Raw genomic sequence first — 114,608 nt, forward strand, 5'->3', positions numbered from 1 at the left:
CGCCTTCTGCCCCCAAGCCTGCTACGCAGGCGGCCCCGGCCCCTTCCGCTACCTCCTCTACAAAGACGTCAACCGCCAGATCCGCCTCACCTGAGGAGCGCTGCCGGCAGCGACGTTCCACCTGACACGTCCCCCGAGGATCACGGGGTGGAGGTCCGGGTGCCCTGGTGGTGCAGGAGGAGCCAGTCACCTGCACTGCGCACCCAGACCGAGGTGCGCAAGGAGGACGAACCGCGGTAGCGCGTCGTGCAGGTGAGCAGAACCGCGTCAGGCCCGAGCGGCGTCGCGCGGAAGCCGGACGCTTCGATCCGCTCGTCGGCGCTGCTGCTCGCCTCGGTGGCGCGCACGATCGTCTCGCGGTCCCACACCGCACCGGACGCTCCGAACTCGCGGAAGTCCGGGTGCAGCAGGGCCCGGACGGCTTCGGCGTCCGCGCGCACCTCCGGCTCCAGCAACCGGAGCTCACGATCGATCACGGCGTCAGTTCCCACCTCTCCGCTCCTTCCGCACGGGCGAGCCGAGCTCCAGGGAAGTCCGGGGCCGCGTCGAGCGCGAGCCGGGTCAGGTGAAGGCCTCGGTGCGCGGTGTGCCGTCGTAGTGGTCGGTGGGCAGGCCGAACAGCGCCGCGATCGTGGGCGCGACGTCGGTCGTGGTGGCCGGAGCCGGGCTTTCGTGGTTCCGCCGGACGCGCGGGTGGCCTCCGGAGAGGAAGAACGGGATGGGTTCGGTGACCGGGTGCCCGTGGTTGCCCGGGATCGGGTTGGACGTCAGGTTCGGGTCCGTGAAGCGCCAACCCGGTGCGCAGTAGGCGAGCAGGTCCCCGGCTTCCGGGCCGAGGCGGAGCTCGGCCGGGTCGTGGACCGACTGGACGCCGTCGGTGGCCACGGCGAGCTCGCGCATCCGCCGCACGGCCGCCGGGCGGTCCGCGTCCGGGCCGGTGAAGTACAGCAGTTCCGCACCGCCGTTCTGGGCGACCTCGGTGCGACCGGCCAGTGCCGGGTCGGTCTCGAAGACCGGGCGGAGCGACACCACCTGGTGCGGCAGCGACCAGTCCATCGAGTGGTCGGCGAGGACCAGCAGCACGGTGCTGTCCCACCGGCCGGTGCTGCGCAGGTGGTCCACGAGCCTGCCCACCTGCGCGTCGGCGGAGGCCAGAGCGGCGGTGCGCGCGGCCCGCAGGGTGGTTCCGGTGAGGTCGGTGTGCCCGACCCGGTCGACATCGCCGAAGTTCGCGAACACCAGCTCCGGGTCGGCGCTGTCCACCACGGACACCATGGCTTCGGCGGTGAAGGCGTCCGGGGCGTGGCCGCTGATCGGCACGATCGGCTCGGGTTCCCAGCGGACCGTCGCGCGGGTGCCGAAGATGCCGTGGAGGTACTGCTTGCTCAACACGCTCCCGGTGACCCCGCCGTGCGCGCGCAGGCCGTCCAGCAGCGTCTCGCCGCGCAGGTCCGAGGGCCGGTCCAGGGTGCGGACCGAGCCCTCGGCGCGGTCGAAGACCGAGTTGGCCGGGACGCCGGTCCGGTCGGGCCGCGTGCCCGACATCATCATCACGTGGTTCGGGATCGTCTCCACCACCGGCAGCGAGCGGGCGGCGGGGAAGGCGGTCCCGGACGTCCGGAGTTCGTGCAGCCGCGGTGTGAGCAGCAGGGTGATCTCCTCCGGCCGGCAACCGTCGACGACCAGGACGTAGGCGCGCAGGTCCTTGTCCTCGGCGGCCCACGCCACGGGCGAAGCAGCCGAGAGCAGCACACCCGCTCCAGCGGCGCGCAGGAAGCTGCGGCGGTCCAGCGGTCTCACGCGATCCCCTCCGGAACCCGGTGCACCTGCTGGGTTCCCGCCGTTACCGCGAACGAGACCGCCCGCTGGGCGGTGCTGTTCGGGTCAGTGCGGTCGGCCAGCGCGAACCAGTCCGCCTGCACGCGTTCCGGGGTGACGTCGAGGACCGAGAAGCCGTGCGAGTCGAAGTCCAGGTGCTTGACGTGCGGGTTGTTCGCCCGGATGGCCGCTTCGACCGCCACGGACGCGGTCCGCGGTGGCGCGCGCAGGATGTCGTCGAGGTTGTCGCTGGTCACGGAGGTGCACACGAGCTCGACGCCCACCGACTCGCGGTCCAGCGGGTAGGTCGCGGGAGACGCCGGCAGTTCGGCCGCCCACGCCGAGTGGATGTCGCCGGTCAGGAAGACCGCGTCGGTGATGCCGTTGTCACGCAGCAGTCCGAGCACCTCCTCGCGGTCGGCGGTGTAGCCGTCCCACTGGTCGACGTTGTAAGGCGGCCCGTGGACCTCCGGTGCGCCGGTGAGCTCCCCGATCGCGGACCGTTCTTCGACCGACAGCGTCGAGGGCACCTGCACCGGCGCGATCATCACCGGGTTGCCGATCAGCTTCCACTGGGCCGTGGAGTTCGCGAGACCGCTCGTCAGCCAGCGCATCTGCTCGTCGCCGGTGATGGTGCGCTCCGGGTCGTGGCTTCCCGGGTCCAGCGGCGTGGTGACCTGCCGGCTCCGGTGGCTGCGCAGGTCCAGCACGGACAGGTCGGCGAGCGTGCCGAAGCGCAGCCGCCGGTACAGCGGTGTCCCGGGTTCCCAGCGCACCGGCATCCACTCGGCGTAGGCGCGCTGCGAGGCCGCCGTGCGGTCGCGCCAGGCGCCTTCGGCGCCTTCGGTGTGGTTCTGCGCTCCCCCGGACCAGGCGTCGTTGGCGGACTCGTGGTCGTCCCAGGTCACCACGAACGGCACCGCGGCGTGCAAGTCGGCCAGGTCGGGGTCGGTCTTGTACTGGGCGTGCCTCCGGCGGTAGTGCTCCAGCTCCGTCATCTCCACCGGCGGGTCGTGCGGGCGCACCACGACGTCGCGGGCCTGGAACTCGCCGGGGGCGTACTCGTAGAGGTAGTCACCGAGGTGCAGCACGGCGTCGAGGTCACCGCGGACGGCCAGGTGCCGGTAGGCGGCGAAGTGGCCGGCCTGCCAGTTCGAGCAGGACACCACGCCCAACCGCAGCCGTGGCAGCGGCGCGTCGGCGGCGGGCGCGGTGCGAGTCCGCCCGAGGCGGGAGACCACGCCGAGCGCTCGGAACCGGTACCACCACCACTGCCCCGCGGGCAGCCCCATGACGTCGACCTTCACGGTGTGGTCCCGCCACGCGCCGGTCGTCGTGGACCCGCGCGCCAGGACGGTCGAGAAGCGCTCGTCCGCGGCGACCTCCCACTCCACAGCGCAGTCCGGGCCGAGGCCGGAACCGGGCTGCGCACCCGGTTCCGGGGTGATGCGCGTCCACAGCACCACGCCGTCCGGAGTCGGGTCTCCGGAGGCGATGCCGTGCGCGAACACCGGGTGCGAGGAGTGCGCGGCGGCGGGAAGCCCGCCGATGCTCGTGGCACCGGCGAGCACCCCGCCCGCCTTGAGCAACGACCGACGGCGGATCAGCGGCATGATCGGGAAGATGGCATCCCGCCCGGCCGGTGTACAGGTGGTCAGGCGGAAGTTCCCGTCCTGCAGAACTTCTCGTCGTCCGGCCGTCGACCGCCTCAGAACGGGTAGGCCGGCAGCTCGCCGCGGACGGTGACCCACTGGGTCTCGGTGAAGGCTTCGAGGTTGGCCTCGGCTCCGCCGTGCCGGGCGCCGTTGCCCGAGTCGCCGACACCGCCGAAGGGGGCGACGGCCTCGTCGTTCACGGTCTGGTCGTTGATGTGCACCAGACCGGACGGGATGCGGTCGGCCAGCTCGAGGCCCTTCGCGACGTCCCGGGTCAGAACGCCCAGCGACAGCCCGTACTCCGTGCCTGAAGCCAGCCGGACCGCCTCGTCGAGGTCGTGGAACGGGACGACCGGCGCGACCGGACCGAAGATCTCCTCGGCGTAGGCCGGGGCGTCCAACGGCACGTCGGAGAGGACGGTCGGCCGGTAGAACAGCCCGTCGTAGTCGCCACCCGCGCGCACCCGGGCACCCGCGCTGACGGATCCGGTGACGACGCGGTGGACGTTGTCGCGCTGGCCCTCGTCGATGATCGGTCCCACGGCGACGTCCTCGCGGTGCGGGTCGCCGACGGTGAGCCGGTCGGCGTGCTCGGCGAGCGCCTGGGCGTAGTCCTCGGCGATGCGCGCGTCCACCAGGTGCCGGCTGGTCGCCATGCAGATCTGCCCGGTGTGGTTGAAGGAGCCGAAAGCGCCGACCGACACCGCGCGCTCCACGTCGACGTCGTCGAGCACGAGCATCGCCGAGTTCCCGCCGAGTTCGAGGTGCACGCGCTTGAGCCGGTCGGCCGCCGCCCGCGCGATGGTCCGCCCGGCCCGCGTGGAACCGGTGAACGCGATGACCGGCACCTGCGGGTGGTCGACCAGCGACGCTCCGACCTCACCGCCGCCCGGGAGCACCTGGAGCAGGCCTGCGGGCAGCCCGGCTTCCTCGAAGATCCGCGCGAACACCACTCCCCCGCTGATCGCGGTGCGCGGGTCCGGCTTGAGCACCACGGCGTTGCCGAGCGCGAGCGCGGGTGCGATCGCCCGGACGGCCAGGATGATCGGTGCGTTGAACGGGGCGATCACGCCGACGACGCCGACGGGACGCCGACGCGCCATCGACATCCGCGGCTGGCTCGACCGCAGCAGCTGCCCGTAGGGCTGAGCGGCGAGACCGGCGGCCTCCCAGCACTCCTCGGCGGCCACGGCTCGGGTCTGGAACCCGGCGAAGGGCCGGGTCGCGCCGGATTCGCGCACCAGCCATTCGTTGATCTCGTCCTCGTGCTCGACGAACAGCTGTCCGGCACGGCGCAGCACGGCGGCCCGCCGGTCGTACGACAACGCCGCCCACTCCCGCTGGGCCTCCGCCGCCCGCCGCGCCGCGGCGTCGACGTCCTCCTCCGTCGCGGTCCCCACCTGTGCGAGCGTCTTCCCGGTCGCGGGCTCCACGGCGTCGTAGGTACCGCCGGACCCGGCGACCCACTCACCGTTGAAGACCTTGCCCTGCCACGTGCCCACGTCCACGAAACTCATGCGGCGAAGCCTACCCACGCCGGCGATCTCGGCCGCCGCCCGAGCTCCGCGGCGGGGCCGCAGGTCAGCGGAGGTCGCCCGTCCGCTTCACAGCGGCGCTTGCGTGGACGTCATCGCAGGTCAGAGCCCGTTCGAGGGGCGAATTCGAAGCGTGATGCGCAAACGCTTGCGCATGCGACTCAGCCCACAGTACATTCCTCGCGATCTGGACAGCTGGTCGATCGGAGGACAGCCCGTGGTCGGCATCGAGGACGTCGCGCGGCGAGCCGGCGTGTCACCGTCGACGGTGTCACGCGCGCTGCGCGGCCGCTCCGGGGTGTCGGACCGCACGCGGCAGCGCATCACCGAGCTGGCCGCCGAACTGGACTACTCGATCTCCCGGTCGGCCTCCGGGTTAGCGACCGGGCGCACCTGGTGCATCGGCGTGGTCGTCCCGTTCATCTGGCGGTGGTTCTTCGGCCAGATCATCGGTGGCGCCGAACAGGTCCTGCGCGCGGCCGGGTACGACCTGATGCTCTACACCGCCGGCGACGAGGAGTCCCGCGAGCGCTTCTTCCGCGAACTGCCGGTGCGCGGGCGGGTGGACGCCGTGCTGGTGCTGTCGATGGACCTCACCGAACAGGAAGCCGACCGGCTGCGCGGGCTGGACCTGCCGCTGGGCCTGGTCGGGCACGAGGCCGAGGGGTTCAGCTCGGTGCACATCGACGACCGGCAGGGCACCCGGCTGGCCGTGCAGCACCTGATCAACCTCGGGCACCGCGACATCGCCATGATCCAGGGCCTCGAGCCCAAGCCGCTCGGCGCCATCGCCCCGGTCATCCGCCGCGACGCCTTCTTGCAGACCCTCCGCGACAACGACGTCGAGCCGCGCCCGGAGTGGTTGGTGCCGGGAGAGTTCAGCATCTCCGGCGGCGAGCGCGCGATGGACCGGCTGCTGGCCGGAGCGCACCAGCCCACAGCCGTTTTCGCCTACGCCGACGAGCTCGCGATGGGCGCGCTGCGGTCGCTGCGCAGGCACGGGCGTTCCGTGCCCGAGCACATGTCGATCGTGGGGTTCGACGACCACGAGATGAGCGAGTACGTCGACCTGACCACCGTGGCCCAGCCGGTGCGCGCGCAGGGAGCCACCGCCGCGCAACTGCTCATCGACCAGCTCGACGCGAAGTCGCGCAAGACGACCGTCGTCCCCGTGCCCATCGACCTCGTGGTGCGGGGTTCCACAGCTCCTCCGCGCAGATCCGCGGAACGGTGAGGAGATGAAGGAGGCTGGTAAGCGCAGGGAAAACCTGCCTTCCGCTGGCGACCCGGAACAGGGCGCACAACGCCCGGAGTGAATTCGCCCCCGAACCGAACACGTGAAGAACTGCACGACGCTCCTTGATCGATCAGGTGCGTTGTGCGGTCGAGCCCTCCTGTGCTCGAAGCAGTCCTCAATGGAGAGTGGCATGAAACAGAGAAATCGGTTAGCGATCGCCGCCGTGCTGACCTGCACCGCCGCCCTGACGGCCGGCTGCGGTGGCGGTTCGAGCTCGAACGAAGCGTCCTCCGCGCTGGAAGGCCGCGGTCCGATCACGTACGTGGCGGGCAAGGACGAGGAAGGCGTCACCCCCAAGATCATCGAGGCGTGGAACAAGACGCACCCCGATGAGCAGGTGCGCTTCATCGAGCTCTCCTCCTCCGCGGACGACCAGCGACAGCAGATGGTGCAGAACGCGCAGACCAAGTCCGACGCGTTCACCGTGCTCGAGATCGACAACGTCTGGACCACGGAGTTCTCCGCGAACCGGTGGATCACCGAACTGCCGAAGGAGCAGTTCGGCATCGACAAGCTGGTGCCCACCACCGTCGAGACCGCGCTGTACCGGGACCGGCTCTACGGCGTTCCCGCCACCTCCGACGGCGCGATGCTCTACTTCCGCAAGGACCTGCTGGCCAAGGCCGGAGTGCAGCCCCCGAAGACGTGGGACGAGATGCGCCAGGCCTGCGACAAGGTGAAGGCGCTGCCCGAGGCCGCCGGGATGTCCTGCTACGCGGGGCAGTTCGAGAAGTACGAGGGCCTCACGGTCAACTTCGCCGAAGCCGTGCACGGCGCCGGCGGTGTCGTCACCGATGAGAACGGCAAGCCCCACGTCAACACGCCCGAGGCCAAGCGCGGTCTCGACGCGCTCGTCGAGGGCTTCAACTCCGGGATGATCCCGCGCGACGGCATCACCTTCAAGGAAGCCGAGACGCGACGCGCCTTCATGGACGGCAAGGTCGTGTTCAGCCGTGCCTGGCCGAACCAGTACTCGCACGCGTCGGCGACCGACGGTTCGTCCCCCGTGGCCGACAAGTTCGACGTCGCACCGCTGCCCGGCGTGGCCGGCCCCGGCGTGTCCAGCCTCGGCGGGCACAGCCTGGCGATCTCCTCGTTCGCCAAGAACAAGGCCACCGCGGTCGACTTCATCAAGTTCGCCACCGCGCCCGAGCAGCAGCGGCTGCGGCTGGACGTCGGTTCGCTCGCCCCGACGGCGCGAGAGCTCTACGAGGACCCGGCCTTGCAGGCCAAGTACCCGTACCTGCCGTTGCTGGAGAAGTCCATCGAGGGCGCCGAGCCGCGTCCCCGGGTCATCAAGTACGGCGAGGTGACCGACGCGATCCAGGAGAACGTCTACGCGGCGTTGCGCGGTGAGAAGTCCTCGGAGCAGGCGCTGGCCGATCTGCAGGCCCAGCTCGAGGCGCTGACCGGACAGCAGTGAGCGCGCGGGGCGGTGCGCGTTCCGGCGCACCGCCCCGGTTCTCGCGGGGAGGTAGATGTGACGACAGAAGTGGAAACCGCGGCCGTGACCGTGCCCGAGCAGGAACGAGGTCGGCGCAAGAAGCGGCGCTCACCGCAGGCCGCGGCCACAGCGCGGTTGGCCGGCGTGCTGGTCTCGCCGACGTTGCTGGTGCTCGGTCTGGTGGTGGTCTACCCGATCATCGCGTCGTTGCGGCAGTCGCTGTTCACCGAGGGGCAGGGCGTCGACGCGGACGGGTTCGTGGTCGAGGGCGAGCAGTTCGCCGGACTCGCCAACTACACCGACGTGTTCACCGGGCCGGCCGCGGCGCGGTTCTGGAACGCCATGTGGAACACCACGTTCTTCACCGTGACGACCGTGGTGCTGGAAGCCGCGCTCGGCGTGGCGATGGCGCTGATCATGCACCGGGCCTTCCGCGGGCGCGGGCTGGTGCGCGCGAGCGTGCTGGTGCCGTGGGCCATCCCCACGGCGGTGTCGGCCTTGCTGTGGCGGTGGATCTTCGCCTCCGACGGCGTGGTCAACGCGATGCTGGGCACGCAGGTGCTCTGGAGCGCCGACGGCGGCCCGGCGAAGCTGGCGGTCGTGGTGGCCGAGGTGTGGAAGACCGCGCCGTTCGTGGGCTTGCTGGTGCTGGCGGGCTTGCAGGTGATCCCCCGCGACGTCTTCGAGGCCGCGCGGGTCGACGGCGCCAACTCGTGGCAACGCTTCTTGCACATCACGATGCCGCTGGTGCGCCCGGCGCTGCTGGTCGCGGTGCTGTTCCGGATGCTCGACGCGCTGCGGATGTTCGACCTGCCGTTCGTGCTGATCGGCCAGCAGAAGCAGTCCGTGGAGACGCTGTCGATGCTGGCCTGGCAGGAGGCCACCAACGTGCAGTACGGCCCCGCCGCGGCCTACGCGACGATCATGTTCTGCTACGTCGCCGTCGTCGCCTTCGCCTTCGTCAAGCTCCTGGGCGCGGACCTGCTCGGCGAAGCCCGGTCGCAGGTGAGGACGGCGCGCAAGTCCAGGAAGGCGGTGGCGTGATGGCCTCCTCGACCTCGAAGCGGAGCTGGAAGCGGTGGATCCCGCACCTCGGTGTGGCGGTGATCGTGCTGTACTGCCTGGCCCCGTTCTACTGGATGACGGCCACGGCGTTCCGGCGCCCGTCCGACCAGTTCGACCTCAGCCCGCTGCCGGAGGTGTGGTCGCTGGAGAACTTCCGCGCGGTCTTCGCCCCCGACGTGGGCTTCGGCTGGGCGCTGATGAACAGCTTCGTGGTCGCCTCGGTGACCACGCTGCTGACGCTGGTGGTCGGCATGACCACTGCTTACGCCTTGGCCCGCTTGCAGTTCCGGGGCAAGAACGTGGTGCTGGCGCTGATCATCGCCTGCTCGATGTTCCCCGGGATCTCGCTGATCGTGCCGCTGCTCAAGCTGTTCACCGACATCGGCTGGATCAACACCTACCAGGCGATGGTGCTGCCGAGCCTGTCGTTCGCGCTGCCGCTGGCGGTGTGGAACCTGACGACGTTCTTCCGGCAGATGCCGGTGGAGCTGGAGCAGGCGGCCATGGTCGACGGCTGCACCCCCGGTCAGGCGTTCCGCAAGGTGATCGTGCCGCTGGCCGCTCCGGGCGTGTTCACCACCGCGATCCTGACCTTCATCATGGCGTGGAACGAGTTCATCATCGCGCTGTCGATGGTGAACGAGAAGGAGATGCAGACCGTCACGGTCGCCATCTCCAAGTTCGTCGGCGCGCAGGGCCACGAGCAGCCCTTCGGCACCCAGATGGCGGCGGGCGTGATCGTCACCGTGCCGCTCGTGGTGGCCGTGCTGATCTTCCAGCGCCGCATCATCGCCGGACTGACCTCGGGCGGGCTCAAATGAGAGAGCACACTTCAGGAGGAGGAACGTTGCACGACCGATCCGGTGAGCGCCCGTGGTGGCGCGACGCGGTGATCTACCAGGTCTACATCCGCAGCTTCGCCGACGGCGACGGTGACGGGCTGGGCGACGTCGAGGGCATCCGCTCCCGGTTGCCCTACCTGCGGGACCTGGGCGTCGACGCGCTGTGGATCAACCCCTGGTACCCCTCGCCGCAGGCCGACGCCGGCTACGACGTGGCGGACTTCCGCGACATCGACCCGCGCTTCGGCACCCTCGCCGACGCGGAGAAGCTGATCGGCGAGGCGCACGAGCACGGGCTGCGGGTCATCCCGGACATCGTGCCCAACCACACCTCGGACCAGCACCGCTGGTTCCGCGAGGCGCTGGCGGCCGGGCCCGGCGCGCCGGAGCGGGAGCGCTACGTCTTCCGGCCCGGCCGGGGAGCCGACGGGTCGGAACCGCCGAACAACTGGCGGTCGGTCTTCGGCGGGCCCGCCTGGACCCGTGCGGCCGACGGCGAGTGGTACCTGCACCTGTTCGCGCCCGAGCAGCCCGACCTGAACTGGTCGAACCCCGAGGTGCACGACGAGTTCGCCGACGTCCTGCGGTTCTGGTTCGACCGCGGTGTGGACGGCTTCCGCATCGACGTCGCGCACGGGCTGGCCAAGGACCCGGCGCTACCGGACCTCACCGGTGCCCCGGACGAAGACCTCGCGCACCCGCACTGGGACCGCGACGAGGTGCACGAGATCTTCCGGCGGTGGCGCAGCGTCGCCGACGAGTACCCGGGCGAGCGCAAGTTCGTCGCCGAGGCCTGGGCTCCGTCACCGGAACGGCTCGCCCTCTACGTGCGGCCAGGCGGACTGCACACCGCGTTCAACTTCGACTTCCTGAAGTCCCCGTGGGACCCGGAGCGGATGCGCGCGGTCATCGACTCGACCACGGCGAGCCTGAGCGCGGTCGGCGCACCGCCGACCTGGGTGCTGTCCAACCACGACGTGCCGCGGCACGTGACCCGCTACGCCCGGGACACCGAGTGGGTCCCGCAGGACAAGCGCAAGCCCGGCGACGAGGACCCCTTCGCCGGTGAACCGGACCTCGAGCTGGGCACCCGGCGGGCGCGGGCCGCCGCGCTGCTGATGCTCGCACTGCCGGGCGGCGCCTACGTCTACCAAGGCGAGGAGCTCGGCCTGCCGGAGGTCGAGGACCTGCCCGAGGAGACCCTGCAGGACCCGATCTGGGAGCGCTCGGGGCACGCCGAGCGCGGCCGGGACGGCTGCCGCGTGCCGTTGCCGTGGTCGGGTTCGACGCCGCCGTTCGGGTTCGGGCCGCAGCACTCCACGGCCTCGTGGCTGCCCCAGCCCGCGGAGTGGCGGGACCGCACCGTGGAGGTGCAGGAAGGCGACCCGGGCTCGACGCTGGAGCTCTACCGCGCGGCGCTGCGGCTGCGCCGCGAGCTGGACGCGCTCGGCGAGGGCGGGATGCGCTGGCTGGACACACCCCCCGACGTGCTGGCGTTCCACCGCGAGCCCGGTTTCTGCTGCGTGGTCAACATGTCCGGCACTCCGCAGCCGCTGCCCGCGCACGAACGAGTGCTGCTGGCCAGCGCTCCGCTGGACGGTGACCTGCTGCTGCCGGACGCGGCGGTGTGGCTGGCCGAGTGACCCGTGGGGTGGTGCGCTCTCCGGGGCGCACCACCCCGCCACCGCTCGTTGAGCGGTGGCCGCCGTTCGTCGGTGCTTCGACCGCCCTCGTCCCACCGTGCTGGTCCTGGATTCAGGAATAAGCTTAGTTTCAGACCCAGAGGCAGACGATCCGCCAGCGCGGAGTCCGTCGGTTCCCGGTCGACTTGGTGAAGGACCAGAGGCGGTCTTCTATGGCATCAGTGCACCGGCTCGACCCGATGTCCCGCGTCCCGGACGAGACGACGGTGTACGGGGCGTGGGAACGGTTCGTGCAGGGCGAGGACGACATCCGGGGCGTGCGCCCCGAGGTGGCGATCTCGTGGCACCGCTGCCGGGACCAGTACCGCGTCGACCCCGGTCTCACCGAAGCCCCGGTGGCGGTGGCCGAGGTCGAGCACACCCTCGAGCACGACGTCGTGTTCGCCGAGCTGGGTTTCCGCGCCGCCTCCGTGGCCCACGAGGTGGCCAACGTCGGCGGCATCGTCACCGTCGCCGACGCGACCGGCCGCGTGCTGGCCGAGTGGGGCGACCCCACCACCCGCAAGCTCGCCGCCGAAGCCAACCTCGCCACCTGGTTCTGCTGGTCCGAGCAGGCCACCGGCACCAACGGGATGGGCACCGCGCTGGAGACGCACGCGCCGGTGCTGATCCGGGGTGCCGAGCACTGGTGCCAGGCCTTCCACGACTGGACGTGCGCGGGCGTGGCCGTGCGCGACGTGGTGACCAGGGACCCCATCGCGGTCCTCAACATCTCCTGCTGGCGCAGCGACCTGCCGGGCTCCGCGGGGGCGTGGCTGAGCAACGCCGCCACCCGCACCCAGTGCACGCTGCGGCAGCGCGCCCAGGACGGCAGCGCGGAGCTGATCGCGGCGTTCAACCACGCGCGGTCGCGCACCGGAGTGGCGCTGGCCGCCGTGGACCCGGCGGGCCGCGTGGTGATCGCCGACGACACCGCGAGCATCCTGCTCGGCGTGCCGAGCTCGACCCCGGCCAAGGATCCGGCCGTGCGGTGGAACCCGGGCCTGCCCGAGCTGATCCGGACCGCCCGCTACGCCGCCAAGCAGGCCTCCCGCAACCCCGACTGGGTGGGCACCACGCAGGTCTTCACCCACCTCTCCGACGAGCCGACCTCGGTCACCTTCCGCCCGGTGTTCCTGGCCGGGCACCTGGCGGGCAACCTGATCTCGTTCGGCGTCGCCGAGGGCGAGCAGCTGCCCCGCGGGGACGGGACCGGCAGCGGGACCAACCGCGGCCAGCCGTCCCGGATCGTGGCGATGCGCGACAACCGGATGGTGCTGCTGCGGTTGCCCGAGGTGTCCTTCGCCGAGTCGGAGGGGAACGACGTGTGGCTGTCCACCGACCAGGGCCGGCTTCGGGCCGCGTCGGCCAGCCTCGACAAGTTGGAGCACGAGCAGGGCGATGCCGGTTTCCTGCGGGTGCACCGGCAGTACGTGGTCAACCTCGGGCGCATCCGGGAGGTCGAACGCCGTCTCAAGGGCGAGCTGATGCTGGTCATGGACGACGGCGCGAACACGATGGTGCCGGTGTCCCGCCGCAACGCCCCCGCCGTGCGCCGAGCGCTGGACATCTGAGCGCTCGCCGGGAGGGAGGTGCGCCCGATGCCGGAGAACCCGGACGCCGTCGCCATCACCAGGAACTACGACCAAGCCCTGGGGAGCCGTCAGGCACAGCGGCGCCGCAACCACCCGGCCGCCGGTGGCGACAACGGCGACTGGTGGCCGAACCGGCTCAACCTGGACATCTTGGCCAAGCACCACCCTGCCCGGAACCCGCTCGGCGAGGACTTCGACTACGCCGCGGCCTTCTCGGAGCTGGACCTCGACGAGGTGGCCCGCGACATCGACGCGGTGCTGACCACCTCGCAGGACTGGTGGCCCGCGGACTACGGCCACTACGGTCCGCTGGTGCTGCGAATGGCCTGGCACTGCGCGGGCACCTACCGCACCGGTGACGGCAGGGGCGGGGCGAGCTCGGGCATGCAGCGCTTCGCGCCCACCAACAGCTGGCCGGACAACCGCAACCTGGACAAGGCCCGCCGGCTGCTGTGGCCGGTCAAGCAGAAGTACGGCCGCAACCTGTCCTGGGCCGACCTGATGGTCTTCGCCGGCAACCGGGCGCTGGAGTCGATGGGCTTCCGGACCCTCGGCTTCGCAGGCGGCCGTGAGGACACCTGGGAGTCGGACGCGGACATCTACTGGGGCCCCGAACGCACCTGGCTCGGCGACGAGCGGCACACCGGCGTCCGCGACCTGGAACACCCCCTCGCCGCCGACGAGATGGGGCTCATCTACGTCGACCCGCAGGGGCCGGCAACCCTGCCCGACCCCGTCGCCGCGGCCCGCGCCATCCGCGACACCTTCGGCCGGATGGGGATGAACGACGAGGAGACCGTGGCGCTGATCACCGGCGGTCACACCTTCGGCAAGACCCACGGCGCGGCCGACCCGGCCCGCCACCTGGGTGCCGAACCCGAGGGTGCCGGTCTCGAAGCACAAGGCCTGGGCTGGAAGAACAGCTACGGAAGCGGCTCCGGGCCCGACACCATCTCCAGCGGGCTGGACGGCATCTGGACGCCGACCCCGACCCGCTGGGACACCAGCTTCCTGGAAACCCTGTTCGCCTACGAGTGGGACGTGGTGCTGAGCCCGGCCGGCATGTGGCAGTGGGTCCCGCGGGACGGCCAGGGCGCCGGCACCGTGCCCGACCCGCACGACCCCTCGACGACCCACGCCCCGACGATGCTCACGACCGACCTCGCCCTGGTGGAGGACCCGGACTACGCACGCATCGCGCGGCGGTTCCTGGAGCACCCCGACCAGCTAGCCGACGCCTTCGCCCACGCCTGGTTCAAGCTCACCCACATCGACCTCGGACCCCGCCGGCGCTACCTCGGCCCGCTCGTGCCCGAGGAGACGATGATCTGGCAAGACCCCGTGCCCCAGGTCGACCACGGGCTCGTCGACGAGGACGACATCGCCGACCTCAAGCGCCGCATCGACGACTCGGGCCTCACCGTCCCGCAACTGGTGTTCACCGCCTGGGCCTCGGCCTCGACCTACCGCGACAGCGACAAGCGCGGCGGCTCCAACGGCGCCCGCATCCGGCTGGAACCGCAGCGCAGCTGGGACGCCAACGACCCCGAGGTGATCACCGAGGTCCTCGCCGCGCTGGAACGGATCCAGCACGAGTTCAACGCCGAGCAGACCGGGGACAAGCGGGTGTCGCTCGCCGACCTCGTCGTCCTCGGCGGGTGCGCGGCGATCGAGCGGTCCGGGGTGCGAGTCCCGTTCACCCCCGGCCGCACCGACGCGACGCAGGAGTGGACCGACGTGGCGTCGTTCGCCGCCCTGGAACCCCGCGCCGACGGCTTCCGCAACTACTTCGGCAAGGGCAACCGGCTCCCGGCCGAACACCTGCTCGTCGACCGCGCCAACCTGCTCACCCTCAGCGCACCGCAGATGACCGCGCTCGTCGGGGGGATGCGCGCGCTCGACGCCAACCACCGCGGGTCGCGGCTGGGCGTGCTCACCACCCGGCCCGGTGAGCTCACCAACGACTTCTTCGTCAACCTCCTCGACATGAGCACCGAATGGGTGGCCACATCGGGCACTTTCGAGGGAAGAGATCGGCGCAGCGGTGCTCCCCGGTGGACGGCGAGCCGGGTCGACCTCATCTTCGGGTCGAACGCCGAGCTCCGCGCGATCGCCGAGGTGTACGCCAGTGACCAGGAGAAATTCCGGCAGGACTTCGTCGCTGCGTGGGCCGCGGTCATGAACTTCGGCATGTTCGGGTCTGAGCGGTAGACCTCGCGCTGCGAGCGGCACGGCCAGCCGGTCCAGCGGTTTCGAGTTTTGGTGCGCTGCTGCCCGGCGTAACGTCCGGATTCGTTACGGGCCAACTCGTTTGGCCGTGAGCCGATCGCTCGATCGACTCGAAGAACTGTTCTCCCACGCGCCACAGAAGTGCTGCACGTGCAGGACTGAGGTGCCAGGTGTTCCTGTGACGGCTCGTGCGGACCGGGTCCGGGTGTCCGGTTCGGACCACCTCCTCTCTGGCGCCACTCGGGAACGGATTCACAAGGAGGTGAAGTCCGGTGACGACAACAGCGAAGGAACGCACCGATCTTCTCAGCGAGGTCGGGCTGGACGTGCAGAACGGGGCGGCGCTGGGCCGGGTGCTCGGCACCGGCACCATGCAGCGGGCGACCGAGAGGTCCGACGGCGTCATGGAGGCGACCGTCCGCATCCTCCCGGACCAGATCGTCTGGGATCCCTCGATCCTGGTCCTCCCGCACGGCGGCGACCTCGAGCTGACCTTGATCAACGACGACCTGAACACCCACTGCGCGCTGCTGCCGAGCAACGGCGACCGCAAGTTCATCTGGCTGGTCAACCACTCCAAGGGGCTGGCCCGGCTCAACCTCGACGGACCCGGTTACTACTGGTACAGCTCCCCGACCGGCAACGACGAAGGACGCGGGCTGACCGGCGCCATCGTCGTGCTCGGCGAGGTGCCGCCGGAGGCCCGCCTCGACCGCCCCGACCAGCCGCGCCCGTAGGGAGGAACGCTCAATGACCACCGCATACGTGGACGCCGGCGAGGCCATCGACCACGGCACCTTGACCGCGGCGCCTCGCAACGCGCCCAACGTGACTTCCAGCCTCGGGTACGAACGGCTGCTCGACGCGCGCTCGGAGTCGCAGAACTGGCTCACCTACTACGGCGCTTACGACGGGCAGCGCTACAGCCTGCTGGACCAGATCAACACCGAGAACGTGAAGAACATCGGTCCGGTGTGGATGTTCCAGTCGGGCACCTCCGGCATGATCGCCGGTGCGTCGACCTACGCCTTCGAAGCCACTCCCCTGGTCGTCGACGGGGTCATGTACCTCTCGGGCTGGGACGGCTGGGTGTGGGCGCTCGACGCCAAGAACGGCGAGCTCCTGTGGCGCTACAAGCACGCCGTGCCCTACGACGTGTCGCTGTGCTGCGGCAACGTCAACCGCGGTGTCGCCGTGGCCCGGGGCAAGGTCTTCTTCATGACGCCCAACGCGCACCTGCTGGCGCTCGACGCGGTGACCGGCGAGCGCGTCTGGGACAAGACCACCGGGGACGTGCGAGCCGGCGAGAGCGGGACGATGGCCCCGCTGGTCGTCAAGGACATGGTCGTCATCGGCAGCTCGGGCGGCGAGTTCGGCGTGCGCGGCCACATGGACGCCTTCGACATGGAGACCGGCGAGCACCGCTGGCGCTGCTACACGGTCCCCAAGCCGGGTGAACCGGGCGCGGAGACCTGGCCGTCCGACGGCGAGGCGTGGGCGCGTGGAGGGGCGAACCCGTGGATCACCGCGACGTTCGACCCGGAGTTGAACCTGCTGTACGCGGGCACCGGCAACCCGGCGCCGGACTTCGACGGCGCGGTGCGCGAGGGCGACAACCTCTACACCGACAGCATCATCGCCGTCGACGTCGACAGCGGTCAGATCCGGTGGCACTACCAGTGCACCCCGCACGACCTGTGGGACTACGACAGCACGATGGAGAACATCCTGTTCGACGAGGACGGGCGCAAGCTGCTCGGCCACTTCGACAAGAACGGGTACTTCTTCGTGGTCGACCGCACCAACGGCGAACTGGTGTCGGTGACGCCCTACGTGGACCGCATCGACTGGGGCACCATCACCCGCGACGGCAAGGTGACGCCCCGGAAGTACCCGGACAAGGAGGGCGAGCCGGTCCACTTCTTCCCCGGCCCGGCCGGCGCCAAGGAGTGGACGCACGCGGCCTACAACCCCACCCACGGGCTGTTCTACGTCCCCGTGCAGGACGTCGGCGCCACCGCCACCCGGCGGCGTCGCGAGTTCCGCGAGGGGATCCCGTACTGGGGCGCGGGCGTGCAGGTCGACGCCGACGACATGCGCGGCTCCATCAGCGCCTTCAACTCCAAGGGCGAGGAGGTGTGGCGCTGGCGCAACAACCTGCCGATGTGCTCGTCGGTGCTGACCACCGCCGGAGACCTGGTCTTCGCCGGCACGCCCTCGGGGGAGTTCATCGCGCTCGACGCCCGCAACGGCGAGAAGCTGTGGGAGTTCCAGTGCGGTAGCGGCCACCACGGCAGCCCGATGACCTACTCGATCGAGGGCAGGCAGTACATCGCCGTGCCGGTCGGCTGGGGTGGCTGGATCGAGGGCTTCCTGCCGGGCATGCTCGGCGCGGGCCACGGCAGCGCCCTGCTCGTCTTCGCGCTCCCGGAGACGGCAGCGACGAGGTAGACGGCACCATCCGCTGCGGGGGTGGGAGTTCCGACGGGAACTCCCACCCCCGCACCACGTTCGGGGCCGTGGACGGCGCACCGGGACCAGCTCGAGACGTCGGCGCTGTGCTGCGGTCCGCAGTCTCGCGTGGAACTCCCGGCCCACCTGCAACAGCGAACTGGTCTGACGTTCCACCGGCGGCGCGCCGGTCTCTCGCCCACCGCTACCCCGTCGAGGTTCTCGGCCTCGGACCACCGGGGACCAGGACCGCTGCCGTGATTCGGCGTCAGTCGAGGTCGGGGGCCACTGCTCGGCCCGTTTCCGGCGAGATCCGGCCCGGGCAGAGGTCGTGGGCACGCAGGGCCTCCGCGATCCCGGGGATCGCCTGGAGGGTGTTCGGCGGCCAGTCGTGCATGAGGATGACCTCGCCGTCGCTGAGGGCGGCGGTGGCCGCCACGATCTCGTCGACCGTGGCGCCGTCCCAGTCCCGGGAATCGACGTCCCACCTGATCTCGGTGAGCCCGTGGGAGGCGACGACCTCCTGGAGGAGGGCGTTGGTCTCCCCGTAGGGCGGCCGGAAGAGCTCCGGGGTCCCACCTCCCGCCTCGGTGATCGCGCGCTGCGTGCGGGAGACCTCGGCGTCCACCTCGGAGCGCGTCAGCTGGGTCATGTGCGGGTGGCTGTAGCTGTGGTTGCCCACCCACATCCCCGCGTCGACCTGCGATTCGACCAGCGAGGGGTGCGCGTTCGCGTGGTCGCCCTGGTTGAACATCGTCGCGCGCAGACCGTTCCGCTGGAGGGCGTCGAGCAGGTCCGCGGTGGTGCCTCCGGGGCCGTCGTCGAAGGTGAGCCCGACGTGACCGCGGCACATGCCCTCTGCTGGGGCTGCGGGGGCCACCACCACGACGGACGCCAAGACCACTCCGACAGCGCAGACTCGCGCACGGGTTCTCGCTGACATGGGCACCGCATCCTCCCGACCGCGTCGACGGAGAGCCGGAGCGAGTATGCGGAACCGTTGGTGATCGGTCAATCCCAACTTCCTGAAACTCTTTCTGCCCGTCGGGCCGCCCTCCGCGGACACGCACGCTGATGTGCGCTTCTTCTGAGACGAGCACCTTCCACATGAGCCGCGTGGAACCGGAGCTGTAGATCCCTTTTCCGAAACTTTCTGGCCTCACCGGAGCCGTCCGCGAAGTACCTCTTGTGGGGATTCGTCCCGATGGATACGGTCCCTAAAACTTACACCGTTAGTTATCTGGGTCACCCCGGATCAACACCCACCGGAGGACGACCGGCATGGCCTCCACCGCGACAAGCGCGCGGCGAGTAGCGCTCGCCAGCCTGATCGGGACCACCATCGAGTGGTACGACTTCTTCATCTACGGCACGGCCGCTGCGCTGGTGTTCAACCAGCTCTTCTTCCCCAAGTTCGACCCCGTGGTCGGCACGGTCGCGGCGTTCGCGACCTTCGCCGTCGGGTTCCTGGCGCGGCCCATCGGCGGTGTGCTGTTCGCGCACTTCGGCGACAGGCTCGGGCGCAAACCGATGCTCATCACCTCGCTCATGCTGATGGGCGTCGCCACGCTGCTGATGGGCCTGCTGCCCACCTACGCCACCATCGGGGTGTGGGCGCCGATCTTGCTGACGCTGCTGCGCTTCGCGCAGGGCATCGGTGTCGGCGGCGAGTGGGGCGGCGCAGCGCTCATGGCCGTTGAGCACGCCCCGAAGGGCAAGCGGGGCTTCTACGGCAGCTGGCCGCAGGTCGGCGTGCCAGCGGGCCTCCTGCTGGGCAACCTGACCTTCACGGCGCTGTCGGCGAACATGACCGACGAGACGTTCATGGCCTGGGGCTGGCGGGTCCCGTTCCTGTGCAGTGCGGTGCTCATCGTGGTGGGCTTCGCCATCCGGCTGAAGATCAGCGAGAGCCCGGTCTTCGAGCAGGCCATGCAGCGCAAGGAGCAGGAGCGCGCCGAGCAGATGCCGGTCGTCGAGGTGCTGCGCAAGCACCCGAGGACGATCCTGCTGGCCGCCGGCTCGTTCCTCGCCACCAACGCGACCTTCTACGTCGGCACCACCTGGATCGTCTCCTACGCGACCAAGACGCTCGACTACGAACGCACCACGGTCCTGAGCGCGAACGCGCTGCTGGCGGCCGTCGACATCCCGCTGATGATGGCGTTCGGCCTGCTGTCGGACCGCATCGGCCGACGTGGCATGTCGCTGAGCGGCATGCTGGTGCTCGCGCTGTTCGCGGTTCCCTGGATCATGCTGGTCGACAGCGGGTCTATCGGGCTGTTCCTGCTCGCCGGCATCGTCGTGCAGGCCTGCCGCACCGCGGTGTACGGACCGCAATCGGCGTTCTTCTCGGAGCTGTTCAGCACCCGCCTGCGCTACAGCGGGGCCTCGCTGTCCTACCAGATCGCGTCGATCCTCGGCGGTGGCATCGCCCCGATGATCTGCACGGCGCTGTTCGCGGCCACCGGCAGCTCGTTCTCCATCGCCGGTTACGTCGTGGTGCTGTGCCTGATCTCGTTCGTCTCGACCTACCTGCTCACCGAGACCTACAAGCGGGACCTCACCGACACGGCGACCCCGGTCAAGGCCTGACCGAGGCGACTTCCGCGCGGAGCCCGTGAGGGGCTCCGCGCGGAACCTCCGAAGGCCAGGCTCTGCCGAGGGACGCCGTCCCAGGGGTACCGGTGGACAGTGAGCAGGAACCTGAGCGGCGCCACCCGGTGCTCCTCATGCCTGCTCAACGCTCCGGCGTCGGCGCCACCGCCTGCACCGCCGTTCGAACTTCGCGCGAACTTCGAGGGCAGAAGTTCCCCCTCGAAGTTCGCGCGAGGTTCGAGCACCCCCGCGGACAGCAACTCAGCCGACGGAGGCCGCTGAACAGGAACGGGGATTGCGCAGGGGTGTCCACTGAGGAACTTCCCAGCGCACCACGTACGGATCCCCTCCCCCCACTCCAGTCAGGCCCACGCGTCACCCACCACCAGGCTGGTTCGACGTTCCCGCGAAACTCGACAACCACCGCGCGGACAGCAACCCAGCCGACAGAGGCCCCGGACCAGGAACGGGGACATCTCCGGCAGGGACCTCCACTGACGGAACGCCCCAGCGCGCCACGCCCGGGTCCCTCCCGCGCTTCGAGCCCGCGCTTCGAGGCCGCATCACGTCGCCCACGCCGACGCCTGTTCGAACTTCGCGCGGAGTGGGGACGGCCTGCGCGGTGCTGGGCCTGGAGCGGGGCTTCGTCGGATGGAGCGGCCCCTAGCAAGGTTTCAGCGGAGACCGGCGCCCATCGCGACGATCGTCATGAGCAGGAGGAGGCCGACGTAAGCCGCGGCGTGCACGGTGTCGCCGACCGGCGGTGGGCGGCGACGGAGCAGGACGATCACCGGGATCGCCGTCACCAACAGCACCATCGCTGAGCGCAGGTCGATCAGCCCGACTGTGCCGGCGCCCGGCGGATCCGGACTGGCCAGCAGGAACACGACCAGGGCGGGCAGGCTGATGGCGAAGGTCAGCGGGTTGGCCAGCGGCGTGGCCACCGCCATCGGCATGCCGCCGCGTCGCAGCAGCGGCACGGTCATCACGCTGCCGCCCACACCGAGGAACGAGGCCAGCGCACCGATCGGCACGCCGAGCGACGACCGGATCGGGAGGCCCTCCCCCGTGGGCACTTCGGAAGCGGACTGGCGGAGGAAACCCGGCCGGAGCACGACGTCCGCGAGCGTCGCACCGAGGTAGGCCACGAAGCCCCAGTGGATGAGCGGCGCCGGGGCCCACCCCGCGAGCAGCGCTCCCACCGCCCCACCGACCGCGAGCAGCGCGCACAGGTGCTTCGCCCCCAGCAGGTGGCGGAGCACTACGCGTCGCGTGGCCGAGGTCGCGACACCGGCGTTGACGACCATCACCACCGACGAGGTCGCCACCGCGACCGCGGCCGCCGACTCACCGAGATCCGCGTCGACCCACATGATCACCGGCACCGTCACGAAGCCCCCGCCGAAGCCGAACAACACCGTCGTCACACCGGTCGCCACGCCGACGAGTCCGAGGAAGAGGAGATCCACACCGGTCAGTCCACCCGGCGGACCACCGGCTGACAACCGATCTCCGCTCCGCAGGAAGACGTGTCGAGCCGGGTTCGATGAGGAGCGCCGCTTCCCGCTGACCGAGCGGTCCGGGCGCGGTCGCGCCGCTCTCCTGAGGGGTGGGAGAGTGCCGGGCTCGCACTCCTCCGCAAAGGTCCTCAACGCGACGAGGAGCACGCGCCGCCAACGGTGCCGGGCTTTCACCCGCCAAGCCCCACTCCGCGCCTCCACTGGCCGTGACGCACCTGATCGAGCACCTCGCTGGCCATGTGGACACCCGAGAGGCGAGCGCGCGAGCACCTGGTCCTGTGCTCGGCGCGCGCACCGATCCCCCCACGCCGACAACCGCCTCTCGCTGGTGAGCTCCGCGCTGTCGACGCGACGCGAAAGCTCCACCACCGCAGCGCTGCGACGCGCCCCCGGAACCAGCGAACTCTCCCGTTCCGACCGATCACGCCGCTTCGGCGGCACCGGCACTGTTGACTCGGTGTCTATATTGACATCATGTCTCACAACGAGGTGGCAGGCAGTCGGTCGCGGGTGGTCACCAGCGCCGACGGAGTGCGGATCGCGACGCACGAGCACGGAGACCCGTCGCAGCCCACGCTGATCGCGGTGCACGGCTACCCGGACGACCACACCGTGTGGGACGACGTCGTGGCGGAGCTCGCCGATCTCCACCACCTGGTGACCTACGACGTCCGCGGCGCCGGCCGCTCCGACGCCCCGGCCTCGCGGGCGGCGTACCGGCTGGACCGGCTCGAAGCGGACCTCTGCGCGGTCGTCGACGCGGTCGCACCGACCGGGCGCGTGCACCTGCTGGCGCACGACTGGGGGTCGATCCAGACCTGGCACGCCGTCACCGGGGACGCGCTGCGCGGGCGGATCGCCTCCTTCACCTCGATCTCCGGACCGTGCCTGGACCACGTCGGCCACTGGTTCCGGTCCCGGCTCGGCCGTCCGTCGGCGCGCGGGCTGCGCGAGCTGCTCAGCCAAGCCGTGCGGTCCGGCTACATCGCCTTCTTCCAGGTCCCCGGCCTCGCCGAGCTCGCCTGGCGCGCGAACCTGGTTCCCCGTGCGCTGCGGGTTCTGGAGCGCGGCGGCGTCGGGTCTCCCAGCGTCAGCGACGGGATCCAGGGGCTGGAGCTGTACCGCGCGAACGTGGCGCGGCGGCTGCGTCGCCCCAGCGAGCGCCGCGCGGAGATCCCCGTGCAGGTCGTGGCGCCCACGGGTGACCGCTACGTCTCCGCGCCCTTGCAGACCGGCATCGGCCGGTGGGTGCCCGACCTGCGCGTGCAGCACGTTCCCGGCGGGCACTGGTTGCCGCGCACCCGGCCCGATCTGGTGGCGCGCTGCGCGGCCGAGCTCGTCGACCGCGCCGAGCACACGACCGAGAACAGGAGGAACGCCCATGCCGACCCACGGTGAACCGGACCGCGTGGTCCTCCACGCGCGCAACGTCTCCTTCGACTGGACGGATCTGCCGCGCCACTGGATCCCGGGCGAGCCGTTCGCCGCGCACATGATCAACGTGCTGCACCTGCTGCTGCCCGAGGGCGAGCGGTGGTTCTGCCACGTGTTCAAGGAGGCGCTGCCGCTCATCCGCGATGAGCAGATCGCCGAGGACGTGCGGGGTTTCATCGGCCAGGAGGCCGTGCACGCCGAGTCGCACCAGGGCGTGCTCGACCACTTCGACACCCACGGACTGGACACCCGTCCCTACGTCCGGCAGATCGCCTGGCTGTTCGGCAAGCTGCTCGGCGACCGCGGGTACGCGGGCAAGCAGGGCCGGGAGTGGGTGATCGAGCGCGTCGCGCTCGTCGCCGCGATCGAGCACTTCACCGCGGTGCTGGGCCAGTGGGTGCTCGACGCGGAGGAGCTGGACGCCGTCGGCGCCGACCCCACCATGCTCGACCTGCTGCGCTGGCACGGAGCCGAAGAGGTCGAGCACCGCTCGGTGGCCTACGACCTGTTCACCCACCTCGACGGCCGCTACTCGCGACGCGTCCGCGCCCTGCTCATCGCGACGCCGATGTTCCTCTGGCTGTGGGCACGCGGCGTGCGGTTCCTGATGAGCCGTGATCCCGAGCTGCGCGGGCGGTCGAAAGCCCGCTGGCGCGACTGGCTGCGGTCCGGCCGGCTCGGCATCACCCCGAGCGTCGGGGACCTGCTGCGATCGCTGCCGCCCTACTTCCGGCCGCAGTACCACCCCTCCCAGCACGGGTCGACCAGCCAAGCCGTCGCCTACCTCGCCAAGTCCCCAGCAGCGCAGGCGGCTGATCAGTGAGCACCGCACCACCCGACCTCTACGGCCGCGGCCATCCCGACCGGATGTACCGGTTCCTCGAGCGGGCCGTGGCCCGCTACGCGCGCTGGGCGCACGCCAGCGCGCGGGGACGGCCGCCGGTCCAGGAGGTGCGGCGGGACCTGGACCTGGTGGTCGACGAACTGCGGCCGGAAGCCGAGGACGTGGTGAGCCTGCGGCTGGTCGACGCCGGCGGACGTCGGCTGCCCGGGTGGCACCCCGGAGCGCACCTCGACCTCGAACTGCCCTCCGGCCGCACGCGGCAGTACTCGCTGTGCGGCGACCCCGGTGACCGGCGCTCGTACCGCATCGCGGTGCGGCGCATCGCCGACGGTGGCGGCGGTTCGGTCGAGGTGCACGACGCGTTGCGCGCGGGGGCGAGGGTGCGGGTGCGCGGGCCACGCAACGCCTTCCCGTTCATCACAGCGCAGCGCTACCTGTTCATCGCGGGCGGCATCGGCATCACCCCGATCCTGCCGATGGTGCGCCTCGCCGCGGCGCGCGGTGCCGACTGGCGGCTGGTCTTCACCGGGCGCTCCCGGGCGACGATGCCGTTCCTCGGCGAGATCGCCGGGTTCGACCAGCGCCGGGTGTGGGTGCGCTCCGACGAGGAGTACGGCATCCCGGCCTCGGGCGCGGAGCTGCTCGAGCACGCGTCGCAGGACGCGGTGGTCTACTGCTGCGGACCGACACCGATGATCACCGGGGTGCGGCTGGACCTGCCCGCGAGTCCGGCGGATTCGCTGCACTTCGAGCGGTTCTCGCCGCCGCCGGTGGTCGGCGGGCGGCCGTTCCGGGTGGGCCTGGCCCGCCGCGGGCTGACCCTGCAGGTCCCAGCCGACCGCTCCGCGCTCTCGGTCATCCGCGAGCACGTCCCGGACGTGCCGTACTCGTGCCGGCAGGGGTTCTGCGGCACCTGCGAGGTCCGCGTGCTGTCCGGCTCGGTCGAGCACCGCGACGCCGCGCTGACCGAGGAGGAACGCCGCGACCGGATGATGATCTGCGTCTCGCGGGCCGCGGGCGAGCACGTCGAGCTCGACCTGTGATGCGAGAATCCGCAGGACGTCGACGGCGGGGAGGGCCAGTGGTGGAGCACTCGACTCGGTCCGCCCGGGCAGGGCGAGCGACCGCGCGCCGGCCTCGCCGGATGGCGCCCGAGCGGCGCCGCGACCACCTCATCGCAACGGCGCTGCAGATCTACAGCGACCGGTCGCCGCAGGAGGTGTCCGTCGACGACATCGTCGAGGCCGCCGACGTCTCGCGCGCTCTGTTCTACCGGTACTTCACCAACATCCGCGATCTGCACGTCACCGCGCTGAGCAAGGTCGTCGACGAGCTCCTGGTCGAGCTCACGCTGCCCTCCAGCGGCGACTTCCGGGCGGACCTGCGCACCGCGCTGGAACGCTTCCTCGAGTTCGCCGAGACCTACGCGGCCAGCTACACCGCCCTGCTGCGCAGCGGCTCCACCATCGCCACCAGTGGCACGTCCACCCTGGTCGAGCGGGTTCGCACGCACGTGGTCGACCAGCTGCGCGAGCACCTGGGCCTCGACGAAGCGGCGCCCGCCCTCGAGCGCACGCTGCGGGGCTGGGTCGCGGTCGTGGAGACGACGCTGCTGTCCTGGTTGGAGGACCGGGACATGACCGACGAGCAGCTCGAGTCCTGGCTCACCGACCAGCTCTTCGCGATGGTCAGCACGACAGCCCGGCACGACTCCACCACAGCCCGGAAGCTCCGCCTGTTCCTCGGGACTGGTTGAGACCCCGCGCGTTGCTCCGCTCGGCGGTGCGGGCAGCAGAACCTGAGCCGGCTCCGTGGTGGTGGGGGACGTTCCAGCCGAAACCTCCCCCACCACCCGGGAAAAGCCGTCGTCAGGCTCGGGTCCGGACGTCCTCGGCGAGGATGCGGGCGATGTTGCGCTCAGCGAGGGCGGTGATGGTGACGAAGGGGTTGACGCCGGTGCTGCCCGGGATCAGCGAGCCGTCGGTGACGTAGAGGTTGCGGTAGCCCTTGACCCGACCGTGCAGGTCCGTGGCCTCACCGAGCACCAGCCCGCCCAGCGGGTGGTAGGTGAACCGGTTCTCGAAGGCCCGCGTGTCACCGAAGAGGTCGTAGCGGTAGCTGGTGCCGTTGACCTCGTTGATCCGGTCGAACATCTGCTTCGCCGCGTCGATCGACGGCTGCCCCTGCTCCTCGCGCCAGTCCAGCACCGCCCGGTCGGCGCCCGGGTCGTAGTGGAACGTGCCGCGCTCCGGGTTGCGGGTGATCGCCAGGTACAGGCTCGCCCACGTCTCCAGACCTGCTGGTACGGGAGCGATTTCGGCGAACACCGGGTTCACCGGGTCGTCCCAGGCGTCGATGCCGAGCGCGGGCATGCCCGACTCCAGCGAACCGACCAGGTCCTGCCCGTGGTTGGCACGGCCGAGCATGACGTTGCCGTTGGTGCCCCAGCCCTGGCCGATCTCCTCGCCGAGGTTCGGCAGCGTTCCGGTGTCGCGAGCGCGCAGCAGCAGTTCGGTCGACCCCAGGCTCCCAGCCCCCAGGAACAGGTGGTCCGCGGTGAGCTGGTGGATGCCGAGGACGTTCCCGGACTCGTCGATCCGGCGCACCGACAGCGCGTAGCTGCCGTCCTGCTGCTGGGAGATGCCGCGGACCTCGCTCAGCGTCTCGATGGTGACGTTGCCGGTGCCCAGCGCGGCGGCGAGGTAGCTCTTGTCCAGCGAGCGCTTGCCGTGGTTGTTGCCGTAGATCACCTCGGAGGCCAGCGCCGAGCGCGGCACCAGGCCTTCCTCCTCGCGGCGCATGTAGTCGAAGTCGTAGACGCTGGGCACGAACGCCGTCTCGTACCCGGCCTTCTCCGCTGCGGCGCGGGAAACCCGCGCGAACTGGTAGGAATCGCAGGTCTCGAACCAGTCCCGGTCGACGTGGTTGGTGCCGAGCATCGCGTTGGCCAGCGGGAAGTACGTCCGGTACATCTCGTCGGCGTCGACCTGAGGCAGGACCTCCTCGAAGTACCAGCGCTTCGGGGTCACCGCCATCGCACCGTTGACCAGCGAGCCGCCCCCGACACCACGCCCGACGTAGACGGACATGTCGCCGTGGTCGACCCGGTCGAGCACGCCCGCGTACGGCTCGATGTCGCGGTTGGCGAGGTCCATCCACAGGAACGACGCCAGCGGCGCTTCGGTGCGCTCCTTGAACCACATGGCCCGGCGGTCGGGGGTGAGCATGCTGGAGAAGATGGTGCCGTCCTCGGCCGGGGTGTCCCACAACCGGCCCATCTCCAGCATCACGGTGGGCACGCCCGCCGCCCCGAGGCGCAGCGCGGTCACGGCCGCGCCGTAGCCGGTGCCGATGACGACGGCCGGCGAGTGCCCGGCGGCGTGCGCGGGTTTGCGGGTGGAGATGGTGGTCAGTCCGAGCGCTGCGGCGGAACCGAGGGCGGCCATGCCCATGAAGCGGCGGCGGGAGGTTGGAGCTCGCACACCGGGCCTTTCTGTCGTTGACGAAGCCTTACACCTCATGTCAACGATGTAAAGATCATCAAGTGACGCCCAGGCCGGGGACGAGGTGTCGGTGCAGGTACGCGCGCAGCTTGGAGTCCGAGCGCGACCTCGCGCTCTCGAACTGGACCAGCGACACCAGCCACCGCAGGCAGGTCTCGGCGATCTCCTCCAGCTCCGGTTCCAACTCCGGCTGGAACTCCAGCAAGGGCAGCAGGAACGAGCGCGACAGCTCCAGCGCTCCCGGCCCCAGCGGGTCGCCGTCGAACAGGATGGTCCCGCGCTGCGGGAACGCGATCGGAGCCAGCGCGGGGCTGCTGCGGAACTCCGCGCGCGCGGCGACCATCACCTCCACGACGTAGTCGGCGGCCGTGGACGCCTCCTCCCGCGCTCGCTCGATCACCCGCGAGATCACCCGGACCGCCGCGGTTTCCAGCGCTTCGGCGACGAGCTGCTCCAGGGTGCCGAAGTGCGCGTAGATCGTCGGCCGGGACAGGCCGGAGAGTCGGGCCACCGCACTGATCGACATGCCCTCGTAGCCCGCGGTCGCCATCCGCTGGACCGCAGCCTCGACGATCTTGGTGTGGACGTCCATCACCGTAGTATCCGACCCGGGCTCCCGGCCGATCAGTCCGCCCGTTCCGCGAGCACCGTGGGCGTGACCACCGCGGGACGCCAGCCGGTGAACGCGAGCCCACCTGGTGCTGGGGACCCGCGGTTGACCAGCAGCTCGCCGTCGAAGCCGAGCGCGATGAGCGTGACACCACCGCCGGGCTCGGCGACGACCGCCGGGTGATCGCTCACCGCTCCACCGAGCTCGGTCCACGGTTTCCCGGCGCCGTCGGCGACGCGGACCGCACCCGCCCCGTCCCGGGCCACCCGGATCAGGTCGGCGCCACTCCGCGGGCCGGACGTCACCAGCGTCGGAGCTCCTACCCCACCGGCCCCGGGGTAGGTCGTCCTCCCGGGTGACCAGCCCTGCCGGGTCGAGGCGAGTTCGACCAGCTCACCACCGCGGTCCGTGCGCACGAGCACCCGGATCGAGCCGTCGCGGGCGCGTTCGGCCTCCGGCGGACCGGCCGGGTGGGCGGAGCCGATCGGCACCTCCTCGGGGTGCGCGGTCCCGGCGCGCGGAACCTGCCAGCGCAGGACCTTCCCGCGCGTCGCGGCGAAGACGTGCACCACGCCGTCCTCCGCCGGGACGACCGAGAGACCGTCCTGGACGTCGGTCCCGCCGAGCTCGGTCCACGGCTGCCAGCGCGCGCTGCCCGGGGAGACCTGCCTGCGGATGCTCACCCCGCCCGCGGAGTTCTTCACCGCGAGCACGATCCGGCCGTCCGAGTCCACGGTGGCGGCGGGCGGTCCGTTCTCCGCCGGGTCGGCCGCGGCGGGCGCGTCGACCACTTCCCACCTCGGGTGCGACCCCTGGCGCAGCAGCAGGATCCGCGCGCCGTTCGCGCTCTGCGCCACGAGAGTTCCGCCGAGCAGCGTCACCTGCGGCCGCAGCGGTTCCGGCAGCGGCAGCAGGTCGGGGCCGGCCCAGTCGCCGTCGGCTGAGCGGGTCCAGCGGGCAAGTCCGTGCGCGCGCACCGCGTACGCCTGCACGGCACCGCCTTCGCCCCACGCCGCCCACCGGCCGCGACGCGGGTACCGGTAACCGCTGTTGTCGCTCCAGATCTGGTACATCAAGCCTTCGGCGAACACGTCGTGCCGGGCGTAGGCGCTGAACGCCGCACGGGTGGTGCGCTTGTCCACATCGGACAGCGCGGCGGGGGTGTCGGCGACGTTGTAGTCGCGGTAGGTCACCACCATCGGTGAGAACGCGCTCGGCCGGTGCGCGGCGAGCGCCTCCCGGGTCAGCGCCGCGCCGGCGACGTGGTCGGGGTGGTTGTGCACCCCCACCCAGACGTTCTGGTAGCGCCCGTCGGGCTGGTCGTCCTGCAGCCGCACCACCGTGGGCTGCAGGTGGTCGAACAGAGCCGTGAGGGCGTCGACCACCGCGCCGCGGTCGAACGTCTGCGGGTACGGGACCGTCGCCCCTGCCGGGACCGTGGTGGTGACGGTGAGCGACGGGTCCGCGCGCATCCGGGTCAGCGTGTGTTCGCCGTGCTGCGAGTTGGCGTCCTCGGGCAGGTTCAGGAACACCAGCCGCACGTGCGGGGCTTCGCGCAAGGTGTCGACCTCGGCCAGGCGGCCACGCCCCACCGGGATCGTGCCTCGGACCCAGTCGTTGGGCTTGCGGACCATCTCGGCGTAGGCGGCCCGGGTGCCCTCCTGCCGCGCCGCCCCGTAGCGCGCCTTGTTCGACACGTCGGCTTCACCGGCGGTGAGGTAGATGCCGGTGGTCTGCCGCCCGCTGCGCAGGCCTTCGGCCAGGTCGGGGTTCATGAACAGCAGGTCGTCGTCGGGGTGCGCGACGATCTGCACGTGGTGCGCCGGCGGCAGCGGAGCCGGCGGTTCGGGCTCGTCGGCGGGCGGCTTCGGAGGCCCCTGGCAGGTGGCCAAGAACAGCAGCACGGCTCCGAGACCGAGCGCCGCGAACCGGCTCATCGCGCCGCTCCGGTGGTGTCCCTGCGGCGCGAGATGACCTGGTGGAGCCCGACTCCGGCGGCGAGCAGCGCTCCCCCGGCCAGCGACACCAGCCCGAGCCGCAGGCTCGGCGGGGTCCAGGTGATCTCCACCCGTCCCGCCCCGGTGTGTCCGGCCGGGAGCACGACCTCCAGCATGCCGCCCGGTCCCGCGTGCGCCGGCACCCGAACGCCGTTGAGCGTGGCGGTGTAGCCGGGCCAGGCGCTCCTGGCGAAGACCAGCCGCCCCGGCGCACCCGAGGCCCGGTGGACCTCGACGGCTTCGGCGCGCGGTCCGCTCGAGGTGTCCGAGCGCACCTGCAGGTGCGGCGAGGCCCAGCTGAGGTAGCCGGTGCCCGCCGAGGCGGGGACGTCCCTGCGCAGGACGCTGACCCGGTCGTTCCGCTCGGCGAGGTGCCAGCCCTGCGGCACCGCCGGCTGCGGGACGCTCGCGCGCTGCACGACGACGGTGTCCAGCAACATCAGGTCCGCGAGCGGGACCGTGGCGCCGCGCGGCGTGCGCCACAACGCGTCGTAGGCCTCCGGGCACGTGGACCCGTGGTAGTTCATGCACAGCTCGTCGGAGATCGGCATGTACCCGATGCCCGAGTAGGAGCCGACGCTGTCCACATCAGACAGCAGGAAGGAGTTGCCGATCACCATGTCGCGCCACACCTCCCGCGGCGCCTCCTCCGCACCCTCCTCGTTGAGCGAGGAGTGCCCGATCTGCAGCACACGTCCCTCGTAGCGGCCCGCGTAGTTCTCGCGCATCTGCTCGGGCGAGGTCGGGAAGAGCGACCGCTCGACGGGTCCGCCCCCGATGAACCACACGCACTGCGCGCAGAAGACGAGCGCGGTGCCGACCTGCAGCACCGCCAGCAGCGCCCTGCTGCCGCGCCTGCGGTGGAGCGCCACACCGGCGGCGATGAGCAGTCCGATGAGGACGGTGATGGCCACCGTACGCTTGAGCGTCACGAGGTCCGGGGAGCGGTCCACGGCGAAGAACACCGACACCAGCAGGAAGGTCGCCGTGCCCGCCGCGCGCACGCGCGGCCGGTCCGTCCGCAGTCCGGCGGTGAGCACCACGGCCAGCAGCACCGCCAGCGCGAGGTATCCGTAGTGCACCACCCGCAGCGGCCAGCGGAACATCCACACCTCGGCCGGTCCGAGCGCGACCACCAGGTAGAAGGCCGCGATCAGCGCGGGCGCGGCCAGCTCGCGCGCCCGCCTCCGCAGCACCGACCAGTCGCACCAGAACGCGAGCGGGAGCACGAACCAGCAGAGGTACACCGCGGGCACGCCCACGCCCTCGATGTCCGGCACGTAGGTGGGCATGCTGAGGTTGAGCAGGTCGTCGAGGTGCGGCTCCAGGGTCCCGGTGTTGTCGACCCCTCCCGAGGTGGTGCGCCAGGTCATGTGCGCCGTGCGCACCAGCGGCAGGTACACCAGCGGCACGACCGCCCCGATCGCCACCGAGACGAGCGTCAGCCTCGCCGCCTGCGCCCACTTCCGCTGCAGCGCGGCCTCGACCAGCACGGCCGCGAGCACTGCGCAGACACCGAGCAGGCCGTAGGGGTTGCCGGCGGTCACGGCGAGCACTCCGACGAGGAAGAGCAAAAAACCGTTGGTGCCACCGCGCACCACGCGACTCGCCAGCAGCCAGACGAACGGGACCCACACGAACGCCAGCAGCGCGGCCGGCCACTTCGCGGTGTCGAAGTGCAGCAGCGAGCCCGTCAGCGGCAGCGCCGTGGCCAGCGCGCTCGCCGACCAGCGGGCCGCGCCGTAGTGGCGGCACAGCAGGTAGCAGCCGAGCGCGATCAGCGCGAGGGCCGCGGTGCGCACCACGAGTCCGGCCACGCCCACGTCGGAGGAGAAGGACACGCCCACCCACACCAGGGCGTTGACCGGGCTCCAGATGCCGAACAGCGTCTCCGCGGCGAGGTTGCCGCCCATCAGCAGGTCCGGGTCCAGCAGCGGCGGCCAGACCCCGTCCCGCACCTGGTTCCCCAGGTGGTACCACATGGGCAGGATCTGGGTCGCCGCGTCGTCGGCGAAGTAGAACCACCCGGGCCGCAGGACGGGCAGTTGCGCCAACGCGGCCACCAGGAGGCAGGTGAGCAGGGGCGCGGCCGCCCGGCCGCGATCGCGGCCGGGCGCGGGGACGGAGGCGGGCTCGCTGCGTTCGACCTTCTCGGCCGGGGCTGCCTCGACGACGTGGGTCACCAGGTCCTCCCGATGGGCAACGACTCGTCAGGACGCGGACGCGGCACGCGGGTCCGCGAGGTCAGGATCAGCCGGCTCACGACGTAGGTGGCCGGGGTGGCGATCAGGCCGCCGAGCACGGTCGCCAGCAGCGGGTGGACACCGACCACTTCGACCAGCACCCACATCGACGCCGCACTGAGCGCGAGGTTGACGCCGTTCGACGCCGGGTACAGCAGGAACGTCCGCAGCTGGGGCTGGACGCGGAAGGTGTACCGGCAGTTGAGCAGGTAGGACACCGACATCGCCACGACGGTCGCCAGCACGTGCGCGACCAGGTACCCGACCACCAGCCACGTCGCGAGGTACACCGAGTAGTGCACGACCGTGTTCACACCGCCCACCACGACGAAGCGCGCGAACCGGCCGCTCCCGCTCAATCCGCGCACTGCTGACCCCCGTTGCCCGCCGCGGGGTCGGCGACCAGCGGGGCGTCGGAAGGCAGGCGCGGCACGACCATCCGCGGCGCGGCGTCCTCCACGGACATCGCCACCGCGCCGCCGGACTCCTTGATGAAGTAGCACGGCCGGTTCTTCGACTCCACGTAGATGCGCCCGACGTACTCGCCGACCACGCCCAGCAGCAGCAGCTGCATGCCGCCGAAGCCGGTGATGCCCACGATCAGGGTCGCGTAACCGGGCACGCCGGGATGACCGATCAGCGCGCAGACGATCACGTACACGGCGTAGACCGCGGCCAGCAGCGTGACGACGGCTCCGATGTAGACGGCCGCGCGCAGCGGCTTGCTGTTGAACGAGACGACGCCGTCGATGCCGTAGTTGACGAGCTTGCCGAAGCTGAAGCAGGACTGGTCGTACTTGCGGGTGACGTTGCGGTACGGAACCGTCGCCGTTGGGAAGCCGACCCACGCGAACAGCCCCTTGGAGAACCGGTTGCTCTCCGGCATGGCCAGCAGCGCGTCGACCGCCCGGCGGGAGAGGACGCGGAAGTCGCCCACCCCGTCCTCCAGCTGCACGTCCGCCAGCTTGTTGACGCCGACGTAGTACAGCTTCGACAGCAGCGACCGCACGCGCGGCTCCCCGTGCCGGTCGCGCCGCGCGACGACCTGGTCGTAACCGAGGTCGAGCTGCCTGAGCATGTCCCCGATCAGCCACGCCGGGTGCTGCAGGTCGGCGTCCATGATCAGGACCCGGTCGCCGCTCGCCTCGCGGAGCCCGGCCAGCATGGCCGCTTCCTTGCCGAAGTTCCGGCTCAGCGACAGGTACCGGTAGCGCGGGTCCAGCGCGCTCAGCCGGCGTGCCTGGTCGAGCGTGCGGTCGGTGCTGCCGTCGTCGACGAGCACGACCTCGAAGCGGCCCACGAGTGCGGGCAGCACGGCGTTGAGCTCGTCGCGGAGCTCCTGCAAACCGCGCTCCTCGTTGAAGCACGGAACCACCACGGAAAGATCCATCATCGCCACTCGCGCACAAATCGGAAGATCACGAAAACGACTCGAAGAGTTCGATCATTCGAAAAGGTCTGATAACCGGGTTCGGCCGCCCCCGGAAAACGATCTCGAGGGTCCGGTTCGACGTGCGATCAAGAATTGATCGAGTTCGCGCTCAGCGCTCCGCCGGCACTGCACGTGATCACGGAACACGGTGCAGGAGAGGATCTTGTGCACGCACGGGACCGGCATCCAGCACCTCCAAGATCGCTCCCCGCAGTTCGCGCACCTCGGTGACCCACACCGGAAAGAGGTTCGCGAAAAATCCGAAACTCAATTTCGATCAGTCCTGATCGACATTAAATGAGGTGCGTCGCAACCGCACAATTCAGCCCGCACACTCACCCCATAGCGTGCATTCTGCGAAGGGCGTTCAGCGCTGCGTGGTGGCACTCCGACCGGCGCGGCGGCCGAAGTAGGAGGCTTCACCCAGCTGGATCCCGGAGGCGTAGCCCTTGCCGTCGACGGCGATGTTGGAGGCGCAGGCTCCCGCGGCGTAGACGCCGGGGACCACCGACCCGTCCTCGCGCAGCAGCTCACCGTCCACGCTGACCCGCAGGCCACCGCAGGAGAAGCCCGCGTAGAAGCACTTCCCCGGGGTCAGGTCGTAGGCGCCCCACGGTCCGTGGTCGAGCGGCACGAGGTGCTCGGGTGCCTTGTGGAACTCCGGGTCCTCGCCGCGCGCGGCGGCCTCGTTGTAGGCGGCCAAGGTCTCGGCCAGCGCCCCGGCGGGGATGCCGAGCCCGTGCTCCACCTCCTCGACGGTGTCCCAACCGTCGACCAACGGTTGGAAGCGGTAGGCCGGCTCGACCATCGTGGCCGAGTCCAGGATCAGGTAGGCCTTCCGCTCGGGCTGCTCGAAGACGTGGGCCGACGTGCGCGAGTGGTAGGAGTCCTCGTTGACGAAGCGCTTCCCGAACTTGTTCACGACGATGCCCCGCAGCGCCTCGCCCGGCGGGTAGAACGGCCCGGTCAGGAAGACCTTGTCCAGGTGGTCGGCGACCCCTCCCACGGACTGCCCCATCCGGATGCCGAGCCCGTCGTCGTGGGTGTTGCCCAACGCCATGCCGTTGTCCTCCACGGCCAGCAGGTCGGGGGCGTAGGTCTCCAGCATCTCGCGGTTGAGCACGAACCCGCCTGCCGCGATGACCACCGAGCCGGCCTTGACCGCACCGCTGCCGCCGTCGAGGTCCTTCCAGGTGGCGCCGACGACCGTCCCGTCGTCGACCACCAGCGCCGTCGCGCCGGTCTCCCAGCGCACCTCGACACCGCGCTGCTCGAGCAGGTTCAGGGCCAGGTCGACGACGAGGGCAGCCCCTCCGGTGTCACCGGGCACGGGCACCTTGTGCCCGCGCGGCGCCACCTTCGCCACCGCCTCGACGTCGAGGCACTTCTCGTTCCCGGTGAAGCTCAGGCCTTCCGTGCCCGGCTGCACGACCGCCTTGTGCGGGTAGAACTCGCGCTTGAACTGGAAACCCAGCGACTCCAGCCACTGGAAGTGCTCCACGCTGTCCTCGGCGTAGGCGCGAATCTTGGCCGGGTCGCACTCCGGCGACATCAGGCCCAGGTAGTCCGCCATCGCCTCGGACGAGTCGTCCCAGCCGGTGGCGCGCTGGACCTCGGTGCCACCACCGAGGTAGAAGTGCCCGCCGGCCATCGCGCTGGTGCAGGTCAACCGGCCGCCGGCGTCGACGACCAGGACCGCCGCCCCCGAGGCGCGCGCTTCGAGCGCCGCGCTCACGCCGGCCATGCCGGCGCCGATGACGAGGACGTCGACCTGGTCGGAGAAGGCCTCGACCGACTCGGCCGCCACCGGTGCAGGGATTTCCATTCCCATGAACCCACCCGCCGCTAGAACCTGTTGCATGCCGGTTCTGCCGCAGCACGGGCCAGAACCGGCTCAAGAATGCAACATGTTCTAGACGGTTGTCCAGCAGGCCGGGTCAGCGCGCGACGTAGTTGCTCAGCAGGGCCTGGACCTCGTAGACGTCGACCCCCTTGCCGAACTGCTGGGAGAGCGGCTCGGGGGTGCTGGAGATCCAGATCTTGAGCTCGGCGTCGAGGTCGAAAGTACCCGCGGTCTCGACCGAGAAGTGCGTGATGCTGCGGTACGGGATCGAGTGGTACTCGATCTTGCGCCCGGTCACACCCTGCTTGTCGACGAGGATCAGTCGCCGGTCGGTGAAGATCAGCGAATCCCGGACCAGCTGGTACGCGGCGTGGATCTGCTCCCCCTGCGCCAGCAACTTCCCGAACTCCTCAGCGGCAGCCCGAGGGTCGACCCCGGACGCGTTGCCCATCATCCCGCCGAACAGTCCCATGACCACTCCCCTCGAAGATCCTTCCCGACCACCGTACCGAAACACCCGACGCCACCGGCCGGGCGCGAGGAGCGGCCGAGGCGGACACGCCGACGCCGGTCGGCCTGCGGGAAGTCCGCTGACCGACCGGCGTTCGGAGGTGTTCTCAGCCGGTGACCACCACGTGGCCGTCGGTGGGCACGGGAGTCGGTGCTTCCGGGATGTGCCCCGGGGGCTGGTGGTGGTGCGACGGCGGCTGGTGGTGGTGCCCGGGGGGCTGGTGGTGGTGCCCCGGGGGCTGGTGGTGGTGTGACGGCGGCTTGGGGTGCTCCGCCGGAGGCTTCGGCTTCTCCGGCGAGCTCGTGTGCGCGTGCGGGTGGTCGACGATCGGGGCGTTGACGCACTTGCTGTCCTGCCCGTGGGTCTTCGTCAGACCGAGCACGCTGATGTTGTTGCCGCACGCCTGGATCGGCAGAACGCTGGTGTTGTTGTCGTTGCCGATGTTCAGCCCGTCGTTGTCGTAGCTGTCGGCTGCTGCCGGCCAAGCACCGAGCAGCATTCCTCCGCTGACCGCAAGAGCAGCGATCAAGCAAGAGCTTTCACGTACTGTTCGCACCGGTTTACCCACTTTCCCCAGGGATGGCGTCGAATTCCTTCCACGCCACCCGTAGAAATGATCTCATGCGCTGCGAAGGCTAACTCGGCGCCACGAGCGCCACCACGCGGTCGATCTCGTGCGCAGGCGCCCCCGAATGCCGGGTGACCTGCGGCAACGCACCGGCTGCGAGACCCTTTCAGCACTGCTGCGCTCCGTGATCTACCCGGAGGAGTGATCACACGAGCACGAAACAGGAGGCCGGTTCGTCGTTCTGCGGCGCACGAACCCGAAATCCGCTCGCTACGAGCGAGTTTGACGTGGACGACGTTCGGGCCGCTCCCGGGCGGGAGGGCGTCCGGCAGTGCGCTCCTCCCGCCTCGGGGCCCCTACCCCCGCACCGTCGATCGGTGGCGCCCGAGGTGCTCGACCTCGACTTCGACGACGTCGCGGGGACGGAGGTACGGGCGCGGCTCCGGGTGCAGAGCCGCCACGCCCGCCGGGGTTCCGGTGAGCACCAGGTCCCCCGGGTCGAGCGTCATGAGTCCGCTGAGGTGTGCCAGCAGCTCGGCGACGCCGAAGACCATCTGCGCCGTGCTGCCCTGCTGCCGTGGCGTCCCGTTGACCCGCAGTCCCAGGTCCAGGGCCTGCGGGTCGGGGATCTCGTCGGCCGTCACCAGCCACGGGCCGATAGGGCTGAAGGTGTCGTGGCACTTGCCCCGCGCCCACGTCGGCCCGCTCGTGAGGTGTCGGCGCTCGGTGACGTCGTTGGCCGCCACGTACCCGGCCACCGCGCGCAACGCCCGGGCCGGGTCCGAGCAGTGCCGGAGCCGGGTGCCGACCACCACGCCCAGCTCCACCTCCCAGTCGGTCCCGGTGCTGCCGGGTGGCAGCACGATCTCGTCGTCGGGTCCGGTGATCCCGCTGCTGGGCTTGAGGAACACGATCGGCTCGGTCGGCGGCTCGACTCCCGCTGCCGCGGCGTGGCAGCGGTAGTTCAGGCCGATGCCCACCACCTTGCCCGGCCGCGAGATCGGGGGCCCGAACCGCGCGGCCGACAGCACGGGCAGCGCCTCCCGGCCGGCCTCGACGGCCGCGAGGCGTTCCGGGTCGGCCAGCAGGTCGCCGTCGATGTCGTGGGCGAACCCGGACACGTCGCGGACCAGGTCCGCAGCGTCCAACACCCCCGGCCGCTCCGCGCCGGGTTCGCCCACCCTGACCAGTCTCACGACCGGCCCGCCACCGCGGTCGGAGCGTCGGCGCCGGACTCGGCCAGCGCCTCGAACTCGGTGACCGCGTCGATCTCGGTGCCCATCGACACGTTGGTGACCCGCTCGACCACGACCTCGACGACCACCGGGACGCGGTGCTCGGCGACGAGCTTCTTCGCCTGCTCCAAGGCGTCGCCGATGCCGTCGGGGTCGAAGACCCGCAGCGCCTTGCACCCCAGGCCTTCGGCGACCTTGACGTGGTCGACGCCGTAGCCGGCGACCTCTGGCGCGTTGATGTTGTCGAAGGACAGCTGCACGCAGTAGTCCATGCCGAAGCCGCGTTGCGCCTGCCGGATCAGCCCGAGGTAGGCGTTGTTGAGCAGGACGTGCACGAAGGGGAGGGAGAACTGGGCTCCGACGGCCAGTTCCTCCACCAGGAACTGGAAGTCGTAATCGCCCGACACCGCGACCACAGTGGACTCGGGGTCGGCGGTGGCCACGCCGAGGGCCGCGGGCACCGTCCAGCCCAGCGGCCCGGCCTGGCCGGCGTTGATCCAGTGCCGCGGCCGGTAGACGTGCAGCATCTGCGCGGCTTGGATCTGCGAGAGCCCGATCGTGGAGACGTAACGGGTCTCAGGGCCGAACGCGCGGTTCATCTCCTGGAACACCCGCTGCGGCTTGATCGGGGACGTGTCGAAGTGGGTCTTGCGCAGCAGCGCGGCCTTGCGGTCCCGGCACTTCCGGCTCCACTCGCCGCGGTCGGCGAGCCGACCGCGCTGCCGCCACTCGCGTGCTACCTCGACGAAGACCTCCAGCGCTGCCCGCGCGTCGGAGACGATGCCGTAGTCGGGCGCGAAAACCCTCCCGATCTGGGTGGGTTCGACGTCAACGTGGACGAACCTCCGCCCGCTGCGGTAGGTCTCGAGACCTCCGGTGTGGCGGTTCGCCCAGCGGTTGCCGATGCCGAGGACGAAGTCCGACTCCAGCAGCGTCGCGTTCCCGTAGCGGTGCGAGGTCTGCAGGCCCACCATGCCCGCCGACAGCGGGTGGTCGTCCGGGATCGCACCCCAGCCCATCAGCGTCGGCACCACCGGAACGCCCAGGGTTTCGGCGAATTCGACCAGCAAGCCCGCCGCGTCGGCGTTGAGGACACCGCCACCGGCGACGATCAGCGGGCGCTCGGCGGCGTTGAGCAGCTCCAGCGCGTGCTCGACCTGCGCCCGCGTGGCCGCCGGGTTGGCGACGGGCAGCGGCTCGTAGGTGTCGATGTCGAACTCGATCTCCGCGAGCTGGACGTCCAGCGGCAGGTCGACGAGGACCGGTCCCGGCCGTCCCGACCGCATGAGCTGGAAGGCCTTCTGGAACGTGCCGGGCACCTGGGCCGGTTCCAGCACCGTCACCGCCCACTTGGTCACCGGCCTGGCCACCGACTCGATGTCGACGGCCTGGAAGTCCTCCTTGTGCAGCTTCGCGACCGGGGCCTGGCCGGTGATGGCCAGGATCGGGATCGAGTCGGCCGAGGCCGAGTACAGGCCGGTGATCATGTCGGTGCCCGCGGGACCCGAGGTTCCGACGCAGACACCGATGTTGCCCGCCTTCGCCCGCGTGTAGCCCTCGGCCATGTGCGAGGCGGCCTCCACGTGCCGGGCGAGCACGTGGCCGATGCCGCCGTGCTGCTCCATGGCGTTGTAGAACGGGTTGATCGCGGCGCCGGGCAGCCCGAAGGTCTGCGTGGCGCCCTCCTTCTCCAGGATGAGGGCAGCGGCGTCCACGGTGCGCATGCGCGTCATGTTCGTCCTCGTTCCGTCAGGGGGTCAGGTGTCGCTGCGGCCGGAGAGTCGTTCGACGCCGCGCAGCAGCGCGGAGTGGTCGAGCCCGCCGTCGCCCTGGGCGCGCGCCGCGGCCATCAGCTGCGCGAGCAGCGACCCGACCGGCACGACGACGCCGGATTCGCGGGCGGCGGCGGTGACGATGCCCATGTCCTTGTGGTGCAGGTCGATGCGGAAGCCCGGGTCGAAGCTGCGCTGCAGCATGTTCGCCCGCTTCTGCTCCAGCACCGCGGACCCGGCGAGCCCGCCGCCGAGGACCTCCAGCGCGGCTCCGGCGTCGACGCCGTAGGACTCGACGAGCACCAGCGCTTCCGAGAGCGCCTGGATGTTGGCGGCGACGACCAGCTGGTTGGCGGCCTTCACGGTCTGCCCCGCCCCGCTGGGTCCCACGTGCACGACGGTCTTGCCGACGTGCTCGAAGACTTCACCGGCGGCGGCGAAGTCCTCCGCGGAGCCACCGACCATGATGGACAGTGCCGCGCTCTTCGCCCCTGCTTCGCCGCCGGAGACCGGGGCGTCGAGCAGCCGGAACCCCTTCTCCGCGGCCTCGCGGGCGAGCTCGATGGTGACGTCGGGCCGGATGGTGGAGAAGTCGATGACCAGGGCGTTCGGCTTGGCGTGAGCGAAGACCCCGCCCTCCCCGGCGAGCACCTGCTGCACGTCGGGGCTGTCGGGGACCATCACGCAGATGATCTCGGCGCCCGCGACGGCGTCGGCGATCGAGGTCGCCGCGCTACCGCCGGCGTCCACGAGCGGGCCGCACTTGTGCGGGCTGGGGTTGTAGCCGGTCACGTCGTGCCCGGCACCGGCGAGGTGCACGGCCATGGGGCTGCCCATGACGCCCAGGCCGATGAACGCGATGGAGCTCATGTGCTCACTTCCTCCTCGGAGTTCTCGTGCTTCAGCCGCGCCGGTCGCGCGGCAGCCAGTCGAAGGGGCCCCCTGGGCCGTCGGCCTTGTGCTCCAGACCGACCCAGCCCCGGTAGCCGCCGCGTTCGAGCGCGGCGAGCTGCTGCTGCAACGGCAGCTCGCCGGTGCCGGGTGCGCCGCGGCCGGGGTGGTCGGCGATCTGCACGTGCGCGATGCGGCCGACGTGCTCGGCGATCACCTCGTCGACGTCGTCACCGTTGACCGCGAGGTGGTAGAGGTCGGCGAGCAGACCGAGGTTGGTCGCCCCGGCGCTCTCCCGCACCCGGTCGAGGACCGCCAGCGCGTCGGCGGCCGTGCGCAACGGGTACGGCTGAGGTCCGCTGACCGGCTCGACCAGCACCGTGCCCCCGATGCGGGCGGCGGACTTCGCGGCGAGCGCGAGGTTCTCCACCGCGAGCTCGTCCTGCTCCTGGGCGGAGACACCGTCGACGCGGTTGCCGTAGAGGGCGTTGAACGCGGTGCAGCCCAGGCGCTCGCCGATCTCGACCGTGACGTCGACGTTGTCGCGGAACTCCTGGCTGCGCGCCGGCCAGGACACCAGCCCGCGGTCGCCTCCGGGCATGTCGCCCGCGAAGAAGTTCAGCCCGGCCAGCCGCACTCCGGCGTCCTCGACGGCGCGCACGAAGGCGTCGACGTCGCGCTGCGCGGGCACCGCCGTGTCGAACGGCCACCAGAACTCGACGGCCTCGAACCCGGCGGCCTTCGCCGCGGCCGGCCGCTCCAGCAGCGGCAGCTCGGTGAGCAAGATCGAGCAGTTGACCTCGTAGGGCAGTGCGTGACTCATCGCAGCCCTCCTATTTCCACATCGCGGACTTCTGTTTCCGTTCCACAGAATAGTGGCCGCCGTCACTGCATTTGTCAACAGTTTGTTGAATCCGCACGGGGAGTCATCGCGGACGATCACGGGTTACGGTGTCGGATGTGTCGCGCCCGTACGTTCTGCTCAGCGTCGCCGTCAGCGCGGACGGCTGCATCGACGACGTGAGCGCTGGGCGTTTCTCGCTGTCCAACGCCGCGGACTTCGACCACGTCGACCAGGTGCGCGCGGACTCCGACGCGATCCTGCTCGGCGCGGGCACGGTGCGCCGGGACAACCCGCGCCTGCTGGTGCGCAGCGCCCAGCGATGCGCCGACCGCGTCGCCCGCGGTCTGCCGGAACACCCGTTGAAGGTGGTGGTTTCGGGCAGCGGCGACCTCGACCCGGAGCTCCGGTTGTGGCAGCACGGCGGGGACAAGCTCGTCTACACCACCGACGCGGGCGCGGCGGCCACCGCGGTCGGGGACCTGGCGGAGATCGCTCCGCTGGGCGAGGACGTCGAGTTCGGCGACCTGCTCGACGACCTCGGCTCCCGCGGCGTGAAGCGGCTCATGGTCGAGGGCGGGACCTGCGTCCACACCGAGTTCCTCCGCGCGGGCCTGGCCGACGAACTGCGGATGGCGATCGCGCCGATGCTCGTCGGGCAAGCCGGAGCACCGCGTTTCGTGCACCCGGCGCACTTCCCCGGCGGGCCGGAACGCCGCTTCCACCTGGAGGACGTCACCAGGATCGGCGATGTCGCCGTGCTGCACTACTTCCCGAAGGTCACGTCCGAGAACTGCTGAGCCACAGCAGGTCTCGCCCGAACGACCACACCAGCGCGAGCAGTGCCAGCAGGACCAGCACCCCGGCGTGCGGCACGACCCCCGAGGCCGCGGTGACGAGCACGATCCCCTGCAACGCGGCGACGGTCTTGCGCGCGAAGCTCGGCGGCACATCCCCTCGCAGCCGCGGCCACCACCACGACGCCACCACGAACGCGTAGCGCATCGCCCCGATCGCCAGCACCCACGCGCCGCAAGCCGTTGCCACGTGGGCGCTCAGGACGAGGATCAGGAACGCGTCGACCTCCATGTCCAGCCGCGCCCCGAACACCGACACCGTCCCGGTCCGACGAGCGACCTGCCCGTCGAGGAAGTCGCTGAGCAGGGCCAGGGTTCCGAGCACGACGACGATCCCCGGTTCCGCTCCGCCGACCACCAGGGCGGCCAGCACGGCGGTCAGCGAGGCGCGGACGAGCGTGATCCGGTCGGCCGGGCCCAGCGCGGGTGCCGCGTGCCGCCGCATCGCCCGGCGCACCAGCACGTGCGTGGCGACCACGCAGGCGATCCCGACACCCCAGCCGAGCAGCGCCAGACCGACCGTCGCGGCGACCACGCACAGGGCGAGGAGCTGGACGACCGCCCACGCCAGGTGTTCCGCTGCGTCGCGCTGGAGGTGGATCATCGGCAACCCCGTGTGTGTTCGCCGGAGGCACCGGGAAGCCGGTGCTCGGACGGGGGCGGTGGGGAGCGCGTCCGGACTCTCCGCAGCCACCCCTGAGCGTGGTCATTATACACGAACCACTGGTATAACGACTGGAGGGAGGGAGGCGAGTGCGGCGCACCGGAACCCACGCAACGCTGCGCCGACGTCGCCGCAGCCGAGCTGCGGGCCGCTCGCCGCGACGCCGATGGCAGACGACGCGCAGGCATTGTGGATCACCGCGGAGGGCAGGGGCGAGATCCGGCGCGCCGCGCCGGGCGAGCCGTCGCCGGACCAGGTGGAGGTGCGGACCCTGTGCTCGGCGATCAGCCGGGGAACCGAGGGTCTCGTGCTGCACGGGCGGATCCCCGCCTCCCAGCACGAGCGGATGCGGGCACCGTTCCAGGAGGGCGACTTCCCCTGGCCGGTCAAGTACGGCTACCTCAACGTCGGCGTGGTGGAACGCGGTCCCGCCGAGCTCGAAGGCCGCGTGGTGTTCTGCCTGTACCCGCACCAGACCCGCTACGTGGTCCCGGCCTCCGCGGTCACGGTCGTGCCCGACGAGGTTCCTCCAGCGCGGGCCGTGCTGGCCGGGACGGTGGAGACCGCGGTCAACGCGCTGTGGGACGCCGCGCCGCTGATCGGTGACCGGATCGCGGTCGTCGGCGGCGGCATGGTCGGGTGCAGCGCGGCCGCGCTGCTGGCCCGCTTCCCCGGCGTCCGGGTGCAGCTGGTGGACGTGGACCCGGCACGCGAGCCGACCGCACACGCCCTCGGCGTCGACTTCGCCGCGCCCGAGGACGCCGCCGGCGAGTGCGACCTCGTCGTGCACGCCAGCGGGAACGAGCAGGGGTTGGTGCGCTCGCTGGAACTGCTCGCCACCGAAGGGCGGGTCGTCGAGCTGAGCTGGTACGGGGACCGGCAGGTGAGTCTGCCGCTGGGCGAGTTCTTCCACTCCCGGCGGCTGACGGTGCGCGGCAGCCAGGTCGGCGCGGTCGCGCACCCGCACCGCTCGTTCGCCGAGCGGATGTCGCTGGCGCTGCAGCTGTTGTCCGACCCCGTCTTCGACGCCCTGATCAGCGGGGAGAGCCGGTTCGCCGACCTGCCGGAGTTGCTGTCCGGGGAACTCCCGGGGCTGTGCCACCGGATCGTCCACCCGTCCCCGCCGCACGGCTGATCAGCACGGGCACGCCCGGGAGCGCGGCGACGAGGCTCAGCACGCCGTAGGCCACCGAGGTCGCCAGCCCCTGCGCCGGGTCGAGCCCGGTGGCGGCGAAGGCGATCACCAGGAACGCCTCGCGCGGGCCGAAACCGCCGAGGTTGACCGGCAGCGCCATCACCAGCAGGGCCAGCACGAGCAGCGGCAGCAGGGCGGTCGTCGGTGCGCCGACGCCGGACACCCGCGCGGCGACCAGGAACAGCCCCAGGTGTCCGGTGACCGTCGCCAGCGACGACACCGCGACCGGGGGCAGCGCGCGGCGGGTGAGCAGGAGCCGCGCGTCCCGCCACAACCTCGCCACCGCCCGGCGCACCCGCGGGACGAGCAAGCACAGTCCCGCGACCACGGCCGCTGCGAGCAGGCCCGGCCCCACCGGCAAGGGCGGTGCGGGCCCGGTGAGCAGCACGATCGCGCCCGCGGTGAGCAACGCGAGCTGCCCGGCGCAGCGTTCGAGCACGACAGCGCGCACACCACCTCCGAGGTCGCCGGCGCGGTGCCCGTGGCTGACCGCTCGGTGCACGTCACCGAGCACCCCGGCGGGCAGCACGGCGTTGAGCAGCAACGCCCGGTAGTAGTCGGCCACGGCGGTCCGCAGCGGGAGCCGCAGGCTCAGTCCGCGCGCGATGACGCACCACCGCCAAGCGCTGCACCCGGTGGTGACCAGCCCGATGCCCAGCGCGGCGAGCACGGTGCCGGGCCCGATGGCGCGCAGCCCGTCGACGAAGGCGTCGGTCCCCAGCCGCCACGCCAGCACCGCGAGGATGCCGGCCGCCGCGAGCGCCCGCAGCCAGGGCCACAGGCTCACGGTGGAGGCCCCGGGATCGCGAGGACGTCGGCGTGGTGGACCACGACGCGCAGGTCGTCGGCCCGCCGCAGGTAGTCGGGTGCTGACGCGGTCAGGTCCGGCACCTGCTCGCAGGCGGCGCCGACCCAGCCGCGCAGCCATTCCGCGGCCAGCGGGCCGGGGTCGAGCCGCCAGGGACTGGGCCGGGTCAGCACGCGCGCACCCCGCCGCCGGAAGGCGTCGAGGGTGAACGGCACGGCGCCGGGACCGAGCAGGTGGCGGCGCTGGTGCTGGTTGAACGCCGCTTCGAACCGCTCGTCCCACGGCCCTGGTGGGTCGAGTTCGACGCGTCCGGTGACGGTGAGGGTGAGCAGGGCCGGGCAGCCCGCTTCGACGCACGCGGTCACGAGCCCGTCGACCTCGTCGGCGGTGAGCACGTCGAGCAGCGCGGACGCGGTGACCAACGAGACGCCCGCGAGGTCTTCGCGGCGCAGCGCGGCGAGTTCGCCGTCGCGGAGTTCGACGCTCCCCTCCCCTGTGCTCGCGGCGAGTTCGAGCAGCTGAGGGTCGCGGTCCTGCAGGATCCAGTGCTGCGGCTGGTCGAGCCGGGCGCTCAGCCACCGCCGCATCGACCCGGTGCCGCACCCGAGGTCGAGGACGACCAGGCGGGTGTCGGGGAGCACCGCGCGCAGCGGTCCCAGCAGGTCCGCCGCACGCGCGTCGGCGTCGGCGGGTTCGCGGAGCGCCAGCCACTCCGGGGCGAAACCGGCGGCGGTCATGCGTCCAGGCTAGTCAGCGCCGAGGCCAGCTGCTGCGCGGTCGCCTCCCAGGTCGGCAGTTGCGTCCGGCGGTGCAGCGCGGACGCGCGCAGCTCCTCCCGGAAGCCCGGGTCGGTGGACCAGCGCCGCAGGGCGTCGGTGAGCGCGTCGAGGTCGCCGGGTGGTAGCAGGAGGCCGCCGTCGCCGAGCGCGTCGGGAACGGCGCTGGCGATCACCGGGATCCCGCGCGCCAGCGCTTCGGTGACGGCCATCCCGTAGGTCTCGGCGCGGGAGGGTTGCACGAGCAGGTCCGCGGTGGCGTAGACGTCGTCGAGTTCCGGGGGCGTCATCGCGCCGCGCACTCGGATCCGCTCGCCCAAGCCGTGCGCGCGCAGCTGACGCGCGTGCTCGGAATCGCGCTCCGGGCCGACGAGGTCGCAGCTCAACGGCAGGTCGTCGAGGGCGCGGAGCAGCAGGTCCTGGCCTTTGCGCGGCGTCAGCGAGGCGACGCAGAGCAGGCGCGACTTCCCGTCGGTGCCGTGCGCGACCGGCGCGGGGTCGGTCCCCGGGACCGCGGTGCGCACGCGGGGGTGGTCGAGCACCCGCGCCGCTTCCGGGCTGGTGGCGAGGACGAGCTCGGCCGCGCGCAGGGTTCGCCGCTCGGCGGCGTCGAGCCGCGCGGCGGTCTCCGGGCTCAAGCCGGTTTCGGCCGCCAGCGGCAGGTGCAGCAGGACCGCCGTGCGCAGCCGGTGCGCGTGGGCCTCCACGACCTCCGGGACTCCGCAGGCCACGAGCCCGTCGAGCAGCACCGCCGACCCGTCGGGTGTCGCGGCGAGCGCGTCGTCCAGCCGCCCCCGCGCTCGCTCGTCGGGCTGCGGCCAGGGCCCGGCGAGCGCGGTCTCCCGCACGTCGAGCCCGAGCGCCACCAGACCTGCGACGGCGCGCCGGTCGTAGAGGTTGCCGCCGCTGGGCTGGTCGTCCTCGGGCAGGACGAAGTGGACTCTCACAGCGCGCGCTCGTAACTCGCCCACGCCACGTGCGACTCGTGCAGCGCGACCTGCAGACCCGCCAGGCCGCGCGCGTTCTCACCCAGGGCACCGGCGTGGACCCGCTCGGCGAGGCGGTCGGCGATGACCTTCGCGAGGAACTCCGTCGAGGTGTTCACCCCGGCGAACTCCGGTTCCTCGTCGAGGTTGCGGTAGTTGAGCCCGGCCAGCACGTCGCCGAGCTGCTCGGTGGCGCGTCCGATGTCGACGACGATGTTGTCGGCGTCGAGCTCCGCCCGCGTGAACGTCGCGTCGACGACGAACGTCGCGCCGTGCAGTCGTTGTGCGGGTCCGAAGACCTCACCCCGGAAGCTGTGGGCGACCATCACGTGGTCGCGAACGGTGATGGTGAACAAGCGATCTCCGTCCTCTCAGCGGGCCCGCCACGGGCCACCGCGCGCCAACGACAGCACCAGACCGGCGAACGCGGCGAGGCCCATCGCGAGCGCGGCCACCGCGAAGCCCAGCCGCACGGCGGGATCGTCGGCGTTCGCCGCGTAGGACGCAACACCGGACGAGCCCAGCCAGCTGGTGAGGATCAGCAGCGCCACGGCGGTTCCGGCGGCCTGCGCGCTGTTGAACAGCATCGACCGGATACCGTTGGCCACCGCCCGCCGGTCCCGGCTCACCCCGGCCATGATGGAGCCCGTGTTCGGGGCGGTGAACAGGCCGGTGCCCGCGCCGATGAGCGCCAGGCACAAGGCCATGAGCACCAGCGGAGCCTGCGGAACGGCCAGCTGACCGGCCAGTCCGACGATGCCGACGACGACCAGCAGCGCACCGAGGCTGGACAGCGTTCGCGCGGACCAGCGCAGCGACAACCGGCCGCTCAGCGGCGCGGCGAGCATCATCAGCAGCGCCAGCGGCATCACGATGAACCCGGCTTCCAGGGCCGTGCGGTGCTCGACCATCTGCTGGTGCAGTCCGACCAGGACGACGACGCCCGCGCGGCAGAAGGAGTTGAAGAACGCGGCCCCGTAGGCCTGGCCGCGTCCGGGCCTGCGCACCAGCTGCAGGTCCAGCAGCGGTGCCGAGATCCGCCGCTCGACCAGCACGAACACCACCAGCAGCGCCACACCCAGCGCGATCGAGGCGAACACCCGGGGGTCGGCCGCGCCCCACGGACCGATGCGGTTGATGCCGAACAGCAGCACCGCCAGTCCCGAGCTCGACAGCGCCGCGCCCGCGACGTCGAAGCGCTCCCGTCGTCCGCGCTCCCGCGGGAGCTTCGGCAGCAAACGCGACCCGAGGACGACGGCCACGACCCCGATCGGCACGTTGACCAGGAACAGGGCGTGCCAGTCGGCGAAGGTCACCAGCAGCCCGCCCAGCGCGGGCCCGATCATCTGCGCGATCGACGCCGCGGTGATGTTGAGGCTCAGGCCGTGCACGAGGCGGTCGGGCGGGAAGACGTCGGTGAGGATCGCGGTGGTGTTCGTGACGGTGGTGGCCGCCGCGACGCCCTGCAGCACCCGCAGCACGATGAGCACCGACGCGTTGGGGGCGAACGCGCACAGCAGGCTGATGACGGTGAAGCAGGCGAGCCCGCCGAGGTAGATCTTCCGCCTGCCCAGCATGTCGGAGATGCGGCTGAACACCAGGATCGACGCGGTGTTGCTCAGCATGAACGCGACGAGGAACCAGTCGGCGGTCGCAGGCGGAACGTCGAAGGACCCCGACAGCGCGGGCAGCGCCAGGTTCAACGACGTGGCGTTGACCAGCACCAACATCAAACCGAGCGTGGTGACCCCGAGCGTCCGGCGGCACCGGCGACGGATCTCCCGCTCCTCGTCCTCGGCGCCCTCGGTTCCGAACAACACTCCCTTAGCCACTCAAAGCATCCTAACCTCCTGCAGACGCGCCCCTGGTCAGCGACCAGGGGCGGGAAGTCCCCACTGGAACTTCCCGCCCCTGGAGCGAGCTACACCTCCGGAGTCCCGAGCCCATCCCTTCCTCAGCTGGAACCGCCGTGCACGCTGCGAGAACCGGAGCAGCACGTCGTCGCGACGACCGCACGTGGGGGTCGGAGGTTCCACCTGGAACTTCCCGTCCGCAGGTCAGGAGACCCCCACCGCCGGGGACCTGCCGAGGACGGCGCCGGTGGTGTCGAGGGCCTCGACGGCGACGACGGGGTGGGTGCCGTCGACGTCCAGCCTGGTCTCGAAGCCCGTCTTGGGGGCGTCGGTGACCGGCGCCAGGTTCCCCTCGTCCGGGCCGGCGAAGACTCGCCAGGTGGCGACTTCGGTGGCGCCGTTCCAGCTGGCGTAGACGCTGGTCACACCGTCACCGGGCTTGCCGGCGACCGCCGGGGGCTCGGTGGGCTTGCCGACCCACTCGGCTCGGTGGGCGCGGTAGGAACCCATCTGCTCGGCGAAGCGGCCGTGGAACAGCACCTCGTCGTCCGGACCGAACTCGGTGAAGTACGGCTCGCCGCCCCAGCCCACGAACATGTGGCCGTGGGGCAGCACCTGGGCGTTGCCCTGGTTCGGAGCCAGCAGCCCCTCCGGGCTCTCCGCGCTGCGCAGCAGCGTGGCGGCCCCCGCGGCCTCGTCGACCTCGAGCGTCATCCCACGCGACTTGCCACGACCGGCCGCATCGGCGTTGTCGAACAGGCTGATCGTACCGTCCTCGTGCCTGCGGACGTCGTGCTGCCAGGCGAAAGCCGCGTCCTCGCCCATCTCGAAATCGCTCGTGCGCCCGCACAGCCGCCACGTCACCTCCCCGGTCGTGCGGTCGATGCGGTAGATGGCGTGCGTGCAGCGTGCCGAGATCAGCAGCGCGTCGCCGTCCTCGCAGATCGCGTTGAGGTGGATGTAGTCGTGGAACTCCTCCGGATCGGTGGGCACCGGGTAGAACGACTCGTCCAAGCCGATGTGCTGCAAGCTGTTCCACTCGAAGAGCAGCTCGCCCGAGGCGATGTCGATCTCCTGCACCACGCCCTCGAGGACCTTGGAGTTCGGCTGCCCGCCCACGGGCGTGGTGTCCACCCGCACCTCGCGGTAGGCCAGGACCAGGGCGGTGTCCTGCGGGGTGATGATGAACTCGTGCAGGTCACCGGTCAGGCCGTTGACCGGGGCGACCTCGGCGATCCGGGTGTAGGTCTCGTCGAGGACGACGAACGTGCCGTGGCCGAACCCCGGCGGCACGACGACCTTCCCCTCCCAGCAGGTCAGCACCGGTTTCCCCTGGTACTGCTGGACCTTCAGGTCGAAGTTCACCCCCTCGGCAGCCGGGCCGAACCAGACCGCTTGGCCGGTGTCGTCCATGAGCATCGCGCCCGGCTGGATCGGACCGCGCGGCGCCGCAGCGCTCGGGTCCATGGTGTGGGCACCGGTGGGGGTGAGCAGCACGTGCCCGCGTTCGGTGCCCGACGCGGGGGTGATGATCTCCATCAGCGGCGGGTGCAGGTCCGGGCGGCTGACCAGGTCGGCGCCCAGCGCGCCGACGCGGGGCGCCGCCTTCGCTGTGCCTGACGACGCTGCGCTCGACGACGCTGCGCCCGACAGCGCTGCGGGGACCAGGGGTGCTGCGGCGAGCATCCGCAGCACCGATCTGCGGCCTGGCTCAACGGGGGACATGGATCTCCTCGGAAGCGATGAGCGGCGGTCAGGACTCGAACGGGGAGGGGAACTTGCCCTCGCGTTGCGTCTGCTCGACGAGGTCCCGGATCGAGGCGGAGTCGTTGACGTGCGGGAACGCGTCCTCGGGCACCGGGACGTCGAGGAACTCGCACAGCCGGTCCCAGCCCTCACCGACCTGGTAGACCAGCAGCCGGTCGGCCGGGACGGCCTCCCGCACAGCGGCGTTGTGCGCTTCGAAGACCTTGATGGCGTGCTCGCGGTCCTCGAAGCGGCCGTCGAAGGTGCCGTTCCAGATCATCCGCTCCACGGTCGGGCGCAGCGTCCTGCTGAACTCGTCGTCGGCCGGGGGTTCCTTGACGAACTGGTAGATCGTGTTGAAAACGCTGTCGTACCAACGCTCCGGGTCGCGGACGGTGAGCAGCACCTTCGCGTCCGGGTAGAAGTCCGCGAGCTCGCGCCAGAACGTGCAGCCTGGCCAGTCCACGGTGGACTGGTAGCCGCCGAGCACGCTCTCCCAGTCCTCGACCTTCCCGTACACGGCCCGTTCCCAGTGCTGCGCGCGTTCGGGCTGCGCGATGACCTCGAACATGTGGTAGCACGGCGCGAAGCCGAGGTGCTCCAGCGCCGCCTTCATCGACGCGGTTCCTGTGCGGCCGAACCCGGCCCCGATGATCTCGATCATTGCCCACTCCTCGGTCGTGGCGTTCAGGGTTCTTCAACGCGCGTCGGAGATCAGGACCGCGCCGACGGTCGCGTGGCCGGCTTCGTCGATGAGCACGGCGCCTCCGGTGAACCGGTTGTCCGCGTAGGAGTCGCAAAACACCGGCTGCGCGAGCCGCAGGGTGACCTCGCCGATGTCGTTGAGCTGCAACGAATTCGCGGGGCTGCGTTCCAAGGTGGTGACGTCGAGGCGTTCGCCCACCTCGGTCACGACGGCCTTGACCACCCGGGTGGTGTGCTTGAGCAGCAGGCGAGCACCCCGGGTGAGCGGGGTCTTCGGCGACATCCAGCACACCGCGGCGGTCAGCTCCTCGGCCGCGACCGGAGGGTGCTCGGCCGCGCAGAGCAGGTCGCCGCGGCCGACGTCGATGTCCTCGGCCAGCCGCAGCGCCACCGACTGCGGGGCTCGGCCGCGCTCCAGCTCGCCGTCGGCGGTGTCGACCGCGACGACGCGGCTGCGCATCCCGGACGGCAGGTGCAGCACCTCGTCACCCGCGGCGACGGAGCCGCCGGCGATCTGGCCCGCGCAACCGCGGTAGTCCTGCTCCTGGGCGCGGAGCGCGAGCTGCACCGGCATGCGGAACCGGCCGGCCTCCTCGGCGACCTCCACGGTCTCCAGGTGCTCGAGCAGCGACGGGCCGTCGTACCAGGGCGTCGCCGCCGAGCGGTCCACGACGTTGTCGCCGCGCAGCGCGGCGATCGGGATCGCCGTGATCTCCTGCAGCTCCAGCTTCGCGGTGAACTCGGCGAAGTCCGCGGTGATGGTGCGGAACACGTCCTCGTCGAAGTCGACCAGGTCCATCTTGTTCACCGCGAGCACCACCTGCGGCACCCGCAGCAAGCCGGCGAGCACGGCGTGCCTGCGACTCTGCTCGGTCAGCCCGTTGCGGGCGTCGACCAGCACGATCGCCAGGTCGGCGGTGGAGGCGCCGGTGACCATGTTGCGGGTGTACTGGGCGTGACCCGGGGTGTCGGCGATGATGAAGGCTCGCCTGGCGGTTTCGAAGTAGCGGTGCGCCACGTCGATGGTGATGCCCTGCTCGCGCTCGGCGCGCAGCCCGTCGGTGAGCATCGCCAGGTCCAGCTCCTCGTCGCCGCGTTCCCTGCTGGCGACCTCCAGCTGTTCGAGCTGGTCGGCCAGCAGCGACTTCGAGTCGTGCAGCAGCCGTCCGATGAGGGTGGACTTGCCGTCGTCGACGGCACCGGCGGTGGCGAAGCGCAGCAGGCTGTCGGCCGGGGCGAAGGCGGGTTCGGTGGTGGTCATCAGAAGTAGCCCTCCCGCTTGCGGTCCTCCATCGCCGCCGCGCTGGTGCGGTCGTCGGCGCGTGTCTGGCCTCGTTCGGAGATGCGCGTCGCCGCGATCTCGGCGATCACCTCGGTCACGGTCGTCGCCCTGGACGGGACGGCACCCGTGCAGGTCATGTCGCCGACGGTGCGGAACCGCACCGACCGCTCGACCAGCTGCTCCTCGGGATCGCGCGGCAGGAACGGGTTGTCGGCCAGCAGCATCCCGTCGCGCTCGAAGACCTTGCGGTTGTGCGCGAAGTACAGCGAGGGCAGTTCGACGTGCTCGCGCTCGACGTAGGTCCACACGTCGCGCTCCGTCCAGTTCGACAGCGGGAAGGCGCGCACGTTCTCGCCGGGGTGGAGCAGGCCGTTGTAGAGGTTCCACAGCTCGGGCCGCTGGTTGCGCGGGTCCCACTGGCCGAAGCTGTCGCGGAAGGAGAGCATGCGCTCCTTGGCGCGGGCGCGTTCCTCGTCGCGGCGGGCACCGCCGAACAGCGCGTCGAAGCGGTGCACGGCGATGGCCTCCAGCAACGTGGCCGTCTGCAACCGGTTCCGGCTGACCGAGCCTTCGGGTTCGACGGTGCGCCCGGCGTCGATGGACTCCTGCACGGAGGCGACCACCAGCCGCACGCCGAGTGCCGCGGCGCGGCGGTCGCGGAAGTCCAGCACCTCCTCGAAGTTGTGACCGGTGTCGACGTGCAGCACCGGGAACGGGACCGGCGCCGGGGCGAAGGCCTTCTCGGCCAGCTTGAGCAGCACGGCGGAGTCCTTGCCGCCGGAGAACAGCAGCGCCGGCCGGTCGAGTTCGGCGACCACTTCGCGGATCAGGTGGACCGCCTCGGACTCCAGGACGTCCAGACGAGAAAGTCCAGCGGGCATCAGCGACTCCTCTCGGATCGGTCGGACAGGGCGGCGAGCAGGTCCACGGCCAGCTCCCGGCGGCACACCAGCAGGTCGGGAAGCCACGGGTCGGGGCGGGCGTAGACGAGTTCGGAGCCGTCGAGGCGGCTGGTGTGCAGTCCGGCGGCCTGGGCGATGCCGACCGGGGCGGCGCTGTCCCACTCGTACTGGCCGCCACCGTGCAGGTAGGCGTCGACCTCGCCGAGCACGACCGCGGTGATCTTCGCGCCCGCCGAGCCCATCGGGACCAGCTCGGCGCCGAGCTCCTCGGCGAGGGCGGTGACGAACTCCGGTGGCCTGCTGCGGCTCACCGCGATGCGCGGGCGCGCGATGCCCGCCGTGGGTTGCGTCGGCGGCGCGCCGGTGCCGAGCACGACGCCCTGGGCGGGCAGCGCCACCGCGGAGGCGGTGATCTCGTGGCGTTCGGCCAGCGCGACGTGCACGGCCCAGTCGGTGCGCCCGGGTTCGGTGAACTCGCGGGTGCCGTCGAGCGGGTCGACGATCCACACGCGTTCCCCTGCAACACGTTCCGGTCCGGCGACGCCGTGCTCGGAGAGCACCGGGTCGGCCGGGCGCTCCTGCGCGAGGGCTTCGACGAGCAGCCGGTGGGCCGCGGCATCACCCTCGTCACCGAGGACCTTGGCGTCCGAAGTGGACTTCGCACGCAGCTCGACCAGGCACTCCCCCGCTCGACGCGCCAGCCTCGCGGCCAGCTCGTGGTCGTCGACGCTCACCCCACTACCTCCCTGTGTTCACCCGCGACGGGCCCTCGCCGCGACGACATCGCGTGGCGCAGCGGCGGAACCACGGCGCCGAGCAGGACGACCAGCAACCCGGCCGACACCCCGGCCACGACCTCGGCGCCGAGCATCATCAGCCCGGTGGTCACGAGCATCCCGCCGAGCAGCAGCCGGACCGGGCGGTCCGGGACCTTCGACGAGACCAACGCTCCCACCAGCACACCCGGGACCGAGCCCGACAACAACGACCCGACGAGTCCGATGTGGACGTCACCGGCGAAGGCGTGGCCGAGGGCTGAGACCAGCACCAGCGGTACCGCCTGGACGAGGTCGGTGCCGACCAACCGGGCCGAGCTCAGCCCTCGGTTGAGCAGCAGCAGTACCACGATGATCAGCGATCCGGAACCCACCGAAGTCGTACCCACCACCAGCCCGGCGACGGCACCGAGCAGCACGGTCGGCACCGGCCGCACCCGCGTTCCGTCCGATGTGGAGGGTCGAGGGTGGAGCAGCAGGCGGGCGAACAGGGTAGCGGCGGCCAGCAGCACCGCGCAGCCCACGGCGATCTTGAGCGCCGCCCCGGCCCGCTCGCCCAGCGAGCCGGCCAGCAGCGACCCCGCCGCCGCGCAGGGCAGCGAGCCCAGGCACAACCAGCCGACGAGATCGGGCTGCACGGTGCGGCGACGCAGGTGGACCGCTGCACCCAGGGGCTTCATCACGGCGGCGGCGACGAGGTCCGAGGACACCGCGGCCAACGGCGGCACGCCGAAGACCAGCGTCAGCAGGGGCATCGTCAGCGCCCCACCGCCCATGCCCGTCACGCCCACCATCAGGCCGGTGAGCAGCCCGGTCGCCGCTACGCCGAGGTCCACGACCGCACCCAGCCCCGCTCGCGCAGCAACGCCACGACGCGGTCCACCGCCTCGTCCTGGGACAGCTCGGCGGTGTCCAGGACGAGGTCCGCGTCCTCGGGGACCTCGTAGGGAGCGGAGACGCCGGTGAACTCGGGCAGCGCTCCCGACCTGGCTCTTCGGTAGAGGCCCTTGCGGTCGCGGCGCTCGCACTCGCGCAGCGGCGTGGCCACGTGGACCAGCACGAACCCGCCCGCCTCGCGCACCATGCGGCGCACCGCGTCCCGATCGGCGTGGTACGGGGCGATGGGCGCGCAGACCGACACGCCCCCGGCCCGGGTGACCTCGGCGGCGACGTAGCCGATGCGGCGGACGTTGCGACTGCGGTCCTCGGCGGAGAAGCCCAGGCCCGCGCACAGGTTCCGGCGGACCACGTCGCCGTCGAGCAGCGTCACCGCGCGGTGGTCGTGGCGGCTGAGCTCCTCGCGCAGCGCCCTGGCCAGCGTGGACTTGCCCGCTCCGGACAGGCCGGTGAAGAAGACGGTGAACCCTTGGGCGGCGAGCGGCGGGTGGAGCCGGCGCTGCTGCTCGGCGATGGCCGGGGTGGTGAACCAGGCGGGAAGTTCCTCGCCCTTGTCGAGCAGTTCGCGCAACCGCTCGTCGCTGAGGCCCGGACGGGTCTCGTCCGGGGCGACCGCGGCCGCGGGACGCCAGCGGTCGGCGTGGTCGCGGACGACCTCAGGGGGTTCGAGCACCGGGATCGGTGCCTGCTCCACGGGTGTGTCCGCGACCAGGTGGGTGGCGCCGTAGGCGGCGGCCACGTGCGCGACGAGCAGGGCGTCGCGCTTCGGGTCGGTCCGGGGCACCAGCGGGACCGGGACGGTGGTGGTGCCCTCGGGCAGCTCGGGGCGTGCGACCAGCACCGACTGGACCAGCACTTCCGGGCGCGGGCCGGTCATCCGCGGCAGGAGCAGCACGTGCGCGTCGAGCTCGGCGGCCAGCTGGCGGACCTGGGCGAGTTCACGGTGGTGCAGCGGCGATGCGGGCAGCACGCCGAGCACCGGACCGGCCGGCAACCGGGATCGCACCTCGCGCGCCGTCGGGCGCAGGCGGCGCAGCACACCGGTCGTCCCCCCGGTCGCCACGACCGGACCCGCGACGTGCCACCCGGTCTCGTCCGCCCAGGGGGATTCGTTGCGGACGACCGCGACCGGGGCGCCTTCGGCGTCGTGGAGCTCGACCTCCTCGGCCGCGGCGACCTCCTCGGGGACCGCGAGCGTCACCGGATCCGGCCACGGCTCGCCGGAGAGGAGGCAGTGGCGGGTGCGCACCGACTCGACCTCGTCCGCGCCGAGGAAACCGCGCAGCGGTGACAAGGCACCGTCCAGCAGCAGTTCCACATCGGACAGTTCGGCGGGACCGGGAACCCAGGTCGCGCGCCTCAGCGGCTCGGTGGAGGCGGCTGCGTTCCCGTCCGGACGGTCGGAATCGGTTCCGTTCGCACTCACGCAGGCACCTCAGCCCTCAGCTCGGGGGACGAACCGGTCCATCCCGCGGGACGTCGTGATCCACACGGTGGCCGACCGGTCGTGGGCTGAGGAAGAAGGTGACGATTACTCGCCAGTTCCGGTTTTTCCCAACAGCAGCACCAGATCCAGGATCGACGCAGATCGGCGGACGGGCAGGTCACCGTCACCGCGCGACCGCTCGCACCCCTCGCCGCCACAGCGCGCACAGCCTCTGGCACGGCACGACGGGTGCCCGCGATGACCTCCGTTCACCGAGGGCAACATCCCAGGAACACGGCATCAGCGTTCCCACTTCTCCGCCCACGCTGGGAAGAGGTGCAACGCGCGCACGGGAGGCGCGACAGCGCTCGTCCGGCCCCGCGCCCGGACCTCGAGCACGAGGCGACGCGCGCAACAGCGGAATGGCCAACGATCGCCCCTCCGCGACACCGCGGAGCACGCGGCCGGCGATCGGGTTCCTGACACCCCCGTGATCAGGAACCCGATCGCCGCCGCACCCCGCGCCCGGACACCCCGAAACGCCGGACGCGGGACACCGCTGCGACCACTCCCCCGAACGACTGCGACCACCAGGAGCCCCGACAACCCCGGTGATCAGCAGCCGGGTCGCAGCGGCAGGGGCGGGAACCCGCCCCCCGCACAGGAGTCCTCAGCTCTCGGCCGGGTAGCCGAAGCGCATGATGACCTGGGGGATCAACGACGTGCCCAGGCGCTCGGCCAGACCGGTGCGCACCTCGGGCAGGTGCAGCGGCTGGGTCATCATCGACACCGACAGCCCGGCGCGGGTGGCTTCCAGCCAGGCGCGCTCGACGGCCTGGCCGGCACGCACGTGATCGGCCGGCCGGTCCCCGCGCGTTCCCACCAGCAGCACCGATTCGTCGCGCAGGAGCTGCGCGAGGTGGTGCTCGTCCGGCAGGTGCGTGGTCAGCGCGGTCAACCCGACCGCGGCCAGCCCGCGCAGGTCACCGGACTCGCGCTGCAGCCGCCGGCCGTCCGGCTTGACGTGGGCGGCCAGCTCGCGGGTGTAGTCCGGGTCGGCGTGGAACGCGCTCGCCGCACGGCCCAACATCCGCGCCACCTCGACCGCTTCGACGTCGGAACCGACCCACCGCGAGCCGCAGCGCACCCCCGTGGCGGCGTCGGTGATCTTCTCGCGCAGCAGCTCGCTCACGGGCCTGCGGGAGAACGGCGCTCGGTGGCTGCGGCGTTGCGCGACCGCCCAGGCCCAGGCCAGCTCGCGCGGGCTCGGCTCGGCCGCTCCCCGGGCGTTGACGGCTGCCGAGACCAGCCCGCTGCTGTCCCCGACCTCCACCTGCGCGCCCCAGCCCAGGCTCCGCACCGCCAGCACCAGGTTCATCAGCGCCGCGCCGCAGGAGATCCGACGGTCGCGGCCCTCGGGATCGTGGTTCATCCACGGTTCCGGGTTCTCGCGCAACACGGCTGTGCGCCGGTGCAGCGTCAAGGTCCAGGGACGGCTGTTGTGGATCGACGGTGCGCGGGAGACGGCCTCCCGGAGCTCCGCGATCTCCGCGGGCGACCAACCCGTCTCCCGCACCTGGACGTCCTCCTGGACCACCTGCGCGACAGCCATCCGATCACCTTTCCGTCCGGATCCGCCCTGATCTGGGCGATCGAGATCCCGGGCGCACCGCGCCCCCGACCGACACCGAGACTCCACGACCCGGCGCGGTCCTCACAGGGGAGAAAGTCCCGAGCACCGGGTGTCACCGCGCCCGGTACCGCGCGGCAGAAAGCTTCAGGACTCCCGCCTGGATCCGCACGGCGCTGAGCCGGATCGATCAACCGCCGCAGCCGCTGTCCTCGCGCGCCTGCGGCGGCTAGCGTCGCGGGGCATGCGCGAGTACACCGTCTCCCTGCCCACGCACGAGGCCGGAGTGGTCGAGTGGGGGCCGCGGGACGGCGAGCTCGTGCTGGCGCTGCACGGGTTCCCGGACACCGCGTGGACCTGGCGCTCGGTCGCTCCGCTGCTGGCCGAAGCCGGCTACCGGGTGGCAGCGCCGTTCCTGCGCGGCTACGCGCCCTCGGAGGTCCCGGTCGGCGGTGACTACTCGGTGAGCGCCCTGGCCGCCGATGCGATCGCGCTGCACCACCGGCTCGGTGGTGACGCTTCCACGGCGCTCATCGGGCACGACTGGGGCGCGATCACCGCCTCGGCGCTCGCCGGTGACCCCGCCTCGCCCTTCGATCGGGTCGCGCTGCTGGCCGTTCCGCCGCTGGCCTGGATGACACCCACGGCGGCGACGTGGCGCAGCTGGCTGCCGGCCGTGGTCCGGCAGCCGCGGCACTCCTGGTACATCGCCTACAACCAGGTACCCGGGCTGGCGGAGCGGAACTTCGACCGGCTGGTCCGGCGCCTGTGGCGGGACTGGTCACCGGGCTACGACGCCACCGACGACCTCGCTCACCTGGCGCGTGCGGTTCCCGACCGGGCGCACGCCGAGGCCGTCGTCTCCTACTACCGCGCGCTGGCCTCGCGGGGCAGCCGGACCGCACTCGCCGCACCGCGGACTCCGCTGCTGCACCTGCACGGAGGTCGAGACGGCGCGCTGGACCCGGGCTTCTTCCCCGTCGCGGCGTCCCGGGTCAGCGAGCCCTCGCGCGCGGCCTTGCTGCCGGATGCCGGGCACTTCCTGCACCTGGAGGACCCCGTCGCGGTCAGCGGCCACCTGCTGGACTTCCTGCGGTCAGCCGCCACAGCGAGGTGACCTCCTCCCGCCGCGCCGAGTGCAGCGGGTCGGTCGGGTCCGACGCGCGCGGGTGGCGCGGAGCGGTGTCGTAGCGGGCCTCCACCCGCAGCCCGGCATCGGCGATGCGGTCGAGCAGCTCGGCGCGGGTCCGCAGGCCCAGCCGTTCGGCGAGGTCGGAGAGCACCAGCCAGCCCTCACCACCCGGCTCGAGGTGCTCGGCGAGACCGCCGAGGAACCGGTGCAGCACGTCTGAACCCTCGTCGTACACGCCGAGTTCCAACGCCGAGGTGGGACGCGCCGGGATCCACGGCGGGTTGCACACCACCAGGTCCGCGCGCCCGGCGGGCCACAGGTCCGCGTGCTCCACGACCACCCGGTCGGCGAGCCCGAGGCGGTCGACGTTCGCCCGCGCGCAGGCCACCGCGCGCGGGTTGATGTCGGTGGCGACGACCCGAGCACCGCGCCGGGCCAGCACCGCCGCCAGCACGCCGGTTCCGGTGCCGAGGTCGAACGCGACCGGGCGTTCCACCGGCACCGGGGCCGCGGCGACGAGGTCCACGTACTCGCCTCGAACCGGCGAGAACACGCCGTGGTCCGGGTGGATGCGGGCGCCGAGCGCCGGGACGTCCACGCCCGTGAGGTGCCACTGGTGCGCGCTGATCACGCCGAGCAGTTCCCGCAGCGGCACGCAGGTGACCTCACCCGTCGGCAGGCCGTAGGCGTGCGCGCACGCCTCTCGCACGTCCGGAGCGCCGCGCAGCGCCAGCGAGTGGTCCGCTTCGAGCACCACGAGCACCGCGCCGAGCACTTCCGCCCGCCGCGCCCGCGCGGCGCGCTCGGCGTGGAAGAGCTCGGCCGCATCGCCCTCCGGGGCGGGCCGGAGGCGCTGCAGCCGCCGGTCCAGGTCCTGCAGAGAGCGGCGGGCGCCGGAGAAGCTCCCGCGCCACAGCATCGCCACTCCGGACTCCGCGGTGCGGTGGGCGGCTTTCGCGGTGGTGCGGTCGTCGACGACCACGACGGTCCCCGGTGCTGGTGCGGAGTGCTCGCACCGCCAGCGGGCGGTGGTCGTCGTTCCGTTCTCGGACCAGCTGGTGGTGGTCATGTCCGGCTCCTGCGGGTGCCTCGGGTCGGGCAGCGCTCCGCGGAGTGCGTCCGGATGTCCTGTTCTGCACTCCATCTTCGCACAGCCCCCGCGACGTTGGGCCAGACGATCGACTTCCCTGCGCCGTCCGTGTGGCAGCACGACGGGAACACCCGAGCGCCAGGAAGAATCGGAGATCTCGCGCGACCGCGTCAAGGAGTGCTGACATGTCCGGTGCGCTCTCGGGATCACGCCCCCACATCGTGCTCATCGTCCTCGACGACCTCGGCCTCGGGGACCTGAGCTGGTACGGGTCGCAGACCCGCACGCCGCGCATCGACGAGATCGGTCGGGACGGCATGACGTTCCGGCAGGCGTACGCCGGAGCGCCGATCTGCACACCGTCCCGCGCGGCGCTCCTCACCGGGCGCTACGCGCAACGCGTGGGACTGCCGGTGGTGCTGTGGCCGGAGGAGCCGCGCGGGCTGCCCGAGTTCGAGCGCACCGTCGCCGAAGCGCTGCGGTCGGTCGGCTACCGCACCGGCATCTTCGGCAAGTGGCACCTCGGTGACCCGATGCTCACCGGCAACCCCTGGGACGCCCAGCCCCGGTTCCTGCCGTCCGCGCACGGTTTCGACCACTTCTGCGGCATCCCCTACAGCAACGACCAGGGCTGGGGCCAGGAACAGCGGCTCCCGCTGTACCGGGGCGATGCCGTGGCGGTGGCGAACGTGAACACCGAGCGCGGCCAGGAGCGCCTGGCGGCCGAGCACACCGACGCCGCGATCGCGTTCATCCGCCAGAGCGCCGCGCTGCGCCGGCCCTTCTTCGCGTACCTCCCGCACAGCGCCGTGCACCAACCGTTCCACGTGCCCGAGGAGACCGGGGGTGTGGACGGCAGCTACCCCGACCTCGTCCGCGAGGTCGACCGGCAGGTGGGCCGGGTGCTCGACGAGTTGCGCGCGCTGCGGTTGGCCGAGTCGACGCTGGTGGTCCTCACCAGCGACAACGGGCCGTGGTTCGCGGGCAGCACCGGGGGGCTGCGGGGTCGCAAGACCGACCCGTTCGAGGGCGGCGTCCGGGTGCCGTTCCTGGTCCGCTGGCCGGGCCGAGTTCCGGTGGCCGAGAACCGCTACCCGATCTCGTTCGTCGACGTGCTGCCCACGTTGGTCGACCTGGCCGGTGCCGCGCCTCCGCCTCCGGACCGCCCGGTCGACGGCATCAGCATCGTGCCCGCGCTCGCCGGTGAGCCGATGCCGCGCGGGCGCACGCTGTACTTCTACGGCGACTTCGAGGAGGGGCCCACCGGCGAGGTCGATCCCGCGTGGGTGTGGAACGTCGCCGCGCTGCGCCAGGACCGGTGGAAGCTGCTCTGGCCTGCGACGGTGTGGCCGGACCTGGGCCGCGAAGCGCTGTTCGACCTCGAGGACGATCCCGGCGAGACCACCGACGTCAGCGCAGCACACCCGCTGATCCGCGACGCCCTGGCCGAGCGGGCGCGCATCTTCAACGACGACGTCCGGCGCCACCGGGCCGAGGCGGTCGCCCGCACTCGGCGCGGCCGGTGACGCGGATGCGAAGATGCCCTGGTGAGCGCGAAGGACCTGTGCCCCTGCGGACTCGGCGAGCCCTACGACGCCTGCTGCGGACCGCTGCACGCCGGTGAGCGCCAGGCGGCCACGGCCGAGCAGCTGATGCGCTCGCGCTACGCCGCGTTCGCCGTCGGCGACACCGACCACCTGCTCCGCACCTGGCACCCCACGACGCGTCCGGCCGAGCTCGACCTCGACCCCTCCCAGCGCTGGCTGCACCTGGAGGTCCTCGACCGCACCGGAGGCGGCCCCTTCGACACCGAAGGCACGGTCGACTTCCGTGCCCGCTTCCGCCACGACGGCCGCACGCGCACCCTCGCCGAGCACAGCCGCTTCACCCGCGAGAACGGGCAGTGGCTCTACGTCGACGGCGACCTCGGCTGAAGCCCTGCGAAGAGCCACTCCACGCGGTGCGGGCAGCACGACCACAACGGCTCCGTGCCCAGCCCCGGGAACGGGTTGCCACCCTGCGTCCCGGCGAACTCGCCACGACGCCACTCATCAGGACCTGCCGGGCGCCGGCTGGACACCGGGTTCGACGTTCTCGCGAGGTGCGAGGCGGAACTCCGGGCCTCGCACTTCGCGAGAAGTGCGCAGGCACCCGCGCGGCGCGGGGACGGAGACGGCACCGCGGCATCCCTGCACAACGGTCACTTGGCGGGCTTGGGCTTGAAGTCTCCTGGGGCGAAGGTGAAGACGGTGTAGGTGCGGTCGTCGAGGGTGAACGTGGTGTGCTTCTTCACACCCAGCGCGCGGTGCACCTTCAGGGCGCGCTGGTTGGTGTTCTCGACGTACAGCGCGGCGCTGGGGTAACGCTCGCCGAGCATGAGCGCCATGCCCGAGAGCAGCATCCGGACCACGCCCTTGCCGCGGTACTTCGGGGCGACCACGACGGGACCCCAGTGCAGGACCGGGCCGTCGAGGCTCTTGGTCAGCTCCTCAGTGCGCTGCGCGGGTCCCGGCCTCGCAGCTCCCTCGGAGGTCAGCACGACCCCGGCGAGCTTGTTCTTGTCCTCGGCCAGGAAGATGCCCGGGCCACCGCTGCAGGCCTCCAGCGCCTCCTCGTCCCACTCGCCCGGGAGGAAGCCCTGCTCGGCGCGCTTGCCCTCGGGCACGGCGTCCTCCTGGGCGGAGCGGAGCAGGTCGAGGATCGCGGGCCGGTCCTCGGCGGTGGCGAGACGTACGGACATCGGCGGCATGCCCGCGAGCCTATCGGGCGCTCTCACCAGGGGTTTCAGTGGTACTGGTGGACGACCGCGTGGCCCTTGCCGCGGCGGATGAGGGCCCGGTTGACCGGCACCGTGAGGACGAAGGCGACGGCCAGCGCGACCGCCAGCGACGCCCAGAACAGCCAGCTCGTCAGGCCCGCCTCCATGGCGCCGGGGATGAGCACCATGAGGAGGTTGTCGACGATCTCCATGACCGTGATCGACAGCGTGTCGGCGGCGAACGCGACGCCGATGGCAGCGCCGAGGCCGACGCCCGCGCGCAGCACCGGCAGGATCGTGAGGCTGTAGCCGAAGAGGAAGGCCAAGGCGATCGCCAGCACGATCGTGGCCAGGTTCCCCCATCCCAGCGCGGTGCCGATGACCATGCCGAGGACTTCGCCGATCGCACATCCGGTCAAGCAGTGCGCGGTCGCGCTGATGGCCGAGCGGGTCAGCGCGCGCCCGTCCTGCTGCTCGACGCCGGTGTGGTGGTCCATGACGTCCTCCCTCCCACTGCCGCGAACATACCCCAAGGGGGTATCTGCGGTCAACCGCGGGAGAGCGCTGACCTGCGGTGGCAGTGGTGGAAAAACCCGTTGCCCGCTCCGCGGGACGGGACGTAGCCTGCGGGTACACAGGAAAGGAGGTGGTCCAACGGTGAATACCAACAGGACTTGTGAGGTGGCTGTCCGCTAGGACCGCCCCCGGCTGTACAAGTCGGCCCGTCGCGCGCCCATCTGGTTCGATGACCGCGCGGGGAAGCGGCCGGCGAATACCAGGCAGCTACCCGGCCCCGGAGCCCCGAACTGCGTCCGGTTCGGCCTCCTCGTCCACCGAGGAGGAAGCGGCTCCGGGGCTGCTGCGTGTCCGGGGCCGCCGGGCCCCGGACACGTGTCCTGCATCAGCGGCTGAGTTCGCTCGTCGCCGCCGTGAGATGACCTGCCGCGGCGGCCTCCAGGTGGAGCAGGTCGCACGAGACGCTGGCGAAGGTGTAGCCCTGCGCCAGGCGCGGCACGGCGCCCTCCCCGTCCGAGACGTGGAAGCCGGCCGCGATGCCCGCCTCCGCGGCCGCCTGCTGGATCGTGGCGACGGCGGCTTCGAACTCCTCGGCCACCTCCGGGTCCCCCGGGTAGGCGCCGCCGACGGCCAGGCACAGGTCGGCGGGGCCGACGTAGACGCCGTCGAGCCCGTCGGTCGCGCAGATCTCGCGGACGTTGGCCAGGCCCTCCGGGGTCTCGATCATCGCGATGACCACCGTCGACTCGTCGGCCTCGGCCGGTCGCGGGCCCACCCGCAGGCTCGACCGCATCGGCCCGTAGGAGCGGCGTCCACGCGGCGGGTAACGGGTCGCCTCGACGGCCGCCGCAGCGTCCTCACCGGTGTTCACCAGCGGGACGATGATGCCCGCCGCTCCCGCGTCGAGGGCGTGGCCGATCTCGCTCGGCTCGTTGACCCCGACCCGGACGAGGCCTTCCGCCGCGCCGGCGGCGTCGATGGCCAGCATCGCGTTGAGCATGCCGGAGTACCCGATGAGACCGTGCTGGACGTCCACGACGAGGTAGTCGTAGCCGACGCGCGCGATCCTCTCGGTGGCCGCCGGGGCGTCCAACGCGATCCAGTACCCGACGAGCTTGTCCCGAGCGCGCAGCTTGCGCGCGAATTCGGCTGCCGACACAGATTCCTCCCGGCCGTGGTGATCAGAGGCGAGACGCGACACCGCGCTCGCTCCCCGTTCCTACCGACCCGCACACGGCGTTCCAACACCTGCGCGAGGCGCGTCCCGGCCCAGGTCGTGGAGGCTGCAGATCGGCGGCGGGTGATCAGAGGCCGAAGAGGGAGACCACCGAGACGAGCGCCAAGCCCACTACAGCGAGTGCACCGGACGCCACCGCGAGCCGCTGGGCGATCACCTTCCGGCCCACCAGCGCGGCGGCCGTGCCGACGATCAGCGCCAGTGGGATCAGCACAGCGCAGAGCAGGTCAAGAGGCGCCATCGCCCGATCCCTCCCCATAACGTCGGCGTCATCTCCGGTGGAACCCACCAAACTAACGACCGAGGAAGCCGCCGTCCACACCTCACTGTGGGTGACCTCCATCTCGGCTGCGACTCGGCACGAAGACATCGGCCCCCGGTTCAGACCGAGGGATCGCCGCGCACCTGGGTATCCTGTCCGTCAACGCCACGCGGCCGCAGCTCATCGACGCACTCGCCGAGCGGGACGGGACGCTGACCTGGGCGTCAGACCCTCTAGCCAACAGAAGACCAGTGTCGGCGCCGGGCAGCTTGAGCGGTGCGGCACCTCGAAGTCGACCTCTCCGGGCTCGACGAGATCGTCATCGAGCTCGACCCGATGGCGGTACAGCCAGTCGGCCATCTCCGCATTGCTCATGCCCTCGAAGTCCTCGGTGCTCATGGCGGGCAGGGCACGCGTGGTCAGGCGCCGCAGGGGAAGCCGCTGGACAGCCCGGCGAGGTAGGAGGCTTCGCCGGTGGTGATGCCGTTCTGCTGGGCGATCTGGTCCACGCGGTTGAACTCGAAGTCGGCTTCGCGCAGGTCGCAAGCCAGGGCCTTGAGCTGCTCGTCGGTACCTTGCACACCGTAGGCGCGGGCCTGGTCGTAGAAGCTTGCTCCACGTAGTCGTTGACCGGCGGGATGGCCGGGCGGGGACGATGTTGTTGTTCTGCGGCACCGCAGGTGCCATCGGGCTGCCCGGCGTGGTGAGCGGGGGCGGCGGCGTGTTGGCAGCGACCGAGCCCAGCACTGCCAGCCAGATCACGCAGATGCCCAGGCCCACGCCCGACAGCACGATCCCAGTGATCGCTTGAGCTTTGTTGGTGGCAGCGCCGGCGCGGACCTTGAGCAGGCCGATGATGCCCAGCACCAGCTCGACGATCACGGTGGGCCAGGCCAGCACGCCGATGATCGGGATGAAGGCCAGCACGACCACCGACGATGCCGAGCACCATCGAAGCAGTGCCCACACCGTTAGCTGCGGCGCTCGACGGCTGGGGTGGCGGGGCGGCGGACGGGTCGAACGGTGTGGAAGACATCGCGACGCTCGCTTTCGAAGTGATCGGATCGTGGGAGAGGACGTCAGCGAGGCAGGTGCGTGATCGCGAAATCCGCCTGCTCGGGTGTGAACTGCTCGCCGTACTGGGAGGTCAGCTGGTCGCGCAGCCCGGAGGTCGAGAAGCTGCCGGAGTCCAGGTAGGACTGGGCGGCTTCGAGTGCCTCGGCGTTCCAATCGGCATGCACGTTGGCCACGGCCCACTCGGCCACATCGCGCGGGTATTGGTCGGCGTACTGCGAGGACAGCTGATCGATCAGTCCGGCTTCGGAGAAGTGCCCGCTGCGCAGGTACGACTGCGCGGACTCATAGGCGTTCTCGTGCTCACGCGAGGGGTACTGCGGCTCGGTGACACTCACGCCACCGGCACCGCCAGCAGGACTGCTCTGCGGCAGAGGTGTGGGACCCGTCGCGGCGGCGAGGACCACCAGCCAGATCAGGCAGATGCCCAGGCCAACACCGGACAGGACGATTCCAGTGATCGATTGGCCCTTGTTGGTGGCCGTACCGGCGCGCACCCTGAGCAGGGCGATGATGCCCAGGACGAGGCCGACGATGACGGTGGGCCAGGCCAGCACGCCGATGATCGGGATGAAGGCCAGCACCACGCCGACGATGCCCAGCACCATCGAGGCGGTTCCCAGGCCATTGGCTGGAGTGCTGCTCGGCTGCTGCGGCGGCGGGGCGGCGGACGGGTCGAACGGTGTGGAAGACATGTCGGTGCTCGCTTTCGAATCAGTGGGTGACCGAGGAAATTCCGGAGATCGGGATCAGTAGCCGTAGGTCACGTGGCAGACCTCGCTGACTCGATCGGCACCGATGCGATCGTGGTGATGTCGGTGTAGGTGCCAGAGCTGGCCCCAGGATCCGCCTCGGCGGTGGAGGCGTCGAAGGCTCGCACCTCGGCAGAGGTTTCGCCGTAGGTCGACACCAGCGAGCCGCGTTCCTGATGACTGCGGCCGTAGGAGTAGGGGTGATAGCCCGGGGAGTAGCTGCTCCCCGTGGTGCACGACGTCGACCGGGGTCCCCAGAAGGCCTCCAGCGTGCGATCAACCGCTGAGGTGACCGTGTCGAAGCAGTCATAGCCGGTGCGCGTCGTCGAAGACGAGGACCAAGACCACGAGCCACTCTCCGACGAGTTCGACGAGCTGCTGCCAGAGGAGCTGGCCACACCCAGGGCGGGAGCGCCGATGATGAGCACGAACGCCGCTGCGTGGCGGCTGCGTAGAGGCGGCGGCGCAGGTGGGACCGGTCCGGCCCTGAGCCGGAGTCCTCGTCGCCCGGTGCGGTCGGTGGCGGGTCCTGCGCGGGCGGCGGTGGCGGTGGCTGCTGGGTGGTCATGGCGCTGGCTCCCCCGAGCAAGTGATCTGAGTCCGTGGGTGGGGCGCGGTACTGGTTGTGTGGTCTGCCGTCCCGTCAGACCGACCTCCAACCATGCGGCGTGGTGCCGTGCAGAAATGCCGTTGACGCCTCGGTTCGCCCCTAGTTCGACGCGTAGGTCACGGGCTGTTCGGAGACCACCGAGCCGTTGCGGGTGACGACCAGCTCGTGGTCGTTGATCGTGTAGGCGTAGCCGTCGTTGACCTCGGTGCGATACGTCCCGTACCCGGACTGGTAGGCGGCCAGCATGATCGAGCCCACCGCGCTGGAGCCGTAGTAGTAGGTCTGCCCGCCGACCTCGCACAGCTGCACACGCGACTCGGTGGTCTGATACGTCGCGAAGCAGTCGGTGGTCGACACCGGCGGCGTGTGATCGGATTGCGACTGGTACTGCGGCTCGTCGTCGTAGCTCGGCGACTCGGTGACCGTCTCCGGCGCGGTCTCGGTCACCGTCTGCTGCGGCATCTGCGGCGCATACTGCCCGAAGCGGGCCTGGTCGGTGTCGAACCAGCCCGCGCCGCTGCCGCAGCCAGCGGCGGCGGTGATGCTCAGCAGCGCGGCCGCCAACGTCAGGGTGCGTGCGTGTGCCATGGCGAGGGCTCCTTCCCCAGGGATGCTGTTGCCAAGCGGTCTCTGGTGGCGCCTGCCTGGCTTGAACCACCCTCACCGTAAAGCGGAGTGCGGTATGGTGAACGGGGCGAAAGTCCTCGTTGACCAGTACGAACCACATCCGGCTGGTCCCCGGTCGGACAGCAGCCAAGCGTCACGACCAGGGTCGAGAACCCCCGCCCGCGAGCTCGGGTTTGTTCGACGGTGCCGCGCGCCAACTTCGACCTCTTGGGCAGCGCACGTCCCTGGTGCGCACCAACTCCCGGGAGGGATCGACGAGTTCAGCCGTGAGCACTCACTCCGCGCGCAGCTGATCTACCGGTGACCTCCTCCTGGTGGGACCGCCACGAGGTGGCCCGCTACCTGGGAGCGCTGCTGGCATCCGAAAGCCGCCCGGTCTTGGGGAGTTCGATGGGCTCGCCGGTCAGGCTCCGCTGACCTGAGCACCTCTCGTGGGCGTACTGACGCGGTCGGGCCGCCAGTTGCGGTTGCGGGTGTCGTGCTTGAGCCACTCACGTGCGGTGGACGGGCTTGCGGTCTCCACGGTGGCCTGCCAGGGGGCGTGGGTTTGGCCGTGGGCTCTCTGACTGCTCGATGGTGCGGTTCGTTCCGCGACGTCTTCTTCGAGGTCTCGCGTTGCCTCCAGCCACACCCAGCCACGCCCCTTCCGACCGGGGAGCGGTCGGTGAACCGGGGCGCGCTCCGATCGTTGGTCGGCGGGTGTTCGGAAGTGGTGGCGAGATCATCGCGAGTCCGCTGCCAAGAGGGACTTCTGGCCCGATCACCACACATCGCAGCGAGGTAGAGTTCGGTGCGTGTGGTGATCCACCACCCCCGGGGGGGTGAGCACACCCCCAACCAGATGACCGGATGCGGAGGCCACACCATGAACCCCTCGATCAGCAGCACCGACCGCCGCCACTCGCTGCTCTCGGCGTGGCCGCCCCAGCGGGTGCGATCATGAGTACTGCCATGGCCAGTGCCACCAGCATTCGGCTCGACTGCGACGAGCAGCACCCACGCGTGCACGTCCCCCACCACCGCGAGTTCGTCACCGCCGCCCGCGAGCTCGGCGGCGAGTTCGACGGCGCCACCAAGACCTGGAGCTTCGCCGCGCGCCACGCTGAGGAGATCACCCAGCTGTGCCGCAGCATCTACGGCACCGACGGCACCCCCGGCCAGCTGCTGAACATCTCGGTCCACCTGGATGCCTACCGCAAGCACCACGACGACTACCGCGAGCTCCACGTCGCCGGACACCAGGTCCTGCGCCGCCCCAGCCGCAACTCCCCAGTGCGCTACGGGTCCGGCGTGCGGGTGGCCACCGGTGGCACGCACCGCAGACCCCGGTCAGAGGCCGCACGCGGCACGACCCTGCACGTCGCCGACGTCCCAGCCGCCCGCGGCCACCTGACCAACGACGGCATCACCGTGCTCGACACCGCCCCGGATGCCGCCGCCCTCAGCGCTGGACGAGCGAAGCTGGTCGTGCCCGTCACCGAGATCGAAACCCTGCTGGCCGAAGCCGGGCACCCCGGTGATCAGGAAGGGACAGGCCCATGAGCAGCAAGGAACTGTGGACCACGGCTCAGGCTGCCGAGCACTGCGGCGTGAACCCCAACACCTACCGCTACTACCAAAAACGCCTTGGCGCGCCCAGCCCCGTGCTGCGCGAACCCGGCAGGGGTGGCCAGAACCTCTACCGCGCCGACGAGGTCCGCCGCTGGCACGCCGGTCGGCACGGCCAAGGCGCGCGCACCGACCTGCTCTCCGAGGCCCCCGCCCGCGCCCCGGACCGCAGCAGCACACCCGCCGGTGATGCGGCGCGGCTGGACATCCCGGGGGCGTTCGCGACCTACCTGCAGCAGACCGGACCCGGCAGGGGCCAGTACCGCAACGAGGCCGAGGCCGCGCTCGGGCGCGCCTTGAGCGGTGCCGTCACGGTCAAGCGCGGCCGGTCGCATTCGCTGCGGATCGCCCTGCAACGCAGCTTCGCCGAGCTGCTGGCCGACTACGCGAAGACGGTACTGGCCGAACCTGCCGTGTTCAGCAGCGCGCAGCGGCAAGGCGCACGCAAAACCGCTGAGGGCATCCGAGCCTTCCTGGACGCCGAAGACTAGGCACGCTCGGGCGGGGCGGGCGGTCGATGCGGCGGGCGAAGGTGTGCCATCACGTGCGACGTAGCGGGTGGCGACGAGGAAGGCAGCCATCGTGGCGTCGACACCTCCGGCACGTGGTGGCAGGGAAGTCACCGATCAGGTGTCAGCGGTCCCCCACCAGCTCATCGTCGTCCCCCACAGCGCCATCATGCGCTCCCACCAGACGTGACCCGGACGCCGCTCGAGCTGCGGCGTAGCCGGCTGCACCAGGTGAGGGGCTCGGCCGGCACCGCCGCAGGTACTGAGCGGCGTCGCGGTGAGCCGCCGCGACGCCGCGTGTGGAGACGTGTTCCACGAGCGGAGCGCGGAGCAGCTGTGCTCTCACCTTCCGGGTTCCTGCTACCCGCACCGCCGCTCAGGGCACTTCCACACGGACAGGCCTACGCCGGGTCACCGAGGAGCACCGGCAATGCCTCCAAGTCGTTCTGCGTCAGGACCGGTCGGTGGCGGAGTTCGGCGTCGGGCACTGCGAGGCGCAGCTGCGGGTACCGGCCGAAGAGCGCGGGCAGGGCGGTGGAAGCCTCCAGCTTCGCCAGCGCGGCTCCCGAGCAGATGTGCGGGCCGTGGCCGAAGGTCGTGTGCTTGGCGCGGGTCGGGCGAGTCGGGTCGAAGACGTCGGCGTCGGGGCCGTGTTCCCGCCGGTCACGGCCGATCGCGCGGTAGGACATCACCACGCCCTCACCCTCGCCGATCGTGGTGTCGCCGATCGCGATGTCCTCGGTGGCGAAGCGCATCAGCAGGTGGGTGACCGGCGGGTCCCAGCGCAACGTCTCCTCGAGGACGGCGCTCCAGGTGATCTCGCCGTCGAGGACCTGGCGCAGCTGGTCCGGGTTCGCCATCAGCGCGCGGACCGCGTTGACGATCAGGCTGACCGTGGTCTCGTGACCGGCGGCGACCATCGCGCTCAGGTTCCCCACGACCTCCTCCTCGCTGAGCGGTTCGCCGCCGTCGGGTCGCAGGAGCGCGCTGGTCAGGTCGTCGGCGGGCTGCCGCGCGCGGGCCCGCACCATGCGGGTGAAGACGTCGTTGAGCTCCGCGATGGCCGCCAGCCGTTCGTCCTGCGGCGTGCGCAGTGAGAAGAACGCCGACCACAGCTCGTGCTGCCGCGGGCGGAGTTCTGCGTCCACGCCCATGAGAACGCTGACCACGGTCATCGGAAGCGGCGCGGCGAAGCGGGCTTTGACGTCGACCGTTCCCTCAGCGGGCAAGTCCGCCAGCAGGCGCGCGGTGACGTCGTCGATCACCGGGCGCAGTCGCTCGAGCCTGCGCGGGGTGATGGCCTGGGCGGTCTTGGCCCGCAGCTTGCGGTGCTCCGGTCCATCCACTGTGAACATCGAACGACCGGGGTCGACCATGCCGATCAGCGGCCACCCCCGTGTCACCGCGCCGGACCGCCACTCGCGCCACCGGGCGATGGTCTTCACCAGACGCGGGTCGTTGAGCAGCCGACGTGCCTCGGTCTGCCCGGTCACCGCCCACGCCGGGGCGCCGAGCAGGTCGATGCGCGTCAACGGTCCGGCCTCGCGCAACGCGTGGGTCTCGCCGTCGAGGTCGCGCACGAGCGGATCGATCGCGAGCGGGCAGCCCATCACCCACCTCCCCCAGGATCTCGGACCAGAGCAGCGCGGACCGGGTGCGGGTGTCAAGCCTCGCCACCCGTTCCGCTCAGCGCAGGTGGTAGATCCGCTCGGCGTTGTCCCGGCCGATCATGCGGGCCACGCGCACAGCGTCGTCGAAGGTCCAGTCACCGGAGTCGACGTGGTGTCCGAGCACTCTCGTCATCCCCCTGCGCCAGAGCACGGCCCCGAGGTGGTGCAGTTCCGGCAGTCCCCACGCGTCGGAGGAGTAGAAGACCTTGGCGAAGGGGGCGAGTTCCAGGGATTCGGCGATCACCGCCTCCGAACGCGCGCCGGTGTGGTTGACGGCCAAGCCGACGTCGAAGTGCACGTGCGGGAAGACCTGCGCGAGGTAGGCGGCGTTGCGGTGGTACGGGTAGCAGTGCAGCAGGAGCAGGTCCACGCCGCGCGGTTCGACCTCCTTGATGAAGCGGGTGAGCAGCAGCGGGTCGCAGCGGTGCAGCTCCAGGTCGGGATCGCCGTAGGCGGTGTGCAACTGGATCGGCAGGCCGTGCTCCACGCCCGTCCACAGCGCGAACCGCAGCAGCACCGGGTCGCTGACCCGCGACGTCCCCTCCCGCAGCCAGGCACCGGCCGCGCGGACGACCTCGGCTTCACCGGGTGGGTCGGGGTCGAAGTCGAAACCCCACCTGTAGGCGATGATGCTCTTGACCCCGACCGCCGACGCCGCGCGCTGCGCCAGCTCCTCCCGGAACCGCAACGGCAGGTCTGCCGCGGCCGCCCCCGAGGCGGCGACCTCCTCCAGCACGGACTCCAGCCGCACGACCTCGTGCACCGGCCGGCCCGACAGCGCGGCCATCTCCGCGAGGCCACCGCCCAACCCGGTTTCGACCAGGAACCGGTCTACCCCGGCAGCGGCGAGCAACCGACGGGCCACTTCGCGCGAACCCCACGACTCGCGAGCCGCCAGGTACTCCTCCGGAGACGCGTGCGGCGGCAGCTCCAGCACTGGCGCGCACCAGCGCCGCACGGCGAACCCGAGCGGTGAGTCGAACTGCGTCATCCACCCCGGTACCGCGCGGTCCGACTCGGTCAACAACTCTTCGAACACGCCTCGCTCGAGCTCACCGCCCACCACACCGTGCACGTGGTGGTCCACCACACCGATCGCCTCGATCTCGTGCCACAAGGCCTCCACCTCAGCAGTCACCCCTTCGAAACGAGGCTGAGGACATGTCGCGGAATGTACCCGGATCGCCCGGAAGAGGCCCTGAGTCCGAGGTCGGCGCGTCAGGGGCGCCGATCCCGCGAGTAACCGCGCTGCGCGGCGCCACGTGCACAAACCTGGTCGAATCTTGGTGCTCTGCAGGCGTTGTTCAGACCCAGTGTCGATCTTTTCCTTGCACTGCAAGGGATCTTGCGGCAGGAGTGGGCGCGGCGCGCCCGGCGACTCCTGTCGTCCGAACAGCGGAACCCTGCGGTGTGCGAAACCCTCTCGGCCCCGTTCCGGCCCCAGCCGTTCCGGAACTGCCACGACCGTGCGCAGGAGTGATGGGAGCGACCACCCGCACCGGCGAGGAACACCTCAGCGACGACGAAAACGCCTGCGAGAACGATGTTCCCGCTACCACCCGAGGGCATCGCAGGTGCGCTCGATCGTGCGAGTCGCCCTGCCGCCCAAGGGAAATCGTGCTGCCATTGTGGATCGGAGGGACGGAAACCCGATTCCTCCCACCCCCGTGCCAACGAAGGAGTTCAGTGCGCATGCTTTCCAAGAACCAGAAGAAGACCGGTGTTCTCAGCGCGGCCGCCGTCCTGGCCGCGGCCCCCTTGCTCGTCGGGGCCCTGACGGCGCAGGCCTCCCCCGTCGCTCCCCCGGCTCAGGCCGAGGCGATGCTGACGTGCCACCTCAACGGGACGGCCGAGTTCTCCCCGGTGCTGACGCCGAGCCCGTTCGCCACCGACACCCGGATGGAGATCACCGGCGAGGCGGCCGGCTGCTCGTCGGCCGACCGCGCCGCCGAAGACATCGTCGGCGCCACCTTCCGCGGTGCGCTTGACGGCAAGATGTCGTGCATGAACCTGCCGCGCGACGCCGCCGGCGACTTCGACATCACCTACCAGTACGCGGACGGCAGCACGAAGACCAGCAAGGCCAACCTCAAGCTGGACCTGAGCGACAACTCCGACCGGCCGGCCGCACCGGCTGAGGGAGCGCTCGTCGGCAAGACCACCGCGGGCGAGTTCGCCGAAGCGAACCACCGGGCCACCACGCAGTTCGACCTCGCCTCCGCGGCGGACGAGTGCCTCTCCGAAGGGCTCGAGTCGCTCGACTTCACCGGCCAGTACGAGCTGAGCCGGTGATCCCGGAACGCCGGTAGGACCCCACGAGGCGGTGGGCGGGGCCGTGCGGCTCCGCCCACCGTTGCGGCGAAAAAATCAATCATTCGTGCTTGATTTTTCTCATCCCCCGGCTCACCCTGGTCGGCATGGCCGACGTGGGCGCTCTGCTGGATGACATGCGTGCGGAAGGCGAGGAGCTCGACGAGCTCGTCGCGACGCTGGACGAGGAGCAGTGGGCACGTCCGACGCCCGCCGAGGGGTGGACGATCGCGCACCAGATCGCCCACCTGGCGTGGACCGACGACGTGGCACTGCTGTCGGCCACCGACCCCGGCCGGTTCGCCGGCGTCGTCGAGGAAGCGCTGCGAGACCCGTTCGGGTTCGTCGACGCCGCCGCCGAGGAGAGGGCCCGCGCACGGCCCGCCGACCTGCTGTCGAGCTGGCGCCTGGGTCGCTGCCGGCTCAGCGATGCCCTCCGCGGCCTCGAGGACGGCCGCAAGCTCGCGTGGTTCGGCCCGCCGATGGGCGTCGGCTCGATGGCCACCGCCCGGCTGATGGAGACCTGGGCGCACGGCCAGGACGTCGCCGACGCGCTCGGCGTCACGCGCACCCCGACCGCGCGGCTGCGCAACGTCGCGCACATCGGCGTGCGCACCCGGGACTTCGCCTACGCCACCCACGGGCAGGAACCCCCGGCCGAACCGTTCCGAGTCGAGCTCGTGGGCCCCGACGACGAGCAGTGGGTGTGGGGTCCCGCCGACGCAGCGCAGCGGATCACCGGGAGCGCTCTGGACTTCTGCCTGCTGGTGACCCAGCGCCGGCATCCCGACGACCTCGCCGTCCGAGCGGTCGGGGCGGACGCGGCGCACTGGCTGACCATCGCTCAAGCCTTCGCCGGAGCGCCGGGCAAGGGCAGGAAGGCGGGGCAGCACGCGTGATCGGCACCGACCCGGACCTCCTCCGCATCGGCAACTGCTCCGGCTTCTACGGCGACCGGCTCTCCGCGATGCGAGAGATGCTCGCCGACGGCGAGCTGGACGTGCTCACCGGCGACTACCTCGCCGAGCTGACCATGCTCATCCTCGGCCGCGACCGGCTCAAGGACCCCGACCTCGGCTACGCCAAGACGTTCCTGCGCCAGCTGGAGGACTGCCTCGGCCTCGCCGCGGAGCGCGGCGTGCGGATCGTCAGCAACGCCGGTGGCGCGAACCCGGCCGGTCTGGCCGCGCGCGTCCGGAAGCTCGTCGACGACCTCGGGCTGGACCTCACGGTCGCGCACGTGGAAGGCGACGACCTCACACCGCGAGCAGCCGAACTGGGCTTGGGCACGCCCCTGGTCGCCCACGCCTACCTGGGATGCTGGGGCGTCGTCGAATGCTTGGACGCCGGGGCCGACGTCGTGGTCACCGGCCGCGTCACCGACGCCTCGGTCATCGTCGGCCCGGCCGCGGCGCACTTCGGGTGGGAGCCCACCGACCACGACGCGCTCGCCGGAGCCGTCGCCGCCGGCCACGTCATCGAGTGCGGGACGCAGGCCACCGGCGGCAACTACGCGTTCTTCACCGAGATCGCCGACATGACCCGGCCCGGGTTCCCGATCGCCGAGCTCCGGCGCGACGGGTCGAGCGTGATCACCAAGCACCCCGGCACGGGCGGCGCGGTCACCGTCGACACCGTCACCGCGCAGCTGATGTACGAGGTCCAGGACGCGCGCTACGCCGGGCCGGACGTCACCACCCGGCTGGACACCATCGAGGTCGCCCAGGAGGGTCCGGACCGAGTGCTGCTCAGCAGCACCTGCGGCGAAGCACCGCCGCCCGACCTCAAGGTCTCGCTGAACACCCTCGGCGGTTTCCGCAACGAAGTGGACTTCGTGCTCACCGGCCTCGACATCGAGGCCAAGGCCGAGCTCGCCCGACGCCAGCTCGAAGACGCGCTCCCCGCACGACCGTCGGAGCTGACCTGGACGTTGTCCCGCCTGGACCGCCCCGACGCCGACACCGAGGAACGCGCGAGCGCGATCCTGCGGTGCGTCGCCCGGGACACCGACGAGAAGGTGGTGGGCCGCGCGTTCTCCGGCGTCGCCGTGGAGATGGCGCTGGCCAGCTACCCCGGCTTCAGCCTGACCAGCGTTCCCGGCAAGGCCTCGCCGTACGGGGTCTTCACCGCCGGTCACGTCGATCCGGCGCAGGCCCCGCACGTCGCGGTGCTCCCCGACGGACGTCGGGTGGACGTGCCGCCGGCACCACGCGCGCAACCGCTCGAAGTCCTGCCCGAACCTCCTCTACCGCAACCACTTCCGGACGAGCCGTCGCGGAGCGCACCGCTGGGCACGGTCGTCGCGGCGCGCAGCGGCGACAAGGGCGGCAACGCCAACATCGGCGTGTGGGTGCGCACCGAGGACCAGTGGCGCTGGCTGGCGCACGCGCTCACCGTCGAGCGGCTGCGCGCGCTGCTGCCCGAAGCCGCCGAACTGCCGATCACGCGGACGGTCCTGCCGAACCTGCGGGCGCTGAACTTCGTCGTCGAGGGGATCCTCGGCGAAGGCGCGGCGGCCCAAGCCCGGTTCGACCCCCAGGCCAAGGGACTCGGCGAATGGCTGCGGTCCCGGCACGTCGAGATCCCGGAGGCGCTGCTGTGAACCCGTGGGACGACGACGAACGGCGCGCCGTGCGGGACACCGCGCGCCGCTTCGCCGAAACCGAGGTCCTGCCGCACCAGGACCGGTGGGAGCGCGAGGGCGAGCTGCCGCGCTGGTTGCACGAGAAGGCCGGCGCGCTCGGCCTCCTCGGCGCGGCGCTGCCCGTCGAGGTCGGCGGCGGTGGCGGCGACCTCGTCGACGCGACCGTCATCGCCGAGGAACTGCACCAGGCGGGCGTGTCCGGCGGCACCTTCGCCTCGCTGTTCACCTGCGGCATCGCCGTGCCGCACATGGCCGCGGCCGGCGACCCGCGCCAGGTCGAGCACTTCGTGAAGCCCACGCTGTCCGGGCACAAGATCGGCTCGCTGGCCGTCACCGAACCCGGCGGCGGTTCCGACGTCGGCCACCTGCGCACCCGCGCCGACCGCCACGGCGACCACTACGTCGTCAACGGGGCGAAGACCTTCATCACCTCCGGATGCCGCGCCGACTACGTCGTCACCGCCGTGCGCACCGGCGGCGACGGGGCTGCCGGGGTGTCGTTGCTGGTGGTGGAGAAGGGCGCACCGGGCTTCACCGTCGCCCGCAAGCTGGAGAAGATGGGCTGGCACGCCTCCGACACCGCCGAACTGTCCTTCGCCGATGTGCGGGTGCCCGCCGAGAACCTGGTGGGGCCGGAGGGTTCCGGGTTCGCGCAGATCGCCCAGGCCTTCGTCAGCGAACGCCTGTCGCTGGCGGTGCAGGCCTACGCGAGCGCCCAACGCTGCCTGGACCTCGCCGAGCAGTGGTGCCGTGACCGGGAGACCTTCGGCCGCCCGCTCATCACCCGGCAGGCCGTGCAGAACACCCTCACCGAGATGGCCCGCAAGATCGACGTCGCCCGCGTCTACGCACGGCGGTTGGCCGAACGCGCCGTCGCCGGCGAGCAGGACCTGACCGTCGAGGTGTGCTTCGCCAAGAACACCGCGGTCGAAGCCGGCGAGTGGGTCGCGCACCAGGCGCTGCAGCTGTTCGGCGGGCTCGGCTACATGCGCGAAGCCGAGGTCGAACGCCAGTACCGGGACATGCGGATCCTGGGCATCGGCGGCGGCACGACCGAGATCATGACCGGACTGGCGGCGAACCGATTGGGGTACCGAGCGTGACGATCGTGAAGTCCGCGCTGGACACGAGTTCCGGCGAGCACGCCGCAGCAGCGGAGGCGATGCTCGACAAGATCGCCGAGGTCGACGAAGCCCACGCCACGGCGGTCGCCGGTGGTGGGCCGTCGAAGGTCGAGCGCCACCGCCGGCGGGGCAAGCTCACCGCCCGCGAACGCGTCGAGCTGCTCGTCGACGAGGACTCGCCGTTCCTGGAGCTGTGCCCGCTGGCCGCCTGGGGCAGCGACTTCCAGGTGGGTGCGTCGGTGATCACCGGCATCGGTGTGGTCGAGGGCGTGGAATGCGTGATCGTCGCCAACGACCCGACGGTGCGCGGCGGCACCTCCAACCCCTGGACGCTCCGCAAGACGTTGCGCGCCAACGAGATCGCGGAGCGCAATCGCCTGCCGGTGATCTCGCTGGTGGAGTCGGGCGGTGCGGACCTGCCCACGCAGAAGGAGGTCTTCATCCCCGGCGGCGCGCTGTTCCGCGACCTCACGCGGCTGTCGGCGGCGGGGATCCCGACCATCGCGCTGGTCTTCGGCAACTCCACGGCCGGTGGCGCCTACATCCCGGGGATGTCGGACCACACGGTGATGGTCAAGGAGCGCTCGAAGGTGTTCCTGGGCGGTCCGCCGCTGGTGAAGATGGCCACCGGGGAGGAAGCCGACGACGAGTCGCTGGGCGGCGCGGACATGCACGCGAGCGTGTCCGGTCTGGCCGACCACTTCGCGGTCGACGAGCCCGACGCGCTGCGCATCGGCCGGTCGATCGTGAGGCGCTTGAACTGGCGGAAGAAGGGCCCGTCACCGCGCACCGAGGTGCGCGAACCGCTGCACCCGGCGGACGAGCTGCTGGGCGTGGTGCCCACCGACCTGAAGGTGCCGTTCGACCCGCGCGAGGTGATCGCGCGCATCGTCGACGCCTCCGACTTCGACGAGTTCAAACCGCGCTACGGCTCCAGCCTGGTCACCGGCTGGGCGGAGCTGCACGGCTACCCGGTCGGCATCCTGGCCAACGCGCGGGGCGTGCTGTTCTCCGAGGAGTCGCAGAAGGCCACGCAGTTCATCCAGCTGGCCAACCGCGCGGAAACACCCTTGCTGTTCCTGCACAACACCACCGGCTACATGGTGGGCTCCGAGTACGAGCAGGGCGGCATCATCAAGCACGGCGCGATGATGATCAACGCGGTGTCCAACAGCAAGGTCCCGCACATCTCGCTGCTCATGGGGGCCTCCTACGGCGCCGGGCACTACGGCATGTGCGGCCGGGCCTACGACCCGCGGTTCCTGTTCTCCTGGCCCAGCGCGAAGTCCGCGGTGATGGGGCCCGCGCAGCTGGCCGGGGTGATCTCGATCGTCGGTCGCGCGGCCGCCGAGGCCAAGGGCCAGCCTTTCGACGAGGCCGGGGACGCCGCGATGCGGGAAGCGGTGGAGAGCCAGATCGAGGTCGAGTCGCTGCCGATGTTCTTGTCCGGCCGGCTCTACGACGACGGCGTCATCGACCCGCGCGACACCCGCACGGTGCTGGGGATGTGCCTGTCGGCCATCCACAACGCCCCGATCGAAGGTGCCGAGAGCTTCGGCGTCTTCCGAATGTGAGGTCCCCGCGATGATCACCCACGTCCTGGTCGCCAACCGCGGTGAGATCGCCCGGCGCGTCTTCGCCACCGCGCGCCGCATGGGCCTGGCCACCACCGCCGTCTTCTCCGACGCCGATGCCGCGGCGCCGCACACCGCCGAGGCCGACGTGGCGACCCGCCTTCCCGGCGACGCCCCCGGCGAGACCTACCTGCAGGTCGAGCAGCTCGTGCAGGCCGCCCGCTCGACCGGCGCCGACGCCGTGCACCCCGGGTACGGCTTCCTCTCCGAGAACGCCGCTTTCGCGCAGGCCGTCTCCGACGCCGGACTGCGCTGGATCGGCCCGCCGGTCAAGGCCATCGAGTCGATGGGGTCCAAGGTGGAGGCCAAGGCGCTCATGGCCGACGCGGGAGTCCCCGTGCTCCCCGAGCTGGACCCGCAGGCGGTCACCGAAGCCGACCTGCCGGTGCTGGTCAAGGCCTCCGCCGGGGGCGGCGGCCGCGGGATGCGGGTGGTGCGGGCGTTGTCCGAGCTCCCGGAGCAGGTCGACGCCGCGCGACGCGAAGCCGAGTCCGCCTTCGGTGATCGGACGGTGTTCTGCGAGCGCTACCTGGGTACCGGCCGGCACGTCGAGGTGCAGGTCCTCGCCGATCAGCACGGCACGGTGTGGGCGCTCGGCGAGCGGGAGTGCTCGATCCAGCGCAGGCACCAGAAGGTCGTCGAAGAAGCACCCTCGCCGCTGGTCGAGCGCACCCCGGGCATGCGGGGGCGGTTGTTCGAGGCCGCGCGGCTCGCAGCCGCGGCGATCGGCTACGAAGGCGCCGGCACCGTCGAGTTCCTGGCCGACGAGCACGGCGAGTTCTTCTTCCTCGAGATGAACACCCGGCTTCAGGTGGAGCACCCGGTCACCGAGAACACCACCGGGCTCGACCTGGTGCGGTGGCAGCTGAAGGTCGCCGACGGTCACGCCCTGCCCGCCGAGCCGCCCGCCTCCCGCGGGTGTTCGATCGAAGCCCGCCTCTACGCCGAAGACCCGGCGCACGACTGGCGTCCGCAGAGCGGAACCCTGCAGCGCCTCGAACTCCCCGGCACCGCAGCGGAGTTCGCGGTGCTGACCGGGCCGGGCATCCGGCTGGACTCCGGTGTGACCGGTGGTGACGTGGTGAGCGTCCACTACGACCCGATGCTGGCCAAGGTGATCTCCTACGGCGAAACCCGGGAGGAGGCGGCGCAGCTGCTGGCCGCGGCCCTGGCGCGGGCGAAGGTCCACGGCCTGGTCACCAACCGCGACCTGCTCGTGCGGGTCCTGCAGCACCCCGCGTTCCTCGTGGGCGACACCGACACCGCCTTCTTCGACCGGCACGGCCTCGACTCCCTCGCCCGTCCGCTGGCCACCGACGACACCGCCGACCTCGCCGCGGTCGCCGCCGCGATGGCCGCGGCCGCCGAGAACCGGCGCACCGCACCGGTCGGCGCGCACCTGCCCACCGGCTGGCGGAACCTCCCGCCACTGCCGCAGACCAAGACCTTCACCTGCGGGGACCGCGAGATCGCCGTGTCCTACCTCGCCACGCGCACCGGCGTCGAGTTCACCGACCACCCCGGGCTCACGCTGGTGGAGGCGAGCCCGACCCGCGTCGTGCTCGACGTGCCCGGTGAGCACGGCCCGCTCCGCCGGGCCTTCGAGGTGGCCCGCTACGGCGAGCACGTCCACGTGGACTCCCCGCTCGGCCCGGTCGCGCTGGTGCGCGTGCCCCGCTTCACCGATCCCGCCGAGCGGCTCACCGAGGGCTCGCTGCTGGCGCCGATGCCGGGCAAGGTCATCCGGCTCGCCGCCGCTGCCGGCGACCAGGTCACCGCGGGCCAACCGATCCTGTGGCTGGAGGCGATGAAGATGGAGCACACCGTCGCCGCCCCCGCAGACGGCGTGCTCACCGAGCTGAACGTGGCAGCGGGACAACAGGTCGAGCTGGGTGCGGTGCTGGCCGTGGTCGACACCCCCGACTGCGAGGAGAACGCATGAGCTTCATCGAAACCGACGAGCAGGTGGAATTGCGCGACTCCGTCGCCAAGCTCGCCCAGCGCTACAACCACGTCGACTACGTGCTGCCCAAGGCCCGCGCGCGCGAACCGCTCACCGAGCTGTGGAACGAGGCGGGACGGCTCGGGTTCCTCGGCGTCAACATCCCTGAGGAGTACGGCGGCGGGGGCGCGGGCATCTACGAACTCGCACTGGTCCAAGAAGAACTCGCCGCGCACGGGGCCGGGTTGCTGCTGGTCGTGGTCTCCCCCGCCATCTGCGGCACGATCATCACCAAGTACGGAACGCCGGAGCAGAAGCAGCGCTGGCTGCCCGGTCTGGCCGACGCCACCACCACGATGGTCTTCGCCATCACGGAACCCGACGCGGGCTCGAACTCGCACCACATCACCACCACCGCCCGCCGCGACGGCGCGGACTGGGTCCTCCAGGGCCAGAAGGTGTTCATCTCCGGGGTCGACCAGGCGGACGCGGTGCTCGTCGTCGCGCGCACCGAGGACGCCAGGACCGGCAAGCTCCAGCCCGCGTTGTTCATCGTGCCCACCGGCACGCCGAACTTCGTGGCGCAGCCCATGGAGATGGACATCGTCGCGCCGGACCGGCAGTTCACGCTGTTCCTCGACGACGTCCGGCTCCCGGCCGATGCGCTGGTCGGCGAGGAGGACGCGGCGCTGATGCAGCTGTTCGCCGGGCTGAACCCGGAGCGCATCCTCGGGGCCGCCATGGGCACCGGCACGGGCCGCTACGCGCTCGCCCGGGCCGTCGAGTACGCCAACCAGCGGCAGGTGTGGAAGACGCCGATCGGAGCGCACCAGGGCATCGCCCACCCGCTGGCGCAGCACAAGATCGAGGTCGAGCTGGCCAAGGTGATGATGCAGAAGGCCGCCACGCTCTACGACGCCGGTCACGACGTGGAAGCCGCCGAAGCGGCGAACATGGCCAAGTACGCCGCCGCCGAGGCCAGCATCGCCGCTCTCGACCGCGCCATCCAGACCCACGGCGGCTCGGGCCTCACGGCCGAGCACGGTCTCGCGGCGATGCTCGGCACCGCTCGCATCGCGCGGGTCGCGCCGGTCAGCCGTGAAATGATCCTCAACTACGTGGCCCAGCACAGCCTGGGCCTGCCGAAGTCGTACTGAGCGGCCGCAACCCGTTCGGGAGCGGCGTGACGCCCGCGGCGCTGCGGGTTGCGAGAGTGGGGGGATGAGGAGCATGACGTCGCGCGAGCCGAAGCAGGACCGCAGCCGGGCGACCCGGCAACGCCTGCTGGAGGCCACCATCGACTGCCTCGCGACCCAGGGCTGGGACGCGACGACGGTCACGGCGGCCGCTCAGCGCGCGGGTGTCTCCCGCGGTGCGGCGCAGCACCACTTCCCGGCCCGCGAAGACCTCATCACCGCGGCCCTGGAGCACATGTTCGACGCGCGGATGGCCGAGATCCGCGCGGAGGGCACCCGGCTTCCCGACGGACCCGGCCGCACCGAAGCCGTGGTCACGCGGGTGGTCGACTACTTCACCGGCGACCTGTTCAAGGCCGCCTTGCAGGTGTGGACGGCCGCGGCCGCCGATCCAGCGCTGCGGGAGCGGATCGTTCCGCTGGAGGCCAAGTTCGGCCGCACCGTGCACCAGGTGGCGATCGAGATGCTCGGCGCCGACGACACCGATCCCACCACCCGGCGCCTGGTCCAGGCGACCCTCGACATGGCGCGGGGTCTGGGGCTGGCCGACGTCCTCACCGACGACTCGCCGCGCCGGAAGAACATCGTCGCCCAGTGGGCGAAGACCCTCGACGACGCGCTGCCGGACCCACGCTGAAGCACGGGTCCGGCGTCACGGCACGACCTGGACCTCGTCCCCGACCTTGAGCTCGCCGAAGAACACCTCGGACGACTTCTTCGACAAGTGGAGGCAGCCTGCGGAGCGCTCGGTGAGGCTGCCCTGGTGGAACGCGACGCCGGTGTCGGTGAAGAACACCGAGTTCGGCATTGGCGCGTCGAACTCCTTGCTGTGGTGGTCCTGGTCCTTCCACGTGACGTGGAAGGTGCCGACCGGCGTGGGCGAGTCCGGGCGCCCGCCGAGCGCCGAGGCCTCGCCGTAGTAGACCTCCCCGGCGCGGATCAGCCACGCGCGGTTGCGCGAGAGGCTCACGCACGCGTGCGCGGTCGTCGTGCACGGCGTACCGGGGACCAACCGCGGTTCGGCGGCCGGTGGTTCGGCCACCGCGCCGGTGGCACCGAGCGGCAGCGCGGTGGCCGCAGCGGTCACCGACACCATCGCGATCCTGCTCAACATGCGTTCTCCCAGCCATTCCCGCCTCGCCCGGAACCCCGGTTCACACGAGGAGGCACCAGGTTGGTGGCGTGCGGTGATCAGATCAGCGCACACTGTAGCGGAGGTGCGGGGTTCCGAAGCGCGGGCCGTGCGAAGAGCGCCCGCGACGCCCAGACCGATCAGCCGGAGACCCGGCGCACCGAGTGGACGTCGCCCATGTACTTGACCTCTTCGACGGTCACGTCCTGGCCTTCGGTGGGTGCGTGCACCATCTTGCCGTTGCCGATGTAGATGCCGTCGTGGCTGGCGGAGCTGTAGAAGAAGATGATGTCGCCGGGCTTCATCTCCGACTGCGAGACCGAACGCCCCACCGACACCTGCGAGCGCGTCGAGCCCGGCAGCTCGACACCGGCCTGCTTGTAGGCCCACTGCACCAGCCCGGAGCAGTCGAACTGGCTCGGCCCCTTGGCGCCGAACACGTACGGCGATCCCTGCTTGCTCAGCGCGGCGTTGACCGCCTTGATCCCCGCACCGGAACCGGTCAGCTGGCCGACCGCGCTCTTCACCCCGGACAGCGCGTCCTTGTCCTTCTCGCTGAGCTGGTTGTACTGCTGCTTGACCTTGGCGACCTGCGAGTCCATCTCCTTCTTGCGGCCCGCGATGTCGCCTTCCAGCCTCGCGGCGTCCTCCTCGGCCTTCGCCGCACCTGCGCGGGCGCCCCACGCTTGCTTGCGGGCGTTCTCGGCGCGGTGCGTCGCGTCGGCGTAGGCGTGCACGGACTTGGCGTTGTGCTGCGACATCAGGTCGAGCGTGGAGGCCCGGTCCAGGAACGCGTCCGGTGTCTCGCTGCCGAGGACGGCCGCGATCGAGTTCATCTGGGAACCCTTGTAGGAGGCCTTGCTGAGCCGGTCGACCTGGCCCCGGAGCTGCTCCTCCTGCACGTGCGCTTCCTGCGCGACGCGGTCGGCCTGCTGCGCCTCGGCGTGGAACCGGTCGAGGTCGCGGCGCTTGGCCTCGTGGTCGTCCTGCGCCTTCTTGTAGTCCTCGGTGAGCACCTCGGCCTGGCGGGACAGGTCGCGCAGCTTCTGCGCCGCCTGCGATGCCTCGCCGGACTCGGGTTCGGCCGTGGCCGGGGTACCGCCGAGCACCACGGAGGACAGCGCGGCGGCCGCCAGGATCGCGGTGCGTCGCGGAGCCGGTTTGGCGTGGGACATGGAGGCCGATCACTCCTTCGAGTGGGTATTGCGGCAGTGGGCGGTCACCCTAGATCCCCGTTCCGAGGCCCACCAGCACCGGTGCAGCGGGCTCGAAACTCGTGTGCGCAGGGGAAACCCGCCAACCGGCGGCACGACCTCCGGGTCGTGCGGACCGCTGGCCGATGGTGATCCTTCGCACGAGGCGGATCCGCTAACGCGGAGCAGGCTCAGAACGACGTGCCGCGGCGTCCAGCGCAACCGGGTGCTGCACGCGGAGTCCCCGCGTACCGCACGTCGGCCGAGGATCGTTGCGCAGTCCCGCCAAACTGGTCTAGACCCATTGACGCGGTGATCGGGCGCCCCTACGTTCTGCCGAGCCGGCAGCGGACCTCTCCGCAGCGCACATCCGGGGCCGAGCGCGCCGCGCTCCGGGATCGATCCACGACCAACGGGTCACCACGAGGGGAGAGCCCTGGGATGAGGCAACCGGTCCGAGGGGCCGCGCTGGCGGCCGGACTCCTGGTGCTACCGCTCGCAGGCGCGATGCCGGCTCGGGCCGCGCCCGGCGAGCTCAAGGCCGCGCCGTGCTCCATGCCGCTGGACAACGAACCGCAGGACATCGTCGAAGCGATCGAGGCCAGCGGGCAGGACGACCACATCTTCGCGTTCGTCCTGGCCCCGTCCACCGACTACTGCACGCCCACCTGGGACGGCAAGGCCGACCAGGAGGTCGCCACCGACACCGCCGTGAAGGCCAAGGCCGACGCGGTGCGTGCCGCCGGCGGCACCCTCTCCGCGCCCTTCGGCGGCTACAACGGCATCGAGCCGCCGGCCGCCTGTCCCGACGCGACCGCGCTGGCCGACGCCGACCAGCAGCTGATCGACACGTACCAGCTGACGCCCATCGACCTCGACATCGAGGGCGACGACCTCGGCGACGCGCCCGGCGAGACCAACCGCTTCGACGCGATCAAGCTGCTCCGGGAGCGCGACCCCGACCTGCACGTCACGTTGACGCTGCCGCTGACCGGCGTCGGCCTCACCGAAGCGGGCACGGCCGAGATCCAGCGCGCCGCGGACGTGGGTGCCGAGATCGACCTGTTCCAGCTCGTGGACTTCGACTACGGCGGCCCGGGCGAAGACATGGCGAACAGCGCCACCTCGGTCGCCGAGGCGTTCCACGCGCAGCTGCGCGAGTTGCACCCGGAGCTCGACGACGCCACGGCCTGCGCGCGCACCGGCCTGATCCTCATGAACGAGCACACCGACCAGCCGTCGGAGCTGTTCACCCAGGACACCTTCCGCGCACTGCTGGACCACGCCCAGCAGAAGCAGATCGGCCGCCTCTCCTCCTGGTCGCTCAACCGCGACCGGGCCTGCACCCAGCCCGGCGGCTGGGTCGACGGCGGGTGCAGCAGCGTCGAGCAGCAGCCCTACGACTTCGCCAAGATCATCGCCGAGTACCAGTGAGCCCCCGGAGGACCACCATGCGCATCCCCCGCACGCTCGTCACGACCCTCCTCGCCGGTGCGGTGCTCGCGCTGGCCGCGAGTCCGGGCCTCGCCCAAGACGCCCCACCGGAGATCACGACCGCGCCCTACGTCGACGTGATGCAGGACAAGCCCACCCTGCCCGAGGTCGCCGAAGCCACCGGACAGCAGCACTTCACGCTCGCCTTCGTGCTCGGCAGCGCCGCCGGGTGCACGCCGATGTGGGGCGGTGAGCGCCCCGTCGACGACCCGGCCATCACGGGCCAGATCGACGCACTGCGCGCCATGGGCGGCGACGTCATCGTCGCCACCGGCGGCGCCACGGGCCCGTACCTGGAGAGCGTCTGCGGCACCGCCGGCGAACTGCTGGGCGCCTACAAGACGATCCTCGACGCCACCGGGGCCAACCACCTCGACGTCGACGTCGAGGCCACCATCCCGCAGGACCTCGTCAACGAGGCGCTGGCCACGCTGCAAGCCGAGCGCGGCACGAAGGTCAGCTACACGCTGCGGGTGCAGGCCGACGACACCGGGCTGGACCCCTACTCGGTGCAGGTCCTGCAGAGCGCCGCCGCGCACGGCGTCGACGTGCTGGTCAACCCGATGACCATGGAGTTCGGCTCGCAGAAGCCGTGGGGCGACGCGGTGATCGCCGCGGCGGAGAGCACGCTGCGGCAGATGGCGGACATCTGGCCGGACCTCAGCGAGACCGATCTCAGGGCGCGGCTGGGCGTGACGCCGATGATCGGCCGCAACTTCAACGGCAACGTCTTCACCCAGGACCACGCCCGCCAGCTGGTGGACTGGGCGAAGGCCAACGGCACCGGCCTGCTGGCGTTCTGGTCGGCCGGCCGGGACAACGGTGACTGCCCGGGCGGCGCGGTGTCTCCGACCTGCAGCAGCATCGAGCAGCAGCCCTTCGAGTTCACCACGATCTTCCAGGGCTTCGGAGCGTGATCGGCACGGCGTCGGCGGCGAAGACGGCCGCCGGCACCGTCACACCTCAACGCAGTCGTAGGTGGTGCGCACGTAGTCGCGGGTCTTGGCCGCGCCGACCAGCCCGGCCGCCATCTTGTTCATCGCGTAGGCGATGGTCATGCGCCGGTCGAGGTCGTTGACCACCACGGCACCACCGTTGCCGACCCACCAGCAGATGCGCCCGGAGGGCGTGGGCATCAGCTCCGGCGCGGGCAGCGCATAACCCGTGCCGAACGGGATGCGGTGGCCGAGAACCCGGTCCGGCGAATCGGATTGGACCTCGAAGATCCGCTCGATGACCTCCGGTGACAGGTAGCGCTTGCCGTCGACGACGCCGCCGTGCGAGACCACCGACTGCACGCGCGCGACCGAACGGGCGTTGCCCTGGCCGTTGAGCCCGCCCAGTTCGGCGCCGAGGAAGTCCCGCGTGGTGGTGACCTTCATCGAGAACATCGGGTTGAGCAGCGCCCGCTTCCCGAACTCGTCGAGGTCGGGGGCGTGCGGCGGCGACTTGAGGACGGCGACCCGTTCGTCCACGGATTCCGGTGCGCCGAGCCAGTAGTCGGCACCCAGCGGTTCGGCGAAGTCCTCGCGCAACACCGCACCCGCGGTGCGTCCGTCGGTTCGCTGCACGAGTTCGCCGAGCAGGTGGCCGTGGCTGATCGCCTGGTAACCCGAGCCCTGCCCCGGTTCGAACCACGGTGCCTGCGCGGCCAGCAGCGCCGCCGCCCGGCGCGTGTCGCAGAGGTCGGCGAGGGTCATCTCCTGGTCCCAGCCCGGAAGTCCGCTGGTGTGCCCGAGGACGTGCCGGACCAGCACCTCGGACTTGCCCTGGACGGCGAACTCGGGCCAGTAGCGCGCCACCGGCGCGTCCAGGTCGATCGTCCCCGCGTCGGCCAGGCGCAGCACGACCAGCGCGAGCATCGTCTTGGTCACCGAGAAGGTGTTGACCAGGGTGTCCCGCTCCCACGGAACGTCGTTCCGGGCTTCGCCGCCCCAGAGGTCGACCACCGTCTCGCCGTCCTGGACGACGCAGATCGACGCACCGCGCTCCTCGCCTTCGGCCAGGTTGCGCTCCAGGAGGTCGCGCAGCGGCGCGAAGCGGGGGTGGCAGTGACCGTTCATCTCCGTGCTCGCTTCCTGCCTGCGGCGATCTCGCGGTGCAGATCGCGGACGTACCGGGCGAAGTCGAGCTGGATCGTGTGCCGGGGCGAGTTGTAGTACTGACGCAGGTGCGTGCGCTCGTCCCCCACCGTGGTGCGCCGCATCTCCGCTGCGCCGGGTAACCGGTACTCGCCGGTGAGGTGCGCGGCGATGAGCTTGCTCTGCTGCTCGGCCAGGTTGACGATCGTCGGTGAGGCCTGCGCGAGTCCGGCGAAGTACAGGTTGTCGACACCCGGCCTGAGGATACGCTTGAACAGCGGGAAGCGGTGTTCAGCGTCGGGCTGCAGCTCCGGGTCGTCGAAGAACGGGAAGCGGATGTTGTAGCCGGTGGCGTACACGATCACGTCCGCCTCGACCCGAGTCCCGCCGGTGCACTCCACCACTGGACCGTTCAGCCGCTCGATTTCGGGAACGCAGGTCAGATCGCCGGAACCAGCCTTGGCCAGGAAGTCGATGCTCACCGAGGGGTGCGCGGCGAGCGGTTCGTGGTCGGGTTCGGGCAGGCCGTAGTCCCGCATCGAGCCGACGTTGCTCCTGATGGCCTTGCGCGCCAACCGGAGCGCCAGCGTTTTGGGCATCCACGGTGGCATCATCAACTTGTCCGCCGGCTTGCCGCCGCGGTACTTCGGCAGCACCCACACACCGCGTCGCGCCGAAACCCAGACGTGCTCGGCGATGGAGCGGTGCGACAGCTCCGCGGCGATGTCCAGCGCGGAGTTGCCCATGCCGACCACCACGACGCGCTTGCCGCGCATGTCCACCGGCTCGAACGGGCTGCGGTAGGAGTGGCTGTGCAACGTGACGCCGTCGAACTCGCCCGGGTACTCCGGGGTTCTCGGGTCCCAGTGGTGCCCGTTGGCGACGACCAGCGCGTCGTACTCACGGGTTTCACCGGTGCTCAGCCGCACTTCCCAGCGCCCGTCCGGGGTGCGCGCGGCGCGGTCGACCCGGGTGTTGAAGGTGATCGTCTCGCGCAGCCCGAAGTGGTCGACGTAATCGCGGAAGTACTGGTGGATCAGCGTGTGGTGCGGGAAGTCCGGCCAGCCCTCGCCGGCTGGGAAGTCCTCGAACTGCAGGCGGGTGGTGGAGGTGTCGATGTGCAACGACTCGTAGCAGGCGGAGCGGCCGTTGGGGTTGTCGAAGTACCAGTTGCCGCCGACGTCGTCGGACTCCTCGAAGCAGTCGTACCGAACTCCGGCGTCACGCAGGCGTTTGGCCGTGGTGAAGCCGGAACACCCGGCGCCGATGATGCAGACGACCGGATCGGAACCCATCGACAACCTCCTCGTCGCGATGTGATCGCCGATCGACTCTCCCACTTCGCTGACGCGGTGTCCAGTGAGTGCACAGCGGTATGGTCAGCGTCGTGACCGACTCCGAGCGCCCCACCTTGCGCCAGCAGCAGAAGCAGCGGACCCGCACCGCGTTGCTGGAGACCGCCCGGCGGTTGTTCGTCGAGCGCGGCTACGCGGCCGTCACGATCGACGACATCACCAGCGACGTCGGGTGCAGCAGGGCGACCTTCTACCTGCACTTCAGCGGGAAGCCCGACGTGCTGCGGCGGATCAGCGCGGAAACCGCGCAGCAGCGCGCGGTGTCGGTCTACGCCGACCTCGACGAGGTGCTCGGCACCGGCACCCGGGCGGAGTTCACCGCGTGGTTGCGCCATGCGGTGGAGTGGTTCGAGGAGAACCGGGACATCCTGCCGGTGTGGGACGAGGCGGTAGCCCTGGAGCCCTCCTTCCGGCCGATCGCGGCGGAAGCCGTCGCGGAGCTGCCCGCGGCGATGCCGCGCTACCTCCAGCGCTGGGGCGAAGCCCGGAGCGACGAGGCGCGGCTGCGGGTCGGACTCCTCGTCACGCAGCTGGAACGCTTCTTCACGCGCTGGGCCGTGCAGGGCACGCTGGACGTCGCCGACACCGATCCCGCGGAGACCCTCACCGACATCTGGTTCCCCGCGCTGCTGCCACCAGAGGCGCGCCACTCCGACCTGGGGCGTTGAAAGGCGTTCGCGGCCAGTTCGTCCCGCACCATGACGGTGTTGATCACCCCATCCAGCGATGCCGATTCGCTCGCATTGTCGAGAGCCAGCGGGCATCATTTAGCACATGAGTTCGACACCGAAGCTTTCCGCATCCACCCGCCCGACCCGGCTTTCGCGATCGTCCACATCGGGCGGTGGGCCGCACCATGCCGATCCCATCAGGCCCACCTCGAGGCATCCGCTGCGGTGGGCGCGGCACGGGCCGTCACGATCTCGGGGCCCACCCGTGGCATGACCACCTCGCACCGACCTCCGGGCCGGTTGACCCGTCGTGCCTGCGGGCCTTGCCGTTTGACAACTCCATCAGCGGAAGTCGGACCGGAGCTCACCTCACGGTCGCCGCGCGCACCGGTGGGAGCGCGCGGCGACCGCGCTGGTGAACGGGTTCGTGAAGTGCCTCGGCCTTCCGCGCGCAAGGCGCGGTCAGCGCAGGAGCGGTGACCGGGGGCGATTCAGTTCGGCGGGGTGATCGCCTGCGGTCGCGGCTCGTCGTCGTCGACCTTGTCCTCGCCACGGCGGCGGAAGAACTGGAACCCGGGGATGCCCGCGATCGCCCGGCGGACGTCGTAGGTGACCTCCAGGAGTTCGTGGATCTCCGGACCGACGCGGTCGAGCGTCCGCAGGATCGGCAGGATGTCGGTGAGGACGTGCTCGGTGAGCTGCGGCAGCTCGTCGACCAGCCGGATCGCGGCGTCGACCTCGGCTTCGGAGAGCTCCTCGACGAACCGGTCGAGCAGCGGTGCCGCCTTCTTCGCCGTCGGCGCGTAGGTGTTGAGCAGCTCGTCCGCGCTGGTGGAGGTGCGCCGGACGTCCTCGACGGTCTTGGCCGCCTCGTCGGCCACCCCGCTCGCCCGTCCGACCACGGCTTCGGCCTGCGCCGAGACCCGGCTGGCGTCGGCCACGATGGGAGCCGCGGCGACCGCGACGGCCCGCGCGTCCCGGATCACGTCTTCGGCGTCCCCCACGGTGCCGCCGGCCCGCTGGACCAGCTCCTCGACCTGGTCCACCACCTTCGAGATCCGGCCTACCAGGTCCTCGGCTTCACCGAGGAGTCCGAGGACGCGGGCGGGAGCGGTGACCACGGCGGACGCGGAGTGGGTGGCCCACCCCACCGTGGACTTCGCAAGGCCGAGGACGTCGGAAGGCGTGGGTACGCGAGGCAGCATGGCCCCCACTCTGCACACCGATTGATCCGAACGCCACCAAGGTCACGACACCCGCACTTGCTCGCTCGCGCCCTCGGAGAGGAACGACGCCAGTCCGCTCCCCCGCTCGACCAGGTCCTGGCGTCGCCGACGTGGCAGCGAGCGCACCAACGAGATGTGCACCGCACCGTCGGTGGACCTCCAGGTCCCGGCGACGCGGCCATCGACGAGCACGACGCGGTCACCGGCCACCGACAGGCCGCGGTGCTCGTCGTCGACGATGCGGCTGCGGTCGTCGTAGCCGAGGAGGGCGTTGTCGAAGGCCGGGAGGAAGCGAACGGGAGCGGGCACGTCCGGGTCGGGTCGCGGGGCGTCGGGCAGGTCCAGCAGCTCCCGTCCGCGCTCGTCCCGGAACGTGACCAGTTCATCACGCGTGGCAGCCACCGCGCCGGGCAGTCCCGCCAGACCCGACCACGCTCGGACATCAGCCGTGGCGGCCGGCCCGAACGCCGCGAGGTAGCGGCGCACGAGGCCCCTTCCGGCCGCGTCGTCCCGCGTCACGGGGTCGACGTCGTGCCCCAGCCACGCGGAGATCGGCAGGTACCGGGCTGCTCCTCCGGTCCGCCACAGTCCGCGCGGTGGCACCTGCACCACCGGGATCAGCGCCCCGACCAGCACCTCGCCCAGCGCTCTGGTCCTCGGCTCGGGCCAGCGGTGAGCCAGCGCCTTCCCGAGCTCGGCCTGCGACTGCGGTTCACCTCCGGCCAGCACCTCCCGGCCCGCCTCGGCGAGCTCGTCGAGGTCGACGTCGGCGAGTTCGCGCCGGTAGACGGCGAGGACCCGCTGCCGCAGCATCGCCTCGTGACGGGACCGCCAGGACAGCACGTCCTCGGCGGTGAGCAGGTGGATGGTGCGGCGCATCAGGTGGGTCCGCACCACCCGCCGCCGGGTCAGCAGGTGCGACAGCTCTGCCGGGTCGAACGTGCTCAACCGGGACCACAGCCCGACGAACGGTTCTTGCGGTTCCTGCGCCTGCATCCCGCACAGGTGCGCGACCGCCTCGTGCGGATCGAGCTGCGCCGGTGCCAGCAAGAGCTGCCGGGCCAGCGTCGCGCGGTTGAGCGCCCTGTTGTCGAGGACCGCCATGCGCTCAGGTGGTCGTCTGGCCGTCGAGCGTTTCGCGGATGATGTCCGCGTGCCCGGCGTGCTGGGCGGTCTCGGAGATCACGTGCAGCAGGACCTGCCGCACGGTGAGCTCGGTACCGGGCTCGTGCCACGGGGCCTCGGGCACCGGGTGCGAGGTCAGCAGGTCGGGCAGCTCTGTGATGACCTCCTCGGTGCGCTGGGCCACCTCCTCGTAGCGCGCCAGGATCGCCTCGCGGGTGTCGCCGGGCAGCACCTGGAACTCCGCGATCCGGTCGGTCATCCACTTCGGGTACTCGCGCGCGGTGCCTGCTTCGATGTCGGCCCAGGTGACGCCCTCGGGCAGCTCGAAGCTCATGGCCGAGGGCCCCTCGAGCACGAACCTCATCCAGGACCGCTCCATGTTCGTGACGTGCTTGACGAGCCCGCCCAGGCACAACTCGCTCTGGGTGGGGCGCTCGCCGAGCCGCTCGTCGCTGAGCCCGCGGACGGTGGTGAGCAGTTGTGCGCGGGTGTTCGCGAGTTCGGCGAGCAGGTCGCGCTTTTCGGTCTCGAGTGCGTTCTCCGTGGTGGTCATGGCAGTAGGGTGCCCGCAGTACCGGCCAGGTTGTGTCCGCTACTGCGGGCATCATGGAATTCATGCGGGGAACTTCGGCTCGACTGCTGGCGCTGCTGTCGTTGCTCCAGGCGCGACGGGACTGGCCGGGTTCGGCGCTGGCCGAACGGCTGGAGGTCAGCGACCGCACGGTGCGCCGCGACGTCGACCGGCTGCGAGAACTGGGCTACCCGATCGCGACCACCAAGGGCCCCGATGGCGGGTACCGGTTGGAGGCGGGCAGCAACCTGCCGCCGCTGCTGTTCGACGACGAGCAGGCCATCGCCCTGGCGATCGCGCTGCGCATCGCCACCACCGCGGGCGCGGGCATCGAGGAGGCCGCCGGCCGAGCGTTGACGACCGTCCGGCAGGTCATGCCGTCCCGGTTGCGGCACCGGATCGACACGCTCCACGTCACGGCGGTCGAACGCGGCACGCGCCACCGGGTCGACAGCGAGTTGCTGATGACGCTGAGCAGCGCGGTGCACGCCCGGGCGGAGCTGCGCTTCGACTACACCGGCTCGGCTGCCTCGCGCCGCGCGCAGCCGCACCACCTGATCACCTGGGGCGGACGCTGGTACCTCATCGCGTGGGACCTCGACCGCGAGGACTGGCGGACCTTCCGAGCCGATCGGATCACGCCGCGCACACCGACCGGCCCGCGGTTCAGCCCGCGCGCTCTTCCGGGCGGGGACGTGTCCGCGTTCGTCCGGAACCACTTCCAGGGCTCGGAGACCTGGCCGTGCCTGGGCGACGTCATCCTCGACCTGCCCGCGGCCACGGTTTCGCGCTACACCTACGAGGGCGTGGTCGAGGAACTGCCGGACGGGCGCTGCAAGCTCACCCTCGGGTCGTGGTCGTGGCGGTCCCTGGCGGCCGAGATCGGCAAGTACGACGCGGACGTGGAGGTCGTCGGGCCATCGGAGCTCAGGACCGCCTGCGCGCAGCTCGCCGAGCGCTACGCCGCAGCAGCGGGCGGCGCCCCGTCGTAGCGGACCGGTTCAGCGTCCCGCCCGGTTCGGCTTCGCCGCCGACGAGCGGACGACCGCCCTGCCGGCTGCCGCGCCGAAGCGGCAGGCCATCAAGAAGTAGAGGGCAAGAATTCTCGGTCGCGTGGTCACGATCTTCGAACCTCTTCTCGCGTGCGTTGTGACGACCTTCTGGTCGTATCGCATGATCGCGGCGCCGCCACTCGAGTCGTGGCCGATCGTCGCCAGATGACCCGGACGAGCTAGGCGTGTTCCTCACTTCGGGGGTGACGTCCGGTTCTGCGAGAACAGTTCGCAGTCGCCGGCGCACGACCTGCGAACCGCCCGTGTCAGGGTTCGATCAGACCGGAGCGGATCGCGTAGCGGGTGAGCTCGAGCCGGTCCTTCATCCCGAGCTTCGCCATCAGGTTGGAGCGGTGCCGTTCGACCGTCTTGATGCTGATCACGAGCAGGTCTGCGATCTCCTTGGAGGAGTGCCCCTCCGCGACCAGCTTCAGGATCTCCTCCTCCCGGTCGGTGATGGCCCGGTCGGGGACCTCCTCGCCCTGTCCCGCGCGCTCGAGGAAGTTGCGGATCAGCGCGGTCACGGCACCGGGGTACAGGAACGGCTCGCCGCGCATGGCCGCGCGGCACGCCTCGACCAGGTCGCGGTCGGCGACGGACTTCAGCACGTACCCGGAGGCCCCGGCCTTGAGCGACTCGAACAGGTACTGCTCGTTGTCGTACATGGTCAGGATCAGGATCCGCAGGTCCGGCCGCACCCGGGTGAGCTGGCGCGCCGCTTGCAGCCCGGTCAGCCGCGGCATCGCGATGTCCAGGATCGCCAGGTCCGGCATCTCGGAGCGGGCGAGGTCCACCGCCTCGGCGCCGTCCCCGGCCTCGGCGATGACGGTGAGGTCGGGTTCGTTGTCGAGGATGAGCCGGACACCGCGCCGGACGAGCACGTGGTCGTCGGCGAGCAGGATGCGGGTGGGCCTCATCGGCGGCTCCCGCCGCGGATCGGCACGTCGAGCTTGACGTCGGTCCCCCCGCCGGGCGCGTCCTCGACCGCGAGCACGGCTCCGGCCAGGAGCGCCCGTTCTCGCATGCCGCGGATGCCGGCGCCTTCGGGGGCCGATCCGATCCCCTTCCCGTTGTCGCGCACCCGCAAGCGCACCTCCGAGGGGTCGACGCGCACCCCCAGTTCGATGCGCGTGGCGTTCGCGTGCCGGACGGCGTTGGTGATGCTCTCCTGCGCCACCCGGTAGATGACGAGCTCGACCTCCTCCCCCAGCGCGGGCAGCTCACCGTCGATCCGGCACCGCACGGCGACCCCGTGGACCTCACCGGTGAGCGACTTCAACGCGCTGGCCAGACCGAGCTCCTCCAGCACACCCGGGCGCAACCGCCGCGCGATCCGGCGGATCTCGTCGAGGCTGTCGCGCGTGGTCTCCTGCACCTGGTGCAACGCGGTGGACACCGACTCCGGCGCCTCGTCGGCCACGCGCCGGAGCTCCAGCAGCACCGCGGTCAGGCTCTGCCCGACCTCGTCGTGGAGTTCCCGCGCGATGCGGCGGCGCTCCTCTTCCTGAGCGGACAGGGCCCGTGCGTTGCTGGTGGCGCGCTCGATCTCGAGCCGGTCCAGCATCGCGTTGAACGCCTTGATCAGGTCGGCGATTCCACCGTGGCCGGACACCGGTGGGCGCGCCCCGGGTCGCAGCAAGTCGGCCGTGGTCATCGCACGGGTCAGCCGCCGCAGCGGCAGGAACCCGATGCGCAGCAGCACGGCGTTGGCCACCAGCATCGCTGCGAGACCCGCCACGAGGATGAGCCCCTCGGCCGGGAGCACCGGTGTCGACACGGTGGCCGGGCTGAGCACCAGGAGCGCCGTGGCCGCGGTGAGCACGGCGGCGTTGAGCAAGAACACCCGCCAGAACAAGGACACGACCGCACCTCCCGTCCCCCCATTCGACCACCGGTCGCGATCGAACACCCATACGGGTCAACGCGCAGCAGGAATGGGGGTCAGCCCCGATGGCACTCCTCCACACAGGTGATGGAGGCTGGTTCCGGTAGCACCTGTAGAGGAAGAAGCGACACGCGTGACAGCAGCCGGTACCGGTGGCGCACGGAGCCGTCGGAAGATCAGCTGGGATCTTGTTCGGGCCGGCTGCGTGGTGTTGGTGATGCTCTACCACTCCACGAGCCTGAGCGTCTTCCTGCACCCCGAGCTCGAGCCGCGCGCCATCGAGTTCCCCTACCAGGTCGGAGCCAGCCTCCTGCTGGTCGTCTCCGCCTACTTCGCGTGCGTGACCATCCGGCGCGGCCCCATGCTGCGCTACTGGTGGGGCCGCGTGGCCCGGTTGCTGCCCTCGTTCCTGGCGGCAGTCGTGATCAGCTACTTCGTGCTCCGGGCGTTCCCGATCGAGGGCTGGTTCTTCCCCCTGCCCGAGGACCTGTGGGCGAACCTGCTGATGCTGTGGCACTGGAAGCCGCAGTTCTACCCGTTCATCGACGGCTCGCACTGGACGGTGCCGCTGCAGCTGATGGGCTTCACGGTCGCCGCCCTGCTGTACAAGAGCCCGTGGGGGCACGGGCGGGGGATCCTGGTCGTGATGTGGACGGCGGTGCTCCTGCCGCTGGCCCAGTGGCCGATCCGGATCAACGACCCGGTCGAGGGGTACCGGACGGTGGTCGACGGGATCGGCATGCACCGCTGGCACCTGTTCGTCGCGGGCGTGGTGATCTGGTTGTGGTCGGTCAAGCGGCTGAGCACCCCGCACTTCGTCGTCCTGCTCGGGCTGTGCATGGCGGCCCAGGAGGTGCACAACTACACGCGCACCCCCGAGGGATTGCTGGCCGACACCGGGTCGTCGGTGGCGGTGGCCATCGGCATGTGCGTGATCGCCCTGGTCGCCCGCGCCCCGGACCTGTCGGTGCCGCCGCTGGCGCGACGCGCGATCAGCTGGTTCGCCGGCATCTCCTACGGCGTGTTCCTGATGCACCAGGCCATCGGCTACATCGTGGTGCGCAAGCTGCAGGACGTCGGTGCCGACACCCTGACCCAGACGCTGGCCATGCTGGTGACCGGCACGGTGCTGGGCTGGATGCTCACCCGGCTGGTCGAGAAGCCCGCCCACAAGCTGCTGATGCGTCCCTTCACGCGGGGCGGGTCCGCGACCAGCCGGGAAGCGGACCCGGCCGGTCGACGTTGACACCGGCGTGAAGAAAATCGGGTTCCTCTCCTTCGGGCACTGGTCGGCCTCTCCGCACTCGCAGACGCGCAGCGCGTCCGACGCGCTGCACCAAGCCATCGACTTGGCGGTGGCCGCCGAGGAGCTCGGGGCCGACGGCGCCTACTTCCGCGTGCACCACTTCGCGCGGCAGCACAGCTCGCCGTTCCCCCTGCTGGCGGCGATCGGGGCGCGGACCAGCCGCATCGAGATTGGCACCGGCGTGATCGACATGCGCTACGAGAACCCGCTGTACATGGCGGAGGACGCGGGTTCGGCCGACCTCATCTCCGAGGGCAGGCTCCAGCTGGGGATCAGCCGCGGTTCGCCGGAGCAGGTCATCGACGGGTGGCGTTACTTCGGCTACCAGCCGGCGGAGGGCCAGACCGACGCCGACCTGGCGCGCAGCCACACCGAGGTGCTGCTCGAGGTGCTCAAGGGCCACGGCTTCGCGCAGCCCCACCCGCGTCCGATGTTCCCGAACCCGCCCGGCCTGCTGCGCGTCGAACCGCACTCGCCGGGACTCCGCGAGCGCCTCTGGTGGGGCTCGGGCTCGAACGCGACAGCGCGGTGGGCGGCGAAGCTGGGGATGAACCTGCAGAGCTCCACGCTCAAGGACGACGAGAGCGGTGAGCCGCTGCACGTCCAGCAGCGCAAGCAGATCGAGGCCTTCCACGAGGCCTGGCGCGCTGAGGTGCACGAGCGCGAGCCCCGCGTGTCGGTCAGCCGCAGCATCTTCCCGATCGTCACCGACCTCGACGCGATGTACTTCGGTGACGAGAGCGGCTCCGAGGACACGATCGGCCACATCGATGCCCACACCCGCGCGATCTTCGGCCGCTCCTACGCAGCGGAACCCGACGTGCTGGTCAAGCAGCTGGCCGAGGACGAAGCGATCGCCGCGGCCGACACCCTGCTGCTCACGGTGCCCAACCAGCTGGGCGTCGACTACAACACCCACGTCCTCGACAGCGTCCTCCGCCACGTGGCCCCGGAACTCGGCTGGCGCTGAAGCGCCCGACCGGCGGGGTACTGGCTGAGCCAGTTGGCCAGTTCGGTATTGACTTCGCGCCCGCTATCCCGGAAAGTGGCTGAGCCAGTGAGCCACTGTGCCGCGCGCCACACCCCCGTCGTGGCGCGCGGGCCGCGCAGGCAAGGAGGCAAGGGTGCCGCCGGAAGTCATCTCGATCCTGGTGCTGGTCGCCGCGTTCGTCATCACCACGACGCTGTCGGTCAACATGGGCGTGCTGTGCTTCGCAGCCGCGTTCCTGGTCGCCACGGTGTTCGGCGGGTTGTCCGAAGACGACATCTTCGACGGCTTCCCCGGGGACCTGTTCGTGGTCCTGGTGGGCGTGACGTTCCTGTTCGCGATTGCCCGGGCGAACGGCACGACCGACTGGGTCGTGCAACGCGCGGTCCGCGTGGTCGGTGGCCGGATCGCGCTCATCCCGTGGGTGATGTTCGGGATCGGCGCGGTGCTGACCGCGATCGGCGCGGTCAGTCCGGCGGCGGTGGCGATCGTGGCTCCGATCGCGCTGAACCTGGCCGCGCGCTACCGGATCAACCCGCTGCTGATGGGTGCGATGGTCGTGCACGGCACGCAGGCAGGCGGGTTCTCCCCGATCAGCATCTACGGCAGCATCGTCAACGAGGTGGTCGCCAACAGCGGGCTGCCGGGCAGCCCGGTGGCACTGTTCCTGGGCAGCTTCGCCGCCAACGCGATCATCGCGGCCGTGGTGTTCGTGGTCTTCGGCGGACTCCGGTTGCGCCGTGGTGCCGAAGCCCGTCGGCTCATCGCCACCGGCGCGGGCGGCAGTGACGAGCTCGCCGACGTTCCGGAGGAGGAACTGCGGCTCAACCGCGACCGGGTCCTGACGCTGCTCGGCCTGGCGGTCCTGGTGGTCACCACCCTCGGCTTCGGGCTCGACGTGGGGCTGATGGCGATGAGCGTCGCCGTGGTGCTCAGCGTGCTCTCGCCGAAGACGGGCAAGGCCGCTCCGGGCGAGGTCGCCTGGCCGACCGTGCTGTTGATCTGCGGTGTCCTCACCTACGTCGGCGTGCTGGAGAAGATGGGCACGATCGACTGGGTGGGCCACTCGGTGGCCGGGATCGGCGTTCCGCTGCTGGCGGCACTGCTGCTGTGCTACATCGGCGCGATCGTCTCGGCTTTCGCCTCGTCGGTCGGCATCATGGGCGCGCTCATCCCGCTGGCGGTGCCCTTCCTGCACGCGGGCAGCGTGGGGCCGATCGGCATGGTCACGGCGTTCGCGGTGGCGGCCACGGTCGTCGACGTCAGCCCCTTCTCCACCAACGGTGCGATCGTGCTGGCCAACGCCAAGGACGTCGACAAGGACACGTTCTTCCGCCAGCTGCTGGTGTACGGGGGCCTCGTCGTGGCGGCGGCGCCGCTGGCCCTGTGGGTCCTGCTGGTCCTGCCCGGCTTCGGCTGATCGCAGTTCAGTCGGCGGTGGTCCACAGCAGGCGGTAGTAGGCGGTCCGGTCGAGGTCCGGCTCGACGCCGTAGGCCTCGAGCAGCGGTTCCTCCCAACCTGCCCCGTAGTTCCAGTGGGTGGCCCAGGTGGCGACGGCGAGGTCGGCCCAGCGGTCGGCCACGCCGAGGCTGCCGAGGTCCACGTGGCCCGTGCAGCGACCGTCGTCCCCGATGAGCGTGTTGGGGGCGCAGGCATCGCCGTGGCAGACCACGAGCCGGTCCACGCTCGGCGTCCCGTCGAGAACGCCGAGCGCACCCCCGACGGTGCTGATGTGCTCGCACCCGGGTGGCCGCAACGCCGGGTCGATCGACTCGCCGGCGCGCGCACGGGCGGCGTCCAGCCTGCGCTCGGCCGACCAGTCGAAGGGGCAGTCCGACACCGGCAACGCCTCGTGCAGCGCGCGCAGTCCGGAACCGATGGCCCGCACAGCGGTTCGGGGCTCGGCGAGCCACCGGGTGTCGACCGCGGACCTGCCCGGAAGGCCGGCCGTGACCATCCACTCCCCGTCCTCGTCCGCACCGGAGTCGAGCACCGGAGGGACCGGGGTGCGGCCCGCCGCCCACCGCAACCGCGCCACCTCGGGAGCCAGGGGGACGCCACGCGGCGACCACTTCACGAAGAGCTCGCCGCGCTCTGCCGAGATCTGGAAGGTCAGTCCGCCGACCTCGTTGCGCCACACGGCGTGAACCGTCCTGCCGCCCGCGATCTCGCGCACGACGGGCGGGACCTCCACCGGCCCCGTGGGCGTTGCAGCGATCACGGGGCCATCCTGCCAGCGTCACCCGAGGACACCACCCGACCCCGTGCCGAACGCGCGTCGGCTCCCCGAGCGATGTCCACCTGCGGCTCTCCGTCGGCGACCAGGTCGGATCGCGAACCCCTGCGGAGCACGCCCGATCGTGCCGAGCGCATCGGCGGTCGCACCCTCGCGTGCGACCAGTGCTGGCGCTGAAGGCGGCCCACGGCAGCTGCCGCGCGATCTCGACGCTCGGGCCAGGTGCAGCTGGTGTGACGGCGACGCGGCGGTCGCGCACGACGCCGAACCTGGCCAACGCCGCTCCCGAAGCGGGTTCGGGGCTGTCGGTCGCCGACCCTGAAGGCAAGCCGACGCCGGCTGAACGGCTTGGAAGCGTGTCGACCAGCACCTGCCGATGGCCGCGGTCGTGCTACGAGACCGCCGAGTGCGGAGGCACGTCACGCAGATCGTCGTCCTGACCGACGCGCTGAGACCGTCTCGTCGCGCGCGGACGAGGTCCTGCTGTCCCCCGAGGGCGTGACGTTGTTGACCTCCACGTGGGCTGGTCACCGTCGCGACGGCGAACCGGTCGACCCAGTACCGAGGCAGACCCTCGAGGCGACTTCGCGCCGGAGCGTGCACCGGGTCCCTCACCGGCGCCGGCGGAGAGCGAACGCCGGGATGTCGCGGTCATTCCAGACCCAGGTGCCGCACTCCTGCCGGACCCCGCTCACGGCCAGGCCTCGAAGACCTCCAACCCGCTGTCTGCAGTGGATCCCGTACGCGCCGGCGCTTCGGCGGCCCGGTGGTCGCTGCGCACCTCCTGCACCGCAGGCCCCGCCGCACTTGACCGATGAGTTCCACGGCGCCGAGGAGTCCACCTCGGTGACCGACTACTGGAGAGGACCACTGCGATGAAGCTGACGGTGAGCACGTTCGTCTCGGTCGACGGCGTGATGCAGGGGCCTGGTGGACCGGAGGAGGACCGCAGCGGCGGGTTCGAGCGCGGTGGCTGGCTCGCTCCGCTGTTCGACGAGGACGCCGGGCACTTCATGGACGAGATGTTCCAGCGCGTGGACGCGTTCCTGCTCGGACGTCGCACCTACGACATCTTCGCCGCGTACTGGCCCAAGGTGGACGACCCGGACGACCCGATCGCCACCAAGCTCAACACGCTCCCGAAGTACGTGCCGTCCACGACTCTGACCGACGCCGAGTGGTCCGGCACCACCGTGCTCACCGGTGACGTCGCGGCGGCGGTGCGCGACCTCAAGGCGCAGGAGGGCCGTGAGCTGCAGGTCCACGGCAGTGCGACCCTGGTGCGCTTCCTGCTGGGCCACGACCTCGTGGACGAGTTCACCCTCCTCACCTTCCCGGTGATCGTCGGCCAGGGTCTGCGTCTGTTCCCCGGCCAGGGCCCGGACGTGTCGCTGGAACTCACCGAGTGCCGCGCCACCCCGAAGGGCATCACCATCCAGACCTACCGCCCCACCGGGCGCCCCGGATACGGCACGGTCGGCGAGTAGGACTCGTTCAGACCCGCGGCCGCGCCGGTGGGAGCAGCGGCACCACCGCGGGTCTGCACGCGCCTTGCGCCAGCGCACTGCCCTGGCCACTCGCCATGGCAAGGGCCGGTTTCCCCGTCAGGACGTTCCCACTACCCGGGACGCCACGCGACCTCGGACAGCCCCACCAAGGTGTTCGCGCCTGCGGGGTGCTGCTGCTGTGGTGCTACAAGAACGGTTCCGAAGTACCTACGGGCCTTTTCACCCCCGGACACGGCGTGGAGCACGGCGGAACCTGTGCTGCAGAGGACTTCGTCGCACGGCTGCTCAGCCCGCGACGAAGGTCGTGCGGGCGGGCTCAGGCGAGCACGAGCGGCACGGCGAGGTGCAGCCGGTCGAGAGCGGCCTGCTCGGCCCCGGTCGGCGCGCGCCTCCCCGTGACCACCCGGAGAACGTCCACGTCGGAGAACGACTCGGGCAGCGGTGCTCCGGCGATCTCGCCGAGCACCTCCCGCGTCGCCGCGAGCGCCTCGTCGGCCGGACCGGGTACGTGCGGCAGGTGCGCGACCAGGTCAAGGTGGTGCAACGTCCACTCGACCACGTACGCGGTCAGGTAGTCGGCGACGGAGAGGACCTCGTCCTTCGTCTGGACCCGGGCCCGCGGGTCGGCCAGGCGCGCGGCGCGTTCGGCGGCCGAGCCCAGGTCGTCGAGGTGGAACTTGAGCAGCCATGGCTCCTGGTAGGCGGCTGCGAGCCGGACGGTCAGGGCGTCCAGCGGATCGCCCCCGGACGGCAGGCTGTCGGCGAGGTCCCAGTAGGTGGTCGCGTTCCGGGTCGGCGCGGCCTCGGACGGGGTCGCCAGCGTGATCAGGACGTCCTGCGCGTCGATGACCAGGTGGCACACCAGGTCTCGCACGAGCCAGCCTCGGCACCCGGACGGCTGGAGCAGGTCGTAGTCGGCGAGACCGGCCACCGCGGAGCGCAAGGACGCCCACGACGAGGCGAAGAGCTTCACGCCACTCACCGGATCACCTCGCCGCGACGCGGGCGCGGAGACCGTCGAGCAGGAGTTCCAGGCTCCGCTCGAAGTCGCCCTCGCCGTCGGGGTTCCGGTCGATGGCGCCGGCGCTGGCGGCCTGCATCGCGGTCTGCTCCTCGACGGTGTGGCCGAAGACCAGGTGCAGGATGGCGCGGGTGCCGACGTCGACGAGGTCCTCGGGAAGACCTCCGTCGGCGAGCGCCGAGCGCAGCGCGGACGCCGGTTCGTGCGCTCCGAGCCCGAAGGTGTGGGCGGTGACGACGACCTCGGCCCCGTCCCGGTAGGCGAGCATCGCGTCGCGCAGCTCCGCGCAGACCTCGACGACCCGCCGGTCCCAGCGCTGGGCGCGGCGCTGGCGAGCACCGCGCCGCAGGACCTCGTCGGCGACCGCGGCCAGCAGCGACTGCTTGTTCGGGACGTGGTGGTAGAGGGCGCTGGGCTGCACCCCGAGCTCGGACGCGAGACGGCGCATGGTCAACGACTCCAGTCCGTACTCGTCGAGCACCGCGATGGCCTGAGCCACGACATCGCTGCGGTGGTAGCGCACTCCGACCTCCCGTTGACCGATGGACTCCCCCAGTTTAGCCTGAACGCCGTTCAGGTGAACACCGTTCAGGTCGACTCCGGGAGAGACCCATGAGCTCCACCTTCGATCAGCTCGCCGATGTGGTCCTGGCCGGGCGACCGGCCACGGCCGAGGACGCGCTCACCGTGCTGCGCGCCGACGACGCCGAGTTGATGTCCGTCGTGGCGGCAGCCGGACGGCTGCGCCGCGCGCACTTCGGCAACACGGTGAAGGTCAACTACCTGGTCAACCTGAAGTCCGGGTTGTGCCCGGAGAACTGCAACTACTGCTCGCAGGCGCTCGGTTCGAAGGCCCCCGTCCTGAAGTACTCGTGGCTGTCCGAGGACGAAGCGCTGCGCCAGGCCGGTGCCGGGCTCAAGGGCGGGGCGAGCCGGGTGTGCGTGGTCGCCTCCGGGCGCGGCCCCTCCCACCGGGACGTCGACAAGGTCACCGCGATGGTCGGCGCGCTGAAGGCCGAGCACCCCGACGTCGAGGTGTGCGCATGCCTGGGCCTGCTGTCGGACGGCCAGGCCGACAAGCTCAAAGCCGCCGGGGTGGACGCCTACAACCACAACATCAACACCGCGGAGAGCCACCACGACAGCATCGTCCAGACCCACACCTACGCCGACCGCGTGGACACCGTCGACAAGGCCAGGACTGCCGGCCTCTCGCCGTGCTCGGGGTTGATCGCCGGCCTGGGCGAGACCGATGAGCAGCTGGTGGAGGCGTTGTTCGCGCTCCGGGACCTGGAGTCGGACTCGATCCCGGTGAACTTCCTGATGCCCTTCGACGGCACGCCGTTCGCCGACACCTGGGAGCTCTCCCCCACCCGCTGCGTGAAGATCCTGGCGATGGCGCGGTTCGTCTGCCCTGACCGCGAGATCCGCATCGCCGGCGGCCGCGAGATGCACCTGCGGTCCCTGCAGTCCGTCGCGCTGCAGGTCGCCAACTCGATCTTCCTCGGCGACTACCTCACCTCCGAGGGGCAGGAAGCCGAAGCGGACCTGGCGATGATCCGCGACAGCGGCTTCGTGGTGCTGGGCTCGGACGAGGAAGTCGCGCAGCGGCCCGTCGATCCGGCGATCCGCCGCCGCGGCGCGGGAACCGACGTCCTGCCCAACGCGTGATGGACGCCCCCGACCTGCTCGCCTTCGACCGCGAGCACCTGTGGCACCCGTACACCTCGATGGTCGACCCGGCGCCGACCCGCTTGGTCACCGGCGCCTCGGGCAGCCGGATCCACGTCGACGGATCGGGGTGGGTGGTCGACGGGATGGCGTCGTGGTGGTCGGCGATCCACGGTTACCGCCACCCGGTGCTCGACGAGGCTCTGCAGCGGCAAGCCGAGCAGTTCTCGCACGTCATGTTCGGCGGGCTCACCCACGAGCCGGCGGTCGAGCTCGCCCGGCGGTTGGTCGAGATCACCCCGGACGGGCTCGACCGGGTCTTCCTCGCCGACTCCGGGTCGGTGAGCGTCGAGGTCGCGATGAAGATGGCGCTGCAGCACCAACGCGGAACCGGACGGCCGGAACGCACGCGGTTCCTCACCGTGCGCGGCGGGTACCACGGCGACACCTTCGACTGCATGAGCGTGTGCGATCCCGGAGGTGGGATGCACTCGATGTGGTCGGCGGTGCTGCCGAGTCAGGTCTTCGGCGAACGGCCACCCGCCTCCGACGCGGAGGTCCCGGCTTGGGCGGAGGGTTTGCGGGCGTTGGCCGCTGAGCACGCCGCCGAGCTGGCCGGGCTCGTCGTGGAGCCGCTGCTGCAAGGCGCGGGCGGGATGCGCCCCTACTCGCCCGAGTGCCTGCGGGTGTTCCGCGAGGTCGCCGACGAACACGGTGTGGTGCTGATCTTCGACGAGATCGCCACCGGGTTCGGCCGCACCGGAACTCTCTTCGCCTCCGAATCCGCCGGTGTGCGCCCGGACGTGCTGTGCCTGGGCAAGGCGCTGACAGGCGGGTACCTCACGCTGGCGGCGACGCTGTGCACCGACGAGGTGGCGCGCGGGATTTCCGGCAGCGATTCGGGCGTGCTCATGCACGGCCCGACGTTCATGGGCAACCCGCTGGCCTGCGCAGTGGCCTCGGCCAGCCTGGACGTGCTGGCCACCGGTGGCTGGAAGGACGACGTCGCGCGGATCAACGCGGGTTTGCAGGCGTTGCACGAGCTCGACGCGCCCGAGGTGCGGGTGCTAGGCGCGGTCGGCGTGGTGCGCCTCGACCACCCGGTGGACGCGGCTCGAGCGACGGAGGTCGCCCTCGCCGAAGGCGCGTGGCTGCGCCCGTTCCGGGACTTGATCTACACGATGCCGCCGTACGTGTGCAGCGACGACGACATCGCGACGCTGTGCGCGGGCATCGCCGCCGCGGTGGAGGCGGGATGAGGTGGCAGGCGTGGCTGGCCGAGCAGCGAGAAGCGCGTGAGCAGGCGGGACTGCAGCGAGTGCTGCGTCCCCGGTCAGCCGGCGACGACGTCATCGACCTCGCAGGCAACGACTACCTGGGGTTGAGCGCGCACCCGGACGTGCGCACCGCTGCCGCCGAGGCAGCGCGGGTGTGGGGTGCGGGTTCGGGCGCCTCGCGGCTGGTCACCGGCACGACGACCCTGCACGGTGAGCTGGAGGACGAGCTGGCGGCGTTCACCGGGCGGGAGGCTGCGCTGGTGCTGTCGACCGGCTACCACGCGAACCTCTCGGCGGTGACCGCGCTGGCCGACCGCGACTGCCTGATCGTCTCGGACGCGCACGTGCACGCGTCGCTGATCGACGCGGCGCGGCTGTCGCGGGCAGCGGTCGAGGTCGTGCCGCACAACGACGTCGACGCGGTGCGGACCGCGCTGGCCGAGGCAGGTGCGCGGCGGGCGGTGGTGCTGACCGAGTCGGTCTACTCGGTGCTCGGCGACGTCGCGCCGGTGGCCGAGCTCGCCGACGTCTGCGCCGAGCACGGCGCGTTGCTGCTGGTGGACGAGGCGCACGGGTTGGGCGTCGCCGGCACCGGGGGGCGAGGTCTGGTGAGCGAGCTGGGTGAGGCGCCGCACGTGGTCATGACCGCGACCTCGTCGAAGTCCCTCGGCGCGATGGGCGGTGCGGTGCTGGGCTCAGCAGAGTTGGTCGACCACCTCATCAACCGTGCCCGGCCGTTCATCTTCGACACCGCCCTGGCCCCGGCGCCCACCGCCGGGGCGCTGGCCGCGTTGCGCCTGGTGCGCAGGCACCCCGAGCTCCCCGAACGCGTTCACCGCAGGACCGCGCAGCTCGCGCACCGGCTCGGGACGCCCCGGTCCGCGGGTGCGGTGCTGTCGGTGCCGATGCCCACTCCGCGAGGGGCGCTCGCGGCGCAGGCCGAGGCGCACGACGCCGGTGTCCGGGTGGGGTGCTTCCGCCCGCCGTCGGTGCCCGACGAGGTCTCCCGGTTGCGGATCACCAGCCAGGCCGGGCTCAGCGACGACGCGTGGGCGCACGCGGTCGAGGTGCTGGCCGGGATCGTCGACCGGCACCAGGAGGAAGCGTGATCGTCTTCGTCACCGGGACCGACACCGGGGTCGGCAAGACCGTGGCCACAGCGGCTCTGGCAGTCCACTTCGGACCTGACGTCATGGTGGTCAAGCCCGCGCAGACCGGTGCGGACGAACCCGACGTCGAGGTGGCCCGCCGGCTGGCGGGGTGCGCGGTCGCGCAGTTCAGCCACCTCGCGGACCCGCTGGCCCCGGACACCGCCGCGCGGCTGCGGAACCTCGCCGTCCCCTCCGTCGGCGAGCACGCGGCCCGCATCCGCGAGCTCGCATGCCACCACGACGTGGTGATCGTCGAGGGCTCCGGCGGTGCGCTGGTCCGCCTCGACACCGCCGGAGGCACGCTGCCCGACCTGGCCACCGACCTGGCCCGCGACCACGAGGTGCGGGTCCACGTGGTCACCAGGCTCGGACTGGGCACGCTCAACCACACCGCACTCACCGTGGAAGCGTTGCGCGCACGAGGCCTGGAACCCGCAGGACTGCTGCTCGGCTCCGCACCCGACAACCCCGACCTGGCCGAACGTTGCAACCTCACCGAGCTCCCCCGCCTCACCGGGGTCCCCGTCCTCGCCGCACTACCCGACGGAGCGGGCACCCTCAAGCCCACCCAGTTCCGCACGCAGGCCCCCACCTGGTTCGAGCCCCACACGACCACGAGCGGGACGTGACGACGCCGGCCGCAGCCGCGAACGAACGCCACCGGCCCCGACGCCCGAAGCCCATCCGTCTACCCGTGCTCCACCACACGATCCCCGACGAGAGGCGGGCCAGCGTGGGGAACACGCGGGCGTCCGCGGCGCGGCTCCGCCCCACCCACCTCTCGACCCGGCCCAACAACGCACCACACCACCGAACAACCCTCCCACCACCTCGACCGGGAGCGGCACCACTCGGCGGGAGAACTCGAACTTCACGCGCCATGTGAGCCCCACGCCTCGGCGTCGAACCGCGCGCGAACCTCGACAGAGACGGTTGTTCCCGGTCCTCGGAACGGAGTGGGGTGCGCGAACCAACCCAGAGCGGTGTTCAGGCCACCACGGGTTCGGGCAGGACGCGAGCACCGCGGCGCGGTGAGAGCGCGCTGGTGGAGGGCGTGGACGGTCCCCGGGCCGCCGGTCGCGGGCGGCGGCCTGCGCACGCTCCACACCGAAACCCGACCGTGGAGGCGTTGCGCGTGGTCTGGAACCTGCGCTGGCGCCGGCTCCGCGCCAGACGACCTAGCCCTGGCCGAACGGTGCGACACCAGAGGACGCCCCGCTCCACCGGAAACGACACACCCGGGTCCCTCGGGAAGAGTCGAACTTCGCCCGAGGTTCGAGGCCGACTCGTGAGGGTCGCACTTCGCGCGGGTGTGGGACAGCCCTCGGGGGGCTTGTCCCCTTGCCCGACTGGCAGACCCTCGACCCGGCAGAGTTGCACCTGGCCAGGCCACCGAGGAGCGTCCGGTCGACCACGTCGGCGGCCAGCTGCTGCTCGACCGCCACACCCGCGACCACCACCGGACACGCGTGGCCGGGCACCGGTGGGGAGCCGAACGCCAGTGCTGCGCGGCTCGGTTGTGCGCGTGTCGGAAGGCGTTCCACCCGGGCCGGCCTGGAGCCGCGTGGGAGCTCCGCTGCCTCCTCCTGCGGTCGGAGCCGCATCCGGGCCCGCCAGGACGATGTGTGCGCGGTCACGCCCCGATAGCGTGGGGTGCATGGCGACTTCGACCGGCACCTCCACAGCGCTGCACCAGGGGCACTGGTGGGAAACCACCGCGCCGACCGGTTCGCGCGAACTCGTGCCCTCGCCCGCCGGCCCGACCGACGAGCCGGGGCCACCACCACCGCTGGACGGCCCGGGCCGGTGGCGGCAGACCGTGCGGTTGGCGCGCGACCAAGGGCGCGTGCTGTTCGAGGGCTTCCGCCGGCACGGCGACATCTACGGCATCACCACCGTGCTGGAGAAGCGGCCGCTGGCCATCACCACCCACCCCGACCACGTGAAGTCGTTGTTCACCGCGGGTCCCGCGCTGGCACCGTCGACGGCCGGGCAGTCGCAGCTGCGCCCGATCGTCGGCGACTCGGTGCTGACCGTGACCGGTGAACCGCACCGCCGGAAGCGCAAGCTGCTCATGCCGCCGTTCCACGGCAAGGCCATCGCGCGCTACCAGGAGCAGATCGAGGAAGCGACCGCGCGCGAGATCAACAGCTGGCGGCCCGGTTCCCGGATCCGCCTGGCCGACGCCGCCCAGAAGGTCACCCTCGACGTGATCATGTCGGGTGTCTTCGGCATCGACCACCGCTCGGGCGAGCTGGAGCAGCTGCTGCGACACCGGCTGCGGCAGCTGCTGGCGCTGTCGGTGAGCCCGTTCGCGCGCCTCAGCGAGCTGGTGTCCATGCGCAGGTCCGAGCCGGTGGGCCTGCAGAAGTGGGGACTGGCGCACCTCGACCGGGCGGTCATGGCGCTGATCGGAGAACGCCGGGCGAAGCACGTGCCGGGCGAGCGGCACGACATCCTCTCGTTGCTGCTCGACACCCGCGACGAGGACGGGCAGGCGCTCAGCGACGGGGAGCTGCGCAACGAGCTGCTCACGCTCGTGCTCGCCGGGCACGAGACGACCGCGAACTCCATCGGCTGGACGTTCGAGCGGCTGGTGCGCCACCCGGAGTCCTACGGCAGGCTCCGCGAGGAGACCCGCGGCGGGGACGACGAAGGCTACGTCGAAGCGGTGGTCCACGAGTCGATGCGGTCGCGTCCGGTGGTCCCGCTGCTGGGCAGGCGCGTCATGGCGGACTGGCGGTTCGGCGACCGGGTGGTGCCGAAGGGCACCCGCGTGCTCATCGGCGTCCTCGCGCTGCACCACCGGGACGACCTCTACGACGACCCGTTCACGTTCGCCCCGGAACGCTTCCTCGGCGTCAAACCCGGCTCCACCACGTGGATCCCGTTCGGCGGCGGCGATCGGCGCTGCCTCGGGGCGACGCTGGCCATGGCGGAGATGCACACCATGACCAGGGAGATCGCCCGGCGGACGGACCTGCGCGCGGTGTCCGCCGCCCCGGAGCCCCCGGTGCACCGCAACGTCACGATGATCCCGGGCCGCGGCGCCACCGTGGAGATCACCTCCGTCACCAGCTGATCTCCGGCGTGTCCTGCCCCACGCCCGGCTAACCCCCGCACATCGCGATCCGATCACACAGGTGTCAGGCACCGACGGAGGCGAGCGATGAGCACCGACACCCGGACACGGATCCTGCTGCAGGACCTCGCCCCGCTGCGGGAGCAGGCCGAACCCTACGACGACTGGCAGCGACTCGACCACGACGCCGCGGTGGCCGCCGCCCGCATCCGGGACTGCGACCTCCCCGGCCGCAGCGCGCCGAAGAACGCCTAGTTGCTCAGCGTTCGCGCAGTGGCGGACATGTCGCGCGGCTTGTCCGCCACTGCGCGCTCAGGCAATGCGGATGCCGGGTCAGGGCGGCACGCGGAGACCACGCTCCGGTTCCCCGCAGGCGCGGAGCGGTCCGGCGCTGAGCTCAGCTGCCCGGTGCGAGGACTGCGGCGTCGAAGCCGACGGCCTCCAGCGCCGCCTTGGGGTCGGCGACGAGCTTGCGGGCGTCGAGGTCCATCAGGCCGAGCACGCAGGTGATGTCGGCTGAGATCGTGCCGTCGGCCTTGGTGAGCACCGTGTCGAGGTGGAACGACTTGCCCGAGCCGAACTTGGCCTCGCAGGAGGCTTCGACGTGCTCGTCGGCGCGCAGCTCGCGGCGGAAGTTCACGGTGGTGCTCAGCAGCACCGGGGCCAGCTTCTTCTCGCCCAGTTCGTTCCAGTCGCAACCGGCCGCCCGGAACCCGGCCACGCGCGCCACCTCGCCGTACTGGTGGTACACGGCGTGGTTGACGTGGCCGAGGGCGTCGAGTTCGTAGCTGCGGACCTGGATCGGGATGCGGAACGTCACCCGCCCACGGTAAGCAGCACCCACGGCATCTGTTCCCCGATCATGACGAGGATCGCAGCGGGTTCACGGAACCTGGTAGTCGCTGTCCCGGGCGTCGGTGATGGCCATGTGCCCGGGGGCGTGCCCGATGGCGAAGGGCGGCTTGGAGTGCATCACGGCGGCCTGCGGGGTGACACCGCAGGCCCAGAACACCGGGACCTCCCCGGGCCGCACCTCCACGGCTTCGCCGAAGTCGGGAGCGGCGAGGTCGGTGATGCCCAGCTCCTCGGGCGCACCGATGTGCACCGGAGCGCCGTGCACCGCCGGGTAGCGGGAGGTCACGCGCACGGCGGTGGCCACCAGCTCGGCGGGGACCGGCCGCATCGAGACCACCAGCGGCCCGGAGAGCTTCCCGGCAGGGCGGCACTGCCGCGAGGTCCGGTACATCGGCACGTTGCCGCCCGCCTCGATGTGCCGGACCGGGACGCCGGCGTCCAGCAACGCCGCCTCGAAGGTGAAGCTGCAGCCGACCAGGAAGCTGACCAGGTCGTCCCGCCACAGGTCCACGACCTCGGCGCGTTCGTCCACCAGCTGCCCGTCGCGGTAGACGGTGTAGGCGGGCAGGTCGGTGCGCAGGTCGCCGTCGAAGATCGACGCGCTGGTCTCGCCGGGTTCGGTCACGTCCAGCACCGGGCAGGACTTCGGGTTGCGCTGCGCGAACAGCAGGAAGTCGTAGGCGTGCTCGCGTGGCAGCGAGATCAGGTTCGCCTGCGTCCACCCGGCGCTGAAGCCCGAGGTCGGCGCCCGCAGACCTTCGCGGAAGGCGGCGCGGGCCTGCTCGGGCGACATGTCCTTCGACATCGTGAACTCCTCGGACTCACTCGTAGCGGAAGTGCACGCGCTGACCCGGTCGTGCTTGCGCGGCCCGGCGGACGTCGGCCGACACCACCACGCCGATCACCGGGTAGCCGCCGGTGACGGGGTGGTCGGCGAGGAACAGCGTCGGCGTGCCCACCGGCGGAACCTGGAGGGCACCGGTGACCATGCCTTCGCTGGGCAGCTCCTCGGTGCAGCTGCGCTCCAGCACCGGCCCGTCGAGCCGCATGCCGACCCGGTTGCTCTCGGCGGTGACTTCGTAGGGCGCGCTGACCAGCGTCTTCAGCGCATCGGCGGTGAACCAGTCGTCGCGGGGGCCCGGACGCACCCGCAGCACGACGTCGTCCGGTGGCCCGGCGACGGGCGCGAGGTCCACGACCGGGAAGCGGGAGGGCGGTGGCCCCACGGGCAGCACCGCGCACGGCTGGAGCGCCTCCGGGCCGAGCCCGGAGAGCACGTCGGTGGAGCGGGAGCCCAGCACCGGCTCGACGTCGATGCCGCCGCGCACCGCGAGGTAGCTGCGCAGCCCCACCGCGGGGACGCCCAGTCGCAGTTCGGCTCCGCGGGCGACGTGCAGCACCGAGTTCGGCGCGCCCTCCCGGCCGGCGACCGTGATCGGGCACGGGGCGCCGGTGAGCGCCACCGTGAGGTCGCGGGTGGCGCGCAGCGCGAGCCCGCCGAAGGTGACCTCGATGGCGGCCGCGCCCTCGTCGTTGCCGACCAGCCGGTTCGCCAGCTTCAGCGAGGGGACGTCGGCGGCACCGGAGGTGCCCACGCCGATCCCGGCGTGACCGGGTCTGCCGAGGTCCTGAACGGTGGCGAGAGGACCGGTGGTCAGGACTTCCAAGCTCATCCGATCTCCCGGAACCGCACTCGCACGCCCGGTCGCAGCAGCGCGGGCGGATCGCGGTCGATGTTCCAGATCTGCAGGTCCGTGCGTCCGATGAGCTGCCACCCACCGGGCGATTCGCGCGGGTAGATGCCGCTGAAAGCTCCTGCCAGGCCGACGGATCCGGCCGGGACGGCGGTGCGCGACTCGGTCCGGCGCGGGACGACGAGGTCCTGCGGGCCGCCGGTCAGGTAGCCGAACCCGGGTGCGAAGCCGCCGAAGGCCACCTTCCACGGCGCGCCGACGTGCTTGTCGACGACCTCGCGTTCGGTGAGTCCGGTCAGCCGGGCGACCTCGGCGAGGTCGGCGCCGTCGTAGACCACCGGCACCTCCAGCTCCTCGCCGCCGTCGCGCAGCCCCTCGCGGGGTTCGGCCGCGCGCACCGCTTCCTCGACGGCCCGCAGGTCCGCGCACTGCGGATCCAGCTGCAGCAGCAGCGTTCTCGCTGCCGGGACCAGGTCGACCACGCCCTTGGGCGGTGCGTCGGCCAGCGCCGCGTAGAGCGCGTGGACCTCCTGCAGGTCGGCGAGCTCGACCAGCAGTCCCGAGTCGGCGCAGGGCAGGAAGCGCATCACCCCTCCCCGGTGGCGAACGCCCGCAGCTCGACCCCGGCTTCGGTGAGCCGGTTCCGCACGGTTCGCGCGATGGCCACGGCGTCGGGGCTGTCCCCGTGCAAGCAGATCGAGTCGGCGTGAACCTGGATCTCGCTGCCGTCGATGGCCCGGATCGGTTCGCCCGCGGCGAGCCGCAGGCAGCGCTCGGCGATCTCCTCGGCATCGTGCAGCACGGCCCCGCGTTCGCGCCGCGACACCAAGGTCGCCTCGGGGGTGTAGGCGCGGTCGGCGAAGGCCTCGCGGAAGGTCCGCAGCCCGGCCCGCTCGGCCTGGGCCAGCCACTGCGAACCGGGCAGGCCGAGCACCGCCAGCGACGGGTCGTAGTCGCGCACCGCCTCGACCACGGCGGCCGCCTGCTCGGCGTGGTGCACGATCGCGTTGTAGAGCGCGCCGTGCGGTTTGACGTACCGCACCTCGGTGCCGACCACGCGGGCGAACGCGGCCAGCGCACCGATCTGGTAGATGACGTCGTCGGTGAGTTCGCGCGGCTCCACGTCGATGAACCGGCGGCCGAAGCCGGCCAGGTCTCGGTAGCCGACCTGCGCGCCGACCGCCACACCGCGCTTGGCGGCCTGGTCGACGGCCGAGCGGATCACGGCGGCGTCGCCGGCGTGGAAGCCGCAGGCGACGTTGGCGCTGGTCACCAGGCCCAGCAGCGCCTCGTCGTCGCCCATTTCCCAGCGGCCGAACCCCTCGGCCAGGTCTGCGTTGAGATCCACAGTCGTCCTCACTTCCACAGCGCCGCGATACCGCT

Annotated in this window: 104 protein-coding genes and 2 pseudogenes (1 of these 106 running past the window's edge); 44 read left to right on the forward strand and 62 right to left on the reverse strand. The window is 71.3% G+C overall.

From position 1 onward, the window contains the following. A pseudogene (locus tag EIL87_RS27435) lies at positions 1–94 on the forward strand ((S)-ureidoglycine aminohydrolase); the annotation flags it as partial. A gap of 46 nt (positions 95–140) precedes the next feature. Here EIL87_RS27435 and EIL87_RS12485 read toward each other — a convergent pair. The 4 genes from EIL87_RS12485 to EIL87_RS12500 all read right to left on the reverse strand — a co-directional run bounded on the left by EIL87_RS12485 (position 141) and on the right by EIL87_RS12500 (position 4,990). After that, positions 141–491, reverse strand: coding sequence for a nuclear transport factor 2 family protein (locus EIL87_RS12485; RefSeq protein ID WP_125090479.1), 351 nt, complete (start codon positions 489–491; stop codon positions 141–143). 70 nt (positions 492–561) lie between these two features. Beyond that, a complete protein-coding gene (locus EIL87_RS12490; protein ID WP_125090481.1) occupies positions 562–1,800 on the reverse strand; it encodes an alkaline phosphatase family protein in 1,239 nt (412 codons plus the stop codon). Next, positions 1,797–3,431: an alkaline phosphatase D family protein gene (locus EIL87_RS12495; RefSeq protein WP_125090484.1), complete on the reverse strand. Its 1,635-nt coding sequence runs from the start codon at positions 3,429–3,431 to the stop codon at positions 1,797–1,799. Before EIL87_RS12495 ends, EIL87_RS12490 begins: the two co-directional genes overlap by 4 nt. A 95-nt stretch (positions 3,432–3,526) precedes the next feature. Continuing rightward, positions 3,527–4,990: a benzaldehyde dehydrogenase gene (locus EIL87_RS12500; RefSeq protein WP_125090486.1), complete on the reverse strand. Its 1,464-nt coding sequence runs from the start codon at positions 4,988–4,990 to the stop codon at positions 3,527–3,529. 235 nt (positions 4,991–5,225) lie between these two features. On the opposite strand from EIL87_RS12500, the gene EIL87_RS12505 reads away from it, so the two are divergent. The 9 genes from EIL87_RS12505 (at position 5,226) to EIL87_RS12545 (ending at position 17,613) form a co-directional block, all read left to right on the forward strand. Beyond that, on the forward strand, positions 5,226–6,242 hold the full coding sequence (locus EIL87_RS12505; protein ID WP_199740396.1) for a LacI family DNA-binding transcriptional regulator: 1,017 nt from the start codon (positions 5,226–5,228) through the stop codon (positions 6,240–6,242). Between the two features lie 193 nt (positions 6,243–6,435). Continuing rightward, a complete protein-coding gene (locus EIL87_RS12510) occupies positions 6,436–7,728 on the forward strand; it encodes an ABC transporter substrate-binding protein (RefSeq protein ID WP_125090490.1) in 1,293 nt (430 codons plus the stop codon). 57 nt (positions 7,729–7,785) lie between these two features. Then, positions 7,786–8,793 (forward strand): carbohydrate ABC transporter permease, encoded by a 1,008-nt coding sequence (locus EIL87_RS12515; RefSeq protein WP_233576207.1) that lies wholly within the window; start codon positions 7,786–7,788, stop codon positions 8,791–8,793. Next, the gene (locus EIL87_RS12520; protein WP_125090492.1) at positions 8,793–9,635 is read left to right on the forward strand and encodes a carbohydrate ABC transporter permease; all 843 of its coding nucleotides are present in this window, start codon (positions 8,793–8,795) and stop codon (positions 9,633–9,635) included. The genes EIL87_RS12515 and EIL87_RS12520 overlap by 1 nt, the downstream gene beginning before the upstream one ends. A 26-nt stretch (positions 9,636–9,661) precedes the next feature. Beyond that, entirely contained in the window at positions 9,662–11,299 is a 1,638-nt protein-coding gene (locus tag EIL87_RS12525) for a glycoside hydrolase family 13 protein (RefSeq protein WP_233576208.1), read from the forward strand. A 212-nt stretch (positions 11,300–11,511) separates the two neighbouring features. Next, entirely contained in the window at positions 11,512–12,912 is a 1,401-nt protein-coding gene (locus tag EIL87_RS12530) for a DNA-binding protein (RefSeq protein ID WP_125090496.1), read from the forward strand. A gap of 27 nt (positions 12,913–12,939) precedes the next feature. Continuing rightward, positions 12,940–15,144: a catalase/peroxidase HPI gene (gene katG / locus EIL87_RS12535; protein ID WP_125090498.1), complete on the forward strand. Its 2,205-nt coding sequence runs from the start codon at positions 12,940–12,942 to the stop codon at positions 15,142–15,144. A 290-nt stretch (positions 15,145–15,434) separates the two neighbouring features. Continuing rightward, complete coding sequence (locus EIL87_RS12540) at positions 15,435–15,899, forward strand: MSMEG_3727 family PQQ-associated protein (protein WP_125090500.1); 465 nt, start codon at positions 15,435–15,437, stop codon at positions 15,897–15,899. A 13-nt stretch (positions 15,900–15,912) separates the two neighbouring features. Further along, positions 15,913–17,613 (forward strand): PQQ-dependent dehydrogenase, methanol/ethanol family, encoded by a 1,701-nt coding sequence (locus EIL87_RS12545; protein ID WP_125090502.1) that lies wholly within the window; start codon positions 15,913–15,915, stop codon positions 17,611–17,613. Between the two features lie 268 nt (positions 17,614–17,881). Here the strand turns inward: EIL87_RS12545 and EIL87_RS12550 are convergent, their stop codons facing one another. Next, a complete protein-coding gene (locus EIL87_RS12550; protein WP_325049453.1) occupies positions 17,882–18,517 on the reverse strand; it encodes a polysaccharide deacetylase family protein in 636 nt (211 codons plus the stop codon). Positions 18,518–18,894: 377 nt separating this feature from the next. On the opposite strand from EIL87_RS12550, the gene EIL87_RS12555 reads away from it, so the two are divergent. Beyond that, positions 18,895–20,205 carry an MFS transporter gene (locus EIL87_RS12555; protein WP_125090505.1) on the forward strand — a complete coding sequence of 437 codons (1,311 nt, stop codon included), beginning with the start codon at positions 18,895–18,897 and terminating at the stop codon, positions 20,203–20,205. 677 nt (positions 20,206–20,882) lie between these two features. Here EIL87_RS12555 and EIL87_RS12560 read toward each other — a convergent pair. Further along, positions 20,883–21,677, reverse strand: coding sequence for a sulfite exporter TauE/SafE family protein (locus EIL87_RS12560; protein WP_125090507.1), 795 nt, complete (start codon positions 21,675–21,677; stop codon positions 20,883–20,885). Positions 21,678–22,202: 525 nt separating this feature from the next. Between EIL87_RS12560 and EIL87_RS12565 the strand changes: the two genes are divergently transcribed. The 4 genes from EIL87_RS12565 to EIL87_RS12580 all read left to right on the forward strand — a co-directional run bounded on the left by EIL87_RS12565 (position 22,203) and on the right by EIL87_RS12580 (position 25,762). Next, positions 22,203–23,126 carry an alpha/beta fold hydrolase gene (locus EIL87_RS12565; RefSeq protein ID WP_125090509.1) on the forward strand — a complete coding sequence of 308 codons (924 nt, stop codon included), beginning with the start codon at positions 22,203–22,205 and terminating at the stop codon, positions 23,124–23,126. Next, positions 23,110–23,985 carry a metal-dependent hydrolase gene (locus EIL87_RS12570; RefSeq protein ID WP_125090511.1) on the forward strand — a complete coding sequence of 292 codons (876 nt, stop codon included), beginning with the start codon at positions 23,110–23,112 and terminating at the stop codon, positions 23,983–23,985. The genes EIL87_RS12565 and EIL87_RS12570 overlap by 17 nt, the downstream gene beginning before the upstream one ends. A 44-nt stretch (positions 23,986–24,029) precedes the next feature. Then, a complete protein-coding gene (locus EIL87_RS12575) occupies positions 24,030–25,049 on the forward strand; it encodes a PDR/VanB family oxidoreductase (protein WP_125090692.1) in 1,020 nt (339 codons plus the stop codon). 101 nt (positions 25,050–25,150) lie between these two features. Continuing rightward, positions 25,151–25,762: a TetR/AcrR family transcriptional regulator gene (locus EIL87_RS12580; protein WP_158628633.1), complete on the forward strand. Its 612-nt coding sequence runs from the start codon at positions 25,151–25,153 to the stop codon at positions 25,760–25,762. 112 nt (positions 25,763–25,874) lie between these two features. On the opposite strand, the gene EIL87_RS12585 is transcribed toward EIL87_RS12580, so the two are convergent. The 13 genes and pseudogenes from EIL87_RS12585 to EIL87_RS12650 form a co-directional block, all read right to left on the reverse strand. Then, positions 25,875–27,527: a GMC oxidoreductase gene (locus tag EIL87_RS12585; protein WP_125090515.1), complete on the reverse strand. Its 1,653-nt coding sequence runs from the start codon at positions 27,525–27,527 to the stop codon at positions 25,875–25,877. A 19-nt stretch (positions 27,528–27,546) separates the two neighbouring features. Then, the gene (locus tag EIL87_RS12590) at positions 27,547–28,101 is read right to left on the reverse strand and encodes a TetR/AcrR family transcriptional regulator (RefSeq protein WP_125090517.1); all 555 of its coding nucleotides are present in this window, start codon (positions 28,099–28,101) and stop codon (positions 27,547–27,549) included. A gap of 32 nt (positions 28,102–28,133) precedes the next feature. Next, positions 28,134–30,056, reverse strand: a complete 1,923-nt coding sequence (locus EIL87_RS12595) for a PIG-L family deacetylase (RefSeq protein ID WP_125090519.1) — start codon at positions 30,054–30,056, stop codon at positions 28,134–28,136. Then, complete coding sequence (locus tag EIL87_RS12600; protein WP_125090521.1) at positions 30,053–32,299, reverse strand: hypothetical protein; 2,247 nt, start codon at positions 32,297–32,299, stop codon at positions 30,053–30,055. The genes EIL87_RS12595 and EIL87_RS12600 overlap by 4 nt, the downstream gene beginning before the upstream one ends. Then, positions 32,296–32,727 (reverse strand): GtrA family protein, encoded by a 432-nt coding sequence (locus EIL87_RS12605; protein ID WP_325049454.1) that lies wholly within the window; start codon positions 32,725–32,727, stop codon positions 32,296–32,298. The genes EIL87_RS12600 and EIL87_RS12605 overlap by 4 nt, the downstream gene beginning before the upstream one ends. Further along, complete coding sequence (locus EIL87_RS12610) at positions 32,715–33,737, reverse strand: glycosyltransferase family 2 protein (RefSeq protein WP_325049455.1); 1,023 nt, start codon at positions 33,735–33,737, stop codon at positions 32,715–32,717. Before EIL87_RS12610 ends, EIL87_RS12605 begins: the two co-directional genes overlap by 13 nt. 421 nt (positions 33,738–34,158) lie before the next feature. Then, positions 34,159–35,616, reverse strand: coding sequence for an FAD-binding protein (locus EIL87_RS12615; RefSeq protein WP_233576209.1), 1,458 nt, complete (start codon positions 35,614–35,616; stop codon positions 34,159–34,161). 112 nt (positions 35,617–35,728) lie between these two features. Further along, positions 35,729–36,106, reverse strand: a complete 378-nt coding sequence (locus EIL87_RS12620; protein WP_125090527.1) for a PH domain-containing protein — start codon at positions 36,104–36,106, stop codon at positions 35,729–35,731. A 145-nt stretch (positions 36,107–36,251) separates the two neighbouring features. Next, positions 36,252–36,644 (reverse strand): hypothetical protein, encoded by a 393-nt coding sequence (locus EIL87_RS27845; RefSeq protein WP_325049456.1) that lies wholly within the window; start codon positions 36,642–36,644, stop codon positions 36,252–36,254. A gap of 425 nt (positions 36,645–37,069) precedes the next feature. Then, positions 37,070–37,864, reverse strand: coding sequence for a fumarylacetoacetate hydrolase family protein (locus EIL87_RS12635; RefSeq protein WP_325049457.1), 795 nt, complete (start codon positions 37,862–37,864; stop codon positions 37,070–37,072). Positions 37,865–37,905: 41 nt separating this feature from the next. Continuing rightward, positions 37,906–39,681 carry a glyoxylate carboligase gene (gcl, locus tag EIL87_RS12640; protein ID WP_125090532.1) on the reverse strand — a complete coding sequence of 592 codons (1,776 nt, stop codon included), beginning with the start codon at positions 39,679–39,681 and terminating at the stop codon, positions 37,906–37,908. A 24-nt stretch (positions 39,682–39,705) separates the two neighbouring features. Continuing rightward, positions 39,706–40,605 (reverse strand): annotated as a pseudogene (locus EIL87_RS12645) (2-hydroxy-3-oxopropionate reductase); the annotation flags it as partial. A gap of 16 nt (positions 40,606–40,621) precedes the next feature. Beyond that, a complete protein-coding gene (locus EIL87_RS12650; protein WP_125090536.1) occupies positions 40,622–41,434 on the reverse strand; it encodes a hydroxypyruvate isomerase family protein in 813 nt (270 codons plus the stop codon). 137 nt (positions 41,435–41,571) lie between these two features. On the opposite strand from EIL87_RS12650, the gene EIL87_RS12655 reads away from it, so the two are divergent. Beyond that, positions 41,572–42,252, forward strand: a complete 681-nt coding sequence (locus EIL87_RS12655; protein WP_125090538.1) for a RibD family protein — start codon at positions 41,572–41,574, stop codon at positions 42,250–42,252. Here the strand turns inward: EIL87_RS12655 and EIL87_RS12660 are convergent. Continuing rightward, on the reverse strand, positions 42,233–42,913 hold the full coding sequence (locus EIL87_RS12660; protein ID WP_125090540.1) for a CDP-alcohol phosphatidyltransferase family protein: 681 nt from the start codon (positions 42,911–42,913) through the stop codon (positions 42,233–42,235). The genes EIL87_RS12655 and EIL87_RS12660 overlap by 20 nt on opposite strands. A 226-nt stretch (positions 42,914–43,139) precedes the next feature. Between EIL87_RS12660 and EIL87_RS12665 the strand changes: the two genes are divergently transcribed. Further along, on the forward strand, positions 43,140–44,108 hold the full coding sequence (locus EIL87_RS12665) for a zinc-dependent alcohol dehydrogenase (protein ID WP_125090542.1): 969 nt from the start codon (positions 43,140–43,142) through the stop codon (positions 44,106–44,108). Here EIL87_RS12665 and EIL87_RS12670 read toward each other — a convergent pair. From EIL87_RS12670 to EIL87_RS12730, 13 genes are all read right to left on the reverse strand, one after another. Continuing rightward, positions 44,008–44,955, reverse strand: a complete 948-nt coding sequence (locus EIL87_RS12670; RefSeq protein ID WP_199740397.1) for a lysylphosphatidylglycerol synthase transmembrane domain-containing protein — start codon at positions 44,953–44,955, stop codon at positions 44,008–44,010. The genes EIL87_RS12665 and EIL87_RS12670 overlap by 101 nt on opposite strands. After that, positions 44,952–45,713: a class I SAM-dependent methyltransferase gene (locus EIL87_RS12675; protein ID WP_125090544.1), complete on the reverse strand. Its 762-nt coding sequence runs from the start codon at positions 45,711–45,713 to the stop codon at positions 44,952–44,954. The genes EIL87_RS12670 and EIL87_RS12675 overlap by 4 nt, the downstream gene beginning before the upstream one ends. Further along, positions 45,710–46,699, reverse strand: a complete 990-nt coding sequence (locus EIL87_RS12680; RefSeq protein ID WP_125090547.1) for a glycosyltransferase family 4 protein — start codon at positions 46,697–46,699, stop codon at positions 45,710–45,712. The genes EIL87_RS12675 and EIL87_RS12680 overlap by 4 nt, the downstream gene beginning before the upstream one ends. Next, positions 46,696–47,094, reverse strand: a complete 399-nt coding sequence (locus tag EIL87_RS12685; protein WP_125090549.1) for a 6-pyruvoyl trahydropterin synthase family protein — start codon at positions 47,092–47,094, stop codon at positions 46,696–46,698. The genes EIL87_RS12680 and EIL87_RS12685 overlap by 4 nt, the downstream gene beginning before the upstream one ends. Positions 47,095–47,109: 15 nt before the next feature. Next, positions 47,110–48,570 carry an MFS transporter gene (locus EIL87_RS12690; RefSeq protein WP_125090551.1) on the reverse strand — a complete coding sequence of 487 codons (1,461 nt, stop codon included), beginning with the start codon at positions 48,568–48,570 and terminating at the stop codon, positions 47,110–47,112. Positions 48,571–48,795: 225 nt separating this feature from the next. After that, positions 48,796–50,316 carry an arylsulfotransferase family protein gene (locus EIL87_RS12695; protein ID WP_233576210.1) on the reverse strand — a complete coding sequence of 507 codons (1,521 nt, stop codon included), beginning with the start codon at positions 50,314–50,316 and terminating at the stop codon, positions 48,796–48,798. A gap of 28 nt (positions 50,317–50,344) precedes the next feature. Next, entirely contained in the window at positions 50,345–51,001 is a 657-nt protein-coding gene (locus EIL87_RS12700; protein ID WP_125090553.1) for a sulfotransferase family protein, read from the reverse strand. 33 nt (positions 51,002–51,034) lie between these two features. After that, complete coding sequence (locus EIL87_RS12705; protein WP_125090554.1) at positions 51,035–52,303, reverse strand: sulfate adenylyltransferase subunit 1; 1,269 nt, start codon at positions 52,301–52,303, stop codon at positions 51,035–51,037. After that, a complete protein-coding gene (cysD, locus tag EIL87_RS12710) occupies positions 52,303–53,205 on the reverse strand; it encodes a sulfate adenylyltransferase subunit CysD (RefSeq protein WP_125090556.1) in 903 nt (300 codons plus the stop codon). Before cysD ends, EIL87_RS12705 begins: the two co-directional genes overlap by 1 nt. Next, positions 53,205–53,960 carry a 3'(2'),5'-bisphosphate nucleotidase CysQ gene (locus tag EIL87_RS12715; RefSeq protein WP_125090558.1) on the reverse strand — a complete coding sequence of 252 codons (756 nt, stop codon included), beginning with the start codon at positions 53,958–53,960 and terminating at the stop codon, positions 53,205–53,207. Before EIL87_RS12715 ends, cysD begins: the two co-directional genes overlap by 1 nt. Further along, positions 53,957–54,838: a sulfite exporter TauE/SafE family protein gene (locus tag EIL87_RS12720; RefSeq protein WP_125090560.1), complete on the reverse strand. Its 882-nt coding sequence runs from the start codon at positions 54,836–54,838 to the stop codon at positions 53,957–53,959. The genes EIL87_RS12715 and EIL87_RS12720 overlap by 4 nt, the downstream gene beginning before the upstream one ends. Next, a complete protein-coding gene (cysC, locus tag EIL87_RS12725; protein ID WP_233576211.1) occupies positions 54,823–56,325 on the reverse strand; it encodes an adenylyl-sulfate kinase in 1,503 nt (500 codons plus the stop codon). Before cysC ends, EIL87_RS12720 begins: the two co-directional genes overlap by 16 nt. Positions 56,326–56,995: 670 nt before the next feature. Continuing rightward, a complete protein-coding gene (locus EIL87_RS12730; protein WP_125090561.1) occupies positions 56,996–57,937 on the reverse strand; it encodes a nitroreductase family protein in 942 nt (313 codons plus the stop codon). Between the two features lie 262 nt (positions 57,938–58,199). Between EIL87_RS12730 and EIL87_RS12735 the strand changes: the two genes are divergently transcribed. Next, positions 58,200–59,072, forward strand: a complete 873-nt coding sequence (locus EIL87_RS12735) for an alpha/beta fold hydrolase (protein WP_125090563.1) — start codon at positions 58,200–58,202, stop codon at positions 59,070–59,072. On the opposite strand, the gene EIL87_RS12740 is transcribed toward EIL87_RS12735, so the two are convergent. Beyond that, a complete protein-coding gene (locus tag EIL87_RS12740; protein ID WP_125090565.1) occupies positions 59,023–60,156 on the reverse strand; it encodes a methyltransferase in 1,134 nt (377 codons plus the stop codon). The two genes, EIL87_RS12735 and EIL87_RS12740, sit on opposite strands and share 50 nt — an antisense overlap. A gap of 206 nt (positions 60,157–60,362) precedes the next feature. Here EIL87_RS12740 and EIL87_RS12745 point away from each other — a divergent pair, with 206 nt between their 5' ends. Together EIL87_RS12745 and EIL87_RS12750 are read left to right on the forward strand one after the other, a co-directional pair. Continuing rightward, positions 60,363–61,703, forward strand: a complete 1,341-nt coding sequence (locus tag EIL87_RS12745) for a sulfatase-like hydrolase/transferase (protein WP_125090567.1) — start codon at positions 60,363–60,365, stop codon at positions 61,701–61,703. Between the two features lie 18 nt (positions 61,704–61,721). Continuing rightward, positions 61,722–62,111 (forward strand): YchJ family protein, encoded by a 390-nt coding sequence (locus EIL87_RS12750; protein ID WP_125090569.1) that lies wholly within the window; start codon positions 61,722–61,724, stop codon positions 62,109–62,111. A gap of 266 nt (positions 62,112–62,377) precedes the next feature. Here the strand turns inward: EIL87_RS12750 and EIL87_RS12755 are convergent, their stop codons facing one another. From EIL87_RS12755 to EIL87_RS12780, 8 genes are all read right to left on the reverse strand, one after another. After that, positions 62,378–62,926: a GNAT family N-acetyltransferase gene (locus tag EIL87_RS12755; RefSeq protein WP_125090571.1), complete on the reverse strand. Its 549-nt coding sequence runs from the start codon at positions 62,924–62,926 to the stop codon at positions 62,378–62,380. A 35-nt stretch (positions 62,927–62,961) separates the two neighbouring features. Beyond that, a complete protein-coding gene (locus EIL87_RS12760) occupies positions 62,962–63,432 on the reverse strand; it encodes a DUF4396 domain-containing protein (RefSeq protein ID WP_125090573.1) in 471 nt (156 codons plus the stop codon). 404 nt (positions 63,433–63,836) lie between these two features. Next, on the reverse strand, positions 63,837–64,610 hold the full coding sequence (locus tag EIL87_RS12765; RefSeq protein ID WP_125090575.1) for an HpcH/HpaI aldolase family protein: 774 nt from the start codon (positions 64,608–64,610) through the stop codon (positions 63,837–63,839). A 145-nt stretch (positions 64,611–64,755) separates the two neighbouring features. Then, positions 64,756–64,929, reverse strand: coding sequence for a hypothetical protein (locus EIL87_RS27075; RefSeq protein ID WP_199740398.1), 174 nt, complete (start codon positions 64,927–64,929; stop codon positions 64,756–64,758). A gap of 440 nt (positions 64,930–65,369) precedes the next feature. Continuing rightward, positions 65,370–65,531 carry a hypothetical protein gene (locus EIL87_RS26825; RefSeq protein ID WP_158628635.1) on the reverse strand — a complete coding sequence of 54 codons (162 nt, stop codon included), beginning with the start codon at positions 65,529–65,531 and terminating at the stop codon, positions 65,370–65,372. 498 nt (positions 65,532–66,029) lie between these two features. Beyond that, positions 66,030–66,719, reverse strand: a complete 690-nt coding sequence (locus EIL87_RS12770; protein WP_125090577.1) for an Ltp family lipoprotein — start codon at positions 66,717–66,719, stop codon at positions 66,030–66,032. A 68-nt stretch (positions 66,720–66,787) separates the two neighbouring features. Beyond that, positions 66,788–67,204 (reverse strand): hypothetical protein, encoded by a 417-nt coding sequence (locus tag EIL87_RS12775; protein ID WP_125090579.1) that lies wholly within the window; start codon positions 67,202–67,204, stop codon positions 66,788–66,790. Positions 67,205–67,485: 281 nt separating this feature from the next. After that, positions 67,486–67,974: a hypothetical protein gene (locus EIL87_RS12780; RefSeq protein WP_125090581.1), complete on the reverse strand. Its 489-nt coding sequence runs from the start codon at positions 67,972–67,974 to the stop codon at positions 67,486–67,488. Between the two features lie 978 nt (positions 67,975–68,952). Here EIL87_RS12780 and EIL87_RS12785 point away from each other — a divergent pair. Together EIL87_RS12785 and EIL87_RS12790 are read left to right on the forward strand one after the other, a co-directional pair. After that, the gene (locus EIL87_RS12785; protein WP_125090583.1) at positions 68,953–69,555 is read left to right on the forward strand and encodes a hypothetical protein; all 603 of its coding nucleotides are present in this window, start codon (positions 68,953–68,955) and stop codon (positions 69,553–69,555) included. Next, positions 69,552–70,112, forward strand: coding sequence for a MerR family transcriptional regulator (locus tag EIL87_RS12790; RefSeq protein WP_125090585.1), 561 nt, complete (start codon positions 69,552–69,554; stop codon positions 70,110–70,112). The genes EIL87_RS12785 and EIL87_RS12790 overlap by 4 nt, the downstream gene beginning before the upstream one ends. Positions 70,113–70,531: 419 nt before the next feature. On the opposite strand, the gene EIL87_RS12795 is transcribed toward EIL87_RS12790, so the two are convergent. Further along, on the reverse strand, positions 70,532–71,740 hold the full coding sequence (locus EIL87_RS12795; protein ID WP_125090587.1) for a cytochrome P450 family protein: 1,209 nt from the start codon (positions 71,738–71,740) through the stop codon (positions 70,532–70,534). 76 nt (positions 71,741–71,816) lie between these two features. After that, the gene (locus EIL87_RS12800) at positions 71,817–72,938 is read right to left on the reverse strand and encodes an amidohydrolase family protein (RefSeq protein ID WP_233576212.1); all 1,122 of its coding nucleotides are present in this window, start codon (positions 72,936–72,938) and stop codon (positions 71,817–71,819) included. 554 nt (positions 72,939–73,492) lie between these two features. On the opposite strand from EIL87_RS12800, the gene EIL87_RS12805 reads away from it, so the two are divergent. From EIL87_RS12805 to EIL87_RS12840, 8 genes are all read left to right on the forward strand, one after another. Further along, the gene (locus tag EIL87_RS12805) at positions 73,493–74,092 is read left to right on the forward strand and encodes a hypothetical protein (RefSeq protein ID WP_125090589.1); all 600 of its coding nucleotides are present in this window, start codon (positions 73,493–73,495) and stop codon (positions 74,090–74,092) included. A gap of 125 nt (positions 74,093–74,217) precedes the next feature. Next, positions 74,218–75,009, forward strand: a complete 792-nt coding sequence (locus tag EIL87_RS12810) for a TIGR03084 family metal-binding protein (RefSeq protein ID WP_125090700.1) — start codon at positions 74,218–74,220, stop codon at positions 75,007–75,009. Continuing rightward, complete coding sequence (locus EIL87_RS12815; RefSeq protein WP_267898841.1) at positions 75,006–76,712, forward strand: acyclic terpene utilization AtuA family protein; 1,707 nt, start codon at positions 75,006–75,008, stop codon at positions 76,710–76,712. Before EIL87_RS12810 ends, EIL87_RS12815 begins: the two co-directional genes overlap by 4 nt. Next, positions 76,709–77,857 carry an acyl-CoA dehydrogenase family protein gene (locus EIL87_RS12820; protein ID WP_407690537.1) on the forward strand — a complete coding sequence of 383 codons (1,149 nt, stop codon included), beginning with the start codon at positions 76,709–76,711 and terminating at the stop codon, positions 77,855–77,857. The genes EIL87_RS12815 and EIL87_RS12820 overlap by 4 nt, the downstream gene beginning before the upstream one ends. After that, positions 77,854–79,452: an acyl-CoA carboxylase subunit beta gene (locus tag EIL87_RS12825; protein WP_125090593.1), complete on the forward strand. Its 1,599-nt coding sequence runs from the start codon at positions 77,854–77,856 to the stop codon at positions 79,450–79,452. The genes EIL87_RS12820 and EIL87_RS12825 overlap by 4 nt, the downstream gene beginning before the upstream one ends. A 10-nt stretch (positions 79,453–79,462) precedes the next feature. After that, positions 79,463–81,454 (forward strand): ATP-binding protein, encoded by a 1,992-nt coding sequence (locus EIL87_RS12830; RefSeq protein WP_125090595.1) that lies wholly within the window; start codon positions 79,463–79,465, stop codon positions 81,452–81,454. Next, positions 81,451–82,611, forward strand: coding sequence for an acyl-CoA dehydrogenase family protein (locus EIL87_RS12835; protein WP_125090597.1), 1,161 nt, complete (start codon positions 81,451–81,453; stop codon positions 82,609–82,611). The genes EIL87_RS12830 and EIL87_RS12835 overlap by 4 nt, the downstream gene beginning before the upstream one ends. 64 nt (positions 82,612–82,675) lie before the next feature. Further along, positions 82,676–83,287, forward strand: a complete 612-nt coding sequence (locus EIL87_RS12840; protein ID WP_407690538.1) for a TetR/AcrR family transcriptional regulator — start codon at positions 82,676–82,678, stop codon at positions 83,285–83,287. Between the two features lie 15 nt (positions 83,288–83,302). Here the strand turns inward: EIL87_RS12840 and EIL87_RS12845 are convergent, their stop codons facing one another. Together EIL87_RS12845 and EIL87_RS12850 are read right to left on the reverse strand one after the other, a co-directional pair. Beyond that, entirely contained in the window at positions 83,303–83,764 is a 462-nt protein-coding gene (locus tag EIL87_RS12845; protein WP_233576213.1) for a L,D-transpeptidase, read from the reverse strand. 158 nt (positions 83,765–83,922) lie between these two features. Next, positions 83,923–84,957 (reverse strand): C40 family peptidase, encoded by a 1,035-nt coding sequence (locus tag EIL87_RS12850; protein ID WP_125090601.1) that lies wholly within the window; start codon positions 84,955–84,957, stop codon positions 83,923–83,925. A 459-nt stretch (positions 84,958–85,416) separates the two neighbouring features. On the opposite strand from EIL87_RS12850, the gene EIL87_RS12855 reads away from it, so the two are divergent. Together EIL87_RS12855 and EIL87_RS12860 are read left to right on the forward strand one after the other, a co-directional pair. Next, the gene (locus EIL87_RS12855; protein ID WP_125090603.1) at positions 85,417–86,409 is read left to right on the forward strand and encodes a glycoside hydrolase family 18 protein; all 993 of its coding nucleotides are present in this window, start codon (positions 85,417–85,419) and stop codon (positions 86,407–86,409) included. A 17-nt stretch (positions 86,410–86,426) separates the two neighbouring features. Continuing rightward, positions 86,427–87,386 (forward strand): chitinase, encoded by a 960-nt coding sequence (locus EIL87_RS12860; protein WP_125090605.1) that lies wholly within the window; start codon positions 86,427–86,429, stop codon positions 87,384–87,386. A 39-nt stretch (positions 87,387–87,425) separates the two neighbouring features. Here EIL87_RS12860 and EIL87_RS12865 read toward each other — a convergent pair whose 3' ends face one another. Beyond that, entirely contained in the window at positions 87,426–88,532 is a 1,107-nt protein-coding gene (locus EIL87_RS12865; RefSeq protein ID WP_125090607.1) for a serine hydrolase domain-containing protein, read from the reverse strand. Then, complete coding sequence (locus EIL87_RS12870; RefSeq protein WP_125090609.1) at positions 88,529–89,845, reverse strand: flavin-containing monooxygenase; 1,317 nt, start codon at positions 89,843–89,845, stop codon at positions 88,529–88,531. Before EIL87_RS12870 ends, EIL87_RS12865 begins: the two co-directional genes overlap by 4 nt. A gap of 92 nt (positions 89,846–89,937) precedes the next feature. Between EIL87_RS12870 and EIL87_RS12875 the strand changes: the two genes are divergently transcribed. After that, positions 89,938–90,573, forward strand: a complete 636-nt coding sequence (locus EIL87_RS12875; protein WP_233576214.1) for a TetR/AcrR family transcriptional regulator — start codon at positions 89,938–89,940, stop codon at positions 90,571–90,573. Positions 90,574–91,067: 494 nt separating this feature from the next. Here the strand turns inward: EIL87_RS12875 and EIL87_RS12880 are convergent, their stop codons facing one another. Genes EIL87_RS12880 through EIL87_RS12890 form a run of 3 tightly spaced genes read right to left on the reverse strand, consistent with a single transcriptional unit; the run spans position 91,068 to position 93,480 of the window. Next, positions 91,068–91,781 (reverse strand): hypothetical protein, encoded by a 714-nt coding sequence (locus EIL87_RS12880; protein WP_125090613.1) that lies wholly within the window; start codon positions 91,779–91,781, stop codon positions 91,068–91,070. A gap of 42 nt (positions 91,782–91,823) precedes the next feature. Continuing rightward, a complete protein-coding gene (locus EIL87_RS12885) occupies positions 91,824–92,906 on the reverse strand; it encodes a winged helix DNA-binding domain-containing protein (protein WP_125090615.1) in 1,083 nt (360 codons plus the stop codon). Between the two features lie 4 nt (positions 92,907–92,910). Further along, on the reverse strand, positions 92,911–93,480 hold the full coding sequence (locus tag EIL87_RS12890; protein WP_125090617.1) for a DinB family protein: 570 nt from the start codon (positions 93,478–93,480) through the stop codon (positions 92,911–92,913). Positions 93,481–93,542: 62 nt separating this feature from the next. Here EIL87_RS12890 and EIL87_RS12895 point away from each other — a divergent pair, with 62 nt between their 5' ends. Next, positions 93,543–94,490, forward strand: a complete 948-nt coding sequence (locus EIL87_RS12895) for a helix-turn-helix transcriptional regulator (protein WP_125090703.1) — start codon at positions 93,543–93,545, stop codon at positions 94,488–94,490. 326 nt (positions 94,491–94,816) lie between these two features. On the opposite strand, the gene EIL87_RS12900 is transcribed toward EIL87_RS12895, so the two are convergent. Both EIL87_RS12900 and EIL87_RS12905 read right to left on the reverse strand, forming a co-directional pair. Continuing rightward, on the reverse strand, positions 94,817–95,467 hold the full coding sequence (locus EIL87_RS12900) for a response regulator (RefSeq protein WP_125090619.1): 651 nt from the start codon (positions 95,465–95,467) through the stop codon (positions 94,817–94,819). Beyond that, a complete protein-coding gene (locus EIL87_RS12905) occupies positions 95,464–96,411 on the reverse strand; it encodes a HAMP domain-containing sensor histidine kinase (RefSeq protein WP_125090621.1) in 948 nt (315 codons plus the stop codon). Before EIL87_RS12905 ends, EIL87_RS12900 begins: the two co-directional genes overlap by 4 nt. 157 nt (positions 96,412–96,568) lie before the next feature. Here EIL87_RS12905 and EIL87_RS12910 point away from each other — a divergent pair, with 157 nt between their 5' ends. The 3 genes from EIL87_RS12910 (at position 96,569) to EIL87_RS12920 (ending at position 100,149) form a co-directional block, all read left to right on the forward strand. Continuing rightward, positions 96,569–97,681: an acyltransferase family protein gene (locus tag EIL87_RS12910; protein ID WP_267898842.1), complete on the forward strand. Its 1,113-nt coding sequence runs from the start codon at positions 96,569–96,571 to the stop codon at positions 97,679–97,681. Between the two features lie 7 nt (positions 97,682–97,688). Beyond that, positions 97,689–98,711: an LLM class flavin-dependent oxidoreductase gene (locus EIL87_RS12915; RefSeq protein WP_125090625.1), complete on the forward strand. Its 1,023-nt coding sequence runs from the start codon at positions 97,689–97,691 to the stop codon at positions 98,709–98,711. A 154-nt stretch (positions 98,712–98,865) separates the two neighbouring features. Further along, positions 98,866–100,149, forward strand: coding sequence for an SLC13 family permease (locus tag EIL87_RS12920; protein WP_125090627.1), 1,284 nt, complete (start codon positions 98,866–98,868; stop codon positions 100,147–100,149). A 7-nt stretch (positions 100,150–100,156) separates the two neighbouring features. Here EIL87_RS12920 and EIL87_RS12925 read toward each other — a convergent pair whose 3' ends face one another. Beyond that, positions 100,157–100,951, reverse strand: a complete 795-nt coding sequence (locus EIL87_RS12925) for an aminoglycoside 3'-phosphotransferase (protein WP_125090629.1) — start codon at positions 100,949–100,951, stop codon at positions 100,157–100,159. Between the two features lie 890 nt (positions 100,952–101,841). Here EIL87_RS12925 and EIL87_RS12930 point away from each other — a divergent pair. Next, a complete protein-coding gene (locus tag EIL87_RS12930) occupies positions 101,842–102,453 on the forward strand; it encodes a dihydrofolate reductase family protein (protein ID WP_125090631.1) in 612 nt (203 codons plus the stop codon). Between the two features lie 337 nt (positions 102,454–102,790). Here EIL87_RS12930 and EIL87_RS12935 read toward each other — a convergent pair whose 3' ends face one another. Together EIL87_RS12935 and EIL87_RS12940 are read right to left on the reverse strand one after the other, a co-directional pair. Beyond that, complete coding sequence (locus EIL87_RS12935; protein ID WP_125090704.1) at positions 102,791–103,447, reverse strand: maleylpyruvate isomerase N-terminal domain-containing protein; 657 nt, start codon at positions 103,445–103,447, stop codon at positions 102,791–102,793. Between the two features lie 13 nt (positions 103,448–103,460). After that, positions 103,461–104,018 carry a TetR/AcrR family transcriptional regulator C-terminal domain-containing protein gene (locus EIL87_RS12940; protein WP_125090633.1) on the reverse strand — a complete coding sequence of 186 codons (558 nt, stop codon included), beginning with the start codon at positions 104,016–104,018 and terminating at the stop codon, positions 103,461–103,463. 89 nt (positions 104,019–104,107) lie between these two features. Between EIL87_RS12940 and bioB the strand changes: the two genes are divergently transcribed. The 6 genes from bioB to EIL87_RS26830 all read left to right on the forward strand — a co-directional run bounded on the left by bioB (position 104,108) and on the right by EIL87_RS26830 (position 110,931). Next, the gene (gene bioB, locus EIL87_RS12945; protein ID WP_125090635.1) at positions 104,108–105,166 is read left to right on the forward strand and encodes a biotin synthase BioB; all 1,059 of its coding nucleotides are present in this window, start codon (positions 104,108–104,110) and stop codon (positions 105,164–105,166) included. Then, positions 105,166–106,425: an adenosylmethionine--8-amino-7-oxononanoate transaminase gene (locus EIL87_RS12950; protein ID WP_125090637.1), complete on the forward strand. Its 1,260-nt coding sequence runs from the start codon at positions 105,166–105,168 to the stop codon at positions 106,423–106,425. The genes bioB and EIL87_RS12950 overlap by 1 nt, the downstream gene beginning before the upstream one ends. Beyond that, complete coding sequence (locus EIL87_RS12955) at positions 106,422–107,552, forward strand: 8-amino-7-oxononanoate synthase (protein ID WP_125090639.1); 1,131 nt, start codon at positions 106,422–106,424, stop codon at positions 107,550–107,552. The genes EIL87_RS12950 and EIL87_RS12955 overlap by 4 nt, the downstream gene beginning before the upstream one ends. Continuing rightward, positions 107,549–108,223, forward strand: a complete 675-nt coding sequence (bioD, locus tag EIL87_RS12960; protein WP_125090640.1) for a dethiobiotin synthase — start codon at positions 107,549–107,551, stop codon at positions 108,221–108,223. The genes EIL87_RS12955 and bioD overlap by 4 nt, the downstream gene beginning before the upstream one ends. 1,028 nt (positions 108,224–109,251) lie before the next feature. Continuing rightward, positions 109,252–110,676, forward strand: coding sequence for a cytochrome P450 (locus EIL87_RS12965; protein WP_158628636.1), 1,425 nt, complete (start codon positions 109,252–109,254; stop codon positions 110,674–110,676). Positions 110,677–110,763: 87 nt separating this feature from the next. After that, positions 110,764–110,931 (forward strand): hypothetical protein, encoded by a 168-nt coding sequence (locus EIL87_RS26830; RefSeq protein WP_158628637.1) that lies wholly within the window; start codon positions 110,764–110,766, stop codon positions 110,929–110,931. 142 nt (positions 110,932–111,073) lie between these two features. Here EIL87_RS26830 and EIL87_RS12970 read toward each other — a convergent pair whose 3' ends face one another. The 6 genes from EIL87_RS12970 to EIL87_RS12995 form a co-directional block, all read right to left on the reverse strand. Continuing rightward, positions 111,074–111,496: an acyl-CoA thioesterase gene (locus EIL87_RS12970; RefSeq protein WP_125090644.1), complete on the reverse strand. Its 423-nt coding sequence runs from the start codon at positions 111,494–111,496 to the stop codon at positions 111,074–111,076. Positions 111,497–111,559: 63 nt separating this feature from the next. Beyond that, positions 111,560–112,336 (reverse strand): putative hydro-lyase, encoded by a 777-nt coding sequence (locus EIL87_RS12975; protein ID WP_267898843.1) that lies wholly within the window; start codon positions 112,334–112,336, stop codon positions 111,560–111,562. Between the two features lie 16 nt (positions 112,337–112,352). Continuing rightward, the gene (locus EIL87_RS12980; RefSeq protein ID WP_125090646.1) at positions 112,353–113,204 is read right to left on the reverse strand and encodes a 5-oxoprolinase subunit C family protein; all 852 of its coding nucleotides are present in this window, start codon (positions 113,202–113,204) and stop codon (positions 112,353–112,355) included. Continuing rightward, positions 113,201–113,812 carry a 5-oxoprolinase subunit PxpB gene (gene pxpB / locus EIL87_RS12985; RefSeq protein WP_125090648.1) on the reverse strand — a complete coding sequence of 204 codons (612 nt, stop codon included), beginning with the start codon at positions 113,810–113,812 and terminating at the stop codon, positions 113,201–113,203. The genes EIL87_RS12980 and pxpB overlap by 4 nt, the downstream gene beginning before the upstream one ends. Further along, positions 113,812–114,573, reverse strand: coding sequence for a LamB/YcsF family protein (locus EIL87_RS12990; protein WP_125090650.1), 762 nt, complete (start codon positions 114,571–114,573; stop codon positions 113,812–113,814). Before EIL87_RS12990 ends, pxpB begins: the two co-directional genes overlap by 1 nt. Before the next feature lie 8 nt (positions 114,574–114,581). Continuing rightward, positions 114,582–114,608, reverse strand: partial view of an NRAMP family divalent metal transporter gene (locus EIL87_RS12995; RefSeq protein ID WP_125090652.1) — the end only. Its footprint extends 1,194 nt past the window's final position; 27 of the gene's 1,221 nt are visible here — the last part of the coding sequence; its start codon lies off the right edge, out of view; the stop codon is at positions 114,582–114,584.

Origin of the sequence: Saccharopolyspora rhizosphaerae (assembly GCF_003931915.1) — a bacterium.
GTDB classification, from domain to species: domain Bacteria; phylum Actinomycetota; class Actinomycetes; order Mycobacteriales; family Pseudonocardiaceae; genus Saccharopolyspora; species Saccharopolyspora rhizosphaerae.

What these genes read in the sequence shown, in the direction of transcription:
- EIL87_RS12495 (WP_125090484.1), bottom strand. Translation starts at nt 3,431, where the DNA reads ATGCCGCTGATCCGCCGTCGGTCGTTGCTCAAGGCGGGCGGGGTGCTC.
- EIL87_RS12500 (WP_125090486.1), bottom strand. Translation starts at nt 4,990, where the DNA reads ATGAGTTTCGTGGACGTGGGCACGTGGCAGGGCAAGGTCTTCAACGGT.
- EIL87_RS12510 (WP_125090490.1), top strand. Translation starts at nt 6,436, where the DNA reads ATGAAACAGAGAAATCGGTTAGCGATCGCCGCCGTGCTGACCTGCACC.
- EIL87_RS12520 (WP_125090492.1), top strand. Translation starts at nt 8,793, where the DNA reads ATGGCCTCCTCGACCTCGAAGCGGAGCTGGAAGCGGTGGATCCCGCAC.
- EIL87_RS12530 (WP_125090496.1), top strand. Translation starts at nt 11,512, where the DNA reads ATGGCATCAGTGCACCGGCTCGACCCGATGTCCCGCGTCCCGGACGAG.
- katG (WP_125090498.1), top strand. Translation starts at nt 12,940, where the DNA reads ATGCCGGAGAACCCGGACGCCGTCGCCATCACCAGGAACTACGACCAA.
- EIL87_RS12545 (WP_125090502.1), top strand. Translation starts at nt 15,913, where the DNA reads ATGACCACCGCATACGTGGACGCCGGCGAGGCCATCGACCACGGCACC.
- EIL87_RS12555 (WP_125090505.1), top strand. Translation starts at nt 18,895, where the DNA reads ATGGCCTCCACCGCGACAAGCGCGCGGCGAGTAGCGCTCGCCAGCCTG.
- EIL87_RS12565 (WP_125090509.1), top strand. Translation starts at nt 22,203, where the DNA reads ATGTCTCACAACGAGGTGGCAGGCAGTCGGTCGCGGGTGGTCACCAGC.
- EIL87_RS12570 (WP_125090511.1), top strand. Translation starts at nt 23,110, where the DNA reads ATGCCGACCCACGGTGAACCGGACCGCGTGGTCCTCCACGCGCGCAAC.
- EIL87_RS12575 (WP_125090692.1), top strand. Translation starts at nt 24,030, where the DNA reads ATGTACCGGTTCCTCGAGCGGGCCGTGGCCCGCTACGCGCGCTGGGCG.
- EIL87_RS12580 (WP_158628633.1), top strand. Translation starts at nt 25,151, where the DNA reads ATGGCGCCCGAGCGGCGCCGCGACCACCTCATCGCAACGGCGCTGCAG.
- EIL87_RS12585 (WP_125090515.1), bottom strand. Translation starts at nt 27,527, where the DNA reads ATGAGGTGTAAGGCTTCGTCAACGACAGAAAGGCCCGGTGTGCGAGCT.
- EIL87_RS12590 (WP_125090517.1), bottom strand. Translation starts at nt 28,101, where the DNA reads ATGGACGTCCACACCAAGATCGTCGAGGCTGCGGTCCAGCGGATGGCG.
- EIL87_RS12595 (WP_125090519.1), bottom strand. Translation starts at nt 30,056, where the DNA reads ATGAGCCGGTTCGCGGCGCTCGGTCTCGGAGCCGTGCTGCTGTTCTTG.
- EIL87_RS12615 (WP_233576209.1), bottom strand. Translation starts at nt 35,616, where the DNA reads ATGGAAATCCCTGCACCGGTGGCGGCCGAGTCGGTCGAGGCCTTCTCC.
- EIL87_RS12620 (WP_125090527.1), bottom strand. Translation starts at nt 36,106, where the DNA reads ATGGGACTGTTCGGCGGGATGATGGGCAACGCGTCCGGGGTCGACCCT.
- EIL87_RS27845 (WP_325049456.1), bottom strand. Translation starts at nt 36,644, where the DNA reads ATGCTGCTCGGTGCTTGGCCGGCAGCAGCCGACAGCTACGACAACGAC.
- gcl (WP_125090532.1), bottom strand. Translation starts at nt 39,681, where the DNA reads ATGACGCGCATGCGCACCGTGGACGCCGCTGCCCTCATCCTGGAGAAG.
- EIL87_RS12650 (WP_125090536.1), bottom strand. Translation starts at nt 41,434, where the DNA reads ATGAGTCACGCACTGCCCTACGAGGTCAACTGCTCGATCTTGCTCACC.
- EIL87_RS12660 (WP_125090540.1), bottom strand. Translation starts at nt 42,913, where the DNA reads ATGATCCACCTCCAGCGCGACGCAGCGGAACACCTGGCGTGGGCGGTC.
- EIL87_RS12665 (WP_125090542.1), top strand. Translation starts at nt 43,140, where the DNA reads ATGGCAGACGACGCGCAGGCATTGTGGATCACCGCGGAGGGCAGGGGC.
- EIL87_RS12675 (WP_125090544.1), bottom strand. Translation starts at nt 45,713, where the DNA reads ATGACCGCCGCCGGTTTCGCCCCGGAGTGGCTGGCGCTCCGCGAACCC.
- EIL87_RS12695 (WP_233576210.1), bottom strand. Translation starts at nt 50,316, where the DNA reads ATGTCCCCCGTTGAGCCAGGCCGCAGATCGGTGCTGCGGATGCTCGCC.
- EIL87_RS12700 (WP_125090553.1), bottom strand. Translation starts at nt 51,001, where the DNA reads ATGATCGAGATCATCGGGGCCGGGTTCGGCCGCACAGGAACCGCGTCG.
- EIL87_RS12705 (WP_125090554.1), bottom strand. Translation starts at nt 52,303, where the DNA reads ATGACCACCACCGAACCCGCCTTCGCCCCGGCCGACAGCCTGCTGCGC.
- cysD (WP_125090556.1), bottom strand. Translation starts at nt 53,205, where the DNA reads ATGCCCGCTGGACTTTCTCGTCTGGACGTCCTGGAGTCCGAGGCGGTC.
- EIL87_RS12730 (WP_125090561.1), bottom strand. Translation starts at nt 57,937, where the DNA reads ATGGCTGTCGCGCAGGTGGTCCAGGAGGACGTCCAGGTGCGGGAGACG.
- EIL87_RS12735 (WP_125090563.1), top strand. Translation starts at nt 58,200, where the DNA reads ATGCGCGAGTACACCGTCTCCCTGCCCACGCACGAGGCCGGAGTGGTC.
- EIL87_RS12740 (WP_125090565.1), bottom strand. Translation starts at nt 60,156, where the DNA reads ATGACCACCACCAGCTGGTCCGAGAACGGAACGACGACCACCGCCCGC.
- EIL87_RS12745 (WP_125090567.1), top strand. Translation starts at nt 60,363, where the DNA reads ATGTCCGGTGCGCTCTCGGGATCACGCCCCCACATCGTGCTCATCGTC.
- EIL87_RS12755 (WP_125090571.1), bottom strand. Translation starts at nt 62,926, where the DNA reads ATGCCGCCGATGTCCGTACGTCTCGCCACCGCCGAGGACCGGCCCGCG.
- EIL87_RS12760 (WP_125090573.1), bottom strand. Translation starts at nt 63,432, where the DNA reads ATGGACCACCACACCGGCGTCGAGCAGCAGGACGGGCGCGCGCTGACC.
- EIL87_RS27075 (WP_199740398.1), bottom strand. Translation starts at nt 64,929, where the DNA reads ATGGCGCCTCTTGACCTGCTCTGCGCTGTGCTGATCCCACTGGCGCTG.
- EIL87_RS12770 (WP_125090577.1), bottom strand. Translation starts at nt 66,719, where the DNA reads ATGTCTTCCACACCGTTCGACCCGTCCGCCGCCCCGCCGCCGCAGCAG.
- EIL87_RS12780 (WP_125090581.1), bottom strand. Translation starts at nt 67,974, where the DNA reads ATGGCACACGCACGCACCCTGACGTTGGCGGCCGCGCTGCTGAGCATC.
- EIL87_RS12785 (WP_125090583.1), top strand. Translation starts at nt 68,953, where the DNA reads ATGAGTACTGCCATGGCCAGTGCCACCAGCATTCGGCTCGACTGCGAC.
- EIL87_RS12790 (WP_125090585.1), top strand. Translation starts at nt 69,552, where the DNA reads ATGAGCAGCAAGGAACTGTGGACCACGGCTCAGGCTGCCGAGCACTGC.
- EIL87_RS12795 (WP_125090587.1), bottom strand. Translation starts at nt 71,740, where the DNA reads ATGGGCTGCCCGCTCGCGATCGATCCGCTCGTGCGCGACCTCGACGGC.
- EIL87_RS12805 (WP_125090589.1), top strand. Translation starts at nt 73,493, where the DNA reads ATGCTTTCCAAGAACCAGAAGAAGACCGGTGTTCTCAGCGCGGCCGCC.
- EIL87_RS12810 (WP_125090700.1), top strand. Translation starts at nt 74,218, where the DNA reads ATGGCCGACGTGGGCGCTCTGCTGGATGACATGCGTGCGGAAGGCGAG.
- EIL87_RS12830 (WP_125090595.1), top strand. Translation starts at nt 79,463, where the DNA reads ATGATCACCCACGTCCTGGTCGCCAACCGCGGTGAGATCGCCCGGCGC.
- EIL87_RS12835 (WP_125090597.1), top strand. Translation starts at nt 81,451, where the DNA reads ATGAGCTTCATCGAAACCGACGAGCAGGTGGAATTGCGCGACTCCGTC.
- EIL87_RS12840 (WP_407690538.1), top strand. Translation starts at nt 82,676, where the DNA reads ATGAGGAGCATGACGTCGCGCGAGCCGAAGCAGGACCGCAGCCGGGCG.
- EIL87_RS12845 (WP_233576213.1), bottom strand. Translation starts at nt 83,764, where the DNA reads ATGTTGAGCAGGATCGCGATGGTGTCGGTGACCGCTGCGGCCACCGCG.
- EIL87_RS12850 (WP_125090601.1), bottom strand. Translation starts at nt 84,957, where the DNA reads ATGTCCCACGCCAAACCGGCTCCGCGACGCACCGCGATCCTGGCGGCC.
- EIL87_RS12855 (WP_125090603.1), top strand. Translation starts at nt 85,417, where the DNA reads ATGAGGCAACCGGTCCGAGGGGCCGCGCTGGCGGCCGGACTCCTGGTG.
- EIL87_RS12860 (WP_125090605.1), top strand. Translation starts at nt 86,427, where the DNA reads ATGCGCATCCCCCGCACGCTCGTCACGACCCTCCTCGCCGGTGCGGTG.
- EIL87_RS12865 (WP_125090607.1), bottom strand. Translation starts at nt 88,532, where the DNA reads ATGAACGGTCACTGCCACCCCCGCTTCGCGCCGCTGCGCGACCTCCTG.
- EIL87_RS12870 (WP_125090609.1), bottom strand. Translation starts at nt 89,845, where the DNA reads ATGGGTTCCGATCCGGTCGTCTGCATCATCGGCGCCGGGTGTTCCGGC.
- EIL87_RS12880 (WP_125090613.1), bottom strand. Translation starts at nt 91,781, where the DNA reads ATGCTGCCTCGCGTACCCACGCCTTCCGACGTCCTCGGCCTTGCGAAG.
- EIL87_RS12885 (WP_125090615.1), bottom strand. Translation starts at nt 92,906, where the DNA reads ATGGCGGTCCTCGACAACAGGGCGCTCAACCGCGCGACGCTGGCCCGG.
- EIL87_RS12890 (WP_125090617.1), bottom strand. Translation starts at nt 93,480, where the DNA reads ATGACCACCACGGAGAACGCACTCGAGACCGAAAAGCGCGACCTGCTC.
- EIL87_RS12895 (WP_125090703.1), top strand. Translation starts at nt 93,543, where the DNA reads ATGCGGGGAACTTCGGCTCGACTGCTGGCGCTGCTGTCGTTGCTCCAG.
- EIL87_RS12900 (WP_125090619.1), bottom strand. Translation starts at nt 95,467, where the DNA reads ATGAGGCCCACCCGCATCCTGCTCGCCGACGACCACGTGCTCGTCCGG.
- EIL87_RS12930 (WP_125090631.1), top strand. Translation starts at nt 101,842, where the DNA reads ATGAAGCTGACGGTGAGCACGTTCGTCTCGGTCGACGGCGTGATGCAG.
- bioB (WP_125090635.1), top strand. Translation starts at nt 104,108, where the DNA reads ATGAGCTCCACCTTCGATCAGCTCGCCGATGTGGTCCTGGCCGGGCGA.
- EIL87_RS12950 (WP_125090637.1), top strand. Translation starts at nt 105,166, where the DNA reads ATGGACGCCCCCGACCTGCTCGCCTTCGACCGCGAGCACCTGTGGCAC.
- EIL87_RS12955 (WP_125090639.1), top strand. Translation starts at nt 106,422, where the DNA reads ATGAGGTGGCAGGCGTGGCTGGCCGAGCAGCGAGAAGCGCGTGAGCAG.
- EIL87_RS12965 (WP_158628636.1), top strand. Translation starts at nt 109,252, where the DNA reads ATGGCGACTTCGACCGGCACCTCCACAGCGCTGCACCAGGGGCACTGG.
- EIL87_RS26830 (WP_158628637.1), top strand. Translation starts at nt 110,764, where the DNA reads ATGAGCACCGACACCCGGACACGGATCCTGCTGCAGGACCTCGCCCCG.
- EIL87_RS12975 (WP_267898843.1), bottom strand. Translation starts at nt 112,336, where the DNA reads ATGTCGAAGGACATGTCGCCCGAGCAGGCCCGCGCCGCCTTCCGCGAA.
- EIL87_RS12980 (WP_125090646.1), bottom strand. Translation starts at nt 113,204, where the DNA reads ATGAGCTTGGAAGTCCTGACCACCGGTCCTCTCGCCACCGTTCAGGAC.
- pxpB (WP_125090648.1), bottom strand. Translation starts at nt 113,812, where the DNA reads ATGCGCTTCCTGCCCTGCGCCGACTCGGGACTGCTGGTCGAGCTCGCC.